The 115,343-nt window shown below is 65.8% G+C and carries 95 protein-coding genes and 1 tRNA gene (2 of these 96 only partly in view); 18 read left to right on the forward strand and 78 right to left on the reverse strand.

Annotated features, from left to right (window positions below; translation table 11 throughout):
* Positions 1–50, reverse strand: partial view of a phiTE_015 family protein gene (locus AC56KZ_RS04320; protein ID WP_497160887.1) — the 5' portion only. The gene continues 298 nt to the left of window position 1, outside the view; 50 of the gene's 348 nt are visible here — the first part of the coding sequence; the start codon lies at positions 48–50; its stop codon lies beyond the left edge, outside the window.
* Positions 51–488: 438 nt separating this feature from the next.
* Here AC56KZ_RS04320 and xth point away from each other — a divergent pair, with 438 nt between their 5' ends.
* Positions 489–1,253: an exodeoxyribonuclease III gene (xth, locus tag AC56KZ_RS04325; RefSeq protein WP_497160888.1), complete on the forward strand. Its 765-nt coding sequence runs from the start codon at positions 489–491 to the stop codon at positions 1,251–1,253.
* Between the two features lie 10 nt (positions 1,254–1,263).
* Here the strand turns inward: xth and AC56KZ_RS04330 are convergent, their stop codons facing one another.
* The 5 genes from AC56KZ_RS04330 to prpB form a co-directional block, all read right to left on the reverse strand.
* Positions 1,264–4,152 (reverse strand): EAL domain-containing protein, encoded by a 2,889-nt coding sequence (locus AC56KZ_RS04330; RefSeq protein WP_497160889.1) that lies wholly within the window; start codon positions 4,150–4,152, stop codon positions 1,264–1,266.
* A 184-nt stretch (positions 4,153–4,336) separates the two neighbouring features.
* The gene (gene prpF / locus AC56KZ_RS04335; protein ID WP_497160890.1) at positions 4,337–5,527 is read right to left on the reverse strand and encodes a 2-methylaconitate cis-trans isomerase PrpF; all 1,191 of its coding nucleotides are present in this window, start codon (positions 5,525–5,527) and stop codon (positions 4,337–4,339) included.
* Positions 5,528–5,693: 166 nt separating this feature from the next.
* A complete protein-coding gene (acnD, locus tag AC56KZ_RS04340; protein WP_497160891.1) occupies positions 5,694–8,294 on the reverse strand; it encodes a Fe/S-dependent 2-methylisocitrate dehydratase AcnD in 2,601 nt (866 codons plus the stop codon).
* An 11-nt stretch (positions 8,295–8,305) separates the two neighbouring features.
* Positions 8,306–9,457 (reverse strand): bifunctional 2-methylcitrate synthase/citrate synthase, encoded by a 1,152-nt coding sequence (prpC, locus tag AC56KZ_RS04345; RefSeq protein WP_497160892.1) that lies wholly within the window; start codon positions 9,455–9,457, stop codon positions 8,306–8,308.
* 21 nt (positions 9,458–9,478) lie between these two features.
* Positions 9,479–10,363 (reverse strand): methylisocitrate lyase, encoded by an 885-nt coding sequence (gene prpB / locus AC56KZ_RS04350; RefSeq protein ID WP_497160893.1) that lies wholly within the window; start codon positions 10,361–10,363, stop codon positions 9,479–9,481.
* Positions 10,364–10,569: 206 nt separating this feature from the next.
* Here prpB and prpR point away from each other — a divergent pair, with 206 nt between their 5' ends.
* Positions 10,570–12,213, forward strand: coding sequence for a propionate catabolism operon regulatory protein PrpR (prpR, locus tag AC56KZ_RS04355; RefSeq protein ID WP_497160894.1), 1,644 nt, complete (start codon positions 10,570–10,572; stop codon positions 12,211–12,213).
* A gap of 3 nt (positions 12,214–12,216) precedes the next feature.
* Here prpR and AC56KZ_RS04360 read toward each other — a convergent pair whose 3' ends face one another.
* Positions 12,217–12,912 carry an Lcl C-terminal domain-containing protein gene (locus tag AC56KZ_RS04360; protein WP_497160895.1) on the reverse strand — a complete coding sequence of 232 codons (696 nt, stop codon included), beginning with the start codon at positions 12,910–12,912 and terminating at the stop codon, positions 12,217–12,219.
* 271 nt (positions 12,913–13,183) lie between these two features.
* On the opposite strand from AC56KZ_RS04360, the gene AC56KZ_RS04365 reads away from it, so the two are divergent.
* Together AC56KZ_RS04365 and AC56KZ_RS04370 are read left to right on the forward strand one after the other, a co-directional pair.
* A complete protein-coding gene (locus AC56KZ_RS04365; protein ID WP_497160896.1) occupies positions 13,184–14,572 on the forward strand; it encodes a pyridoxal-phosphate dependent enzyme in 1,389 nt (462 codons plus the stop codon).
* Positions 14,569–15,747, forward strand: a complete 1,179-nt coding sequence (locus tag AC56KZ_RS04370; RefSeq protein WP_497160897.1) for a trans-sulfuration enzyme family protein — start codon at positions 14,569–14,571, stop codon at positions 15,745–15,747. The genes AC56KZ_RS04365 and AC56KZ_RS04370 overlap by 4 nt, the downstream gene beginning before the upstream one ends.
* 57 nt (positions 15,748–15,804) lie before the next feature.
* Here the strand turns inward: AC56KZ_RS04370 and AC56KZ_RS04375 are convergent, their stop codons facing one another.
* The 3 genes from AC56KZ_RS04375 to clpS form a co-directional block, all read right to left on the reverse strand.
* The gene (locus AC56KZ_RS04375) at positions 15,805–19,209 is read right to left on the reverse strand and encodes a S41 family peptidase (RefSeq protein WP_497160898.1); all 3,405 of its coding nucleotides are present in this window, start codon (positions 19,207–19,209) and stop codon (positions 15,805–15,807) included.
* A 115-nt stretch (positions 19,210–19,324) separates the two neighbouring features.
* A complete protein-coding gene (gene clpA / locus AC56KZ_RS04380; protein WP_497160899.1) occupies positions 19,325–21,625 on the reverse strand; it encodes an ATP-dependent Clp protease ATP-binding subunit ClpA in 2,301 nt (766 codons plus the stop codon).
* Positions 21,622–21,924: an ATP-dependent Clp protease adapter ClpS gene (gene clpS, locus AC56KZ_RS04385; RefSeq protein WP_192056713.1), complete on the reverse strand. Its 303-nt coding sequence runs from the start codon at positions 21,922–21,924 to the stop codon at positions 21,622–21,624. Before clpS ends, clpA begins: the two co-directional genes overlap by 4 nt.
* A gap of 368 nt (positions 21,925–22,292) precedes the next feature.
* Here clpS and AC56KZ_RS04390 point away from each other — a divergent pair, with 368 nt between their 5' ends.
* On the forward strand, positions 22,293–22,496 hold the full coding sequence (locus AC56KZ_RS04390; protein WP_091875187.1) for a cold-shock protein: 204 nt from the start codon (positions 22,293–22,295) through the stop codon (positions 22,494–22,496).
* A gap of 164 nt (positions 22,497–22,660) precedes the next feature.
* Here the strand turns inward: AC56KZ_RS04390 and icd are convergent, their stop codons facing one another.
* The gene (gene icd / locus AC56KZ_RS04395; RefSeq protein WP_497160900.1) at positions 22,661–23,914 is read right to left on the reverse strand and encodes an NADP-dependent isocitrate dehydrogenase; all 1,254 of its coding nucleotides are present in this window, start codon (positions 23,912–23,914) and stop codon (positions 22,661–22,663) included.
* Between the two features lie 173 nt (positions 23,915–24,087).
* On the opposite strand from icd, the gene AC56KZ_RS04400 reads away from it, so the two are divergent.
* The gene (locus AC56KZ_RS04400) at positions 24,088–24,651 is read left to right on the forward strand and encodes a pseudouridine synthase (RefSeq protein ID WP_497160901.1); all 564 of its coding nucleotides are present in this window, start codon (positions 24,088–24,090) and stop codon (positions 24,649–24,651) included.
* Positions 24,652–24,708: 57 nt separating this feature from the next.
* On the opposite strand, the gene AC56KZ_RS04405 is transcribed toward AC56KZ_RS04400, so the two are convergent.
* On the reverse strand, positions 24,709–26,943 hold the full coding sequence (locus AC56KZ_RS04405) for an NADP-dependent isocitrate dehydrogenase (protein ID WP_497160902.1): 2,235 nt from the start codon (positions 26,941–26,943) through the stop codon (positions 24,709–24,711).
* Between the two features lie 272 nt (positions 26,944–27,215).
* Between AC56KZ_RS04405 and AC56KZ_RS04410 the strand changes: the two genes are divergently transcribed.
* Positions 27,216–28,010: a DUF2243 domain-containing protein gene (locus tag AC56KZ_RS04410; RefSeq protein ID WP_497160903.1), complete on the forward strand. Its 795-nt coding sequence runs from the start codon at positions 27,216–27,218 to the stop codon at positions 28,008–28,010.
* A gap of 99 nt (positions 28,011–28,109) precedes the next feature.
* On the opposite strand, the gene rpsT is transcribed toward AC56KZ_RS04410, so the two are convergent.
* The gene (gene rpsT / locus AC56KZ_RS04415; protein ID WP_056339242.1) at positions 28,110–28,376 is read right to left on the reverse strand and encodes a 30S ribosomal protein S20; all 267 of its coding nucleotides are present in this window, start codon (positions 28,374–28,376) and stop codon (positions 28,110–28,112) included.
* Positions 28,377–28,585: 209 nt separating this feature from the next.
* Between rpsT and murJ the strand changes: the two genes are divergently transcribed.
* Complete coding sequence (gene murJ, locus AC56KZ_RS04420; protein WP_497160904.1) at positions 28,586–30,142, forward strand: murein biosynthesis integral membrane protein MurJ; 1,557 nt, start codon at positions 28,586–28,588, stop codon at positions 30,140–30,142.
* Between the two features lie 3 nt (positions 30,143–30,145).
* Here the strand turns inward: murJ and AC56KZ_RS04425 are convergent, their stop codons facing one another.
* The 15 genes from AC56KZ_RS04425 to AC56KZ_RS04495 form a co-directional block, all read right to left on the reverse strand.
* A complete protein-coding gene (locus AC56KZ_RS04425) occupies positions 30,146–30,862 on the reverse strand; it encodes a type II secretion system protein (protein ID WP_497160905.1) in 717 nt (238 codons plus the stop codon).
* Positions 30,863–30,876: 14 nt separating this feature from the next.
* Complete coding sequence (locus tag AC56KZ_RS04430; protein ID WP_497160906.1) at positions 30,877–31,263, reverse strand: type II secretion system protein; 387 nt, start codon at positions 31,261–31,263, stop codon at positions 30,877–30,879.
* 2 nt (positions 31,264–31,265) lie between these two features.
* Positions 31,266–31,742, reverse strand: a complete 477-nt coding sequence (locus AC56KZ_RS04435) for a type II secretion system protein (protein ID WP_497160907.1) — start codon at positions 31,740–31,742, stop codon at positions 31,266–31,268.
* A 2-nt stretch (positions 31,743–31,744) separates the two neighbouring features.
* Positions 31,745–33,796: a secretin GspD/PilQ domain-containing protein gene (locus AC56KZ_RS04440; protein WP_497160908.1), complete on the reverse strand. Its 2,052-nt coding sequence runs from the start codon at positions 33,794–33,796 to the stop codon at positions 31,745–31,747.
* Positions 33,796–34,392 (reverse strand): hypothetical protein, encoded by a 597-nt coding sequence (locus tag AC56KZ_RS04445; RefSeq protein ID WP_497160909.1) that lies wholly within the window; start codon positions 34,390–34,392, stop codon positions 33,796–33,798. The genes AC56KZ_RS04440 and AC56KZ_RS04445 overlap by 1 nt, the downstream gene beginning before the upstream one ends.
* Positions 34,389–34,964, reverse strand: coding sequence for a hypothetical protein (locus AC56KZ_RS04450; RefSeq protein ID WP_497160910.1), 576 nt, complete (start codon positions 34,962–34,964; stop codon positions 34,389–34,391). Before AC56KZ_RS04450 ends, AC56KZ_RS04445 begins: the two co-directional genes overlap by 4 nt.
* On the reverse strand, positions 34,961–35,506 hold the full coding sequence (locus AC56KZ_RS04455; RefSeq protein WP_497160911.1) for a PilN domain-containing protein: 546 nt from the start codon (positions 35,504–35,506) through the stop codon (positions 34,961–34,963). The genes AC56KZ_RS04450 and AC56KZ_RS04455 overlap by 4 nt, the downstream gene beginning before the upstream one ends.
* Entirely contained in the window at positions 35,503–36,339 is an 837-nt protein-coding gene (locus tag AC56KZ_RS04460) for a hypothetical protein (RefSeq protein ID WP_497160912.1), read from the reverse strand. Before AC56KZ_RS04460 ends, AC56KZ_RS04455 begins: the two co-directional genes overlap by 4 nt.
* Entirely contained in the window at positions 36,332–37,981 is a 1,650-nt protein-coding gene (locus tag AC56KZ_RS04465) for a GspE/PulE family protein (protein WP_497160913.1), read from the reverse strand. Before AC56KZ_RS04465 ends, AC56KZ_RS04460 begins: the two co-directional genes overlap by 8 nt.
* A 41-nt stretch (positions 37,982–38,022) precedes the next feature.
* Positions 38,023–39,210, reverse strand: a complete 1,188-nt coding sequence (locus tag AC56KZ_RS04470; protein ID WP_497160914.1) for a type II secretion system F family protein — start codon at positions 39,208–39,210, stop codon at positions 38,023–38,025.
* Positions 39,211–39,246: 36 nt separating this feature from the next.
* Positions 39,247–39,699 (reverse strand): type II secretion system major pseudopilin GspG, encoded by a 453-nt coding sequence (gene gspG / locus AC56KZ_RS04475; protein ID WP_497160915.1) that lies wholly within the window; start codon positions 39,697–39,699, stop codon positions 39,247–39,249.
* 161 nt (positions 39,700–39,860) lie between these two features.
* On the reverse strand, positions 39,861–43,046 hold the full coding sequence (locus AC56KZ_RS04480) for a S8 family serine peptidase (RefSeq protein ID WP_497160916.1): 3,186 nt from the start codon (positions 43,044–43,046) through the stop codon (positions 39,861–39,863).
* A 43-nt stretch (positions 43,047–43,089) separates the two neighbouring features.
* Entirely contained in the window at positions 43,090–43,830 is a 741-nt protein-coding gene (locus tag AC56KZ_RS04485) for an NF038120 family PEP-CTERM protein (RefSeq protein WP_497160917.1), read from the reverse strand.
* Between the two features lie 435 nt (positions 43,831–44,265).
* Complete coding sequence (locus AC56KZ_RS04490) at positions 44,266–44,640, reverse strand: hypothetical protein (protein WP_497160918.1); 375 nt, start codon at positions 44,638–44,640, stop codon at positions 44,266–44,268.
* Between the two features lie 129 nt (positions 44,641–44,769).
* Positions 44,770–45,189 carry a hypothetical protein gene (locus AC56KZ_RS04495; protein ID WP_497160919.1) on the reverse strand — a complete coding sequence of 140 codons (420 nt, stop codon included), beginning with the start codon at positions 45,187–45,189 and terminating at the stop codon, positions 44,770–44,772.
* Between the two features lie 346 nt (positions 45,190–45,535).
* Between AC56KZ_RS04495 and AC56KZ_RS04500 the strand changes: the two genes are divergently transcribed.
* The gene (locus tag AC56KZ_RS04500; protein ID WP_497160920.1) at positions 45,536–45,826 is read left to right on the forward strand and encodes a hypothetical protein; all 291 of its coding nucleotides are present in this window, start codon (positions 45,536–45,538) and stop codon (positions 45,824–45,826) included.
* Between the two features lie 102 nt (positions 45,827–45,928).
* Here AC56KZ_RS04500 and AC56KZ_RS04505 read toward each other — a convergent pair whose 3' ends face one another.
* From AC56KZ_RS04505 to AC56KZ_RS04640, 28 genes are all read right to left on the reverse strand, one after another.
* A complete protein-coding gene (locus AC56KZ_RS04505) occupies positions 45,929–46,513 on the reverse strand; it encodes an NF038129 family PEP-CTERM protein (protein ID WP_497160921.1) in 585 nt (194 codons plus the stop codon).
* A gap of 11 nt (positions 46,514–46,524) precedes the next feature.
* Complete coding sequence (locus AC56KZ_RS04510; RefSeq protein WP_497160922.1) at positions 46,525–49,521, reverse strand: ExeM/NucH family extracellular endonuclease; 2,997 nt, start codon at positions 49,519–49,521, stop codon at positions 46,525–46,527.
* A gap of 165 nt (positions 49,522–49,686) precedes the next feature.
* The gene (locus AC56KZ_RS04515; RefSeq protein WP_497160923.1) at positions 49,687–50,811 is read right to left on the reverse strand and encodes a TIGR03790 family protein; all 1,125 of its coding nucleotides are present in this window, start codon (positions 50,809–50,811) and stop codon (positions 49,687–49,689) included.
* Between the two features lie 10 nt (positions 50,812–50,821).
* Positions 50,822–51,544, reverse strand: a complete 723-nt coding sequence (locus tag AC56KZ_RS04520; protein ID WP_497160924.1) for a PEP_CTERM-anchored TLD domain-containing protein — start codon at positions 51,542–51,544, stop codon at positions 50,822–50,824.
* 166 nt (positions 51,545–51,710) lie between these two features.
* Positions 51,711–53,141, reverse strand: a complete 1,431-nt coding sequence (locus AC56KZ_RS04525; protein ID WP_497160925.1) for a mannose-1-phosphate guanylyltransferase/mannose-6-phosphate isomerase — start codon at positions 53,139–53,141, stop codon at positions 51,711–51,713.
* A gap of 9 nt (positions 53,142–53,150) precedes the next feature.
* Complete coding sequence (locus tag AC56KZ_RS04530; RefSeq protein WP_497160926.1) at positions 53,151–54,302, reverse strand: nucleotidyltransferase family protein; 1,152 nt, start codon at positions 54,300–54,302, stop codon at positions 53,151–53,153.
* A gap of 40 nt (positions 54,303–54,342) precedes the next feature.
* Positions 54,343–55,341, reverse strand: coding sequence for a UDP-glucose 4-epimerase GalE (gene galE, locus AC56KZ_RS04535; RefSeq protein ID WP_497160927.1), 999 nt, complete (start codon positions 55,339–55,341; stop codon positions 54,343–54,345).
* A gap of 142 nt (positions 55,342–55,483) precedes the next feature.
* Positions 55,484–56,230, reverse strand: coding sequence for a WecB/TagA/CpsF family glycosyltransferase (locus AC56KZ_RS04540; protein ID WP_497160928.1), 747 nt, complete (start codon positions 56,228–56,230; stop codon positions 55,484–55,486).
* Positions 56,230–57,345, reverse strand: a complete 1,116-nt coding sequence (gene wecB / locus AC56KZ_RS04545) for a non-hydrolyzing UDP-N-acetylglucosamine 2-epimerase (protein WP_497160929.1) — start codon at positions 57,343–57,345, stop codon at positions 56,230–56,232. Before wecB ends, AC56KZ_RS04540 begins: the two co-directional genes overlap by 1 nt.
* 18 nt (positions 57,346–57,363) lie before the next feature.
* Positions 57,364–59,346: a heparinase II/III family protein gene (locus tag AC56KZ_RS04550; protein WP_497160930.1), complete on the reverse strand. Its 1,983-nt coding sequence runs from the start codon at positions 59,344–59,346 to the stop codon at positions 57,364–57,366.
* Entirely contained in the window at positions 59,346–60,443 is a 1,098-nt protein-coding gene (locus AC56KZ_RS04555) for a glycosyltransferase family 4 protein (protein ID WP_497160931.1), read from the reverse strand. Before AC56KZ_RS04555 ends, AC56KZ_RS04550 begins: the two co-directional genes overlap by 1 nt.
* Positions 60,444–60,575: 132 nt before the next feature.
* Positions 60,576–61,889, reverse strand: coding sequence for a phenylacetate--CoA ligase family protein (locus AC56KZ_RS04560; protein WP_497160932.1), 1,314 nt, complete (start codon positions 61,887–61,889; stop codon positions 60,576–60,578).
* Entirely contained in the window at positions 61,871–63,166 is a 1,296-nt protein-coding gene (locus AC56KZ_RS04565; protein ID WP_497160933.1) for a glycosyltransferase, read from the reverse strand. The genes AC56KZ_RS04560 and AC56KZ_RS04565 overlap by 19 nt, the downstream gene beginning before the upstream one ends.
* 212 nt (positions 63,167–63,378) lie before the next feature.
* Positions 63,379–65,790, reverse strand: coding sequence for a heparinase II/III domain-containing protein (locus AC56KZ_RS04570; RefSeq protein ID WP_497160934.1), 2,412 nt, complete (start codon positions 65,788–65,790; stop codon positions 63,379–63,381).
* Between the two features lie 314 nt (positions 65,791–66,104).
* On the reverse strand, positions 66,105–66,875 hold the full coding sequence (locus AC56KZ_RS04575) for a glycosyltransferase (RefSeq protein ID WP_497160935.1): 771 nt from the start codon (positions 66,873–66,875) through the stop codon (positions 66,105–66,107).
* A complete protein-coding gene (locus AC56KZ_RS04580) occupies positions 66,865–68,115 on the reverse strand; it encodes a glycosyltransferase family 4 protein (protein ID WP_497160936.1) in 1,251 nt (416 codons plus the stop codon). Before AC56KZ_RS04580 ends, AC56KZ_RS04575 begins: the two co-directional genes overlap by 11 nt.
* Before the next feature lies 1 nt (position 68,116).
* Entirely contained in the window at positions 68,117–69,670 is a 1,554-nt protein-coding gene (locus tag AC56KZ_RS04585) for a lipopolysaccharide biosynthesis protein (protein ID WP_497160937.1), read from the reverse strand.
* A 64-nt stretch (positions 69,671–69,734) separates the two neighbouring features.
* Positions 69,735–71,183, reverse strand: coding sequence for an O-antigen ligase family protein (locus AC56KZ_RS04590; RefSeq protein WP_497160938.1), 1,449 nt, complete (start codon positions 71,181–71,183; stop codon positions 69,735–69,737).
* A complete protein-coding gene (epsI, locus tag AC56KZ_RS04595) occupies positions 71,180–71,947 on the reverse strand; it encodes an exosortase-associated protein EpsI, B-type (RefSeq protein ID WP_497160939.1) in 768 nt (255 codons plus the stop codon). The genes AC56KZ_RS04590 and epsI overlap by 4 nt, the downstream gene beginning before the upstream one ends.
* Complete coding sequence (xrtB, locus tag AC56KZ_RS04600; RefSeq protein WP_497160940.1) at positions 71,944–73,008, reverse strand: exosortase B; 1,065 nt, start codon at positions 73,006–73,008, stop codon at positions 71,944–71,946. Before xrtB ends, epsI begins: the two co-directional genes overlap by 4 nt.
* A complete protein-coding gene (gene epsG / locus AC56KZ_RS04605) occupies positions 73,009–73,884 on the reverse strand; it encodes a chain length determinant protein tyrosine kinase EpsG (protein WP_497160941.1) in 876 nt (291 codons plus the stop codon).
* A 12-nt stretch (positions 73,885–73,896) separates the two neighbouring features.
* Positions 73,897–75,309, reverse strand: a complete 1,413-nt coding sequence (gene epsF, locus AC56KZ_RS04610) for a chain length determinant protein EpsF (protein ID WP_497160942.1) — start codon at positions 75,307–75,309, stop codon at positions 73,897–73,899.
* Positions 75,310–75,329: 20 nt separating this feature from the next.
* The gene (gene epsE, locus AC56KZ_RS04615) at positions 75,330–76,118 is read right to left on the reverse strand and encodes a polysaccharide export protein EpsE (protein WP_497160943.1); all 789 of its coding nucleotides are present in this window, start codon (positions 76,116–76,118) and stop codon (positions 75,330–75,332) included.
* Between the two features lie 69 nt (positions 76,119–76,187).
* Positions 76,188–77,162 carry an EpsD family peptidyl-prolyl cis-trans isomerase gene (locus AC56KZ_RS04620; protein WP_497160944.1) on the reverse strand — a complete coding sequence of 325 codons (975 nt, stop codon included), beginning with the start codon at positions 77,160–77,162 and terminating at the stop codon, positions 76,188–76,190.
* Positions 77,159–78,133: a GDP-L-fucose synthase gene (gene fcl, locus AC56KZ_RS04625; protein WP_497160945.1), complete on the reverse strand. Its 975-nt coding sequence runs from the start codon at positions 78,131–78,133 to the stop codon at positions 77,159–77,161. Before fcl ends, AC56KZ_RS04620 begins: the two co-directional genes overlap by 4 nt.
* 237 nt (positions 78,134–78,370) lie before the next feature.
* Positions 78,371–79,750 carry an undecaprenyl-phosphate glucose phosphotransferase gene (locus tag AC56KZ_RS04630; RefSeq protein WP_497160946.1) on the reverse strand — a complete coding sequence of 460 codons (1,380 nt, stop codon included), beginning with the start codon at positions 79,748–79,750 and terminating at the stop codon, positions 78,371–78,373.
* Positions 79,751–79,761: 11 nt separating this feature from the next.
* Positions 79,762–80,970, reverse strand: a complete 1,209-nt coding sequence (epsL, locus tag AC56KZ_RS04635) for an XrtB/PEP-CTERM-associated polysaccharide biosynthesis outer membrane protein EpsL (RefSeq protein ID WP_497160947.1) — start codon at positions 80,968–80,970, stop codon at positions 79,762–79,764.
* Positions 80,971–81,146: 176 nt separating this feature from the next.
* Positions 81,147–83,063 carry an ATP-binding cassette domain-containing protein gene (locus AC56KZ_RS04640; RefSeq protein WP_497160948.1) on the reverse strand — a complete coding sequence of 639 codons (1,917 nt, stop codon included), beginning with the start codon at positions 83,061–83,063 and terminating at the stop codon, positions 81,147–81,149.
* 247 nt (positions 83,064–83,310) lie between these two features.
* Between AC56KZ_RS04640 and AC56KZ_RS04645 the strand changes: the two genes are divergently transcribed.
* A tRNA-Arg gene (locus tag AC56KZ_RS04645) sits at positions 83,311–83,385 on the forward strand.
* Between the two features lie 63 nt (positions 83,386–83,448).
* Here the strand turns inward: AC56KZ_RS04645 and AC56KZ_RS04650 are convergent.
* A complete protein-coding gene (locus AC56KZ_RS04650; RefSeq protein WP_497160949.1) occupies positions 83,449–84,060 on the reverse strand; it encodes a hypothetical protein in 612 nt (203 codons plus the stop codon).
* A gap of 213 nt (positions 84,061–84,273) precedes the next feature.
* Between AC56KZ_RS04650 and AC56KZ_RS04655 the strand changes: the two genes are divergently transcribed.
* Complete coding sequence (locus tag AC56KZ_RS04655; protein ID WP_497160950.1) at positions 84,274–84,885, forward strand: DedA family protein; 612 nt, start codon at positions 84,274–84,276, stop codon at positions 84,883–84,885.
* Here the strand turns inward: AC56KZ_RS04655 and AC56KZ_RS04660 are convergent.
* From AC56KZ_RS04660 to AC56KZ_RS04680, 5 genes are all read right to left on the reverse strand, one after another.
* Positions 84,882–85,571 carry a response regulator gene (locus AC56KZ_RS04660; RefSeq protein WP_497160951.1) on the reverse strand — a complete coding sequence of 230 codons (690 nt, stop codon included), beginning with the start codon at positions 85,569–85,571 and terminating at the stop codon, positions 84,882–84,884. The genes AC56KZ_RS04655 and AC56KZ_RS04660 overlap by 4 nt on opposite strands.
* 55 nt (positions 85,572–85,626) lie before the next feature.
* Positions 85,627–89,859, reverse strand: coding sequence for a hybrid sensor histidine kinase/response regulator (locus AC56KZ_RS04665; protein ID WP_497160952.1), 4,233 nt, complete (start codon positions 89,857–89,859; stop codon positions 85,627–85,629).
* Positions 89,860–90,016: 157 nt separating this feature from the next.
* Positions 90,017–91,801 carry a gamma-glutamyltransferase gene (ggt, locus tag AC56KZ_RS04670; RefSeq protein ID WP_497160953.1) on the reverse strand — a complete coding sequence of 595 codons (1,785 nt, stop codon included), beginning with the start codon at positions 91,799–91,801 and terminating at the stop codon, positions 90,017–90,019.
* 101 nt (positions 91,802–91,902) lie between these two features.
* Positions 91,903–92,661, reverse strand: a complete 759-nt coding sequence (locus AC56KZ_RS04675) for a 3-hydroxyacyl-CoA dehydrogenase (protein ID WP_497160954.1) — start codon at positions 92,659–92,661, stop codon at positions 91,903–91,905.
* Positions 92,662–92,770: 109 nt separating this feature from the next.
* Positions 92,771–93,463 (reverse strand): hypothetical protein, encoded by a 693-nt coding sequence (locus AC56KZ_RS04680; protein ID WP_497160955.1) that lies wholly within the window; start codon positions 93,461–93,463, stop codon positions 92,771–92,773.
* A gap of 153 nt (positions 93,464–93,616) precedes the next feature.
* On the opposite strand from AC56KZ_RS04680, the gene AC56KZ_RS04685 reads away from it, so the two are divergent.
* Positions 93,617–94,930, forward strand: a complete 1,314-nt coding sequence (locus AC56KZ_RS04685) for an acetyl-CoA hydrolase/transferase family protein (RefSeq protein WP_497161213.1) — start codon at positions 93,617–93,619, stop codon at positions 94,928–94,930.
* Between the two features lie 22 nt (positions 94,931–94,952).
* On the opposite strand, the gene AC56KZ_RS04690 is transcribed toward AC56KZ_RS04685, so the two are convergent.
* Positions 94,953–95,147 (reverse strand): DUF1059 domain-containing protein, encoded by a 195-nt coding sequence (locus AC56KZ_RS04690; RefSeq protein ID WP_497160956.1) that lies wholly within the window; start codon positions 95,145–95,147, stop codon positions 94,953–94,955.
* 113 nt (positions 95,148–95,260) lie between these two features.
* On the opposite strand from AC56KZ_RS04690, the gene AC56KZ_RS04695 reads away from it, so the two are divergent.
* Entirely contained in the window at positions 95,261–95,776 is a 516-nt protein-coding gene (locus AC56KZ_RS04695) for a DsbA family protein (RefSeq protein WP_497160957.1), read from the forward strand.
* A 30-nt stretch (positions 95,777–95,806) separates the two neighbouring features.
* Here AC56KZ_RS04695 and AC56KZ_RS04700 read toward each other — a convergent pair whose 3' ends face one another.
* The 7 genes from AC56KZ_RS04700 to AC56KZ_RS04730 form a co-directional block, all read right to left on the reverse strand.
* Positions 95,807–97,999: a sodium-translocating pyrophosphatase gene (locus AC56KZ_RS04700; protein WP_497160958.1), complete on the reverse strand. Its 2,193-nt coding sequence runs from the start codon at positions 97,997–97,999 to the stop codon at positions 95,807–95,809.
* 157 nt (positions 98,000–98,156) lie between these two features.
* Positions 98,157–98,813 (reverse strand): adenylate kinase, encoded by a 657-nt coding sequence (gene adk, locus AC56KZ_RS04705; protein ID WP_497160959.1) that lies wholly within the window; start codon positions 98,811–98,813, stop codon positions 98,157–98,159.
* A gap of 182 nt (positions 98,814–98,995) precedes the next feature.
* Entirely contained in the window at positions 98,996–99,748 is a 753-nt protein-coding gene (kdsB, locus tag AC56KZ_RS04710; RefSeq protein WP_497160960.1) for a 3-deoxy-manno-octulosonate cytidylyltransferase, read from the reverse strand.
* 2 nt (positions 99,749–99,750) lie between these two features.
* Positions 99,751–99,921 (reverse strand): Trm112 family protein, encoded by a 171-nt coding sequence (locus AC56KZ_RS04715; RefSeq protein ID WP_497160961.1) that lies wholly within the window; start codon positions 99,919–99,921, stop codon positions 99,751–99,753.
* Entirely contained in the window at positions 99,902–100,948 is a 1,047-nt protein-coding gene (gene lpxK, locus AC56KZ_RS04720) for a tetraacyldisaccharide 4'-kinase (protein ID WP_497160962.1), read from the reverse strand. Before lpxK ends, AC56KZ_RS04715 begins: the two co-directional genes overlap by 20 nt.
* 57 nt (positions 100,949–101,005) lie before the next feature.
* On the reverse strand, positions 101,006–101,446 hold the full coding sequence (locus tag AC56KZ_RS04725) for an ExbD/TolR family protein (protein ID WP_497161214.1): 441 nt from the start codon (positions 101,444–101,446) through the stop codon (positions 101,006–101,008).
* Complete coding sequence (locus tag AC56KZ_RS04730) at positions 101,446–102,054, reverse strand: MotA/TolQ/ExbB proton channel family protein (RefSeq protein WP_497160963.1); 609 nt, start codon at positions 102,052–102,054, stop codon at positions 101,446–101,448. Before AC56KZ_RS04730 ends, AC56KZ_RS04725 begins: the two co-directional genes overlap by 1 nt.
* Before the next feature lie 882 nt (positions 102,055–102,936).
* Between AC56KZ_RS04730 and xseA the strand changes: the two genes are divergently transcribed.
* The 4 genes from xseA to AC56KZ_RS04750 all read left to right on the forward strand — a co-directional run bounded on the left by xseA (position 102,937) and on the right by AC56KZ_RS04750 (position 107,618).
* Positions 102,937–104,310, forward strand: coding sequence for an exodeoxyribonuclease VII large subunit (xseA, locus tag AC56KZ_RS04735; protein ID WP_497160964.1), 1,374 nt, complete (start codon positions 102,937–102,939; stop codon positions 104,308–104,310).
* Between the two features lie 119 nt (positions 104,311–104,429).
* Entirely contained in the window at positions 104,430–105,008 is a 579-nt protein-coding gene (locus AC56KZ_RS04740; RefSeq protein ID WP_497160965.1) for a superoxide dismutase, read from the forward strand.
* A gap of 112 nt (positions 105,009–105,120) precedes the next feature.
* Positions 105,121–106,818 (forward strand): hypothetical protein, encoded by a 1,698-nt coding sequence (locus AC56KZ_RS04745; protein WP_497160966.1) that lies wholly within the window; start codon positions 105,121–105,123, stop codon positions 106,816–106,818.
* Between the two features lie 113 nt (positions 106,819–106,931).
* Positions 106,932–107,618: a response regulator gene (locus AC56KZ_RS04750; protein WP_497160967.1), complete on the forward strand. Its 687-nt coding sequence runs from the start codon at positions 106,932–106,934 to the stop codon at positions 107,616–107,618.
* 3 nt (positions 107,619–107,621) lie between these two features.
* Here the strand turns inward: AC56KZ_RS04750 and AC56KZ_RS04755 are convergent, their stop codons facing one another.
* A complete protein-coding gene (locus tag AC56KZ_RS04755; RefSeq protein ID WP_497160968.1) occupies positions 107,622–108,320 on the reverse strand; it encodes a hypothetical protein in 699 nt (232 codons plus the stop codon).
* A gap of 14 nt (positions 108,321–108,334) precedes the next feature.
* Positions 108,335–109,228, reverse strand: a complete 894-nt coding sequence (locus AC56KZ_RS04760) for a MipA/OmpV family protein (protein WP_497160969.1) — start codon at positions 109,226–109,228, stop codon at positions 108,335–108,337.
* Between the two features lie 330 nt (positions 109,229–109,558).
* On the opposite strand from AC56KZ_RS04760, the gene AC56KZ_RS04765 reads away from it, so the two are divergent.
* A complete protein-coding gene (locus AC56KZ_RS04765) occupies positions 109,559–110,860 on the forward strand; it encodes an ATP-binding protein (protein WP_497160970.1) in 1,302 nt (433 codons plus the stop codon).
* 2 nt (positions 110,861–110,862) lie between these two features.
* On the opposite strand, the gene AC56KZ_RS04770 is transcribed toward AC56KZ_RS04765, so the two are convergent.
* The 6 genes from AC56KZ_RS04770 to AC56KZ_RS04795 all read right to left on the reverse strand — a co-directional run.
* Positions 110,863–111,180 carry a hypothetical protein gene (locus tag AC56KZ_RS04770; protein WP_497160971.1) on the reverse strand — a complete coding sequence of 106 codons (318 nt, stop codon included), beginning with the start codon at positions 111,178–111,180 and terminating at the stop codon, positions 110,863–110,865.
* Positions 111,177–111,842 carry a thiol:disulfide interchange protein DsbA/DsbL gene (locus tag AC56KZ_RS04775; RefSeq protein WP_497160972.1) on the reverse strand — a complete coding sequence of 222 codons (666 nt, stop codon included), beginning with the start codon at positions 111,840–111,842 and terminating at the stop codon, positions 111,177–111,179. The genes AC56KZ_RS04770 and AC56KZ_RS04775 overlap by 4 nt, the downstream gene beginning before the upstream one ends.
* Positions 111,843–111,958: 116 nt before the next feature.
* Entirely contained in the window at positions 111,959–112,840 is an 882-nt protein-coding gene (locus AC56KZ_RS04780) for a cobalamin-binding protein (protein WP_497160973.1), read from the reverse strand.
* On the reverse strand, positions 112,837–113,640 hold the full coding sequence (locus AC56KZ_RS04785; RefSeq protein WP_497160974.1) for an ABC transporter ATP-binding protein: 804 nt from the start codon (positions 113,638–113,640) through the stop codon (positions 112,837–112,839). The genes AC56KZ_RS04780 and AC56KZ_RS04785 overlap by 4 nt, the downstream gene beginning before the upstream one ends.
* Positions 113,637–114,686 (reverse strand): FecCD family ABC transporter permease, encoded by a 1,050-nt coding sequence (locus tag AC56KZ_RS04790; protein WP_497160975.1) that lies wholly within the window; start codon positions 114,684–114,686, stop codon positions 113,637–113,639. The genes AC56KZ_RS04785 and AC56KZ_RS04790 overlap by 4 nt, the downstream gene beginning before the upstream one ends.
* A gap of 4 nt (positions 114,687–114,690) precedes the next feature.
* Positions 114,691–115,343, reverse strand: partial view of a TonB-dependent receptor gene (locus tag AC56KZ_RS04795; protein ID WP_497160976.1) — the end only. Its footprint extends 1,324 nt past the window's final position; 653 of the gene's 1,977 nt are visible here — the last part of the coding sequence; the start codon falls outside the window, past its right edge; the stop codon is at positions 114,691–114,693.

Genomic DNA, 115,343 nt, shown 5'->3' on the forward strand with positions numbered 1-115,343 from the left:
CGAACAATGTGGCCGTCACGCTGGGCCCATGCTTCAAATGCACTGCGCATCTCAGTCCTTTACATGTGGGTACGAATACTCGCTATCGAAACAGCAATATTTCACCATAGTACCATTTCACCCTTGAATCCTTTGCACGGATGACGCTCAATCGTGCGCAGGGCAAAAGCGGCGAATGCTGCCAAAACGAGTAAAGCCTTCGTTATCCGAATACAACTGGATATTACCATTGAGTAACATCCACAGAATGTGACATGCTACACCGTAAGTGTTAAGCCCCGCCAGCATTAATTGCATCCTAAGCGGCAATATATTTTAAACCACTAAATTGTTGATAGAGCATTCTCGTTGCAATTAATGCAAACAGGTTCGTCATGTGTGGGATTCGTGCACATTTTGCTGAAGTTGCAGGAAATATCATCAAGCCCGATACTGCGCAGCAGCCGTGGCGGACTGTCCGTCGTGCAATTCACTTATCCTGTCTCACCATGAAAATAGCAACCTGGAACGTTAATTCACTGAAAGTGCGCCTGCCGCATTTGCTGCGCTGGCTGGAAACAAATCCGGTCGATGTGCTCTGCCTGCAAGAAACAAAACTCACCGACGACAAGTTTCCTTTTGCCGAGATCAATGCGGCTGGTTACCAGGTGGTTTTCAACGGCCAGAAAACCTATAACGGCGTCGCCATCCTGTCGCGCTATCCGATCCAGGACGTCGTCAGGAACAATCCGCATTTCGACGACCCGCAGCAGCGCATCATTGCCGCCACCATTGAAGGCCTGCGTGTCATCTGCGCGTATATCCCGAATGGCCAGACGGTCGATTCGGACAAGTATGTCTACAAGATGGCCTGGCTCGATGGCCTGCACAGCTGGCTGGCCGAGGAACTGCTTGCCCATCCGCGGCTTGCGCTGCTGGGCGACTACAACATCGCGCCGGAAGACCGCGACGTCCACGATCCGGTCGAATGGGAAGGCAAGATCCATTGCTCGGAGCGCGAACGCGCGGCGATGATCGCGATGGCCGGCCTGGGGCTGGTCGATGCGTTCCGCCTGTTCGAGCAGCCGGACAAGCAATATAGCTGGTGGGATTACCGCATGATGGGCTTTCGCCGCAACCGCGGCCTGCGCATCGACCACATCCTGTTATCGAACGCCCTGGCGCCGCGCTGCACGGGGTGTGTGATCGATCGCGAACCGAGGAAGTGGGAGCAGCCGTCGGACCACACGCCGGTCATTGCAACGCTGGAGTGATCCTGCGGTGTCAGGCAACGCGTGACGGGCGCTGCTGGTCCTCGAGCAGCAGCTGCCCGGTCGCCCCGCTGTCGAGCGCGCGCGCGAACAGCCAGCCCTGCACATACTGGCAGCCGAAGCCGCGCAGCAGCGCCAGCTGTTCTTCGGTCTCCACCCCTTCGGCGACGACCTGCAGCTGCAGGCTGTTGGCCAGCGCCATGACGGCCGCGACGATGGCGCGGTCCTCGCTGCTGGCTTCCAGCTCGCGCACGAAGGTGCGGTCGATCTTGATCTTCCTGACCGGGAAGCGCTTCAGGTAGGCCAGGCTGGAGTAACCGGTGCCGAAGTCGTCGATCGACAGGCGCATGCCCATGCGGTTGATCTGGCCGAGGATGTCGAGGGTCTGCTCGCCGTGCTGCATCAGCGCGGTCTCGGTGATCTCGAACTCCACCAGGGCCGGGTCGATCCCGGTTTCCTCGACGATGCGCCGGATCGACGCCACCAGCGCCTTGTGCATGAACTGGCGCGCCGACAGGTTGATCGCCAGCGGCACACCGGGCAAGCCCTCGCGCTGCCAGGCCACGCTCTGCTCGCAGGCGCGCCGGATCACCCATTCGCCGACCGGGACGATCATGCCGTTTTCTTCGAGCACGGGAATGAAGTCGTCGGGCAGCACCAGGGTCGAGCCGCCGCCGCCATCCGGCTTGCGCCAGCGCAGCAGCACTTCGAGCGCATGCACGCGGCCCGTCGCGATGTCCATGATCGGCTGGTAGTAGGGCTCGAACTCGCCGTTCGCGAGCGCCTGGCGCAGGCTCGATTCGAGCTCGAAATGGCGCGCCGCGGCGCCGTTCATGCGCTGGGTAAAAAATTGGTAATTGTTGCGGCCGGCGGCCTTGGCCTGGTACATGGCCGCATCGGCATTCCTCATCAGGGTCTCGACATCGAGGCCGTCGTCGGGGTAGACGCAGATGCCGATCGACGGCGAGATGTGCAGGTGATGGCCTTCGAAGGGCACTGGCGCGGCCAGCGCCTCGATGATCTTGTCGCCCACCGCGCTGCACTCGTCGAGCGCGTGCAGGCCCGGTATCAGCACCACGAATTCGTCGCCGCCCAGGCGCGCCACGGTGTCGCTGGCGCGCACCGCGCGGCACAGGCGGCCCGCAACTTCCTTGAGCAGGTGGTCGCCGGTGGCGTGGCCGAGCGAATCGTTGATGTTCTTGAAGCGGTCGAGGTCGAGGAACATGATGGCCAGCTTGCCCTGCGAGCGCCCTGCCGCCAGGATCGCGCGCTCGAGGCGGTCGGCCAGCAGCGCGCGGTTCGGCAGGCCGGTCAGGCTGTCGTGATAGGCCATGTGGTGCACGCGCGCCTCGGCCTGGCGCCGCTCGAGAATCTCGTCCTGCAGCAGCGCATTGGCGCCGGCCAGTTCGGCCGTGCGTTCGGTCACGCGCACCTCGAGTTCGTCGCGCGCGCGGCGCACCGATTCGGCCGCCTCGCGCTGGGCCGTCACGTCGTCCACCAGCCACAGGCTGCGCCCGCCGGGGTCAAGCAGGTCGAACGGCCGGCCCGAGAGCCGGCCCCAGAAGGTCTGGCCGTCGCGCCGCACCAGCAGGTGCTCGCCGACGCTGACGCGCCCTGCAGCGAAATCGCGGGCCGTCTCGCGGCGCGCGGCCTGCCAGCCGGCGCCGTCCGGATACAGCGAACGAATGCCGATGCCGAGGCAGGCGCCGGGATCGAAACCGAACAGCTCTTCCATCTTGCGGTTGCAATGCAGCGTGCGGCCCGCTTCGACGACGGCGATGCCAAGTACCGCGGTGTCGAGGATGGCCTGGTTCTCCAGCAGCGCCACGCGCAGCGCCTGCTCGTCCTGCTTCTGGCGGGTGCGGTCCTCGACGATCCAGACATAGCCGTCCGACAGCTCCTCGGGATTGACCGCGTAGCCGATCAGCCGGGCCCAGATCGGGGTGCCGTCCTTGCGCACCAGTTCGGCCTCGGCCTGGTAGGTCTGGCCCCGCGCGAACAGCGGGTAGGCCTCGCCGGCGATGCGCTGGAAGGCGTCGACATCCGGGTGCAGGGCCTGCACCTGCATGCCCTGCCACTCGCCGTCGGCATAGCCGAACATGGAGAGGAAAGCGGCGTTGCAGCGCCGCACCCGCTGCTTGCGGGTGAACATGATCGCCAGCGAGGCGTTGTTCATCAGCGCCTGCAGTTCGCGCCGCGCGTGGCGCGTTTCGCTGACGTCTTCGATGATCCAGATCGTGCCGGCTTCGCGCTGGCCCGGCACCACCGCACTGGCGCGCACCCGCGCCCAGAACAGCGAACCGTCGCGGCGCCGGAACTGGCACTCGGCTTTTTCGTAGATGGCGCCTTGCGCGAGCGCCGCAAAGGCTTCCTCGCGGAAGGCCAGGTAGCCCTCTTCGGTGGCGAACATCTCGCCGGGATCGCGCTCGGCCAGTTCGTCGCTGCTGTAGCCGACCATGCTCGACAAACGCGGATTGCACTTTTGAAGCACGCCCGGCCTGGTGAAGACGATGCCGACCGGGGCGTTATCGAAGATCGCCTTCTGCTCGCTCATGGCGGTGCGCAGCGCCTGCTGGCCGCGCTCGTAGGCGCTGAGGTCGGTGAAGACGAAGGTCGCACCGGGGGCGCCCGCGCCCGGCGCCAGCGGTTTCGAACACACCCGCACGGCGACGTCGACGCCGCCCACGGTCAGCCGGGTATTCCAGCAGCGCTCGCCACGCATGGCGCGGCCCAGCTCGATCAGTGCGATGCGCGCAGCGCGGCCGCTGAACAGCTCGATCAGCGAGCGGCCGACCGGCGAGGCGCCGGCCAGCTTGCCCATCGCGTCGTTCGCGGCAAACACGACGCCAGACGCGTCAACGGCGCAGGAAGGCCCTGCGATCAGGTCCAGTGCCTCTGCCACGAAAGCTGGTTTGCTCGAAATTCTGTCCATCCCCGGCGGTTCCCCTTGCATGCAGCCTGCGTGGGCCGCTAAATGTTGCTGGATAATAAACCAGTAGGCGGGGAATCTCCACATCTGTCAGTACAAAAAAGCCGGCAGCCGCCTTATCAGCAGCTGCCGGCTTCATTTCAAGCACGCAGGACGCTCAGGCGGCGTCGTCCGGCACCCGCACCCAGCCTTCCATCAGCACCCGCGCGCTGCGGCTCATCACCGCCTTGGTGACGCTCCACGCGCCGTCCACCTGGCTTGCCTCGGCGCCGACGCGCAGGGTGCCGGACGGATGGCCGAAGCGCACCGCGCCAGGTGTGCCGCCGCCGGCCGCGATGTTCACCAGCGTGCCCGGCACGGCCGCCGCGGTGCCAATGGCGACCGCCGCCGTACCCATCATTGCATGGTGCAGCTTGCCCATCGACATGGCGCGCACCAGCAGGTCGATCCCGGTCGCCGCCACGCGCTTGCCGCTCGACGAGGTGTAGTCCTGCGGCGGTGCGACAAAGGCCACTTTCGGCGTGTGCTGGCGGCTGGCGGCCTCGCCCAGCTCCTTGATCAGGCCCATCTTGAGCGCGCCGTGGGCGCGGATCGTCTCGAACAGCGCCAGCGCGCGCGGGTCGCCGTTGATCGCCTCCTGCAGCTCGGTACCGGTGTAACCGATCTCGGCGGCATTCACAAAAATGGTCGGGATGCCGGCGTTGATCATGGTCGCCTGTATGCTGCCCAGGCCAGGCACGTCAAGCGCGTCGACCAGGTTCCCGGTCGGGAACATCGAGCCTCCGGCGCCCTCCTCGTCCGCCGCCGGGTCCATGAATTCGAGCTGCACTTCGGCTGCCGGGAAGGTCACGCCGTCGAGCTCGAAGTCGCCCGTCTCCTGCACCTGGCCACCCGTTACCGGAACGTGGGCGATGATGGTCTTGCCGATGTTGGCCTGCCAGATCCGCACCAGCGCCATGCCGTCCTGGGGCACCCGTTCGGGTTCCAGCAGGCCACTGGAAATTGCGAACGAGCCGACCGCCGAGGACAGATTGCCGCAGTTGCCGCTCCAGTCGACAAACGGCTTGTCGATCGACACCTGGCCGAACAGGTAATCGACGTCGTGTTCCGGACGCGTGCTCGGCGCGACGATGACGGCCTTGCTGGTGCTGGAGGTGGCGCCGCCCATGCCGTCGATCTGCTTGCCGTAAGGGTCGGGGCTGCCGATCACGCGCAGCAGCAGCGCGTCGCGCGCCGGACCCGGCACGCGGGCGGCTGCGGGCAGGTCCTGCAGGCGGAAGAAGACGCCCTTGCTGGTGCCGCCACGCATGTAGGTGGCGGGGATCTTGATTTGGGGGGTGTGGGGCATATGTTCAATCCAATATGTTTGCCGGGGGTTGTAGGGTGGGCGGGTACCCCGCTCACGCGTTCAACAACAGCACGAACAGCCAAGGCAAGCGCCGTGGATTTTCATGAGCTGGTTGCACGCGTGAGCGGCGAAGCCGCCCACCCTACGGACTCCCGGATGTAGCGCTTTACGCTGCTTCCTGCGAGGACGCCAAAAAGTCCTGCGCGAAGCGCTGCAGTACGCCGCCGGCTTCGTAGATCGAGACTTCTTCGGCGGTGTCGAGCCTGCAGGTCACCGGCACTTCGAGGTGCTGGCCGTCGCGGCGGTTGATCACCAGCGTCAGGGTCGCGCCCGGCGTGCGCTCGCCCAGCACGTCGAAGGTCTCGGTGCCGTCGATGCCCAGGGTCAGGCGGTTCATGCCGGGTGCGAATTCCAGCGGCAGTACGCCCATGCCCACCAGGTTGGTGCGGTGGATGCGCTCGAAGCCCTCGGCGGCGATGGCTTCCACGCCCGCCAGGCGCACGCCCTTGGCCGCCCAGTCGCGCGAGGAGCCCTGGCCATAGTCGGCGCCGGCAATCACGATCAGCGGCTGCTTGCGCTCCATGTAGGTTTCGATCGCTTCCCACATGCGCGTCACCTGGCCCTCGGGTTCCACACGCGCCAGGGATCCGGCGATCACCGCGCCCGCGCTGTCCCGCACCATCTCGTTCTTCAGGGTCGGATTGGCGAAGGTGGCGCGCTGCGCCGTCAGGTGGTCGCCGCGGTGGGTGGCGTAGGAGTTGAAGTCCTCTTCCGGCAGACCCATTTTGTGCAGGTACTCGCCGGCGGCCGAGTCGAGCATGATGGCGTTCGACGGCGACAGGTGGTCGGTGGTGATGTTGTCGCCCAGGACCGCCAGCGGCCGCATGCCCGTCAGGGCGCGTGCGCCCGCCAGCGCGCCTTCCCAGTAGGGCGGACGGCGGATGTAGGTGCTATTCAAGCGCCAGTCGTAGAGCGGCGCCACGCTCACGCCATCGTCGACCTGGCGCGCGAACATCGGCGTGTAGACCTTGCGGTACTGTTCGGGCTTGACGCTGCGCGCAAAGACCGCGTCGATTTCCTCGTCCGCCGGCCAGATGTCGGCCAGCCTGACGTCGTTGCCGTAGGTGTCGACGCCCAGCACGTCCTTCTCGATGTCGAAGCGGATGGTGCCGGCAATCGCGTAGGCGACCACCAGCGGCGGCGAGGCCAGAAAGGCCTGTTTCGCATACGGGTGGATGCGGCCGTCGAAGTTGCGGTTGCCCGACAGGACGGCGGTCGCGTACAGGTCGCGCTCGATGATCTCCTGCTGGATCGCCGGGTCGAGCGCACCGCTCATGCCGTTGCAGGTGGTGCAGGCAAAGGCCACCACGCCGAAGCCGAGGGCTTCGAGTTCCGGCATCAGGCCCGCTTCTTCCAGGTAGAGCGAAACGGCTTTCGAGCCCGGCGCGAGCGAACTCTTGACCCAGGGCTTGCGCAGCAGCCCGAGCCGGTTGGCGTTGCGCGCGATCAGGCCGGCGGCGATCATGTTGCGCGGGTTGCTGGTATTGGTGCAGCTGGTGATGGCCGCGATGATCACGGCGCCGTCCGGCATGCGGCCGGGTTCGTTTTCGACGACGCCCGAGATGCCGCGCGCGGCCAGTTCCGAGGTCGGCACGCGCTTGTGCGGATTCGACGGACCGGCGATGTTGCGCACCACGCTGGACAGGTCGAAGTGCAGCGTGCGCTCGTACTCGGCGTTGACCAGGCTGTCGGCCCACAGGCCCGCTTCCTTGGCGTAGGTCTCGACCAGCGCCACCTGCTCGTCTTCGCGGCCGGTCAGTTTGAGGTACTTGATGGTTTGCTCGTCGATGTAGAACATCGCGGCGGTGGCGCCGTATTCCGGCGCCATGTTCGAGATCGTGGCGCGGTCGCCCAGGGTCAGCTTCGATGCACCCTCGCCATAGAACTCGAGCCAGCTCGAAACGACTTTCGAGGCGCGCAGGAATTCGGTCAGCGCCAGCACCACGTCGGTGGCGGTGATGCCCGGCTGGGGCGTGCCGCTCAGCTCGACGCCAATGATGTCCGGCAGGCGCATCCAGGAAGCGCGGCCCAGCATCACGCTTTCCGCCTCCAGGCCGCCGACGCCGATGGCGATCACGCCCAGCGCATCGACCATCGGCGTGTGCGAATCGGTACCCACCAGTGTGTCCGGGAAGGCGACGCCGTCCTTGACCTGGACCACGGGGCTCATGCGCTCGAGATTAATCTGGTGCAGGATGCCGTTCCCCGGCGGGATCACGTCGACGTTCTGGAAGGCCTTCTTGGTCCACTCGATGAAGTGGAAGCGGTCTTCGTTGCGGCGGTCCTCGATGGCGCGGTTCTTGGCAAAGGCGTCCGGATCGAAGCCGCCGCATTCCACCGCCAGCGAATGGTCGACCACGAGCTGGGTCGGCACCACAGGATTGACCAGCGCCGGGTTGCCGCCTTCCAGGGCGATGGCGTCGCGCAGGCCGGCCAGGTCGACCAGTGCGGTCTGGCCCAGGATGTCGTGGCAGACCACGCGCGCCGGGAACCACGGGAAGTCGAGGTCGCGTTTGCGCTCGATGAACTGCTTGAGCGAGGCCACCAGGTGGACGGGATCGCAGCGGCGCACCAGGTTCTCGGCCAGCACGCGCGAGGTGTAGGGCAGCTTGTCGTAGGCGCCCGGCGCGATACTGTCGACCGCTGCGCGCGTGTCGAAGTAGTGCAGGGTCGTGCCCTGCAGGGGTTTGCGGTATTGGTTGTTCATGTCAGGCTTCTTCAAGTGCGATCGGCGATCGGCACGAACGCCAGGTCTTCGGGACCGACGTAGTTCGCGCTCGGGCGGATGATCTTGTTGTCGATGCGCTGCTCGATGACGTGCGCGGCCCAGCCCGACGTGCGCGAGATGACGAACAGCGGCGTGAACATGGCGGTCGGCACGCCCATCATGTGGTAGGACACGGCCGAGAACCAGTCCAGGTTCGGGAACATCTTTTTCACTTCCCACATCACCGATTCGAGGCGCTCGGCGATATCGAACATCTTCATCGAGCCGGCGTTCTCGGACAGCGAACGCGCCACCTCCTTGATGACCACGTTGCGCGGATCGGAAATTGTATACACCGGATGGCCGAAGCCGATCACGACTTCCTTGTTCGCCACGCGATTGCGGATGTCCGCTTCGGCTTCGTCGGCGTTTTCGTAGCGCTTCTGGATGTCGAGCGCGACTTCATTGGCGCCGCCGTGCTTCGGTCCGCGCAGGGCGCCGATCGCGCCGGTAACGGCCGAGTGCATGTCGGAGCCGGTGCCGGCGATCACACGCGCGGTGAAGGTCGAGGCGTTGAATTCGTGTTCGGCGTAGAGGATCAGCGAGGTGTGCATCGCCCGTACCCACTCTTCTTTCGGGGCGTGGCCGTGCAGCAGGTGCAGGAAGTGGCCGCCGATCGAGTCGTCGTCGGTCTGGGTTTCGATGCGCTTGCCGTTCTGGCTGAAGTGGTACCAGTACAGCAGCATCGAGCCGAAGGACGCCATCAGGCGGTCGGCGATGTCGCGCGCGCCGGGAACATTGTGGTCGTCCTTTTCCGGCATGGCGCAGCCCAGCGCCGAGACGCCGGTGCGCATCACGTCCATCGGATGGCTGGCCGCCGGCAGCGCTTCGAGCGCCAGCTTGACGGAATGCGGCAGGCCGCGCAGCATCCTGAGCTTGGCCTTGTAGCCCTTCAGTTCCGCGAAGCTGGGCAGCTTGCCGTGCACCAGCAGGTAGGCGATCTCTTCGAATTCGCAGGTGGTGGCCAGGTCGAGGATGTCGTAGCCGCGGTAGTGCAGGTCGTTGCCGGTCTTGCCGACGGAGCACAGTGCCGTGTTACCGGCGGTGACGCCGGACAGGGCGACGGATTTTTTTGGCTTGAATGCTGGGGCTTGTTCGGTCATGTCGGTCTCCAATTCGGTTGATTATTTTTTCTGTGCCGCAAACAGGGCGTCGAGGTGCTGCTCGAAGTCGTGGTAGTTGATGCGGTCGTAGAGTTCGGCGCGGGTCTGCATGGTGTCGATCACGGCCTGCTGGCCGCCGTCGCGGCGGATCGCGGTATAGACGTTTTCGGCAGCCTTGTTCATGGCGCGGAAGGCCGACAGCGGATACAGCACCAGGCCGACGTCGGCGGTTTTCAGTTCCTCGACCGTGAACAGCGGGGTCGCGCCGAATTCGGTGATGTTGGCCAGGATCGGCACGCCCACCGCTTTGGAGAAGCGCGAATACATGGCCAGGTCGGTCATCGCTTCCGGGAACACCATGTCGGCGCCGGCTTCGACGCAGGCCACGGCGCGCTCGATGGCGGCGTCGATGCCTTCCACGGCCAGCGCATCGGTGCGCGCCATGATCACGAAGTTGTCGTCGGTGCGGGCGTCGACGGCGGCCTTGATGCGGTCGACCATTTCCTGTTTCGAGACGATTTCCTTGCCCGGGCGGTGGCCGCAGCGCTTGGCGCCGACCTGGTCTTCGATGTGGATCGCGGCGGCGCCGAACTTGATCATCGATTTCACCGTGCGCGCGACGTTGAAGGCCGAGGAACCGAAGCCGGTATCGACGTCGACCAGCAGCGGCAGGTCGCAGACGTCGGTAATGCGGCGCACGTCGGTCAGCACGTCGTCCAGGTTGGAGATGCCGAGGTCGGGCAGGCCGAGCGAGCCGGCGGCGACACCGCCGCCCGACAGGTAGATGGCCTTGAAGCCGGCGCGCTTGGCCAGCAGGGCGTGGTTGGCATTGATCGCGCCGACGACTTGCAGCGGCGATTCTTCCTGGACTGCGCGGCGAAACAGCGCGCCTGGGGATTGGGTCATGGAGTCTCCTGAGTGGTTCGGTGATGAATGGTCTTTTGTGTGCAAGGAGCGTGCCAGCTGCTGTGCAAGACGCTGGTTTCGGAAAAGCCTGATGCTTCAAGGACTTGGCGTCAAGCGAACAGGAGAGTACACCTGTTCCATGTTTCATGTTGCGTTTCAGATGAAACAGGTGAAACGACTGAAACAAGGTGCGCTAGAATGAGGCGATGCGCCCACCTCCCTCCCCTTTATCCCAGGAAGCCCAGAAACCCGTCATCTGGACGGTATCGGTCTCGCGCCTGGCCGACCTGTTTCGCGACATTACGCTCGAATACGACCACCTTGCCACCATCGAACCGATCGATCTCGGCTTCGACGAAGCGGCCCGTCACATCCGCGAACGGATGGCGCTTGAACCTTGCGACGTGGTCATCGCGGCCGGCTCGAACGGCGCTTACCTGAAGGGGCGCGTGGCGGCGCCGGTAGTGATCGCCAAGGCCAGCGGTTTCGACGTGCTGCAGGCGCTGGCGCGTGCGCGCAAGGTGTCGGAGCGCGTCGGCGTGATCAGTTACCAGCAAAGCCTGCCGGAACTGGCGGAGTTCGCCGCCACCTTCGGGGTGACGATCGCCCAGCGCAGCTATGTCACGCGCGAGGATGCGCGCGCGGCGATCAAGGAGATGAAGGCCGGCGGCATCGAGGTCATCGTCGGCGCCGGGCTGATCACGGACCTGGCCGAGGAAGCCGGCATCGGCAGCGTGTTCCTGTACTCGGCGGCGTCGATCCGCCAGGCCTTCGACGATGCGCTGGAAGTGGCGCGCCTGACCCAGCTGGAAGCAAGCCGCATCCGGCGCGGTTCGGCAGGTAGTGGACGCGGCTTGCAGGCAGCGCGGCCCGCGCGGCGCGGCCTGAACGACCTGCGCGGCGAGTCGGACGCCATCGAGCGCCTGCGCCAGACGACGGTGCTGTATGCGCGCTCGCCGGCGACCGTCCTGATCGAAGGAGAAACCGGCAGCGGCAAGGAACTGGTGGCCCAGGCGATCCACCGCGAGGGCCCGCGCAGCCTGGGCGCCAACCGGCCCTTCGTGGCGGTGAACTGCGGCGCGATCGCCGAGTCGCTGCTCGAATCCGAACTCTTCGGCCACGAGGAAGGGGCGTTTACGGGCGCCCGCCGTGGCGGCCACGCGGGACTGTTCGAAGCGGCCGACGGCGGCACGCTGTTCCTCGACGAGATCGGCGAAATGCCGCTGGCCTTGCAGACTCGCCTGCTGCGCGTGCTGGAAGAACGCGAAGTCATGCGCGTGGGCGGTACGCGCCCGGTGCCGATCGCGGTGCGCGTGATCAGCGCCACCCACTGCGACCTGGAAGCGCGCATGCGCGAGGGCCGCTTCCGCCCCGACCTGTTCTATCGCCTGGCGGTGCTGCGCCTGGCCGTGCCGCCGCTGCGCGCGCGCGCCGGGGACATTGCGCCGCTGGCGGAATGGTCGCTCAAGGGTGCGCTGGCCGGGCTCGGCGCCCGGCCGCATCCGAACCTGCACGCGGAGCTGATGGCCTGCGCACCGCTGCTGGAGCGCTACCGCTGGCCGGGCAATGTGCGCGAACTGCGCAACCTGATGGAGCGTCTCGCCCTGTTCCTCGCCGACGAGCCGCTGCAGGCGCTCACGCCGAGCTTTCTGCTGGCGCTGGCGCCGGAACTGGGACGGGTGGAGAGTGCCGCTGGACCCGAGGCCGCGGCCCCGCTCTTATCTCCCGCGGCGCCGGCGGAAAGCGCCGCCTCGGTGCTGGCGCGTTTTGGCGGCCAGCGCGACGCCGCCGCGCGCCACCTCGGCATCAGCCGCACGACCTTGTGGCGGCGGCTGCGTTCGGGAAGCTGAGATCTAGATGCCGCGCACGCAGCTGACGTAGGCCTTGCTGTCGTCCGCCATCGACATGCTCGCTCGCGTGGACAGGTTGACCGTCAGGTGCTGCGCCGCGGCGGCGCCGGCGTCGGCAGTCCAGGTGTCGAGCATGACCCAGGCCTTATCGGCAAGCGCGCCCGATGCCGCCAGCGTCGTCAGCTCGAACCGGGTCGGCAGCCGCCAGCCGGTGCTGCCGTTGATTGTCGTTCCCTTGCAGTAGGCATCGGCTTGCGCCCAGGTCCTGCCGAACCAGGTCGGCATCCACGACAGGTTTCCGGTGGTGACATAGGAGGCGGTGGACGGCGGTGTCACGCAGACCCCGCCTTCGAGCACGGCCGAGCCTTCGCACGGGCGCTTCGCCACGGTCAGGGTGGTACTGGTCGAGGTCGGGTAGTAACTGCCCTTCTCGCCCTGCTGCGCGGTGATGGTGCTGATGCCGGCCTTGCCGATGACGATGGTGTCGCCTTCGATCCGGCCGACGCTCGGATCGCTGCTGGTGTAAAAGAAGGCAGCCGGACTTTTCGAGGTCGGCGCGGTCAGCTTGACGGGTGCATCGCCTTCGGTCGCGGTGATCGCCGCGAAAGGACCGAGGTCCACGCCATCGTGGCCGCCGCAGCTAGCCAACAGCAACAAAGCGCCGGTCATGGCGAGGGAGAGGATGCGTTGAGTGGTCATGGTCTGGAGAATAGGGTCAGGGCAGGATGATTGCTCTAGTCTAACATTTGAATGCCATTCCGTTAACAAGTATTCAAGCCGCGCACACTCTACCGGGCCATCCAGAAGCACGCCTGATAAATCGCATATGAGTATGTGAATTTCTTATTATTAAGGCAAGTTCGTCGATGCTATGCTGGCAGGTGGACAGGGTTCGCGCCAGTGCAAACATCGCGTCCGGGATCGGCTTTACCATGCGCTTTTAACATGGCCAGGCGCCTTTGGAGGCACTATGCAAGGCAATCCGCAGCAAGCGTTCCAGGCAGCAATCTTCTCCCTGATCGGCAACACCCCATTGGTGCAGGTCACGCGCATGGACACCGGTCCCTGCCAGTTGTTCTTGAAGCTGGAGTCGCAAAATCCCGGCGGCTCGATCAAGGACCGCATCGGCCGCGCCATGATCGAGCAAGCCGAGCACGATGGCAGCCTGCAGCCCGGCGGCGTCGTGGTCGAGGCGACCGCCGGCAATACCGGCCTGGGCCTGGCGCTCGTCGCCCGCATCAAGGGCTACCGGGTGGTGCTGGTGGTGCCCGACAAGATGGCGGCTGAAAAGATCCTGCACCTGAAAGCCCTGGGCGCCGAGATCCACCTGACCCGCTCGGACGTCGGCAAGGGCCATCCGGAGTATTACCAGGACTACGCCGCCCGCCTTGCGCGCGAAATTCCCGGCGCCTGGTTCGCCGACCAGTTCAACAACCCCGCCAATCCGCGCGCCCACGAAACCACGACCGGTCCCGAGCTCTGGGAGCAGACGGGCCACGAACTCGATGTGATCGTGGTCGGGGTCGGCTCGTCCGGCACCCTCACCGGCCTGTCGAATTATTTCGGGCGGGTCCAGCCGGGCCTGGAATTCGTGCTGGCCGATCCAAAAGGCTCGATCCTGGCCGAGTATGTCAACACCGGGCGCCTGGCGCCCGATGCCGGCTCATGGGCGGTGGAAGGCATCGGCGAAGACTTCATCCCCGGCATCGCCGACCTGTCGCGCGTGCGCAGCGCCTACACCATCAGCGACGAGGAAAGTTTTCATACGGCGCGCGCCCTGCTCCAGCAGGAAGGCATCCTTGGCGGCTCGTCGACCGGCACCCTGCTGGCCGCGGCGCTCAAATACTGCCGGGCGCAGACCAGCCCGAAGCGCGTCGTCACTTTCGTGTGCGACACCGGCACGCGCTACCTCACCAAGGTCTACAGCGACGGCTGGATGGTCGACCAGGGTTTATTGCAGCGCCCGAAAATGGGCGACCTGCGCGACCTGGTCGGGCGCCGCTTCGACGCCGGCGAAGTGGTGACGGTGGCGCCCACCGACACCCTGCTAACTGCCTTCAACCGCATGCGCAGCAGCGACCTGGCGCAGCTGCCCGTGGTCGACCGGGGCCGCCTGGTCGGCATCATCGACGAGTCCGACCTGCTGCTGCATGTGACCAGCGATGCGCAGCATTTCGCGTCGCAGGTAGCCGACACCATGACGGCGCAGCTGCAAACCCTGCGGCCCTCGGCCAGCATGCAGGACCTGCGCGCCATCCTCGACCGCGGCCTGACCGCCGTGATCCTCGACGAGGACCGTTTCTATGGCCTGATCACCCGCTTCGACCTCCTCAACCACCTGCGCAGGACGCTATCGTGAACCCACTCGATCCGAAGCAGCACATCGCCACCCGTGTCATCCACGGCGGCCAGTCGCCCGAACCCGGCACCGGCGCCGTCATGCCGCCGATTTTCGCCACCTCCACCTATGCCCAGCAAAGCCCGGGCGTGCACAAGGGCCTCGACTATGGCCGCTCGCACAATCCGACGCGCTGGGCGCTGGAGCGCTGCGTGGCCGACATCGAGAGCGGCAGCGCGGCCTTTGCCTTTGCGTCCGGCCTGGCCGCCATTTCGGCGGTGCTGGAACTGCTGCCGGCCGGCTCGCACATCGTGGCCGGCGACGACATGTACGGCGGCACCTACCGCCTGTTCGAGCGCGTGCGCCGCCGCAGCGCCGGCCACCATTTCACCTACGTGAACCTGGCCGATCCGGAAGCGCTGGCCGCCGCCCTGCGCGCCGACACCAGGATGGTCTGGGTCGAAACCCCGACCAACCCGATGCTGAAACTGGCCGACCTGGCGGCGATCGCGCGCCTGTGCCGCGAGCGCGGCATCCTTACCGTCTGCGACAACACCTTCGCCAGCCCGATCAACCAGCGCCCGCTGGAACTGGGGATCGACATCGTCGTGCACTCGACCACGAAATACATGAATGGCCATTCGGACGTGATCGGCGGCGTGGCGGTGGTCGGTAGCGCCACGCATCACGCGGAACTGGCCGACGGACTCTGTTTCATCCAGAACGCCGTCGGTGCGATCCAGGGGCCTTTCGACAGCTTCCTGGTGCTGCGCGGGATCAAGACCCTGGCCCTGCGCGTCGAGCGCAGCAATGCCAATGCGCTGGCGCTGGCCGCATGGCTCGAGCGCGAGCCGAAGGTGGGCAAGGTGTTTTATCCCGGGCTGGAATCGCATCCGCAGCATGCGCTGGCGCGGCGCCAGATGAGCGGTTTCGGCGGCATCGTCTCGATCGAGCTGGACACGAACCTTGACGGCGCGCGCCGCTTCCTCGAGGCGTGCAGGGTGTTCACGCTGGCCGAAAGCCTGGGCGGGGTGGAGAGCCTGATCGAACATCCGGCCCTGATGACGCATGCGACGATTCCGCCGGCGCAACGGGCCGAGCTGGGGATCAGCGATACCCTGATCCGGCTGTCGGTGGGGATCGAGCATCTGGAGGATCAGCGGGAGGATTTGCGGAGGGCGCTGGCGATGGTGTAGTGCGGGGTTTTGCAGGGTGGGCTCTGCCCACCCCGTCATCGCCCGCACACCCGCGGCTTACTGCCGCTTGATGGCCGGAATATCCGCCGGCTTCCACTGCTTCACCGGCTGCTCCTTGAGCTTCTTCTCGAGCAGCTCGAGCGCGACCTCCAGCTGGCGGTCGCGCCCGTTGAAGGTTTCGTGCGGCAGGTTGTCGACCTCGACATCGGGCGCCACGCCGACGCCTTCGATCAGCCACTCGCCGTCTTCCGAAAACTGGCCGTTCTCGGCGACGCGCGCCATGCCATTGTCGGCCAGGCCGTTGCCGTCGCTCAGCCAGACGCCGGCGCCGGCCGTGCGCTTGCCCACCAGCGGGCCGAGTTTCAGTGCCTTGACGCCGGCGGCGAAGGTCTCGCCGTCCGAATAGGTCAGCTCGTCCATCAGCACCACCAGGTGGCCGCGGAAGGTGTTCTGCATGTTCGGATAGGGCTGCTTGCCGTTCGACGCCCAGAAGGCCCAGGAACGGCGCAGCAGCTTTTCGATGATCCAGCTGTCGATGTTGCCGCCGTTATTCCGGCGCACGTCGATCACCAGGCCTTCCTTGTTGATGTTGGCGTAGAAGTCGCGGGCAAAGGCGTTGATGTCGCGCGCCACCATCGCGCGCAGGTGCAGGTAGCCGATCCTGCCTTTCGAGGCGCTGTCGACCTGCTGGGCCCTGCCCTGCTCCCAGTCCGCGTAGCGCAGGCTGGCGTGGGTCGCCATCGTGGCCGGGGTGACGATCACCGCGCGCGGCTTCGCATCCCGCCCGGCGGCCTTCACGTGCAGCAGCACCTGTTTGCCGGCGGTGTCGAGCAGCAGGTCGGCGATGTCGCGCGCTTCCTTCAGCGACTTGCCGTTGACGGCCGTGATGATGTCGCCTTCCCTGACGTTGACGTCGGGCGCGGACAGCGGGCCGGCCTCGAGCGGCAGCTCCGGTTCGCTCTTGTAGACGCGGTCGACCCGGTAGCCGTCGGCGGTGCGGCTGAGCACCGCGCCGAGGCTGGCGGGCACGCCTTCGGCGGCGGCCCGGCGCACGTCGCCCGGACGAATCTGCGAGTGCAGCGCCCCGACCTCGCCGACCATCATGCCCAGCACGTCGTCGAGTTCCGCACGGTCGGTCACGCGCTCGACCAGCGGCGCGTAGCGGGTGCGCGCGGCGTTCCAGTCGATGCCGCGCATGTTGGCGTCATACAGGAAATCGCGGTGCATGCGCCAGGCATCGTTGAACATCTGCTTCCATTCCATGCGCGGGTTCGAGCTCACCGCCCAGTCGTCGATCTTGACCTTCGACTTCGACAGGTCGGCTGGCGCCTTGGCGCCGGCGTCGACGATCAGCATGTCGCCCGGCGCGCCCCTGGCGAAGGTGCGGTAGAAGACGCGCTTGCGATCGAGCGAGAGCCCGAATTCGCGCACGTTGCCGACGAAGGTTTCGAGCTGCGGGCTGCTGCGGGAGACGGCCAGGGTTTTCAGGGTGCCCTTGGCGCCGTCGTCGTCGGCCTCCAGCAGGTAGAGGCGCTTGTCGTCGACGGCCAGCGCGCGGTAATTGCCGGGAGCGACCGGCACTTCGTACAGGCGCTCGCGCAGGCCGCTGTAGGCGACCGGGGGGGTCGGCTGTTTCGGCTTTTCAGGGCTTGCGGCAGTAGCAGCGGCGGTCGCAGCGGCGGCGGCGGTGGCCGCCGCGACCGCGGCGCCCCTGGCCGCATCCGGCTCGTCCGGCGTGGCCGGCTTGACCGCCGCCCTGGCCGCCGCTTCCGGCGTTTTTTCTTCCGGGCGGGTCAGCTCGTCCTCGGGTTTGAAGGGAAAGCGCTCGCCTGATTGCAGCGCCAGCGCATACACGCCGACGCGCTTGTCGAACACCGGCCCCATGTTGCGGTCGCCCCAGACCGAGACGTTGCCGACATTGAAATGGCGCGCGGACAGGAAATACAGCCACTTCCCGTCCGGCGAAAACACGGGGGAGCTGGCCTCGTAGCGGTCGGTCGTGACGAAGTTCACCACGCGGGTGGCGAGGTTGAACATGCCGATCTGGTCGCGCCGCTCGCGGCTGCCAGCACGCACGAAGGCCAGGTTGCGGCTGTCGGGCGACCAGACCACCTGGTCGGAGCGGTCGATGCCCACCAGGCCGGCGTCGTCGATGATGACATTGGTCCTGGCGCCCAGGTCGAGCAGCCAGGTGCGGCCCTTCTTGTCGGTGTGGGCCAGCCACTTGCCGTCCGGCGAGGGGTACAGGTTCCAGCGGTGGCTCGCGCCGTCCGTGCTCAAGCGCTCGCCGTGGCCGGAACCATCGGCGGCATAGCGCCAGATTTCGTTCTCGCCGCTGGTGTCGACAAAAGCGTAGACCCACTTGTCGTCATGGCTGAACACGGCGCCGCGCGCGCGGGAGCCCTCGGGCACGGCGATTTCGACGCGGCGGCCGTTGCCGGTGCCGGCGACGGTGACGCGTCCGCGCGCGGTCAGCACGATGCGTTCAAGCTTGTTGGCCACCTCGATCGAGGTCAACGCCTCCAATGGCGACTTCACGCGGCGTACGCGTTGCTGGTCGAAGTCCGACACCAGGCTGGCGGAGAGGCGCGTGTCGCTGGCGCCGGCAATGTCGAACACGCGCAGGTCGGCGCCCAGCTGGTAGGCGATGCGTCCGTCGCCGAGCGAGGCGGTGCGCACGTCCCACTCCTTGTGCTGGGTAAGCTGGCGGCGTTCGCTGCCGTCCGGGTTCGCGCTCCAGAGATTGTCGGCGCCGCCGGCGTCGCTGATGAAATACAGGCGGCCCTGCCACCACATGGCGCGCCGGTTATTCGCGCTGTCGCCCTTGAAGACCGGCTGGGCTTCGCTTTTCGAGCCGAGGTCGAAACGCCACAACTGGGCATGGGCGCCACCGCGGTAGGACTTGACGTTGTCGTTGGTCATCGACAAGCCCATGCGCGTGAAATACACGACCCGCCCGCTATCGTCGAGCACGGCATCGTTCGCATCGGCCAGCGGCAGCACGCGGCGCGCCAGCTTCATTGGATCGCGCGGATCGAGCGCGGCGACGATGCGGTGCTTGGCGGGCCCCACAGAATTTTCGGTACTGACCAGCACCTCGCCCTGCGCCGTCCAGCCCAGCACGGTGACGCCGCCGTTTTCGAAGGTGATGCGCCGCGGCAGGCCGCCTTCGATCGGCATCACATAGGCTTCCTGCGCGCCTTCATAGGAAGCGGCAAAGGCGACGAACTTGCCGTCGTGCGAGATCGCGGCATGGGTTTCCGCTGAAGGATGGGTGGTCAGGCGCGTGGCCTTGCCGCCGGCGGTCGAGGTCCGCCAGAGGTCGCCCTCGGCCGTGAACACGATCGTGTCGCCGCGCACGGCGGGGAAACGGAAATATGGATCGGCGGCGGCCGCCTGGGTACCGATGAGCGCAAGGGAGAGCGCAAGGATGGTGCGGGTAGCGGGACGGGACACGTTCATGTTGAGAGGCAAAGTTGGCGGAGAACACGAGTTTGCCATACGGGAACGGTCAGTTGGCGTGCATACGAGCAAAAAAAAACCGCGCACGAGGCGCGGTTTTGGGAAGCATCGAGTCTTATTCGATCTCGACCGTCTCGGCCGGGGCCGGCGGCGGCAGTGCGTCGCCTTCCGGGAACTCGAGCGTGACTTCGTCCTTCTCGTTCATGTCCACCGTGATGCGCCCACCGTTGATGAGGCGCCCGAACAGCAGCTCGTCGGCCAGGGCTTTCCTGATCATGTCCTGGATCAGGCGCGACATCGGACGTGCACCCATCTGCGGATCGAAACCCTTGGCGCCGAGGAACTTGCGCAGCTTCTCGGTGAAGATGGCTTCCACCTTCTTCTCGTGCAGCTGCTCTTCCAGTTGCATCAGGAACTTGTCCACGACGCGCAGGATGATTTCCTCGTCCAGCGCACGGAAGCTGATGGTCGCGTCCAGGCGGTTGCGGAACTCCGGCGTGAACATGCGCTTGATGTCGGCCAGCTCGTCGCCGGCTGCTTTCGAGTCGACAAAGCCGACCGAGCGCTTGGTCAGGCTTTCGGCGCCCGCGTTCGTGGTCATGATGATGATCACGTTGCGGAAGTCGGCCTTGCGTCCGTTGTTGTCGGTCAGCGTGCCATGGTCCATCACCTGCAGCAGGATGTTGAAAATGTCCGGGTGGGCTTTTTCAATCTCGTCGAGCAGCAGCACCGCGTGCGGCTTCTTGGTAATGGCTTCGGTCAGCAAACCACCCTGGTCGAAACCGACATAACCCGGCGGCGCACCGATCAGGCGCGACACGGCATGGCGCTCCATGTACTCGGACATGTCGAAACGGATCAGCTCGATGCCGAGGATGAAGGCCAACTGCTTGGCCACCTCGGTCTTGCCGACGCCGGTCGGACCGGAGAACAGGAAGGAGCCGATCGGCTTGTCCTGCTTGCCCAGGCCGGCACGCGCCATCTTGATGGCCGAGGCCAGTGCATCGATGGCCGGGTCCTGGCCGAAGACGACGTTGCGCAAATCGCGGTCGATCGTCTGCAGCTTGGAGCGGTCGTCCTGGTTGACCGTTTGCGGGGGAATCCGCGCGATTTTCGCGATGATTTCCTCGATCTCGGCCTTGCCGATCGTCTTTTTCTGCTTCGACTTCGGCAGGATGCGCTGGGCTGCGCCCGCCTCGTCGATCACGTCGATCGCCTTGTCGGGCAGGTGACGGTCGTTGATGAAGCGCGCCGCCAGTTCGGCCGCGGTCGACAGCGCCGACGACGAATACTTCACGCCGTGGTGCTCTTCGAAGCGGGACTTCAGGCCACGCAGGATCTGCACGGTCTGCTCGACCGTCGGCTCGTTGACGTCGACCTTCTGGAAGCGGCGCGACAGCGCATGGTCTTTTTCGAACACGCCGCGGAATTCCGTGAACGTGGTCGCGCCGATGCACTTGAGCTGGCCGTTCGCCAGGGCCGGTTTCAGCAGGTTCGATGCGTCTAGCGTACCGCCCGAAGCCGAGCCGGCGCCGATGATCGTGTGGATCTCGTCGATGAACAGGATGCCGTTCGGCGTGTCCTTGAGCTGCTTGAGCACGGCCTTGAGGCGCTGCTCGAAGTCGCCGCGGTACTTGGTACCGGCGAGCAAGGCGCCCATGTCGAGCGAGAACACGACGGCGTTCTGCAGGATCTCGGGCACTTCTTCCTGGACGATGCGCCAGGCCAGGCCCTCGGCGATCGCGGTCTTGCCGACACCGGCTTCACCGACCAGCAAGGGATTGTTCTTGCGGCGGCGGCAGAGGATCTGGATCACGCGGTCGACTTCTTCCTCGCGCCCGATCAGCGGATCGATCTTGCCGTCGGCGGCAGCCTTGTTCAGGTTCTGCGTGAACTGGTCGAGCGGGCTTTCTTTCGTCGTGCCTTCGACCTGCGCCTCTTCCACGCCTTCCGACGCCTTCTGGCTGTCGATCTGCTGGTCCTTGCGCACGCCGTGCGAGATGAAATTGACCACGTCCAGGCGGGTTACGCCCTGCTGGTGCAGGTAGTAAACAGCATGCGAATCCTTCTCGCCGAAGATCGCCACCAGCACGTTGGCGCCGGTAACTTCCTTCTTGCCGTTCGAGGCCGACTGCACGTGCATGATCGCGCGCTGGATCACGCGCTGGAAGCCGAGCGTCGGCTGGGTGTCGACCTCGCCCGTGCCGGGCACGGTCGGGGTGTTGTCACCGATGAAATTGGTCAGGGTCTTGCGCAGGTCGTCAATATTGACCGCGCACGCACGCAGGACCTCAGCGGCCGAGGGGTTATCGAGGAGCGCAAGCAGCAAATGCTCCACGGTAATGAACTCGTGCCGTGCCTGTCGGGCCTCGACAAAGGCCATGTGTAGGGATACTTCAAGTTCCTGCGCAATCATACTTCCTCCATCACGCACTGCAGGGGATGCCCCGCCTTGCGCGCATGCGTTAAGACAAATTCCACTTTAGTACACGCTATATCTTTGGAAAACACGCCGCACACTCCTTTGCCATGACGGTGTACGGAAAGCATGATCTGTGTCGCCGTTTCGCGATCCTTGTTGAAGTACTCCTGGATGACTGCCACAACAAACTCCATCGGTGTGTAATCGTCATTCAGTAAAGCCACCTGATACAGCGGCGGTGGTTTGACGACTTGCCGCTCCAGCAGCTGTTCGGTATCGTGCTTGGTTGCCATGGGCGTATTCTAAAGCGTTCAAGGATGATGCAAAGCGTAAATATCAGATCGATGCGATCAGTTCACTGCAGGCGGCTCACTTCGATTCGCCTTTATCTTACTTGGTTTCCGTTGATAGCGCAGATGGCGTCCCGATTGCCGAAATCAAGGGCTGAGTCAGCACATGAATTCCACCCTATGCATATGGTATGAAAAAATTAACAACAGACGCATCAAAGGGCTTGACTTAGAACTTTAGTACATCAACAATGGAAACATTGACATGTACTTATGTACTCGTTAATAAAGAAGTGAGCAGGCTGAGGAGGGGGCAAGAAGCGTCTTGCTTTTACGGCTCGTGTGATGTGTTTATATTTGAAAGTTCTTTTATGGCAACTGGTACTGTTAAGTGGTTCAATGATTCCAAAGGTTTTGGCTTCATCACTCCAGATGACGGCGGTGAAGATTTGTTCGCGCATTTCTCCGCAATCAACATGAACGGTTTTAAGACCCTCAAAGAAGGTCAGAAAGTCCAATTCGAAGTCACGCAAGGCCCTAAAGGCAAGCAAGCTTCCAACATCCAGGGCACGTAATACTTCCTGGGAAGCGAAAACCCCGCCCCAAGCGGGGTTTTTTTTCGTCTTGAAACATTTGCCGGATGTGCAGGAATACCCTACCACAGCCCATGAAAAAGCCCCGTCCCGATAGCGCGGACAGAGCTCGCCAGACGCATCGCGCCAAGCCGAACGTGTGTTCCTTACATCTGTTCGATCATCACGTCGCCGAAACCCGAACATGACACCTGGGTGGCGCCTTCCATCAGGCGCGCGAAATCGTAGGTGACGCGCTTGGAGGCAATGGCCCGCTCCATCGAAGCGATAACCAGGTCGGCCGCTTCCAGCCAGCCCATGTGGCGCAGCATCATTTCGGCCGACAGGATCAGGGATCCCGGATTCACGTAGTCCTTGCCCGCATACTTCGGCGCGGTCCCGTGGGTTGCTTCGAACATGGCCACCGAATCGGACATGTTGGCGCCCGGCGCGATGCCGATGCCGCCGACCTGAGCCGCCAGCGCGTCCGAAATATAGTCGCCGTTCAGGTTCAGGGTCGCGATCACGCTGTATTCCGCCGGACGCAGCAGGATCTGCTGCAGGAAGGCGTCGGCGATCGAATCCTTGATAATGATGTCGCGCCCGGTCCTCGGATTCTTGAAGCGGCACCATGGGCCGCCATCGATCATTTCCGCACCGAATTCCCGCTGCGCCAGGGCATAAGCCCAGTCGCGGAAGCCGCCTTCGGTGTACTTCATGATGTTGCCCTTGTGGACAATCGTCACCGAGGGCTTGTCGTTATCGATCGCGTACTGGATCGCCTTGCGCACCAGGCGCTCGGTGCCTTCGCGCGAAACCGGCTTGATCCCCAGGCCCGAGGATTCCGGGAAGCGGATCTTCTTGACGCCCATCTCCTCGGTCAGGAACTTGATGACTTTCTTGACGCCTTCCGAGCCTTCGGCCCATTCGATGCCGGCATAGATGTCTTCCGAGTTCTCGCGGAAGATGACCATGTCGGTCTTTTCCGGCTGTTTCAAAGGCGACGGCACGCCCTTGAAATAACGCACCGGGCGCAGGCAGACATACAGGTCGAGTTCCTGGCGCAGCGCGACGTTCAGGGAACGGATGCCGCCGCCGACCGGCGTCGTCAGCGGGCCCTTGATCGACACCACGTAGTCCTTCAGCACCTCGAGCGTCTCGCCCGGCAGCCAGACATCCGGACCGTACACGCCGGTCGACTTCTCTCCGGCAAAGATTTCCATCCAGCTGATCTTGCGCCGGCCGCCATAGGCTTTGGCCACGGCCGCGTCGACCACCTTGATCATCACCGGCGTGATGTCGGCGCCGGTGCCGTCGCCTTCGATGTAGGGAATGATCGGCGTGTCGGGAACATTCAGGGAAAAATCGGCGCCGACGCTGATCTTCTGGCCGTCGGCGGGCACTTCGATATGCTGGTACATCGTCTTCTCCCAAGTGGTCGCTTGCTCTGCGATCTACATTACAATATCGGTTAAGGCAGTGGGTCTTCTATAAGACGCCGGGTCTGTTGCATTATGCACCAGTAAGTTTGGCAATGCCATGCCCGAGCACCCTCCTGCCGCCACGGCGCCCTCCTCCGATCCAGACCGCCTTCATGCCCCTCATCCTCTTCAACAAACCCTTCCAGGTCCTGTGCCAGTTCTCCCCGCAGCCGGGACGCGAGTCGCTCGCCGATTACCTCGACATCCCCGGCATCTACCCTGCCGGGCGCCTGGACGCCGACAGCGAGGGACTGATGCTGCTGACCGACGACGGCAAGCTGCAGCACAAGATCGCGCATCCGGACCACAAGGAAGCCAAGACTTACCTGGTGCAGGTGGACGGAGAGATCGATGCCGCGGCGCTGGCGCGCCTGCAGGCGCCGCTCGACCTGGGCGATTTCGTCACCAGGCCCTGCCGCGCGGCGCGCATCGCCGAGCCGGAATGGCTGTGGCCGCGCAACCCGCCGATCCGCGCGCGCCTGGACAAGCCGACCAGCTGGATCGCGATCACGCTGGAAGAAGGCAAGAACCGCCAGGTACGGCGCATGACGGCGGCGGTGGGCTTGCCGACACTACGCCTGGTGCGCAGCAGTATCGGGCCGTTTTCCCTGGCGACCCATCCCCTGATGCCGGGAGAGTTCGTCGAAGTGCCGGCAGCGGATCTGCGCGGAAAATAAAAACCCCGCCGGGCCATGGGGCCGGGCGGGGTTTTTCATGCAAAAGACCAGGCTCGATCAGGCGCCGATCGTCTCCAGCGCCGCGTTGAACGTCGCGCTCGGACGCATGACGGCGCTCACCTTGGCTTCGTCCAGCTTGTAATAACCGCCGACATCGGCCGGCTTGCCCTGCACTGCGAGCAGTTCGGCAACGATCTTCTGCTCGTTTTCGCTCAAGCTCTTGGCCAGTGGCGCGAAGGCGGCCGCCAGCTGGGCGTCGTCGGTCTGCGCAGCCAGTTCCTGCGCCCAGTACATCGCGAGGTAGAACTGGCTGCCGCGGTTGTCGAGCTCGCCGGTCTTCGGCGAAGGCGACTTGCGGTTGTCCAGCAGCTTGCCGGTCGCCGCGTCGAGGGTATTGGCCAGCACGGTCGCCTTGACGTTGCCGGCCTTGATGCCGAGGTCTTCCAGCGACACGGCCAGGGCCAGGAATTCACCCAGCGAATCCCAGCGCAGGTGGTTTTCTTCGGTCAGCTGCTGCACGTGCTTCGGAGCCGAGCCGCCGGCGCCGGTTTCGTACATGCCGCCGCCGGCCATCAGCGGCACGATCGACAGCATCTTGGCGCTGGTGCCCAGTTCCAGGATCGGGAACAGGTCGGTCAGGTAATCGCGCAGGATGTTGCCGGTGACCGAGATGGTGTCCAGGCCACGCTTGACGCGCTCCAGGGTGTAACGCATCGCGCGCACCTGCGACATGATCTGGATGTCCAGGCCGTTCGTGTCGTGGTCCTTCAGGTAAGTGCGTACCTTCTTGATCAGTTCGTTTTCGTGCGGGCGGTAGGGATCGAGCCAGAACACGGCCGGCATGCCCGAATTGCGCGCACGCGTCACGGCCAGCTTGACCCAGTCGCGGATCGGCGCGTCCTTGGTCTGGCACATGCGCCAGATGTCGCCCTGCTCGACGTTTTGGCTCATCAGGACTTCGCCGGTGGCGATGTCGGTGATGTTGGCAACGCCGTCTTCCTGGATTTCGAAGGTCTTGTCGTGCGAGCCGTATTCTTCGGCCTGCTGCGCCATCAGGCCCACGTTCGGGACGGTGCCCATGGTCTTCGGATCGAAAGCGCCATGCCATTTGCAGAAGTTAATGATCTCTTGGTAGATGCGCGCAAAGGTCGATTCCGGAATCACGGCCTTGACTTCCTTGAGCTTGCCGTTGGCATCGTACATCTTGCCGCCGGCGCGGATCATGGCCGGCATCGACGCGTCGACGATGACGTCGTTCGGCGAATGGAAATTGGTGATGCCCTTGGTCGAGTCGACCATGGCCAGCTCCGGACGGTGTTCCTGGCAGGCGTGCAGGTCGCGCTCGATTTCTTCGCGCTGCGAGGCCGGCAGGTCGGCGATCTTGTTGTACAGGTCGGCCATGCCGTTGTTGACGTTGATGCCGAGGCTGTCGAACAGGGCGGCGTGCTTTTCGAACGCTTCCTTGTAGAACATGCGCACGCAGTGGCCGAAGACGATCGGGTGCGAGACCTTCATCATCGTCGCCTTGACGTGCAGCGAGAACAGCACGCCGGTCTGCTTGGCGTCTTCGATCTGCTTTTCGTAGAAAGCCAGCAAGGCTTTCCTGCTCATGAACATCGAATCGATGATCTCGCCGGCCTGCAGCGCGACCTTCGGCTTCAGGACAACCGTCTGGCCGCCCTTCGTGACCAGCTCCATGCGCACTTCACGCGCATTTTCGAGGGTCATCGACTTTTCGCCATGATAGAAGTCGCCGCCGGTCATGTGCGACACGTGGGTGCGCGAGGCGGGCGACCACTCGGACATCGAGTGCGGATTCTTGCGTGCGTACTCTTTCACGGCGCGCGGCGCGCGGCGATCCGAGTTGCCTTCACGCAGGACCGGATTGACCGAAGAGCCGATGCACTTGCCGTAGCGTGCCTTGATCGACTTTTCTTCGTCGGTCTTCGGGTCCGACGGATAGTCGGGGATGTTATAGCCCTTGGCCTGCAGTTCCTCGATGGCGTTCACCAGCTGGCCCACGGAGGCGCTGATGTTCGGCAGCTTGATGATGTTCGCATCCGGCTCGAGCGTCTTCTTGCCCAGTTCGGTCAGCACGTCCGGCATGCGCTGTTCCGGCGTCAGGTTTTCGGGGAAGCCGGCCAGGATACGGGCGGCAACCGAAATGTCGGCCTGCTCGACCTTGATGCCGGCCGGCTTGGCGAAGGTCCTGACGACTGGCAGAAAGGCGTGGGTCGCCAGCAGCGGCGCCTCGTCGGTCAGGGTGTAGATGATGGTCGAATCACTGCTCATGCGCTTTATCCTCGGTTCTCGCGATCGGTTCGCGATCAATGTCTGTCACTCGTAACTTGAAGGTGTCGCCCGTATTCGCTCGCGGCAGCGATCATACTACCCCGCTTCCTGGCGCGATGGACAGATCGTGTGGCTGTCTGTGTCGAGGTCTTCTATAAGACATAAGACGGGCGTTTCACATTATGCACCAGTATTTTACCGTGCGCTACCGCTTTGGCGAACGCGTTAGCATCGATTCCAAGGCCGCCGCCCGGCAACCGACAGGAGCCATCATGAACGCCGTCCGCCAGTCCGACGCCGCCGCCATCCCCCACCTGCGCTCGCTGGCCTGGGCCGGTTTCCTGCTCGGTTTCGCCATGGGCGGTTTTTTCGACGGCATCCTGCTGCACCAGATCCTGCAGTGGCACCACCTGCTCTCGCTCGTGCCGGGAGAACCCTTCCGCGACATCAGGGTCCAGATCCTGGCCGACGGCCTGTTTCACCTGCTGATGTACGTGATCGCCGTCGTCGGCCTGCTCAAACTGTGGAAGGTGCGCCGATCGGTGGCCGCCGGGGACCGCATCCTGCTCTCGAGCGCCGCCTTCGGCTTCGGGATCTGGAACATCGTCGATGCGGCCGTCTTCCACTGGCTGCTCGAACTGCACCACATCCGCCTCGATACAAACAGCCCGGTGCTGTGGGACCTGCTGTGGTTCTTCGTCTTCGGCGTCGCCTTCGTGGCGCTGGCCTGGTGGCTGTGGCGCGGTACCGATTCGCTTGGCGGCAGGACGGGCGCGGCCGCGCTGGTGCTGGCGGTCCTGGTCGGCGGCCCGCTCGCAGCCTTGCCGCCGCAAGACAGTGACACGGTGCTGGTGTTCTTCAAGCCGGGCACCACCCCGAACCAGGTGTTCGCCGGCATCGACGCCGTCGACGGCCGCATCCTGTGGGCCGCCCCGCAGGGCGACGTCTGGGCGCTCGACGTGCGCGATCGGAAGCGGACCGCCCTGCTCTACCGGCATGGCGCTTTCCTGGTCAGCAATTCGGCGCTGGCGGTCGGCTGCGTGAAATGGACCTCGGCCCGTGGTTAATCCGTGTCGGAAAAGCAGAAAAACCCGCCAGGACCAAAGTCGGGCGGGTTTCGTTCACTGTACTGCCTGCGCGGCGAATCGCCGCGCGCCAACCGGTTATTAGGCCGACAGGGCTTTCAGGGCAGCAGCAAGGCGGCTCTTGTGGCGAGCGGCTTTGTTCTTGTGAATAATTTTCTTGTCAGCGATGCTGTCGATGGTCGACACCGACGACTGGAAGATGCTGGTTGCTGCGGCCTTGTCGCCAGCCTGGATGGCCTTGCGAACTGCCTTGATTGCGGTACGCAGGGTCGAACGCTGAGCGCTGTTGTGTGCGTTTTGCTTAACTGCTTGACGAGCGCGCTTGCGTGCTTGTGCGGTATTTGCCATGGAATTTCCTAAATCGGGGTCAAGTTGCGTTTGCAAACAGTAGCGAGTCAAACTGGCCCATTCCAGTGCCTGCCAAACATCAGTGTCTGCGAACAGAATTCAGTACAGCCCACGATTATAGCGAAGGAATCACCACCTAGCAATTCATTCTTGATTATTGCGACAAGACACGGGCCGCGCGGCCTGTTGCACCGCTATAATCTTGCCTCATGAATCTGCTCAAGACCCTCGCTGCCATCTCCAGCATGACCATGGTGTCACGCGTCACCGGCCTGCTGCGCGAAAGCCTGTTCGCGGCCGCCTTTGGCGCCTCGAGCTTCACCGACGCCTTCAACATCGCCTTCCGCCTGCCGAACCTGCTGCGGCGCCTGTTTGCGGAAGGTGCGTTCTCCCAGGCTTTTGTTCCCATCATCACCGAATACAAGACGAAGAACGGCCAGGAGGCCACCAAGACCCTGGTCGACCACGTGGCCACCGTGCTGGTCTGGGCCACGCTCCTGACCAGCATCCTCGGCATCGTGGCCGCTCCCCTTCTGATCTACTGGATTGGCGGCAGCCTGCGCAGCGAATCGGACGCCTTCGACGCCGCCGTCCTCATGACACAGATGATGTTCCCCTACATCGTCTGCATGTCCTTCGTCGCGCTGTCGAGCGGAGTGCTGAACACCTGGCGCCAGTTCAAGATTCCGGCGATTACCCCGGTGCTGCTGAACCTGTCTTTCATCTTTGCCGCGCTGGTGCTGGTCGACTACTTCGAGCAGCCGATCTATGCGATGGCGGTCGGCGTGTGTGTCGGCGGCCTGCTGCAGGTCGGGCTGCAGCTTCCTTCGCTGATCAGGATCGGCATGCTGCCGCGCATCTCGATCAATCCCTTCGCCGGCCTGCGCGACAGCGGCGTGCGTCGCCTGCTCGGCAAGATGGGGCCGGCTGTGTTCGCCGTGGCGGCAGCCCAGATCAGCCTCCTGATCAACACCACGATCGCGGCCTGGCAGGGACCGGGCGCCGTCTCGTCCTTGCAATATGCGGACCGGCTGATGGAACTGCCGACAGCCCTGCTCGGCGTGGCGCTGGGAACGATCCTGCTGCCGGGCCTGGCCAAAGCCAATACCGAAGGCGACACCCGCGAATACTCGTCCCTGCTCGACTGGGGCCTGCGCCTGACCTTCCTGCTGGCGATTCCCGCAGCGGTCGGCCTGGCCACCCTGGCCGAGCCGATGATCGCCACCCTGTTCCACTACGGCGCTTTCAACGCCCAGGATGTCGCCAATTCCTCGCTGCCGCTGATGGCCTACAGCGCCGGCCTGCTTGGCTTCATCCTGGTCAAGACGCTGGCGCCGGCCTTTTTCGCGCGCCAGGAAGTGCGTACGCCCGTAAACATCGCGCTCGGGGTACTGGTGCTGACCCAACTGCTGAACGTCGTCTTCGTGTGGGGCATCGGACTCGGCGTGGCCGGCCTGGCGCTGTCGATCGGCGTCGGTGCCTGCGTCAATGCGGCCCTGCTGTACTCCGGCCTGCGCAAGCGCGAGATCTATGTGCCGCAGCCCGGTTGGGGAAGCTTTTACTTCAAGCTGATCGTGGCGGTCGCGGCGATGGGCACGGTGGCCTGGTTCGCCCAGGAACAGTTCGACTGGATTGCGCTGCAAGCGACGCCCTTCCTGCGCGCCGGCGTCCTGCTCGCCATCATCTCGGTCTGCGGCATCTGCTATTTCGGCGTGCTGATGGTGCTGGGCTTCCGGCCGCGCGATTTCAAGCGCCGCTCCAAGTAAGGTTCAGGGGACCGGCACCGGTTCGTTCGTGGCCGGCGGTGGCTCCCTTTCGGCGTCGTCCTCTTTCTCCGTTTCCGTTTCTGTCGTTTCCTGCGCCTCGGCAGGTTCCGGTTCGGGCGGCGGTGGTGACGCAGGTAGGCGCGGCGGTGCGACCGGGACCGCGGGAACGACGGCCGGCGCCGGCGCCGGGAACATCGTTGCCGGGGGCGTGCCGCCCTGCCTTGGCGCCGTGGTCGTTGCTGCAGCCAGCGGCGCGCCGGCCATGAACTTCCAGTCCGACAGCTGCTTCTTGTGCTCGAAATTTACGAAGCGCGCATCGAAATTGGCGATCTTCAGCGGCTGCGCCTGCGACAGGCTGTACACGCCCAGAATCGGTCCCCCTTCGGCCGCCCGCACCAGGCCCCACTCGGCGCTGCCGGTGATGGGGTCGACGAAAATGCGGCGCAGGTGGCGCAGCGGAACGGGGAAGCGCGGATCGCGCAGCAGGGCGTCGAGCGTGGCCGGCTGCGAGGGCTGGCCCGGCGGCGTGGCTTGCGCATAGCTGGCCAGCGCCGCGCTGAACACGGCGCCGGTTTCCAGCAATTCGTTTTCCGCCTCGGCGCGCTGCAGCAGCGCGCCCACCTTCAGCGTAGCCGCGCCGACCAGGCCGATGATGGTCACGAACACGATCATGCCGACATAGGTAAAGCCGGCCTGGCCGTGCAGTTTGCGCCGCTTCACCTGGCCGTCCACGCCTACCACTCGGCGTAGGGCTTGCCGCTGCGGTCATTGCCCGGCGCCCCGCTGCGCAGGTCGTAGACAACGCCCAGCGTGCCCTCTTCCGGGGCGACGACCGTCCAGGTCGTGGTGCTTTCCGTGATCGGATCGACCGGCAGACTGCGCAGGTATTTTTTCTCGACCAGCTGCTCGAGCGAGTCCGGATAGCGTCCGGTATCGCTGTAGTACTGGCCGATGATCTCGCGCGTATTGCGCAGGTTTTCGGCCAGGATGGTTTCGCGCGACTTGTCGATGCTCGGGAAAAAGCGCGGCACGGCCAGGGTCAGCAGCAAGGCGACAATGCCGAGCACCACCAGCAGTTCGATCAGGGTAAAGCCGCGCGGGCGGCGAAACAGACACTTCATGCTCACCACCGGTTATAAGGCACGCCGTTCAGGCCGGGCCGGGTGGACGTGGAATACACGTCATAGACATCGTCGCCTTCGCGCGGCTCGGCCGCTTCGCTGGCATAGCTGCGCTTGCCCCAGGTCTCGGCGTCAAGCAGGGCGGGATCGGGATTGAAGGGGTCGCGCGGCAGCCGTCGCAGGAAAAAGATCTTCGCGCGTTTCGGGCTGCGCAGGTCGGGCACGCCGTCGACCAGCAGTTCGAGCTTGGGCGGATAGCCGTTGGCCCCGACCACGCGCGTGATGCGCCCCTCGTCGAAGGCTTTTTTATAGGCGTCGATTCCCGAGCGGATCTCGCGCAGCGAACGGCGCAGCTCCTGCTCCTGCTTGCGCTGGACCGTCACCTGGGCCACGGGCGCCACCAGGGTGCCCAGCAGCGCCAGGATGGCCAGCGTGACCAGCAGTTCGATCAGCGTGAAACCGCTGCCCCGGCGACCCACGATTACTGGCTCCGCGGCGGGGATAGCGGAACGCTTTGCGGCGCCGGGATCGGCGTCACCACCACGCCGCCGGCCGGCAGCGGCGTGACGGTCACGCCGGCGGCCGGCGCCGTGCCCGCTGCGGGCGTGGTCTGCGATGGCGTCGTCGGCAGCGCCGACGACGGCAGGCCGGGTGCCGGCACCGCCGTACCCGCCGGCGCGGCGGGGATCGCGGGCGCAGGTGTCGCGCCGGGCAAGCCAACCGCACTCGAGCTCACGGCAATCTGCGCTTCGGGACGGCGGCGGAAATTCGCCTCGGTACCGGCCGCGAATTCCGAGGCGCTGGCCGCCGGGCGCTGCAGCGTGCGCACCAGGTGCGGCGTGATCGACAGCACGATCTCGGTCTTGTCGAGCGTGTCGTTGGTGCGTCCGAACAGGCGGCCCAGGATCGGCAGGTGGCCCAGTCCCGGCACCTTGCTGCCGCTGCTGCGGTCTTCATTGTTGATCAGTCCGGCCAGCACCTGGTTTTCGCCATCCTTCAGCTGCAGCATCGTGCTGGCCGAGCGGGTGCCGATGCGGTAGGCCACCGAACCGGAATTCGTGCGCAGGGTATCGACCACGTTGCTCACCTCGAGCGAAATGCGGATCCCGACCTCGTTGTTCAGGTAGATGGTCGGCTCGACGTTGAGGGTCAGGCCGACATCGACATAGGTGACGTTCTCGGTTGCGAAATTGCCGACGCCGCCGCCGGTCGAGACGGTGGCCGAAATGTTCGGCACCTTGTCGCCGATGACGACCTTGGCTTTTTCCTTGTTGCGCACGCGGATGCGCGGATTGGCCAGGGTATTCGAGTCGCCGTCGGTGCGGTTTGCCGTTAGGCTGGCCGACACGCCGCTCACCCCGATGCGGCTGCTCGAGAGCGCGCGCAGGGCGTCGATCGTCAGCGCGGCGCCATTCGCGCCGGTCAGCGGCGAAAAGCCCAGCGTCGTCGGCCAGGCGATGCCCAGCTCGGTGACGCTGCTGCGCTTGATCTCGAGGATCTCGACGTCGAGCATCACTTCCGGCTCGGCCACGTCCTGCAGGGCCACCAGCTTGGTCGCCAGCCGGATCGCCTCGGGACTGTCGCGCACGATCACGAGGTTCAGTTTTTCGTCGATCACGACGTCGCGCGACTTGACGATGGTTTTCAGGGTATTGCCGATGCTCTTGGCGTCGGCATTGGCCAGGTAGAAGGTTTTGACCGTCTGCTCCTGGTACTCGCGCAATTTCACTGCGGTGTTCGGATAGATCATGATCGTATTGCCGTCCATGACCTGCTGCTCGAGCTGGTTGCTCATCAGGAGGTAATAGATGGCCGCTTCCACGTTGCTGTTCTTCAGAAAGATCGAGGTGCGGGTATCGGTCTTAACATCCTTGTCGAAGATGAAGTTCAGGCCCGAACGCTGGGAGATCACCTCGAACACCTGCTTCAGGGCCACGTCGCGAAACTCGATGCTGATCTGGGTGCGAAAGGCCGCAGCCAGCCCGCCCTGGGCGGGGCGCGCCATCTGCGCGTCCGCGATTTTCGCCAGCAGCTGGCGCGCCGGTTCGTAGTCCGGACGCTCGGTCAGCACTGCCGTGGCATGCTGGCGCGCCGTCTCCATGTCCTTTTGCTCGAAGGCCGCGTTGGCTGCGTCCATCAGTTTTACGTGACGGGCGTCGGCCTCGACCTGGCGCAGGCCGGCGCGGGCCCGTTCGTTGGCCGGATCGAAGGCCAGCACGCGCGTGTAATCCTGGGCCGCCGCGGCCGCCTGGCCACTGGCAAGGCGCCGTTCCGCGCTGTCCAGCAGGCGGGTGGCGGCGCGGTCGCGCGCGCTCAACAAGGCGACGCGGTAGCTGGCGTTGCCCGGATCGGCGGCGGCGGCTTCGCGGTACTTGGCAAGGCCGGCCTCGACTCGGTCTTGCGCGACCAGCTGCTGGCCCTCGCGGTAGGCGGCCTGGCCGGCGCAGCCGGCGAGAGAAAGGGATAGGGACAGGCCAAGCAGCGTCACGGCGCGCGGCGCCTGCCGGAACTTGCCATTCGGATGACTAGCCATCAGTCGAATGCTCCAATATTAAGCTGCTGAACCTGGTTCAAGGGCAGATAGGTAAGCGTCAGGATGGGCGGCGCGATGGCGTCGACCCGGTAGGTGCCGTCGATGACGGTCTTGATTTTCACGATATGGGTCTGATTGGCGCGCGCCAGGTAGACTTCCCAGGCGCCGTTCTCGCGCGCCTTGCCGAGCACTGTGAACGGCAGCGGCGGCGCGGTTGGCACGGGCGGCGGCGGCGGCACGAACTTCGGCTGCGGCGGTGGGGGCGGCGGCGGCGGGGTCCAGTCGCGAGCGCCGAACGCGTCGGCGCCTTCGCTCAGGCCGCCCTGCCCGATCAAGGCGTGGCGCGGCAGCAGGCGCAGGATATGCGGTGCGGCCTTGACGCTGCCGGCCGGCGCCGATACGGCCGACGCCGGCGCCGGCAGCAGCGCCGGCGTCTGCGCGCGCTGGGCCAGGCCTGGATCGGCGGCAGCCGTGGCTGGAGCCTGGGCCCTTTCCACCGGCTCGGCGATCTCGCCTTCCGGACTGTTGTCGCCAAGGGCGACCAGCGCGGCCGCCGCCACCAGGCCGGCGCCCATGATCATGTGGCGCGTCTTCATGGCGCAGCTCCCTGGCGTTCGTTCAGGTAGAAGGTCAGGCGGATGCGTGCTTCGACCGAGGCGTCGCCGATCGCGTCGCGCTTGAAGCTGATCTCGTCGAGCGCCGCGAACTGGATCGCCCGCAGCGCGCCGAGTGCGAAGCGCCAGATGGCGCCGTAATTGCCCTTGACCGGCATCGTCACCTGGTAGCTGTGCAGGCGCGCGTTGCGGTCGTAGGCGGCCTTGTATTCGCCCTGGCGCAGCACCAGGCCCGACTTCGCGGCCAGCGCGAACAGCGCCTTGACCTGCTGCTCGGTATGGCGGCGCTCGCCCAGGCTGCCGTAGAACAGGGCCAGGTGATGCTCGTCGGTGGCGGGCGCGGCCAGCACCAGCGGCGCCGCCACCGGCTCGGGCGCCGCGACGACGCGACTGGCCTGCACGGCCTGGCCAAGAAGGGTGCGCGCCGGCACCAGCCAGGCCAGCGCCAGCGCCGCGCCGATGCACAGCACCAGGGCGCCCAGCGCCACCGGGCTGGCAGCGCGCAATGCGATCTGCAGGCGCAGCCAGACCGTCGTGATCGCATTAGCACTCATTGCGGCCTCCATTGGGCGTCGAGCTGAAAGCGGATCGGCCGGTTCGGGTCTTGCTCGTTGATTTCGTGGCGGGTCAGCGCCACGTGCGCGAACCAGTCCGTTCCCTGCAGCCGTTCGACGTAGGCGAACATGTCGTCGCTGGCGCGCGCTTCGGCAGTGATGCGCAGCACATGCCGCTTCGCATCCGGCTCCAGCGCCAGCAGCGCCACCGACGCCGGCGTCGCGCCGGCGACGGCGTCGTGCAGGTCGCGCCAGGGCAGGTTCAGTTGCAGGATGGCGGCGTTCACCGCCGCCGCCTGCGCTTCGGTTGCCACTGGCGCGCGCGCCACGACAGGCGCGGCGACGGGTGTGGCGACGAGTGCGGTGCGCGCCGCCAGTTGCGCTTCAAAAGCGCGCTGTTCTTCCAGGTAGCGGTTCGCGACCACGCTCGCAGGCACGGCCAGGCAGATACCGGCGGCCAGCAGCAGCCAGGCCAGGCGCGGCGTGTGGAACAGCGTGCGGCGCAAGCCTGGCGGAGCGAAATCGATGCGGATGCGTTTCATGCGAGGCTCCCGGTGAGCGCCAGGCGGGCAGCAAGCGGCCACGCCGCCGGGGCCTGGCCGGCCAGCAGCATGCAGGCGCATTGTCCGGCGTCGGGCGCGGCCGCCCAGGCGGCGGCATAGCTGCTTCCTTCGGCGCCGCAGACCTGCACCAGGGCCGGCGGCGCGGCGCCGGTCAGCAAGGCTTCGCGCGCGATGTGGGTTTCGAACCAGGCACGGTCGGCGCCCGGCGGAATGACGGCGGTGCGCACCGCCACCAGCGCGCCGCGCTCGAACACGGCCAGCGTCAGCACCGCGCCGCCGGGTACAGCTCCCACCTGCGCGAACCAGGCGTGCGGGCGGCGCAGCTTGCGCCAGCCGTTCAGCGCTGCCACGAATTGCGGCGCTACTTCAACCAGGTGGAAGCGATGTTCGACGGCGCTTTGACGCAAGCTCGCCAGCAGGGGCGACGGCAGCGCGGCGGCCAGGAAGGGCCGGTCGGCATCCCAGTCGGCGCCGATCTGCCAGCCCGCGGGGGTCGCGCCGAACAGCGCCTGGAAGCGCAGCGCGGCGCCCGCTTCCAGGTCGGCCATGCGGCTGGCGCCCTGCGGCGGCGTGACTTGCCAGATGCGCGCCAGCTCATCGGCCAGCACGACCGTCACCGAGCGTCCGGCGCTCGGCACGTCGGCCAGCAGGCGGCGCAGGCCATTGCCAAGAGCGCCCGCGCCTTCGGCGGCGTCGAAGCCCGCCTCGGCCTGCAGGTTGTGCTTGCGCTGCAAGGCGCCGCTGGACTCGACCAGGGCCAGGCGGTCGGTGGCCACGCCGATGCGCAGGGTGTGCGTGAAGCGCTCAAGCATGCAGGGTCACCCGTTTGATTTCGTCGAGGGTGGTGGCGCCGCGCCGCACCAGGTCGAGCGCGGCCAGGCGCAGGCTGCGGGTGCCGTTGGCATAGGCGGCGGCCTTGATCTGGCGGATTGGGCGCTTGTCGACGATCAGCTCGCGGATCTCGTCGTTCAGAGTCAGGATTTCGGCGATCGAACGGCGGCCCTTGTAGCCGGTGCCGCGGCAGTCGCCGCAGCCCTTGCCGCGCATGAAGACATAGCCGCCGACTTCGTCGCGCTCGAGGTGCACGCCGGCCAGCTCGTCGTCCGTCGGGTCGTATTGCGTCGCGCAGTGCGGGCAGTTGGTGCGAATCAGGCGCTGGGCCCAGATGCCGTTCAGGGCCGACACGAAAGCGTAGGGATCGATCCCCATGTGGGTGAAGCGCCCGAACACATCGAACACGTTATTCGCGTGCACGGTGGTGAGCACCAGGTGGCCGGTCAGCGCCGACTGCACCGCGATTTCCGCGGTCTCGCGGTCGCGGATCTCGCCGACCATGATTTTATCCGGGTCGTGGCGCAGGATCGAACGCAGGCCCTTGGCGAAGGTCAGGCCCTTCTTTTCGTTGACCGGAATCTGCAGGATGCCCGGAAGCTGGTATTCGACCGGGTCTTCGATGGTGATGATCTTTTCGCGCCCGTTGTGGATTTCGGTGAGCGCCGCATACAGCGTGGTGGTCTTGCCCGAGCCGGTCGGCCCGGTCACCAGCAGCATGCCATAGGCTTCCTGCGCCAGCGTGCGCAGGGTCGCCAGCGAAGGCGCATCGAAGCCCAAGGCCTCGAGCGTCAAGGAGCCATAGGCTTCGATCATGGCGCGCTTGTCGAGGATACGGATCACCGCGTCTTCGCCATGGATGCTCGGCATGATCGATACCCGCAGGTCGATCTCGCGCCCGCCCGCCTCGACCCGGAAGCTGCCGTCCTGCGGCACGCGGCGTTCGGCGATGTCGAGTTCGGCGAGCACCTTCAGGCGCGAGATGATCTGCTCGGCGGTCTCGATGCCGCCGACCGAGGTCGCATGATCGAGCACGCCGTCGATCCGGTATTTCACGGCCAGGCCGCCGGCGGTGCTTTCCAAATGGATGTCCGAGGCGCCCGCTTTCAGCGCGTCGTACAGCGTCGAGTTGACCAGTTTGACGGCCGGGCTGGCCCCTTCCGAGACCGAGGCAAACGAGAGCACGGCGGCGGTCTTGCCGTCGCGCCGGCCTTCGGCGCCGGGCGCCAGCGTGTCGACCGCGCGCGCCGACTCTTCCTGCTTCGACAGGTAGGCCTGGATGTCCGACTGCAGCGCCAGGCGCATGTGCAGGGGCGCGCCGGCGCTGGCGCGCGCCTGGGTCGAGAGCCAGGTCTGCAGGTCGAGGTCGAAGGGATCGGCGATCACCCCGGTGAGTGCGCCGTCAAGCGCGCGCAGCAGCACGCAGTGGCGCGCCAGGGCCTGCGCCAGCGGCAACAGGTCGAAGGCCGGCGCCTGGCTCAGCATCTCGGCCGTTTCCATTACCGACAGGCCGAAGGGTTCGGCCAGTGCGCGCACGATCTGGCGCGGCTCGAGGCCGCTGGCCGCTTCCAGCTCGGCCACCAGGGGGCGCTGCGAAGCGCGGCTGGCGGCGCGGGCGCGCATCAATAGTGCCGCATCGAATCGGCCATTGTTCAGGGGGGCGTTCAGGACATGTCTCCGGCCAGGTCGAAAATAGGCATATACAGCAGCACCACGATCGCGCCCACCACCAGGCCGATGCCGGCCATCAGGAGCGGCTCGAAGGTACGCGTGAAGCGGTCGATCCAGCGGCTGATCTCGCCGTCGTAGAAAGCCGCGGACTGGGTCAGCATCGGCCCCATGTCGCCGGTACGTTCGCCAACGCGCAGCATGCGCAGCGAAATCGGGGTGGTCAGGCCGTGCGCCTCGAAGGCCGTCGACAGCGGCTGGCCGGATTCGATCTCCGCGCGCGCCGCGGCCAGGCGCGCGCGCATCGCCGGCGAGACCATGCCCTGCACGGTCTCGATGGCCTGGACGATGACGATGCCGCCTTCGGCCAGCATGCCCAGCGTCAGGTACAGCCGCGACAGTTCATAGATGCGCACGCGCTCGCCGATGCCGGGCAGGCGCTGCACCAGGCGCGCCAGGGCGCCGCTCCTGGACAGGTGGCGCAGTCCCAGCACGATGGCGGTCAGCAGGCTGGCCGCGCCGATCGCCAGCACGCTGCCATGGCTAGCGGCGAACTGGCCCCAGCCGAGCAGCATCTTCGACATCCACGGCAGGTCGCGCCCGGCGCCCTGGTAGACCTCGGCAAAGCGCGGCACCACATAGCCGATCAGGAAAAAGCTGACGCCGCCGCCGACCATCAGCAGGATGCTCGGGTAGATCGCGGCACTGACGAGTTTGGCGCGCACGACGTCGATGCGCTGCTGGTAGTCGATGAAACGGGAGAGCGATCGCGGCAGGTCGCTGGTGCCTTCGGCCGCGCGCACAATGCCGACATACAGCGGCGGAAACAGGTCGGGCTGCTCGGCCAGCACTTTGGAAAAACGCTTGCCTTCGCGCAGGCCGCCGAGCAGGCGCTCGAGCACGCCGCGCGTACCGGGATTGGTTTCCTTTTCCAGCAGCGCTTCAAGCCCTTCGACGATGCCGAGACCGGCCGACAGCAAGGCCAGCAATTCCTGGCTAAACAGCACCAGCGACAGGTGGCGGCTGCTTTTCTTGCGCCCCAAACCCCGTCCGACCGGCTCGACGGCGCTGATGTACAGGCCGCGCGCCTCCAGCTGGCGGCGTGCGTCGGCCTCGTCGGGCGCGTCGACGACCTGGCTGGCGATCGACATGTCGGGCGCAAGGGTACGGACTACAAACTGCATGGAAACCGCTTTCGGTGGGGAACTGACGAGCCCGCGTTATTGCGAGCTGACGTCGGCATCTTCGCCGGCGCCGCCCGGCTGGCCGTCGCGGCCGGTCGAGACGATCTCGTATTCACCCTTGCTGCCCGGCGAGCGGTACAGGTAAGGGTGGCCCCATGGATCTTGCGGAATGCCTTTTTTGAGGTAGGGACCGTTCCACTTCGGCGCCACCGCAGGCGGCGCGGCCATCAATGCGCCCAGGCCCTCCTCGCTGGTGGGATAACGGCCGATGTCGAGACGGTAGGTGTCGAGCGATTTCTCGAAAGACTCGATCTGCGCCTTGGCGATGGTCACCTGGGACTTGCCCAGCTGACTGAAATATTTCGGGCCGACGTAAGCGGCCAGCAAACCGATGATGACGATGACGACCAGCAATTCGAGCAGGGTGAAACCGGCGGCGCGTGCGCGCGCGACCGAAGTTGAGTTTGCGTGTGGCGTTACTGCGTGCATCCGACCAACTCCTCTGAAGTGAACTCTGCAAGGCTACCATGCCGCGAAGCGTTCGGACAATAAAAAAACGGCCGCGCCGGAGAACCGGGAAGCGGCCGCTTTTGCCGGCCGGGGCACACGCGCATGCTGCCGCGTGTGCCTGGCCTGCGGTAGTACCCGGCTTAGTCTTGCAGCTTCAGGATCGCACGCTCCGACTGTGCGGTCGGGACGCTTGCGGCACCGGTTTCAATGCGCACGACGGTCGTTGCCTGCACAGCACCGGCGAGGTCGGTGAAGTGGATGCCACCGAGGTAGCGACCGCCTGCGGCCAGACCCGACCAGCTCATGCCGATCGTGCTGTTGTTGCCGGCGACGACCTTGCCTGGCAGCGTGACCACGAAGTTGCTGCTGGCGTCAGCCGCGCTCACGACCCACGAGGACAGCTTGTGGGTCATTTCGGCGCTTGCCGGAGTGGTGCCGTAGGCGACGACGCAGACGCGGTAAGCGCCTGCCGCCGGGGCGGCCAATTGCACCGACTCGTTGCTGCCATCGTTGCCCGAGTAGGTCCAGGCGCCGTTTGGCGCGCGCACACCCAGATCGAAGTCGTCTGCGGCGCGGCTCACATCGGCCTGACGCAGGGCGAAGCGGGCGACATGCGCGCCGGCCGGGACGTTGACATCGTAGACCTTGACGGAGGCCGTGGACTGGCCGGTGTTGCAGACCGTCTGCAGCTGTGCCGACGACAGTGGCGTAGCCGTCAGGCTGACCATCTCGCCCATCGTGACGTTCTTCAGGCCGCCCTTGATCGAGCCCATGCGGCCCGTGAAGCCGGTCTTGACGGCGAATGCCTTGCTGCCCGAAACGCGGTCGCTGGTCAGTTCGGCCGGGGCCGTGATAGCCTTGCCGACCATGGCCTGGACAGGACTACGCACGGTGGCGCCGGCGCCGGTCCAGGTCAGGTCGCCGAAGCTCCACACGCCGGCAGCAGCCGTCGTTGGCGTCAGCTTGACGGTGAAGTTGCCCTTGGCGCCAGCTGCCAGTTCCAGCGTCGACGGCGTCACGACCGTCGTGAAGCCCGGAACCGATGCGTTGGCGGTGAAGGTCGCGCTGTTGCCGCTGACGTTGGTGACCGAACGGCGCACGGTGACGCTGCCCTGGACGCTGGCGACGGTGATCGACGGCAGGTTCAGGTTGTAGGTCTCGTCGAGGGTGCCGAAGGTGGTGCAATCGGAGGCTGGCGACACAGCCGGACGGTTCACTTTGCACTGGTAGGCGACATAGTCGGCCTTGCCGGCGTCGTACACCAGGCCAGGATTGGTGGCCTTTTGCGGGTCCACGTGGCCTGCGCCCTGCGCCCATGGCAGCAGACCGTTCTGGGCGCCGGCGAGGCCGTCGTTCAGGGTCGTGTAGGCAGTCGTCATCAGCGCCGACTTGACGGCGGCAGGCGACCATTCAGGATGCTGCTGGCGCAGCAGCAGGCCGAGGCCGGCCACGTGCGGGCTCGACATCGAGGTGCCCTGGTAGGAAGCGTAGGCATCCGGCGGTACGAAGGTGCCGGCAACGACGCCGTTGTGCTGGGCAACGGTCAGGGCCGGGGTGACGGCCGCGATGACGTCCACGCCAGGCGCGGTCAGGTCAGGCTTGAGGATGTTGGCGTCGCCGCGGTTCGGACCACGCGAGGAGAAACCGGCCATGATCGGCGCCGGCTTGACGCCGATGTAGAAAGCGCTCAAAGCCGAGGTTGCGTTGGCAGCCTGGGCAACGGCGTAGGCCTTGATCAGGGCGCCGTCTTCAGCGCTGACGTGGATCGTCGGCACCGAGTGGACTTCGCTGACCAGGCCGGCGCCGTTGTCGACCAGGATCATGCCGACGCCGCCGGCTTCCTTGACGGCCAGGCTCTTGTCGGTACGGGCATTGACTGCGCGGGTGCAGATCACGATCTTGCCGGCGACCTTGGCCGGGTCGAGCTTGACTTGCTGGCTGCCGGCCGCTGCAGCGGCATCGCTGAAGCAAAGGTTGGCAGCGCCGCCGCCGATGCCTGCATCTTCCGCACGGATCAGCGCGGTTTGCGGCAGTGGGATGTTGCTGTTCGAAGCGCCGAAGTAACGGACGCCGTTACCCAACACCACGTCGGCCTGGAACTTGCGGTCGTGAGTCGAAGCGGCAACCGTCGTCAGCCATGGGCTGATGTGGGCCACGGCATTGCCCGGGCCGCTGTTGCCGGCCGAAGCGGCCACGAACACGTTGGCCAGCGAGGCGCGGTAAAAGGCCTGCTCGACCGGATCGTTGACCGTGGTCTGCGAGCCGCTGATCGAGAAGTTGATGACGTTGACGCCATCCTTGACCGCTTCGTCGATCGCACTGACCGAGTCCGAGTTGAAGCAGCTGTTGCTGGCATTGGTGCCATCGGTGGCTGCAGGATTGTCGTAAGTCCAGCAGACTTTGTACGACGAAACGCGGGCGCGCGGAGCGATACCCGATGCTTCGCCCATCACGACGCCGCCGATGGTGACTGGAACGCCGGCGTTACCGGCGGCGGTCGACGCGGTGTGGTCGCCGTGGCCGCCATGGCCGCTGCTGATGCCGTTGCTGCCGATGTTCGAATCGCGCGGCGACAGGAACTCGCTCCAGTTCGTGACGCGGGTGCCGCCGGCCAGGTAACCGGCAGCGAAGAACTTGGCGCCGACGAGCTTGTTGTTGCAATGCTTGATCGGATCGAAGCCTTGGCCAGCCTGGCAGGAACCCTTGAAGGTCGCTGGTGGGCTGGTGTAGGCGAGCGTCGCGGTTGGATCGAAGGTCGGCTTGCCGTTGGCATCGACGCGGTCTGCGAACGATGGGTTTTCAGGCCAGATGCCGCCGTCGACGATACCGACGACCATGTTCTCGCCCTTGACGAGCGCACCGCCGCCGAATTGCGACCACAGGCCGCCGGCTTCGCTCAATTTCAGGAATTTTGCGGTCGAGATGGTGTCGACGTGGCGCGCCACGTCGGCTTGCACGTCGGCCACCGAAGGATTGTTTTTCAGCGCCAGGACTTGCTCGTCGGTCAGCATCACGGCGAAGCCGTTCAGCACGACGTCATAGTCGGCAATGATTTCGGCGCCGCCGATGGACGAGAGGACTTCGGTCTTGCGGTCACCCAGGTAATTTACATAGGCCTGGACGTGCGGCGAGCGGTAATCGAAAGCGACACCCGGCTCCGGCTGGGTCGGGGCAAGGCCCTCGACGCCGCCGACATAGGTTGCGGCCGGCGCATCCTGCAGCTGGACGATGTAGGCACGGCGGGTTTCCTGGGCGGTGGTGGTGCTCGCAACGCCGGCGAGCATGAGCATCACGGCGAACGAAATGGGGCGGAGGCTAAGCTTCATTGTGTTGTCTCGTATTGGGTGTTGTAAGAGAAGCTGTTGCGAATCAGATGCTGCGGCGGCGCGACAGGGCCAGGCCGGCGAGGCCGAGGCCGAACAGGCCCAGGGTCAGCGGTTCAGGCACTTCGTTCAGGACGATGTTGTCGATTGCAAAGTTCGACAGGTTCGAGGTGCGGTCGCAGCTGCCGCTGGCGTCGCAGGCAAAACCGAGGATGCGCACGAAGGCCACCTGGTTGTTACCGAAGGCGCCCAGGTTGTAATTGGCGAAGCGGAAGGCGCCACTGGTCGGACCGGCAAGCGAGAGCTGCGAAGCGGCGCCGACGAGGCCGCCGAGCGCGTTGTAGCCCTGCAGCTGCAGAATGCCGCTGACGGCAGGGAAGCTGGCCTGGCCTGCGCCGATGAAGCTGGCCTGCAGGCTACGCGTGACGAAGCGCGAGTTGTCCGCGAGGCCGATGATGACGAAGCCGTCATCCACGGCTGCGTAATAGCGGGAAGTGTTGTTGATTGGGCAGGTGATCGTGACGCAGCTGCCGGAGTCGCTGCCGTCAAGAATGAAACCAGCCAGGTCTCCAGGCTCGCGCGGCGTCACGCCGCCGTATGCTTCAAAGAAGTAATTGCCGACTGTGGTGCGGGTGTCCGTCGTGACGGTCCTTGGCGAGACACCTTCGAAGTCGATGGTGACCACGGCTGCCTGCGCAAAGGCGCAGGTGCTCAGTGCAGCGGCAGCGATCACGGTTTTCAGGAATTTTCCGGTGTTATTGATTTGTTTTTGTACGATTGTGGCCACGACGTCCCCAGTTCTAGTTAACTCTGCGATTAAGACCCTGCCCAGGCTTGTGACCTGGACTATTTATTTTGCTAGTGCGCACCATCTTGATGTCGCCCAGCGAACTCAGCACGAGTAGTTAAGCATGAAACGTGCCCGAATTAAATTTCCATTCCGAATCAGATACTTGGATGTAGGATTTTGCTTACGAAAACTCGGCTGTAAAGAAATCCGACAGATTTTTTGACAACAGATTGCGCAAATGGCAAATTTCGTTCGGCTGAAATGGTGCGCTGCCGCATTTGATTGCTAATTGGCAAGAAAATATGACTAGGCGGGAGTATGCGGAAGCTGGCGGCTGGGCGCCTGTCAGTCGACAAAAGTGCGCGCGCTGTGCAGCATGGGTTGCACAGCGGGAATGAGGGCGACGCCTCGGAAAGGCGCGCTAGAGGAACATCAGATGGGGTTATTGACCCCGGTGCGCAGCTGGCAGGTGCCCTTGATGCAGACGGCGCCCGGATCCGGCTTGATTTCGCAGGTCGAGACCATGCCGGAAGCGGCTACGCTCGCGCGCCGCATCTCGCTATGGCGCGCTGCCAGGTCGGTCAGGGACTCGGGCGATTTGACGGCGCTCGAATAGGCCAGGAAGCCCTCGGGTCCGCCGCAGGCACGGGCGCCGACGGGCAGCGTCTTGCATTGCGCCGAGTCGGTGCAGGCTGCGCCGCCGATGCCGTTGCGAATCCGCACCAGCAGGCTGGCGGCGTCCTCGCCTTGCCGGGCCGGGCCTCCAGCTGCGGCGACAGGGCTTGCCTTGGGCGCAGCTTGCGCCACGGGAGAAGGAGAGGTGCTTGCAGTACAACCGGCGCAAGCAAGGAGGAGGAGAAGAGTGAGTTGTCGCATTAACATATCATCACGCCAACTCTACAGCCCGTCAAGCGCCGCACGCTTGCCCTGCCCTGCCTAGATCGCGGAACCGCCGGCCGGCGCCAGCTGGCACGTACCGGCGACGCAGACTGCGCCCGGATCAGGGAAGAAGCGGCAGTTCGACAGGATGCCCGACTTTTCATGGATGTCCGCCCGTTCCTGCTTGTGGCGCTCGGCCAGGGCCAGCAGTTCCGCTTCGGGACTGCTGCTGGTGGAATACGCCAGGTAGCCTTCGGGGCCGCCGCAAGGACGCGAACCGATCGGCAAGGTGCGGCATTGCGAGGCGTCGGTGCAGGCCGCGTTGCCGATCAAGGCGCGGATCTGGTCCAGGGTATTGCCCTGCTTTGCGAGCGCCTTCGCTGAAGGCGCGGCAGGAGCCTGGGCAACAGGCGGCGAAGCAGGCTGATTCCCCTCCGGAGGCACGCCAGCCTCGGTGGTGCAAGCGGTAATGGCCATGGTCAAGGATAGTAAGAGTGTTCGCATGCCGCAGATAATCGCCCCTGCTCCGGTAGCGGTCAAGGTTGATTCGTTCTATTTCTAGCAAGTGCTCGGGATAAGGGTGCTTATCCGATCCCGCCTGCTGCCCTCGCCTTCGCCCTGCGCGTCGCGGATTCGCCACGCTTGAAAGGCGATTAAATATTGCCGTACGGCTATTTCTCCCAATCACTACTTAACAGCACCGATCTTCGCTCAAATAGATTCTAACGTTCAATATCTACTTGCAAAGCCACGAGAAAAAGTTTCCCTCTGAAAATTTATTCTCTACAATACGCCTGTCATCAACGAATTCCTGCAGAGCATCATGAAAATTCGCGCCCTCCGTTCCATCCTGAGCATTTCCCTCCTCGCCCTGTTGACCGCATGCGGTGGCGCCGATCTTCCGGCAGACGCCGGCTCCACTGCTACCGCGCTGACGGGCAGCAGCGGCCCGTCGACGGCGTCGATGAAAACTGCGCTGGCCGTGATGCCGGCTTCGGGCCAGCAGCCCTTGCCCGATTGCCACCCCGAAGGCTGCGCCGGACTGCGCATCATCGACGGCAATGCCGAAGCCTACCGCATCGATGCGATGCGCCGTGCCCAGCAAGGCAGCTGACCCCCATCCATTCGTTTGCGGCGAAAAAAAGGCACACCGGGCTGACGCCGGGTGTGCCTTTTTGCTTTGCCGGCGCCCGCAGGCGCCAGCAAGTTCAGGTGCTTAGTTGCGGCGTGCGCGCAGCGCGCCACCCATCAGGGCCAGGCCCAGGGCGAGCGAGGCCAGCGTGGCTGGTTCAGGCACTTCAGCGACGTTCACGAAAGCGTCGTTGACATCGACAAGGTCGTCCATACCCGGCATCAGGTCGATCCGCACCAGCGGTCCGTCTGCCAGCAGCGTCTGACCGAAGCCGATGCTGTAGAGCGTGACGGCAAAGGTGGTGCCGTCGCCTTCACCCAGCACGTCGAACATCACGTCAAAGCCGAACATCCCACCGAGGTTCACGTCCTGCAGAAAGCTCGAAAGCTGGCTGTTGCCGAGGATGACGCCGGCGTCAAGGTTGCCGCTGACGTCGCCCTCGGCCGTGCTGCCGCCAAAGCTGCCGCTGAAATTACTCAGTTTTGCGGTGGCCTCGGCGGAGGTGTCCAGACCGATGAAGCCGAAGTCGAAGACGCCGCTACCGGCCAGGCTCGAGGTGTCGATGGTGACGCGGTAAATCGGGGCGGCAGTGGCCACGCCGGCACCGGCGCCGCCCATCAGCATCAGCGCCAGGAGCGCGCGGGTGAACAGGGTTTTCAGGTTAAACATGGTTCAGTTCCTCAGAAAGTGCCGGTGAACAGCTTGGCGGTGTAGCCGATGCTGGTCTTCGATGGGTTGGTAAAGGTCGTGGTGACGGTGACCGATGCGCCGGGGGCGATCGACGCGGACGGCAGGGTCAGGTAAGGGGCACCGCCCTGGTCGCCGCTCTTGCCGTCTAGGGTCACGCCGGCCGTCAAGCCCTGCATCACCAGGTGCAGCGGGCCATTGATCGCAACGCCGCTGGTGTTGGTGATCTTAACCGTGCCGGTATACTTGCCGGTGACACGGTTCAGGGTCAGGCCCGAACGCACGATCGCGGTCGACGCAGTCGCATCGGCGAACGTTGGGGCCAGGCTCAGGCTGACGACCACCGGGTCGTGGTCCGACGCGCGGTAAGGGCCGGCCTGGTAGGGGTCCTGGCTGCTGGCGGCTTCGAGGTTGTAGTCGATCGCTTCCGGTTCGTCGGCATTCGCATGCCATTCGGTCACGCCGGCCACCTGCGCCGACAGGCTGCTGCTTGCCAGGGCGTGGTCGAGGTAGCCGCTTTCGGCGCCGAACACATACGAGTAAGGAATGCCGAGCGGACGCTGGAAGCGCTCGATCTCGTTGACGTAACCGGCCGCATTCAGCAGGCGGATCGGGTCTTCCATGCCGTAGGCGTTCATGTCGCCCACCACCAGCACGTCTGGGTCGTTGGCGGTGCTCGCCACCAGCGGCAGGAAATAGTCGCGCAGGCGTATGGACTGTTCGACGCGGTTGGCGTTCCAGCAGCCCTGGCCGTCGCCGCTGTCGGCGTTGCCGCCAGTAGAGCCGCCGCAGCCGCCCTTCGACTTCAGGTGGTTGACGACGAGCGAGAACTTGCCGCCGTTGGCTGCCTTGAAGGTCTGGGCAATTGGCGCGCGGTTGTTCACGTCGTCACCATCCGACAGCGCGGCGCCCACCAGGCTCACGGAGCCCGGCTTGTAGATCATCGCCACGCGGATCGCGTCGGTGCCGGTCGCGGTCGGCTTGGGCACGACCGCGTAGGTGCCGGCGCCCATCGTCGCATTGAGCTGGTCGACGAGGTAGGTGACAGCGATGTCGTCGTTGTTCTGGATCTCCATCAGGCCCACGACATCGGCATTCATGGCAGACAGCGAAGCAACGATCTTGTCGCGCTGGCGCACGAACTCGGCCATGTTGTCGGCCCCGCGGCAATTCGAACGGCTGGTGCTGTTACCGATCTTGCAGCCCTGGCCGGTGTTGCCCCAGGCATCGCCGCCGTTGGTGAAGGTAGTGAAGAAGTTCAGCACGTTGGCGCTGGCCACCTTGACGTTGCCGGCTGCAATTTGCGGGGCCGGGATGCGCTCGTTGGTGCGCGAGAAAATCGGGGCGACCGTTGGCTGGAGCTTGAAGGCTGCGCCGACATCGCCGCTGGCGCCGAAGTCGAGCACGCCGGTCAGGTCGGTGACGGTGTCGCCGGCGCGCACGGTGCCGTCCTGGAACAGGTAGGGAATGGTCGGCGGCGTGACGAAGATGCCGTCGTCGAGCACAACGACATTCGCGGCATTGGCAGCGGCCAGCGCTTTCGCTTCGTTCGTGCCGGGCGCAAAGCGGTTGGTCGGAATCTCGCGGCGGCCGGCGGACAGGGTCAGCTCGCCGCGGTTGGCGATCGAGCCGTTGCCGTTAACCGTCAGCGGGGTGGTAAAGCGCACCAGCATGGCTTCGAAACGGGCCAGGTCGGTGTTTGGCATCTCGACATTGGTCGGGGTGATGCTGCCGGTGCCGAGCTTGGTGGTGGCGGTGAGGTTGGTCAGTTCGGTGTACGAACGGGCCGCGCCGGTCGGCGTGTATTCGGTGACGGTGCCGGTCACGCGCACCAGGTCGCCGACGGCGACGCCGGCGCTCGAACCGAATACGAACAGGCCGTCCGAAGTGGCTGCATTGTTGTCGCCGCTCGGGTCCTGGATAAAGTAGCCGCTGCCGACGGTGGCGGTGACCACGCCCTGGGTCGTCTGCACGCTGTTGGCATACGCGCTCTTCGGCGCTGCGCCCTGGATCTGCGGGATGCTGAGCACGCCGGCGACGCGCACGGCGACGTTGCAGGTGGCGCTCTGGCCGTCGTTGTTACCGAAGGTGATCGTGACCGGGTAGTTGCCGGCGGCGACGCCGGCATCGACACTCAGGTTGGCGTTGGCACTCGTACCGGCGCCGGAGGCTGCCACGAAATTGCGCAGCGCGATGCCGCTGACCGCGCCCGCGCTGACTACCGCGCTGTTGACAGTGCTGTCGGTGTCACTGGCGCTCAGGGCTGCGCTGCCGGCGCTGCCTTGCTCAACTTGCAGGCTAGCCGGGCAAGAAGTCACGATCGGCTGCAGCGCCGGCGTCCCGCCACCGCCGGCGCAGACGTTGCGGGCGCTGGCGGTATTGCGCGGTGTCGGCGCGCCGGTGGCGAAGTCAGTATTGTTAGCATCGCTGTCGAGACAACCGCCATCCTTGCGCCGCGCGGCTACCGTATTCGACGGCGCCGGCGTTGGGCCGGTGCCTTCAAAGTAATTGGCGGTCGAGCCGAAGCCGACCACGTCGAGCACATTGGCGCCAGTCGGGCTGGTGCCGGTCAGCGCAGTACGATCGCTGACCAGCACGACCTTGCCTGCGGTGCCGCTCATGGTGGTGCTGCCCGGAGCGTCGGGAGTTGGCAAATCGACGGTACCGCCGGTGCCTGCCGATGCCTGCACCAGGTAGTACTGACCCGGCTGCAGGGTGATGGGGCCAACATTCGTGACTGCCCAGCTGTTGCCGGTCGCCGACGCATATTGCACGCTCCAGCTGCCGACGGTAACGGCTGCGCTGCTGCGATTGAACAGTTCGATGAAATCGTTCTTATACGTCGCGCCACTATTGCCGCCGCCGCCGTAGACCTGGCTGATGACAACACTTGCTGGAGCGGCCATGGCCGGCGAGGATAATCCAGCAAGGAGTGCCGCCAGAATGGTGAGCCGGCCAGCCGGCGTAATCGTTGCAACGTGCATGTTCATGAGCTTCCTAAAAGGATAAGGGCAGAATATTTGTTGTCGGTGCTACTAGTCATTTTATTACTAGAAACTATTTTACGCGTGAAATTTGACAGGAGAATGACGAACTGCAAGGGCTTCTCCTCCGGGATGAGGTAAGCCGACAACACATTGATTCTGCAGGGAAACTTAAGGAACGGGCGTGCTTGGAAAGGCTTGCTTTGGGGCATGCAAAAGCACATTCGGCGCACGGCGCGACGCGTATTGATACGGCGCCGCCAGCGGCTCGCCGATGAACAGGCCCTGGGCCGGCCAGGCCACGCTTTTCCAGTACGCTTCAATGGCGCTGTCGCCGTTCAGGTAATGACGCAACAGCACGCTCGGATTCGGGAATTTTTGCCAGTGGTTGCACGGCTCGCCCACCGTGCCATAGCTGGCGGTGGCGCCGGCGGCCAGCCAGCGCAGGCTGCTCATCTGGCTGGTGCCGAGCAGGTCGCCGCCATGCGAGGTCAGGTGGTCGGCGAGCGCGCCCGGCACGAAGCGCACGCTGTCGAGTCCATCGACCTGGGCCTTGCCGAGCTGGTAGACGAGCACGCCGCTGGCGTCGCGCAGGGTATCGGCGCGCAAGCGGTGGATCGTCACGCTGCCGTCCGCGGTTCGTCCGGGACGGGGAAAGAACGGTGCACGCACATTGCGCGCCGCATCCGTGGTCTCGAGATACCAGGCGTGCGCCGCGGGCGCATGAAACCCGCTGGCGACGCCGCGGTCGACCAGCGCGCGCGCCTGCGCGCTTGACTCGATCGGCAGCAGCATCGACAGGCGCATGCCGTGCTCGTGCAGGGGGCGGCGGCCAGCTGCATTGAAGTAAGTGCTCGGCTCCCCGGCGCGGCAGGTGTCGCGGCACAGCGCGGCATCGTAGCCGAGGGTGTAGGCGCCGGTAATGGACTGGCAGCCGACCTGGTAGGGCGCGGTCCAGACCATCAGCACGGCCTGCACCTCGGGCCCGAGGCGGCGGTCGATCTGCGCCTTCAGCAGGCGAAACTGCGCCGGATCGAGCGCGCGCGGCCGTCCCGGGATGCGCACGCGCACCACGTTCGCGGCCGGGATGGCGCGCCGCCGCCGGTAGTATTCGCCGACTTCGACGCTGTCCGGGTCGTCGTCGTTGATGACGATGGCGAGGTGGCGCGCCGCGAGGGGAGTATCGGGCGCGTCCGTGCCCGCAGCGGCGGCGGTGGGCAGCGCGAACGTCGACGCGATCGCGATTGCGAAGCACACTGCCTGGTGGCGCGCGCGCCGCCGCTGATGCTGCATCATCGGCCCGTCCTCAGGCCAGGTCTTGCCTGCCCTGCCGGCGCCGCCGCGCCAGCAGCGCCATGCCGAGCCCCCCGGCCAGCATCGCCGCCGCGCCCGGTTCGGGAATCGGCGACACCGCATACAGTTCGAGGGCGTCGATGGAGAAGAATTGCCCGCCCACAGAACCGTCGATGATGCTGCGCCCCTCCCCGGCCGGATCGCCATAGCTCAGGCGCCAGGACAATGCGGTATCGAGCCGGTCGTTGACCAGCAGGTCGGGTCCGGCGCCGAAGGTCGGTCCCTGGTCGAGGGCGTTGAAGGTCTGGAAGGCGCCCTGGCTGGGGAGTTCGAAGGTGCTCGGCACCTGCCGGTAAACAGCCGGCTCGGTGACATTGAACAGGAAGGCGGTGCGGCGGAAGTCGCGCTCGGTGACGTGCCAGCCGTCGCTCGACGACCAGCTCTGCGGGTTGTAGCCGCCGACCAGCCAGGCGTTGCCGCCCTGGTTCGAAACGCGCAGGAGCGTGAAGCTGGGGCCGCGCTCATCGACAGCGGCGTGGAAATCGGCCGAATCGTCGCCAGGCCGGCGCGTGTAAAGGTTCGAGAATACCTGGTCGCCGGCGCCGAGCCAGCGCTCGAGCTGGCCTTCCAGCACGGGATCGAGCGGCGGCGCGCCGGTTTGCGCGCTGGCATGGGTGAATGCCTGTGGTAGCGCAAGGGCCAGCGCGCATGCGCCGGCAGCAACGAGCGTCTTCATGTTCACCTCCGGATGGGGTTCACCGACGGTTCATTGTATGCCGCGCGCGTGGCGGCCTTCACACTGTTGACTTGGCGATCTTGCCCCGCAAGGAATGCTATCCCAGGACCACCAGGCGAAAAAAAACGGGCGTCTCCGCCCGTTTTTACCTGCCATTTTCCTGCGATCAGGAACGCTTGTAGATGTCCTCGAAGCGCACGATATCGTCTTCGCCGAGGTAGCTGCCCGACTGCACTTCGATGATGTGCAGCGGCAGTTTGCCCGGGTTCTCGAGACGGTGGTTCATGCCGATCGGGATATAAGTCGACTCGTTTTCCGACAGCAGGCTGATCTTGTCGCCGCAAGTGACGCGCGCCGTGCCCGACACGACCACCCAGTGCTCGGCACGGTGATGGTGCATCTGCAGCGACAGCTTTTCGCCCGGCTTGACGGTGATGCGCTTGACCTGGAAACGGTCGCCCGCATCGATGCCCTCGTAGTGGCCCCACGGGCGGTACACACGCGTGTGGTGCAAGTGCTCGGTGCGCTCCTTCGACTTCAGGTGCTCGACGACCTGCTTGACGCGCTGGACCTGGCTCTTGTGCGCGACCAGCACGGCATCCTGGGTTTCGACGACGACGATGTCTTCGACCCCGACCACCGCCACGATGCGGCTTTCGGCGCGTACCAGCGAGTTCTTGACGCCGTCGAGATAAACGTCGCCGCGCTGGGCGTTGCCGTTCTCGTCGTGCTGCTGCACTTCCCACAGCGCCGACCAGGAGCCGACGTCGCTCCAGCCGATGTCGGCCGGCACCACCACGGCGTCGCTCGTATGCTCCATCACCGCATAGTCGATCGAATCGGACGGGCAGCTCGAGAACGCTGCTTCGTCGAGGCGGCAGAAATCGAGGTCGCGGTAGCCGGTGGTGACGGCCTTTTCGGACGCCGCGGCGATTTCGGGGGCAAACTTCGTCAGTTCGGCCAGGTAACGGTCGGCCGAGAACATGAACATGCCGCTGTTCCAGTAGTAACCGCCGTCGGCGACGAAGGCTTCGGCGGTGGCCAGGTCCGGCTTCTCGACGAAGCGCTCGACCTTGTAGCAGGCGTCGCTGCCGGCCACGCTGTTCGAAACAGCGGCGCCGCGGCGGATATACCCGTAACCGGTCTCGGCGGACTTGGGCACGATGCCGAAGGTGGCCAGGCCCCCGCCCTGCACTTGCGTGGCAGCGCGCGCGACGGCTGCGCGAAAGGCTTCGGTATCGGTGATGACGTGGTCAGCCGGCAGCACCAGCATGATTGCTTCCGGATCGATCGCTTTCAGGTAATGCGCGGCCGCGGCCACTGCCGGAGCGGTATTGCGTCCAGCCGGCTCGAGCAGGATCCCCAGCGGCGTGATGCCGGCTGCACGCAGCTGCTCGGCCACCATGAAACGGTGGTCGTTGCCGCACACGACCAGCGGCGCCATCAGGCCAGGCAGGCCGGCCACGCGCAGCGCGGTGTCCTGCAACATGGTCTTGTCGGCCACGATCGGCAGAAGCTGCTTGGGCAGCACCGCGCGCGAGAGCGGCCAGAGGCGCGTTCCGGCACCGCCCGAGAGGATGACTGGATAAATTTTCATGCTTGCTTTCTATTGAGTGTTGCTGTTCTGGCCAGTGATTTCTTTACGGCTGCTGCGGCGCCGGTCGCGCGCATTCAGCCATTCCTCGGAACTGTATTCGGACACGTGCTTCATTTCGCCTTCACGGTCGACACTGTATTCCTTGAAGACGATCATTTCGTTCAGGGTCACGTCGTGCAGCACGCGAGTATATTCAAATAAGACGCTGCGCACAATTTCCGCACCTTCGCAGATGTGGCTGCCGTGGCCGATCCACGTCGGTCCGACGATATGCACGCCCGCCTCGATCTGGGTGCCGGAACCGATGTAGACCGGGCCCTCGATCGTGGTGCCGTTCCAGTCGATGCTGCTGTTGAGTCCAACCCACAGGCCCGGTTCGATCTGGGTGCCCGGCACGTCCATGTGGCTGACCTCGCCCATGAGGACGGTCTGCAAGGCTTCCCAGTAATCCGACATGGTGCCGATGTCGAGCCAGTTGAACGGGCGGCCCTGGGCGTAGAAGGGCAGGCCGCGTTCGGCCAGCAGCGGAAACAGTTCGGAACCGATGTCGAAGGGCACGCCCGACGGAATCAGGTCGACCACGCCGGGTTCAAAAATATAGATGCCGGTGCTGACGAAATTCGACAGCGCTTCTTCCTGGCTCGGCTTTTCCTGGAACTGCTTGATGCGTCCGTCTTCGTCAGTGACGACGACGCCATACGAGGACACTTTGTCCCACGGCACTTCCTTGGTGATGACGGTCGCCATCGCACCCTTGCGGCGATGCTCGAGCAGCGCCGCCTTCAGGTCGAGGTCGATCAGGGCGTCGCCGCACAGCACGATCGTGGTGTCATCGAAAAAGCCGCCGAATTCCTGGATTTTCTTCATGCCGCCGGCCGAGCCGATCGGCTCGGGCACGATGGTGCCGTCGTCGGTCGTGTAGCCTTCGAAGGAATAGCCGATCTGGACGCCGAACTGCTCGCCTTCGCCGAAGTATTCCTCGATTTTTTCATGCAGCCAACTGACGTTGACCATGATTTCCGTTACGCCGTGTTTCTTCAGATGCTCGACCAGGTAAGCCATCACCGGCTTGCCCAGCAGCGGAATCATCGGTTTCGGCAGGTCGTATGTCAGCGGGCGAACGCGCGTGCCCTTGCCCGCGGCGAGAATCATTGCTTTCATTCTTGTTGTCCTGTCTGTGTAGATGTTTGCATGCAGTCGTTTAGTGGTTCGCCGTCTGGTAGCGCCAGGTGTCGGCGCACATCGAGGCGACGTCGCGCGTCGCGACCCAGCCGAGCTCGTCGCGTGCGCGCGCCGGATCGGCGTAGCACTTGGCGATGTCGCCCGGACGGCGGTCGACGATCTGATACGGAATCGGACGGCCGCTGGCCGCCTCGAAGGCGCGCACCATTTCCAGCACACTGTTGCCACGGCCGGTGCCGAGGTTATAGGTCAACAAGCCAGGACCCTTGGCCAGTTTTTCCAGGGTTTTAACGTGGCCGATCGACAGGTCGACCACGTGGATGTAGTCGCGCATGCCGGTGCCATCCGGGGTCGGGTAGTCGCCGCCATACACCGACAGCTTTTCGCGCTGGCCGGTCGCGACCTGGGCGATGTAGGGCACCAGGTTGTTCGGGATGCCCGATGGCGACTCGCCGATCAGGCCGCTCTCGTGGGCGCCGACCGGGTTGAAGTAGCGCAACAGCGCAATGTGCCAGTCAGGCTGGGCCTTGATCAGGTCGCGCAGGATGTCTTCGATCATCAGCTTGCTGCGGCCGTAGGGATTCGTGGCCGAGAGCGGGAAGTCTTCCAGGATCGGCACCGAAGCCGGATCGCCATAGACGGTGGCCGAGGAGCTGAACACGAGCGTCTTGACGCCGAACTTGGCCATCGTTTCGAACAACACGACGCTGCCGGAGACATTGTTGTCGTAATAGCGCAGCGGCTCGGCCACCGATTCGCCGACCGCTTTCAGGCCGGCGAAGTGGATCACGGCGTCGACCTTGTGCAGGGCGAAAGCCGCCTCCATGGCCGCACGGTCGCGGATGTCGGCCTCGACCAGCTCGAAGCTTTTGCCGGTAATTTGCTGAACGCGCTCTTGCACCGAGCGCTGGGCGTTGGAGAGATTGTCGACCACGACCACGTCGTACCCGGCTTGTTGCAATTCGACGACGGTGTGGGAACCGATGTAACCCACGCCGCCCGTAACCAGAATCTTCATTGTCGTCACTCTCTTTGATTGTTGTTGCGCGCCTGTATCGGCGCTCCAGAACGGCGCACAAGGCGCCGTCACCCTCTTTGTCTTTCGTCGGCGGTTCTGGGACCGTTTCCCCCGTATTCTTGCTTGCGTACTGCTTTATTCTTCACTTCCTGGTGCGCGCCGCTTCCTTTATGAATAGCCAGATGAAGGCCATGTCGTCGAAGAAATAACGGCGAAACATGCGGCGCGGCTCCTGCAGAAAGCGATAAAACCATTCCAGGCCGGCCCGCTGCATCCAGGCCGGCGCACGCCGCACGCGGCCGATGGCCACGTCGAATGTGCCGCCAACGCCCATGGCGAACGGAATGCGCATGTGCTCTTGCCAGCGGCCGAGGAACTCTTCCTTCTTCGGCGAACTGATGGCCACGAACAGCAGGTCGGCGCGGCTGGTGCGCACCTGCTCGGCGACCGCCGCTTCCTCGTTCTCGCCTTGCCAGTAGCCATCGCGCCAGCCGGCCACGACCAGGCCCGGATAACGCCGGCGGTAAGTCTCGGCCACGGCCGACACCACATCATTGCGCGCGCCCAGCAGAAACACACGCCAGCCGGCCCCGCCGGCGCGCCGCATCAGCGCCTCGAACAGGTCGATCCCGGCCACCCGCTCCTTGAGCGGCTTGCCCAGCAAACGCGAGGCCCACACCACCGGCATGCCGTCGACGTTCACCAGCGCGCAGTCGTTGATCATGCGCCGCAATTGCGGATCGCGGTTGGCCTTGACCAGCTTGTCCACATTCACCACCACGTGCTGGTGCGGCTGGCCGGAACGGATGAACTCGCCTATGCGGTCGAGCGTTTCCTCCATCGACAAATTATCGATCCGGCAGCCCATCAAGGTGATGGCGTTGAGCATCAGCGCGCTCTTGTTAATTCCTGTGCCAGCACTTCCACGATCCGCTCGGCAGCCTTGCCATCCCACAGGTGCGGGCGGCGGCCCTGCTTGCCTTCGCCGCGCAAGACCTTGCGCGCTTCCAGCAGAATCTTGGCCGGGTCGGTGCCGGCCAGCACGTTCGAACCCTCGTCCACCGTCACCGGACGCTCGGTGTTTTCGCGGATCGTCACGCAGGGCACGCCAAGCGCCGTGGTTTCTTCCTGCAGGCCGCCGCTGTCGGTCAGCACCACGGCGGCGTCTTTCCACAGGTTGAGGAAGGCCATGTAAGCCTGCGGGCCGGCCAGGGTCACATTCGGCCCCAGGTCGATTCCGAATTTCTCGATGTTCGCACGGGTGCGCGGGTGCACCGGGAAGATCAGCGGCAGCTCGCCCGCGATTTCTTTAAGCGCGCCGGCGATGCGGGCGAACATGACCGGATCGTCGACATTGCTCGGGCGGTGCAGCGTAATGACACCATAGCGCCCGCCGTTCTCCTGCGCGACCGCCTTGAAGGCGGTGGTCTCGAAGCCGGACGTATCGGCGCGGCTGAGCTTGTCGGCCTGGAACAGGACGTTGTCGACCATGACGTGACCGACATAGTGCACGGCTGAATCAGGCTTGCCTTCGCGGCGAAGGTGTTCGAGCGCCGCCGGTTCGGTGACAAAAAACCAGTCGGAAATGCTGTCTGTCACCAGGCGATTGATTTCCTCGGGCATCGACATGTCGCCGCTGCGCAGGCCGGCTTCGACGTGGGCCACCGGAATGTTAAGTTTCTTGGCGACGATCGAGCAGGCCAGCGTCGAATTCACGTCGCCGACGACCAGCACGGCGTCGGGAGGCTCGGCCTTGCACAGTTCCTCGAAGCCGATCATGATTTTCGCGGTCTGCTGGCCATGGCTGCCGCCACCGGCGGCCATGAACACATCCGGCTGCGGAATGCCGAGTTCTTCGAAGAAAATCTCGTTCATCTCGCGGTCGTAGTGCTGACCAGTGTGGATGATCTTGAAGGACAGTGTCTGCTGGGCCTGCAGCGCGCGCACGATCGGCGCAATCTTCATGAAATTGGGACGAGCGCCTGCGACCAGATAGATAAGCATGTGTTGGATCAAAACTTGTTAAAAGAACGTGATTGTAAACCTGCACTCCACCGGAACGGCGGACGATACGGTGGAGATCCGCAACACATCGCTCGGCTCCTTCGATTCGTAGCAGCGCGAATACCAGCCCAGCGGCGGATTCTCGGCGCCGCGCACCAGCTCGAGCTTGAGGTCGGCGCCCGTGGCCTGCATCTGCAGCCCGAATCGCTTGCCCCTCACATGCAGGCCGGAGCTGGTCAGGCGCACGTTCAGCTCGGGCGCGAAATGCCAGAATAGTTCGATCGGGTGGGCCTTTTTCGCGGCCACTTCGTCGCGCACGGTCAGGGTCGAGGTAGCGGCGTCGTAGCGCACGCTGCGCAGGTGGCGCACCGGGTCCGACAGGCGCGTATAGCCGTCGTGCGAACCGCGGAAATCGAATTCGGACGGCGAGGACGGCATGCGCTCGATGGTGGCGCGCGCCTTGCGCAGCCACATGAAACGCCCACCCGAGACCGACTGGTCGCGCCCGTCGACGCGCACCGTGTTGTGGGCCGAGGTGCCGCGGAAGTAATCGCGCCACTTCGTTTCCTGCCGATAGGAATAGGTTCCCGGATCGACCAGCACTTCCTCGCCCGCCACCGACAGGGTCAGCGCCAGGGCGTCGGCGTGGCCGTGGGCGGCGATGCCGAGGTAGCCGAGCGGGCCGCAGTCGAGCATGCCCTTGATCTCGTTTTCCTCGCCGAACTGGGAGCCGAACAGCAGGTAGCCGCCATCGGGGAAGGCCCAGCCGGTATCGGGCTCGTGGGGGTCGGCGTCCGGGCGGCGCCCGGGCAGCGCGTGCAACAGCCAGCGCACTCCGGGGTGGATGCTCGCGTGCTCTGCGGCGTGGCCAGCGAACACCATGTCGCCCAGCGCCAGCAACTGGGCGGCGCGGTCGCTGCCGGCGGCGTCCAGGCGGAACACGCCGCCGTCGTCGCTGTCGCCGACACTCGGCACATGGCCGCCGACGTCGCGCACCGAGCGCAGGAAACGCAGTGCGCGCTGCAGCACGCTCCAGTAGGTGCGCGAAAACGGCACGTCGACGGTTTGGCCCACCAGGCCGGCCACGAACAGGAATTCGGCCGAGAACACGTGGTAGCCGAAGGCCTGCTCGCGGTTCACGCCATCGAGCGAATACTGCAGGCGCGCCTGTTGTTCGAGTTCGCGCCGCGACTGCTCCATCCAGCCGCTCGAGGCCTTCCAGCAGGGCCAGACCGAACTTGCCACGAACAGGCCGGCGAGTTCGCCGATGAGGTGGTTGTTGGCCGAGGAATGGCGCGACAGGTTGCGCGAAATCGTGCGGCAATGGGCATGGATGCTGTCGAGCCAGTCGGCGCGCAGGCGTTGCCCGGATTCGCCGGCGAACAGGCCGCTCGCCTCCCCGCCCACCAGTTGCCACAGCAATGCCCAGTTGATCAGGCGGATGCCCAGTTCCATCGGGCTGGTCCAGTTGGGGCCGGTCAGGGGCGGACACTGGTCGAGCCAGCTGCGCAGCTGCTGGCCGATCGCGTGCAGCCAGCGCAGGTCGCCGCTGACGCTCCAGGCCTGGGCCAGGCGCACGAGGTGCAGGTGCCGGTTCAGTTCCCAGACGTGCTTGATGTCGCCGACCAGGTCCGGGTTATCGATGGCGATGGCGCCCGAGTACACGGAGGGCGCGGTGACGCCACTGTGCGGGTCGCGGTTCCAGACGGTCGGGACGCCGACGTCGAAGCTGCGGTCTGCGAACAGGACGACGTGGCCGGCGCAGATGCGTTCGGCCTCGGCCAGCAGCGCGTCGATCTGGCCCGGGGCCAGGTCCGGGGCGCCCTGGATGCGGAAGTTGCGCGCGCGCGGCAGCGGCTCGGGCGCGGCGATCCTGCCGGCGCCGGCGGCGCCGCGCGCCAGGCGTGTGCGCGCCGCCCGCCGCACCCGGTAGCCGACCTCGGCCACCGACATGCAGCGCAGCCGATTCACCCACCACACCATACGTACTGTTGCATTCATCAGGTCCCCGCCAAATCGTTATAGATTGCCGCCAAGCGGCCGCACACCGCGTCCGTCGAATAATGCTGTTCCACCGTCTCACGCGCATTCGCGCCCAGGCGCGCACGCAGGGCGTCGTCTCCCAGCAGCCGCGCCAGCGCCGCCGCCAGCGCCCGCGCATCGCGCGGCGGCACCAGCAAACCGTTGTCGCCATCGCGCAGCGCCTCCGGAACGGCGCCGACCGCGCTGGCCACGCTGGCGCAGCCGGCCGCCATCGCTTCGAGCAGCGACATCGGCAAGCCCTCGGCGTGCGAAGGCAGGCAGAATACCGCGGCACGCGCCAATTGCGCGTCGCGCGCCGCGGCGTCCAGCCAGCCGGGCAGCTCGACATGGTCGCCAATACCGCGCGCTTCGGCCTCGCGGCGCCAGAACGCGCGTTCGCCGCTGCCTGCCAGCACCAGGCGCAAGCCCGGAAAGCGCGGCAGCAGCAGCGCAGCCGCATCGAGCAGCTCGGCCACGCCCTTGGCCGCCTCGAGGCGCCCGAGAAACAGGATGCGCCCGGCGTCGACGCGGCCGGCGCCCCGGCTAGCCCCCTGGCGCAGCGGCTGCGGCGCGGGCAGCGGCACCGCATTCGGCACCACCGTCACGCGCGCGCGCGGGGCGAACCCGCGCACGAAATTCGCCCAGCCGTCCGACAGGGCGATGACGAGCGAACTACGCTCGAGGGTGTGGCGAATCCAGCGCCGTGTCAAGGCGCCGCAGCGCACGGTGGCGAACTGCCGAAAGCCGCCGCCGTGCAAATGGAAGATCGTCTGGCTGCCGCTGGCCCGTGCCAGCAGCAGCAGCAGCGACTTGCGCGCGAAGCTCGCGCCCGAGGCCGCGTGTGCGTGGACTATCGCCGGACGCTGGCACAGGCAGGTGCGGGAGGCATGCCAGAAGCCGCTCACGGCCGCGCCCAGTTTCGCCAGCCAGGCGCCTTCGCGATGGGTGCAGACATAGCGCACGGCGGCGCGCTCGAACAGCCCGCCCGCCTGCAGCACCGACACCAGCGCCGCTACCCCGCCGCGCCCGTCGGGCGCCGTGCCGAGCATCAGCACGCGCGGCGCAGGCGGTTTCATGGACCGGCTCCGGCTTTGGCACGAACGACGAATCTGGTGGCAGGCGAAGGTTTCACGATTCTTGGTAAAGGCACAATATTTCGATCATACATCAAGTGTTACCCAATCCGCGCACGGTTCAGCGATACCGGCTCAGCCATCCTGGGCAAGGAAGGCAAACTTGCCGTTCAGCCCGCGCGCAATCGCGCCGACCTGCTCGACCCGCACCGCCACATGCGGGACGCGCAGCCTGAATGCCGCCAGCAGGGCCGCTTCGTCGGCCGCCGTGAACCCGGGGCTGGCGACTACCCGCAAACTGAAACTGCCGTCGCTCCGATACAACACCTGACCCTCGATGAGATGCGCATCGAGTCCCTGGAACACACGGTCGAGGCGCGTCACGATGCGCCCGTCGAGCAGGGTGACAGCCTGTTCCTGGCGCCCGATCACTGCCTCGACGGTCGGAAACACGCGCCCGCAGGGGCAAGGGGCGTTCGAGCCGGGCAGGACATGGTCGCCGGTGCGGTAGCGCTGCAAGGGCATGGCCGGGTTGTTCAGGGTCGTGCCGACCAGCTCGCACAAGCCGCCCTCGCCCTCGGGCGACTCCAGCAACTCCACCCCGCCGTAGTCTGTCAGGACATGGTAGCTGCCGTGCTCGCAGGTGCCGATGGCGGCGACCCGCTCGGCCTGGCCATACCAGTCGAAGACGGCCACCCCGAAACTGCGCTCGATCGCCGCACGTACCTGCGGCTCCAGCGTTTCCGAAGAGGTCAGCACGCCGCGCAGCGAAGGTCCCGCATAGCGCCGCTCTCCCCGCTTGAGCCAGGCCGCCAGCGCCGCAATCGAGGATGGATAGGCATGGATCAGGACCGGATCATGGCGCACCAGGGCGTCGAGATAGGCGCCGATGCTCGCATTCGACAAGTGATAGCTCGACATCATGAGCACCCTGCCGAACCGGTCGTGGCACCAGTAGCGCCCGTTTGGCGGATCGGCGCCGCAGACGATATCGCCGCGGATCCAGGCGCGCTTCTGGCCGGGGCGCCAGCCGCTCCAGTGCAGCTGGCGCTGCAGGAAAGCCTCCTCGCGGATGACGGCGCCCAGGCTTTGCACCAGGCTCAAGGGGCTGCCCGAGGTGCCGCTGGTGCGGATCGTGTTGCGCAGCAGCGTAGCCGGGGCCAGGAGCGAGCGCGGCCGCACGAAGCGCGCCGGGTTCCGCCGCAGCTCGGTTTTGGTCAGCAGCGTGCCGGAAGCGCAGGTTGACGGGTCGAGCCGGCGCAGCCGCGTCCCGTCGGCATCGACCGCGACCCCCAGCGCTCTTGCGCGCCGGGCGATATGGTCGGCCAGCCGCTGCGGCGAGCGTTCGAGCGCCAGCAGGCGCGGCGTGAGCAGCAGGCGCGCGGGAAGTCCGCGCATGACCCAGCGCAGAACCGAGCGCAGCGTGAACTTCAGGCTCCAGGTCCACATGGCGGCGCAGGGGGAACAGGTGGAACAGGCGGGGCCGCGGGCGATATGGCGGCAGGAAGCAGGATGCGGTGGTAGGCCAGGGCGACGTCGCGGGCCAGGATGTCGTAGCTGCGTTGCGCGCGCACCCAGGGCGGCCCCCGTTCGGCGCAGGCGGCGGCCAGGGCGGGGTCGGCCAGCAGGCGCAGGCTGGCGGCGGCAAAGGCGTCGGCCTGCATCGGCACGCATAGCCCGGCCCCGCTCGCTTCGATGACCTGGGCCTGGTCCGGTATGTCATTGGCCACGCCGGGAATGCCGAGCGCCAGGTATTCGACCAGTTTGGTCGGCGAGGACACGTCGAACAGCACGCCGCGCGGGATCGGCGACAAACCGACTTCTGCGCGTACCGCGTAGCCGAGCGCCAGCGCCTGCGGCAGCCAGCCGGTCAGCAGGACGTGCTCCTGCAGGCCGCGGCTGGCAATGGCAGCGCGCATCCATGCCATCTCGTCGCTCGAGGCCGCGTCGCCGACGATGACCAGCAGGCTTGCGGGCAGTTGTGCGCGCAGGCGCTCTGCCACATCGAGCAAAAAATCGGAACGGCGCGCGCGGGCCACGCGCCCGAGGTAGAGCACGACGCGGCGGCCGTCGAGGCGCGGGTCGGCGCTGGGGAGGATCGCGCCGCGCGCGAACAGGGCGGCGTCGACACCCATCGGTACGGCGGTCATGCGTAGCCGCGCGACGCCACGCCCTGCCAGCCAGTCGCGCATGGCCGTGCTCTGCACGAAGACGTGGTCGGCGGCGGGGAGCACCAGCCGGTAGGCAACGAAGCGCGCGGTTTGGGCGCGCAGGGTATGTGCAAGCCAGCGCGCCAGCCACGGCATTCCCCTGCCGCGCTCGGCCAGCGCGTCGCGCCGCACCTCGAAGCCCTCGACGATCGGGAACGACATCCAGTAAACAAAAGGCACATGCAGCAGGCGCGCGGCCAGCCAGGCCAGCAGTGCGCTGGCGACCTTGTCGCGTACCTGGATGCAGTCCGGACGCGCGCGGCGCAGGGCGCGCAGCAGGCCGAGCGCGTCCCAGAACGGCGTGAGCACGCAGGCAAACCGGCTGCGCAGGCGGCCGACGATGTGCATGCCGCCACCGCGCCAGGGCGCGCCTTCGGCGTCGCCGCCCTGCCCCACCAGGTCGGTATGGATGCCATGGCGCGGCAGTTCGCTGCCGAACAGCGTCAGCAGGTCGGCACGCAGCGGCGGCAGCGGATCGCGCACGATGCAGGCAATGGAGAGCGGACGCAGTGCCATGGGAGTCCTGTCGAGATATCGCTGTCGATACTAGCGCAGGCACTCCATAACAAGGCCTTTCGGATGCAACGGCGCGCCGCGCCCGTTTGAGGGCGATCAAAGGCGAAACATGGCGCTTCCACCTTGCGCCGACTGCGCTTTGGGTGACCCCAATAAAAAAACCTTCCGCCGGCGCGCGGCCGACGGAAGGTTTTACTTGCATGCTCGTGCGTTTACTTGCCGGGCGCCGGGATATTCACCGTCCCGGTGGTCGAGAGGCGCAAACCCTGCTGCGGTGCCGGCGGCAAGGCGGGCTGCACGCTCATCTGCCCGGCCAGCTGCTGGGCCGGCTGCAAATTTGGCTGCAAACTCGGCTGCACGGCGAGCGCTGCCACCGGCTGCGGGCTGCCTTCCACGGTCACGCTTTGCCCCGCGATGGTGACGGTGCGCCCGGTCGCCGAGGCGGACACCTGCACTGCCGGCCGCTTGCAGCCAACGTCGAGCAGCACAAGGAACTCGGCGGTCGACTTGCCATCGTTCGGCAGGTAGAAGGCGCCATGGTCCTCGACCACGTTGACCTTCGCCCCAGGGCCGATCCACTTGGAAAACTTGGCATCCGCGTTGAGCGAGCGCACACACACCGACTGGCCGTTGATCGCGATCTTCACCGCGCTCGGGCTTTCGACCGTCATGAGGGTTGGGGCGTGCAGGTTGAACTCATAGGTATGCGGCACGGTTGCCGCCAAGCGGTCGCGTACCAGGATGGCATTGCCGGCGTCGCGCAGGTGCCAGACCTGGCGCCGCGCCATCGTCAACTGCCCGCCGTAAGAGGCGGTAGCGTCGCCTTCGGCAAAGTCATAGCTCGGCTGGGCGGCGTAGCCGATGATCTTGCCGTTGCGCTGGAGCTGCTCGCGGTAGCCGGTCACCAGCTGGCCCTTGCCGCCATCGAAGGTGATCGCATTCTGCGAGCGGGTCTGGTGGTACCAGTCGGTCCAGTAGGGCGAGCCGTACCAGTCGTACCAGCCGGCCTTGACCAGCAGCGGCTGGCCGGCGACCGACAGCAGCAGGCCGTTCTGGTCGCCATGGCTGTGGTTGAACGAGCCGTAGGGGCTGGACTTGAAGTACAGCGAGCTGCGCGAGGTCAAGGCGATATCGCTGTGCATCGAGACCCAGCCGATGCTCGGGTAGTAGGCCGTGTTCGAAGGCGGAGACAGCACCTTGGTGTCGGCCACCGGCATGGGGTACGGCGCCTGCAGCAGCGACAGCGTGTCTTCGGCGCCGCCCAGGTTGGCCACGTACCAGGCCGCACGCGGCGAGATCATGCGCGAACCGAAAGCGTGGAAGACGCGGGTGTCCGGTTTCGTTTCCGAGCCGTCGCCGAAGGCATGGATCTTCGAGCCGGGCGGCGTGAACTGGGTCGCGAAATCGAGGAAGCCGAGCGCCCACGGCTTGGCGTAGAAATTCACGCCGCTCGCTTCGGTCAGCGGGTCCCACAGCTGCACCAGGTAACCGGCGGCGTACTCGGCATAGGCGGTGCCGTTGGCAAAGCCGCCTTCCGGCCCTGCCCACGGCGAAGGCGCGTTGGCGTAGGCCCGGAACGAGAAATCGAACCACTTCTGCGCTTCCGGGATGTCGCCCAGCGACAGGGTCGAGATCAGCACCAGGAACACCAGGCTGGTATTGCCATGCGAGTCGAACGGATACTGGTCGAGGCGGCCGTTGTCGCCGGCCAGGTTGCGGTAGATCTCTTCGGTGCGCACGCGCACGGTCTCGAGCCAGGTCGCCTTGCGTGCACTGTCGAGGTCGCCGGCAAGGATATCCACGGCCTTGATCAGGGACACCGAAATCTGGCGCGTGGCCTGGTCCTGGTTGACGTAGCTGGTCGGTCCCCTGGTATCGAGGGCGGCCAGCTGGTCGCCCTTGCGCAGCGCTTCGGCCAGGAAGATGGGGTCGCGCTTCAGGCGCCACATCACGGCCGCCGCTTCCAGCTGGCGGCTCGCTTCGTTGATGCGCTGGCGGATATCGGTCTGCTGGGCAGCCATCGCCGCCGTCAGCGGGGTGGCGATGACGATCGGCCAGCGACTGTCGGACAGGGCCGGCAAGGCGCCCGTCTGCAGCTTGATTTCGTTGGTCATGCGGCTGACGTAGGGACCGAGGTCGGTCTTCCTAGCGGCGCTCCAGTTGGCGTACAGCGTGAACGAGGACGGCAGCGCGCGCGGGCGCGCCGTAGCGCTGATGCGTGCGCGCAGCGTGGCGTTGTCGGGCACTTCGAACACCGTCGAGCGCGTGGTCAGCGAGAAGCTGCGCAGGCTCGACCAGTCGCTGCTGCCGCTCGGGCGCACGCGCCAGGTGTAGTTGCCCAAAGGGAGGGCCCGGGTCGGCAGGTACCAGTTACGTTCCACCACGGCCAGCGTCGGTGCGCCGCCGCTGGGGGTGATTTCGATGTCGTAGGCGGCCGGGCCGGTCGGGTGGCGCGCCCAGGTAAAGCCGGGTGGATTCTGTGCCTGGATCGCGCCGCCTGCCGGACCCGGCTGAACGATCAGCGGGTCCGTCGCTTGTGCCCAGTCGGCATGTGCGCTCAGCGACAATACGCATAGCGATGCCAGGGCGAGGGCCTGCACGAGGCCGCGTCGGTTGAATTTCATGAATGAGGCTCCGAACGATGGATGACTTTCCGGTGAGGCGGGCTTGGCAAAGCCGGCCTGCGGTAGGTCGTGGAGCGGCGCGTATTATTATCCAAAGTACTGTTGACGCCGCTTGAACGAAATGATGTTACCGCAATAAGAAATTGAACAGCGGCAACTATTTCCCGTAGTCCATCGTTTTTTTAAATTGCATCTCAGAAATCCAACGGCCCCGCGCCAAGCTTGTCGAACCAGCATTTTCACTCTTGTAACAGCTGTGTTTTGTTCACAAACTCAAGCTGCCGCGAGGCCACAAACATTGCAGCGCGGCGTCGTTACGTGTCGCGCGCTGCGCGCAGTGCCGCCATGCGTTTGCAGTAGCGCAGGCAGTACACGGCAAAGGCCAGCGGCGCGCGGCGCGCATGCCGCCGCCGCACGGCGAACTCTTCACGCCGTGCCGCCATCTTGTTGGCCGAAGACACACTGCCGGGATGCTCGCGGAATACCGTCAGCGTCCGGTCGAGCAGCGCCGGCGGCGCCACCGCTGCCAGGCGCAGCCAGAGATCGATATCCATGGCGTAGCGCAGCGTGGTGTCGAAAGCGCCGACGCGGGCGAACCATTCGCGCCGCACGAAGACGGCGGGATGCGCGATGCTGGCCTGCCCTGCGGCGTAAGCACGGTAGCTGAAGGCAGGCATTGGAAAAGGCGGCGCCAGGCAACCGTCGCGCAATACCTGGATCTTGCCGACGACCCAGGCGGCGCCGCTCTCGTCGAAACGGCGCGCCACCTGCGCCAGCACGTCGGGCGCGGCGTAATAATCGTCCGCATGCAGGTGGGCGACGATGGCGCCACGCGCGGCCGCGATGCCGGCGTTCATGGCGCGGCTGATGCCGCCCTGGATACCATGCAGCACGCGCTTGTCGCCGGGACAGGCGGCGATCATGTCGAGCGTGGCGTCGCTTGATCCGCCGTCGACGAAGACGTGCTCGTAGTCGCGCCAGGTCTGGCTGCGCAAGGAATCGAGCGTGTCGCCCAGGGTCGCGGCGCTGTTCCAGGTGCAGGTGACGATCGAAAAGCGCGGCGAGATGCGAGATTCATTCGGCATACAGGGCCACCAGGCGGGGAAGGATGAGGGCGGCGTCGGCCCCGAAACCAGTGGGCGGACCTGGCTGGCGGAGAGCCGGGGGCGCGGCCAGCCGCGCGCACACGCACTCGACCAGCGCCGGCATGGTCTCGGCCAGCAGCAACTGGCCCGGGTACTGCTGGTAGCGCGCCAGTTCCGGCGTGCCGCCGCGCGCCAGCGCAATGCAGGGCTTGTCCAGCGCCAGGGCTTCGAGCACCGTCGTGCTGCAGGCCTCCTCGCACACCGAAGGCACGACGCACAGGCGGCTGCGCGCCGCCACGGCGAGCATGCTTTCATAATCCTGCCAGCCGAGGAAACGCACTGCCGCTCCGCCATGGCGAGCCTCGAGCGCCGCGCGCTGGGGACCGTCCCCGACCACGACGATGCGCGCGGCCGGCGCCAGCGCGCCCGCCGCCGCCCAGGCGGCCAGGAACTCGCCGAAGCCCTTGCCGGCGTCGACCCGGCCGACGAGGACGATGTCGCCGGCGGCATCGGCCGCAGCGGACGCAGCGGCGCTATCGGCGGTCTTGGCTGCATTCGCCGCCACCGCGGCGAGGCGCGGATAATCGACGAAATTCGGGATCACCCGGCAGCGCGACAGATCGGCGCCGGGTGCGGCGCGCAGGAACTGGCGGCGCAGGAAGTCGGACACGAACACCGTCTTGCGGGTGGCGAAAGCGCGCGCGCTAGCCCGGCGATAACCGTCGACGGCCAGCGCGGTGACCGATTTGCGCAGGGCGCCGGGATCGGCATGGATGCAGGCCGAGCAGTCGCGCGCGGCGCGCGTCGCGCACACCTCGCCGTCCCGAAAGCGCAGGTGGGTCAGGCATTCGCTGCCCTGGTCGTGGCGGGTCTGGACGAAATTGATGGCCGGGTCGACAAACAAGGCGACCAGCGGCAGATGGCCATGGTAGTGCACGACGTCGGCCCCGTGCGCATGGCGGTTGATGGCTGCCGCTATCTTGCGCGCAAAGAACGGACGCTTGAATGGATTGAAGACGCCCAGCTGTTTTTCCTTCCAGCCAGGGTGGGCCAGATCGAAGCCGGGCTGAAGCCGCCCAAGAAACCCGATTTGCGCCGCGCTGCCCGCGCAATCCTTGCGGCCCAGGATGGACACGGCATGCCCCTGGGCCAGCAAGCCATTCCCGAGCGTGACCACATGCTTGCCCAGGCCACCCACTTGCTCGCCCGGCAAGTCTTCGGATACCAGCAGGATGCGCACGCTAGTTCCCTCCCGGCGGCCGCGGCTGCACTCCTGCCTGCGGCCTGAAACGTGCCCGGATCCGGGCCGTGAGCCGGGCCCAGGCCCAGCGTCGGTCGTCGCCTTCGACCACGAACGCCATGCCCAGCACGGCGAGCAGACCCGCGCTTGCGGCAAGGGCCAGGACGAAGCCAGGCCCATCCTGCCCGCAACAGGCATCCAGCCCCGCCGCCACCAGCGCGGCAAGCGCCGCAGCGGCGAAGCCGGGCAGGTAGCCGTGTGCGCACAGCCGGGCCAGCCGCGTCGGCACCGTGCGCCCGTGCACAACGACGAGGAAGCTCGAGGTAAAGACGAGGGACGCGGCCAGGTGGCCCCAGGCGGCGCCATCGATGCCCCAGCGCGCCACCCCCGCATACACGATGGCCAGGCCGGCCACGGCACGCCCGATCGCGAACAGCCCCGACAGGCGCGGGTGTCCCATGCCGTCGTTCACCAGCGACGGCAGGCTGGTGAGCGAATCGACGAAGTTGGACAGCGCCATCAGCGCCAGCACGGTCGCGCCGCCGCGCGCGAAGCCGGCGCCCATCCACCAAGTCAGCAGCGAATGGGCGAACACGGCCAGCAGCACCAGCATCGCCGCATTCAGGTAGACCACGTAGCGGGTCGCCTTCAGGTAGGCGCGTTCCAGCCGCGCCAGTTCGCCGCCGGCGGCAAACGCACTGGCAGCCGGGAAAAATACGGCGGACAAGCGGAAGGTCAGGCCCAGCACCCGGTTGGCCAGGGTCGCGGCCACCGTGAACCAGGCCAGGCCCGTTACGCCGACCAGCGCGCCGATGATCAGCTTGTCGCCGTGCGCATACGACAGCGTCGCAAAGCGCGACAGGAAGGACCAGCCTGAAAAGCCGAGGATGCCGCCGCGCAGGTCCAGGCCGGGCCAGCGCCAGCCCAGGCCCGGAAGCAGCCCCGCTATCCCGCGCCACAGCAGCAGGCAATGCGCGGCGCTGGCCACGACGCGCAGCAGGATCACCTCGAACAGGCCGCCGCCCAGCAGCAGCAGCACCACTGTCAGCAAGGGCAGCAGCGTACCGAAGACCATTTCGAGGCGGCCTGAGACGTCGAAACGCATCAGCGCCTGCGGCACGCTGTGCAAATAGCTTTGCAGTTGGCCCAGGAAAAAACCCAGCGCGCCCAGGCGCAGGCAGGCGATTGCCTCGGGCACCAGCCCGGCCGGCACCGCGAACACGCGCGTGACGAACAGCTCGGCGCAGGCAAGCAGGCCAAGCGCGCCGAGGGCGCCGATCCCGGCGTAGATGGCCAGGCCGAAGCACAGCGTCTCGGCCACCCGCTCGTGCTCGCCGCGCGCATGCTGGGCGGAGATGAATTTGACCGAGCCTGCGGTCACGTTGATGTCGATCACGGCAAAATAGCCGACGATGGCCGTCACCAGCGAGTACACGCCATAGCCTGCCTCGCCCAGGCCGCCGACAACCAGCGGCACGGTGGCCAGCGCCACCAGCGCCGGCACCGCTGCGCCGAGCAGGTTCGACCATGCGTTGTGGAACAGGCGCAGATTCATGGGCAGATTCGTGAGCAGATTCGTGGGCAAATCCGGGGCCGCGCATGCGCATCGGCCGGCCCGGTCACGCCGGCGCCGCTTCCGGACGCAGCCGCAACCGGACGGCGCCCCGCTGTACGGCCGGCACGCCGCTCGCAGCGAGTGCCACATACGGCAGGGCCAGCGCAAGCGCCAGCATTTGCGTCGTCCGCACTTGCGGAAACGGCGTGCCGATCAACACATCGGGCACCATGAAGGCCAGTGCCGCCACGCCGGCCGTCGCCAGTCCCAGCAGATCCGGCGGCAGACTGCGCAGCGCGCGCCGGGCTACCAGGACAAAGGCGCAGATCGTGCCCACGAACAGCACCAGGCCGGGCAAGCCGCTTTTCAGCACCACGTGCAGGACGCCGCTGTGCAGGAACAGCCCGCCGTCCGGATTGGCCTGCCAGGAGATGTGCTGGTAGCCCGTGTAGCGGCCCCAGGAACCGATGCCCGTGAACGGCCGCGCCAGAATATCGGCCAGAGCGAGTTTGAGTTCGAGCACCCGCTCGCTTTCGGGACCGAAGCGGCGCGACTGCATGTCGTACAAGAGCCCACCCAGGCCGACCCGATCCTGACCCAGCCGGCGCAGCGCCGCAAAGGCAAGCGCGGCGCCGGCCAGCGGCAGCGCCGCAAGCGTCAGTTGCAGGCGCCGCCGCAGCGGAAAGCGCCAGAGTACGACGCCGCAGCCGAACACGAAGCCGATCCAGGCGCTGCGCCGGTAGGACAGCACGATGCAGGCCGTGCTCGCCACCAGCGTGAGCCAGGCTGGAAAACGCCAGCCGCGCTGGCCATCCTGGCGCTCGCCGAACAAGGCGACGGCGGCGATGGCGGCCGCCATCATGCACAGCAGGCTGTCGTTGATGTCGAAAAACGTGAGGCGGATGCCGATCGAATTCATGTTCGCGTACACATTGTTCGGGTCGCCCCCGAAGGCCGCCCAGCGGCCCAGGCCGAATACGGCGCGCGCCAGTCCGGCCAGCATGATGAAGCGCGCCAGCTCGACTGCCTCATCGTGGGTACGAAAGCACAGGAGCATCAGGGACACGAGCGGCCCCATCCAGATGATGTTGGAAAACCCCGACGGCGCCAGCGCGTCCTTGAGGGGCACGCCGGCCACCACGGCAGCGCCGGCGTGCGCGGCCAGGAGCACGGCCCAGCCCCAGAACCAGGGGCGCAAGTTGCACTCCGGCGGGCGACTGCCGCGGAAGCCGGCCGCCACGCGCGCGCAGCACCAGGCCCCCAGCACATACCAGAGCACCACCGGGAAAAACAGCAGCCCCGAGCCGCGGCTGTACACGCCGGGCGTGGCGAACACGGACAGGCTGCCGTAACTCGTCGAATTCATCCAGAAAAAGACGCACAGGTAGGGATAGACGAGCAGGCGCGGCCACACGAGCCCGAAGCCGACGCCGACGACGGCCAACAGCGCCAGCAGCACCGCCGCCAGGAAGGGCAGCGACGTGAAAAAATAGCCGAGCAGGGTGTCGGTCATGGCTGTGCGCCATCGGTGGCGCGGCCGCGGACCACGCCCGGGCCGGGGGATGCATCCGGGCCTGCGGGCGAGACGGGAACCGCAGGTGTGCTGCCGATGAGGCGCTGGCGGCCCGGGGCGCCGAGGGAATCGAGCAGCTCGGCGGCGAAGCGGTCGTGCAGGCGCCAGGCGCCCGGTGCATCGCGCGTGATGTTCGAAATACGCACCAGCATCCCGTCCGGGATCTGGCCCGACAGTCCGTAGGCGAGCCGGCGTAGTTTTTGCTCAATGCCGGAGCGGGTGGCGCGGTCGCCGATCGTGATCCAGTAGGTGATCGGCTCGTTGCGCTCGCCCTGGCTGGCCACGAGGCGCTGGACCGGCAGCGCGCCGAAGCGCGTGATGAGCTGGCCCGCGCCCTCGCCCGCCACCTGGAAGCCCTGTGCCACGTAGCAGACCTCGGGCAGGTGCAATTGCAATGCCCGGCTCTGGTCGCCCCCATAGGCAATCGACAGCATGACGCGTTTGCCGCCCTGGTCGACATAGGTGCGCGACAGGGTCTGGTCGTAGATTCTCTCGAGCGCGCCCTGCTGCTCCGGATTGGGCGTCAGCGGCACGATGGAAGGATCGATGCGCCAGGAGCCGAAGCGCGCCGGGATCATGTCATCCAGGCTGAACGCGGCCTGCGCCGCCATCGCTTTCGGCGACGGCGTCAGGGCCACCGTCATGGCCGAGGTGGCGGCCATCGCCAGGCCGAGCACCAGGCTGGCGCCGAGGCGGCGGTTCATGCGCCCTCCCGCTTCGGCCGGCGCGCCGCCCATTGCAGGCTCGAGTCGACGGCCAGGATCAGCGCAAGCGCCGTCAGGAACAACACCATGCCGGCAAATCCGTGCAGGAAGCCCTGGCCGGCGGCGTCGCCCCAGTAATACGTTACCAGCGTCAGCACGATCACGCGGATGACGTTGGCGCAAAACGAAATCGGAATGATTAACAGCGCCAGCCCGACATTGCGAAACGCCGACGGATGGCGCATCAGGTTCAGGTAGAACAGGCCGAGCGCTTCCAGGGTGAGCAGCGTTTGCAGGCCGGCGCAGGCGTCCGCCACGAGCAGCTGGTACTGGCCAATCTGCAGCACGACGCCGGAGCGCCCGATCGGGTAGCCGGCTGCGAACAGTATGTGCTCGGTGGCCCAGGACACGGCCATTTTCATGGGCATGGTCACGGCGGCCACCAGCTCGCTCGGCAGCGGAACCATGAACAGCATGAAGAAAAACGGAAACCACAATACCCGCAGCGCCTTCGCGCCGCGCTTGACCAGGACGACCGCGGCCAGCACGGCGAGGATGGCGCCGATCTCGAACATCAGGACGTGCTGCGTGCGCCCCAGCAGGTGCAGCATGAGGCCCACTGCCAGGACCACCCAGCCGGCGGCGGACGTGCTGCGCGGCAGCGCCGCCAACTCCGGCCACTTGCGGTAAATGAGCCACAGGGCAAGCGCAAGAATCATCGGCCCGTGCCCCTGCTCCTCGCCGATCCAGGCGCCGGTGAACAGGTCGGCAAAGCTGGGCAGGAACAGCAGCGCCAGCCCGAGCCAGACCGGCCACCATTCGGAACAGGCGTCCTGGATCGAGGCGCGCGTCCGGTCGAGCGTTGCCCTGGCCCCGCGCGCGGCCGAGCGGGCAGCCCTGCCCTCAGCCCCGCCCTCTGCGGAAGCGCCAATTGGCGAGTCAGCCGGGCGGACAGCGGCGCCGACAGCCGTTTCCGCGCCGGCGACCGATGCGGGCGCAAGCGGCCGGGCGGCGCCGGAGACGCCACCTGCCGGGTTGCGCGTGCGTGCCTGGCTCGCCATTCAAAACTCCATCACGACGGCGCCGACGACCTCGGCGCCGGCCTCGACCAGCTGCACGGCCATTCGCCCGGCATCATGCACGCAGGTATGGTCCTTGCGCGCGACGAGCAGCACGCCGCCCACGCGCCCGCCTGCCGCCAGCGCATCGGCGCCGCCGCCGAAGGGTGCCAGGTCGTAGAGGACGACGTCGTAGCGGCTCTCGAGCAGCGTGTGCAGGCTGCGGAAGGCCTCGCGGCTGAGCAACTCCTGGGGATTCGGCGGCAGGGTCCCGGCCGGCAGCACCGACAGGTCGCCGAAGCCGGGCACGCGCGCGATGACGTCGAGGCCGGCGCGGCCGGCCAGCAGGTCCGACAAGCCCGGTCCGGGCTTGAGGCCGAACAATTCTTGCTGGCGCCCGCCGCGCAGGTCCGCGTCCACCAGCAAAGTCTGCTCGCCAAGCTGGGAAAACACCACCGCCAGGTTGGCCGCGAAGGGCGCGGCGCCGTCGTTGGGATCGGCCCCGGCGATGGCGAGCGAGCGCCGGCCCCGTGCGAACCAGCGCAGCATCAGCTGGCTGCGAATCGCGCGCAAGGCCTCGACCTGCGGCGAAAACGGTGCATATGCGGCCACCAGGCGTGGCGAAAGGCTGGCCTCGCCCGTCTGCACATAGGGATAGCCGAACTGGCGCGCCAGCATTTGCCGGATGTCGTCTTCGCTGGCCAGCCCCAGGCGCATGGCGGCCTCGCCATAGCGAATGCCGAGCTCGCGGTGCATGCGCAGCACGCGTTCGGCGTTCTCGGCGGTGAGTTTGCCGGACTCGACCAGGAGCGTGCCCATGCGCGTATCGACGACATCGGCCACATCGGCCGCCAGCGGTGACAGGATCGGTGAGTTCATGGCCAGTTCCCTTTAATTCAGGCGTAAGGGGCGCCGCGGCCCGATCAGGGCGCGCAGGCCGCCCCCCGGGCGCGGCGCCGCCCATTCGATGGTGCCGAGCACCGGGATGCCAAGCAGCTCCTGCAGGTCGCCCGCCGAGCGCACTGGGCGGTGCAGCAACTCGAGCAGCAAGGCCAGCCCGAGGCCGAGCACGGTGCCGAGCAGGATCGCCACCAGTGTGTTGAGCAGCACACGCGGCCCGGACGGTTCGCTCGGCACGACGGCCGGGTTGAGTACGGCGATGTCGGACTGTTCGGACTGGGCCTCGATGCGGGTCTGGGAAAAACGCCCGCTGGCAGCGTCGAAGGCGCGTTGCGCGCTGTCGAGGTCTTTCAGCAGCACGCCGAGCTCGTCGCGTGAACGATTCAGTTCGAGGATGCGGGTCTTTTGCGCTGCCAGCGCCGCACGCAGCTCGCTCTCGCGCTGGCGCAGCACCTGGGCGTTGCTGCCGACGCTCCTCGACACCGTGCCGAGCGCGGCATTGAGATCGGCGCGCATCCTGTCGACCTCGGCCAGCGCAGCCTGGTACTGCGGATGGTTGCGGCCGTAGCGGGCGGCGCCCTCCGCCATCCTGGCCTCGCCTGCAGCGAGCGCCACGCGCAGGTTCTGGATCAGCGGATTGTCCGCCACGTCGGGCGAATGCACGGCCGCGCGACCGCCGGCCAGGCGCTCGCGCGAGGTCGCCTCCAGGGCGGCAGCCTGCGCCGCCACCAGCTGGGTCGACAGGTCGTTCAGGCGCGCCAGCTCGACGTCGAGGCGGGTGTTGTCGAGGCTGACGATGCCTTTCTCCTGCTGGTATTTCGACAGCCGCGCCTGCGCGGTTTCGACCTTGTCGCGCAGCTGCCTGGTCTGCTCGTTGAAGTAGGACGCGGCCTTTTTCATCGGTTCGGTCTTGAGCTGCACACTGGCGTTCTGGTATTCCTCGGCGAAGGCATTCGCGACCGCCGCCGCGAACGCGGGATCGGCGCCCTCGAAGCTGACCTCGACGACGCTGGACTCGCGCGCCGGCTTGATGTCGAGCTTGCGCAGGAGCAGCTGGGCCAGCCAGTCGCGCACCGTTCCCTTGCCGTCGGTCGCCTCGTTGAACTGTTCGATCACCACGGGATTGGTGGCCAGGCGCAGGCGGTCCACCACGCGCAGCGCCACGTTCTTGCTGGTGATGATGTCGATCTGGGTAGCCATATAGCCCGGCAACAACTGGCCCGGCATGGTCAGTCCGGTGAGGGGGTCGACACCTTTGTAGTTCAGCAGCACCGAGGCGGTGGCCGTGTAGGACTTGCCTTGCACCAGGCTCCAGCCAAGGGCGAGCAGCACGGTGGCGAACAGGGTGGCCAGGATCGGCCGCCGGCGGGCACGCAGCAGCATCAGGAATTGGCGAATGTTCATGGCAGCTCCTGGCGAGGCGGTCAGAACCAGCTCTCGCGCACGGTAATCACGTCGTCGACCAGCACCGGGTCGCTTGCCCTGGCCTCGAGCGTGACGGCGCGTCCATCGGCGTTGCGGCGGGTGATGCGCATGCCGTTGTCACTGCCGCGCGGGGTCAGCCCGCCGCCGGCCGAGATCGCCTGCTGGACCGTCATGCCGCGCTCGATGCGGAAGGCCCCCGGCCGCTGCACTTCGCCGGTGACATAGGCACGCGGCGCCCGTTCGACATAGATGATGTCGCCGCCGGCGACTTCGACGTCCTTGTCGAGTTCGCCCTTACGGACCATGTCGACCACATCGATGGTTTCACGTGCGGTCTTGCCGTCGCGCGTGCGCACCAGGGTAATGAGGTCGCTGCCTTCGGGGCCTACCCCGCCGGCCATGGCCAGCAGGTCGAGCACCTTGCGCCGTCCTTCGACCGGATAGCGCCCGGGCCGGTTCACCTGTCCCAGGACCGACACCTGCTGGCTCGCCAGGGTCGTGACGAGCATGTTGACCTCGGCCTTCTTGAGGTATCCGCCCTTCTCGAGCAAGCCGCCGATTTTCCTTTCGGCGGCCGCCACCGGCATGCCGCCGACCGCGACCTGGCCCAGCAGGGGAAAGGTAATCGTCCCGCTTTCGCTGACGCGGGTCTCGACCGAGAGGTCCGGGCTGCCGTACACCGACAGGCGCACCACATCGCCCGGTCCGAGCAGCACTTCGGCAGCGCAGGCGAGGCCCGCTCCCAGGGCCAGAACGGCCGCGGCAATCCAGTGTCCAAGTGTTTTCATGATCGCTCCCGTTGGTGAGTCGCTTGTCTGCCTGCTTCGGTGCCCGCCTTTGCCGCTGCTTCCTGGTGCCTACTTCAGGCCGGAGACACCGCGCTCGAATGCGGCAGTGTCGGGCGCCGCCGTCTTGGCGCCGGCCGGGACGGCAGGCGCGCGCGGCGGCCCGCCTGCCTTGGCAGCCGGTTCGCGCGGGGCCGTCATGCTGGCCGGCGCGGCCCTGGCGCCCTGGGCCAGCTCGGTGTTCAGGTATTCGATCCTGGCCAGCTTGCGCAGCCGCTCGAGCTCGGCGGCGGCGAGCTCCTTGTGCTTCGTGCTGGCGAGGTACTGGCTTATCTGGGGCGCCGCGACGCTCAGTGGCACCGGCGCCTCGCGCACTGCGGCAAGCGACAGCAGCATGGCGCGCTCGCCTTCCTTGACGCTGAACAGCTGGCCCTTCGACATCGCCAGCAATTTTTTCGACAGCGTTGGATTGAGGTCGGCGGTACTGCGCGTGACCTGCGCGCGTCCGAATTTGACTCCCTGCGCATCGAGCCAGGCCGCGACCTCCTCGAGTGAACGGGCGCCATTGGCCACGGCGCGCAGCTCGGGTGTCAGGTCGCTTGCCGCGAAGACCAGCTGGTCGAGGGTGAACTGCTTGCGCTTGTCGAAGAATTCCGGGTGGGCCTTGTAATAGGCTTCGACCTCGGCCGGCCCGGGGCGGGCCACATTGGCCAGCCGTTTTTGCATGTAGACCTGGGCCACGATGAGGGAACGCGCGCGCTCGATCGCCCCGATTACCTTCGGGTCGCGGTCGAGATTTTCCTGCAGGGCGGCGTGCTCGAGCAGTTGACGGTCGATCAGCGCCTGCAGCAACTGCTTGCGTGCCTGTTCCTGCCGTTCTGCGGGAACCCCGGCGCGCTGCATTTCTTCATTGAGCTGCAAGACCGTGATTTCCTCGCCGTTGACGTTCACCAGCGCCTGCCCGGGTTTGGCAGGCTTGGCCTTGTCGCCGCATCCGGCCAGCAGGGCTGCAGCGAGAAACAGCGGCGTCCACCATGGGGTCTTCATACCGTCGCCTCCGCCAGTTGCAGCGCGAGAAAAGCGGCATAGGCCCGCTCCAGTCCCTCGCGCAGGGAGGTGCTGGCGTTCCAGCCGAGGGCGCGCAGCTTCGAGACGTCGAGCAGCTTGCGCGGCGTGCCGTCGGGCTTGGTGGAATCGAACACGATGCGCCCCTCGTAACCGACGACCTCGCCCACGAGGTGCGCGAGGTCGTGGATGCTGACCTCGCTGCCGCTGCCGACATTGATGTGGGAATGCATCGGATCGGTGACGGCGGCATAGGCCTCGGGCGCCAGGCCCATCACGTGGACGCTGGCCGCGGCCATGTCGTCGACGTACAGGAATTCGCGCATCGGTTTGCCGCTGCCCCAGATCACGACGTCGCGCGCGCCCTCGGCTTTCGCTTCGTGGAAGCGCCGCACCAGGGCGGGGATCACATGGCTGTTCTGGGGATGGTAGTTGTCGCCAGGCCCGTACAGGTTGGTTGGCATGACGCTGCGAAAGTCGGTTCTGTACTGCCGGTTGTAGCTCTCGCACAGCTTGATGCCGGCGATTTTTGCCACCGCATAGGGCTCGTTGGTCGGCTCGAGTGCGCCGTCCATCAGGTATTCCTCGCGGATGGGCTGCTGCGCCAGGCGCGGATAAATGCAGGAAGAGCCGAGAAACAGGAGGCGGCCTGCTCCGGCACGCCATGCCTCGTGCACGACGTTGGCCTGCACCATCAGGTTATCGTAGATAAATTCGGCGGGATAGGTGTTGTTGGCATGGATGCCGCCGACGCGGGCTGCCGCGAGATAGACGTGGTCGATCCGTTCGGCCCGGAAAAAAGCACGTACCGCGTCCTGGTCGGTGAGCTCGAGCTCCTGATGGGTGCGGGTGACGATGTTCGTGTGGCCGCGGGCGCGCAGCGCGCGCACGATGGCGGAACCGACGAGGCCACGATGGCCGGCAACATAGATACGGGGCTCAGGATTATTCAAGGTTTACTCCCATCGATTGCGACGTGAAAACCATGCGAACTGCTGCCTTGTCGAAAAATCGCTAAGCCAGCATCAACAACGCCGCTGCCAGCGTACCTGTCGTGCACTGCGTCCCGCTTGACTGGCATCGATGGTTTTCGGGGAACTAAAGAGGCCGGGCCAGAACCATGCTGGGCGATCCCCCTGCCTTTGGCACGCTGCGCGAGCGCGGTTTAAGTGGGACTTAAGCGCTTCGTTTCAAAAGGCGTTCTCACGCGTCAAAATGACGCGGATTGTCTTTAAAATGATCCACAGGTCCAGCCACACCGACCAGTTGCGCAAGTAGTCCAGGTCGAACTGAATGCGCGCCTCCATCTTGTCGAGGGTGGCGGTTTCGCCGCGCAAGCCATTGACCTGGGCCCAGCCCGTGATGCCGGGCTTGACCTTGTGGCGCAACATGTAGCCCTTGATCAGTTTCCGGTATTGCTCGTTGTGCGCCACCGCGTGCGGACGCGGGCCGACGATACTCATGCTTCCCTGCAGTACGTTGACGAACTGGGGTAGTTCGTCGATGGACGTGCGGCGCAGGAAGCGGCCGACCGGCGTCACCCGCGGGTCTTCCCGGCTGGCCTGCACGATGTTGCCGCCGTCGTCGACCACCCGCATCGAGCGGAATTTATAGACCATGATTTCCTCTCCATACAGGCCATAGCGGCGCTGGCGGAAAATGACCGGGCCCGGCGACGACCATTTCACGGCGGCGGCGACGGCCAGCATCAGGGGCGCCAGCGCCACCAGGATCAGGCTGCCGAGCACGATGTCGCTGGCACGCTTGATCATGCTGTTGAGCCCCATGAAAGGGGTTTCGCAAATCGCGATGACCGGCATGCCGCCGACGGTGTCGAAGCGCGCCTGCATCAGGTCGAAGACATATACGTCAGGCAGGAAATACACCGAAGCCGTGGTGTCCTGCAACTCGTCGATCAGGTGGCGGATGCGCGGCTGGGCGGAAATCGGCTGGCTGATGAAGATCAGCTTGATGTTGTGGCTGCGCACGTATTGGCTCAGTTCCGACATCTTGCCCAGCATCGGATGGTGCAGGCCGGGGGCATGGCGGGTGCCGGCGCGATCGTCGAAGAAGCCGTGCATCTGCATGAACAGGTTCGGGTGGCGGTCACAAACGTTGGCGAACTTGACGCCAACCTCATTGGCGCCGACGACGACCACCGAGCGTACCTCGCGCGTACGGTCGGGCCCGCCGGCGGCGCGCCGCACGATGATATGACTGGCCAGCAAGGTAGCCGGCGTGGCGATGATCCAGGCCAGCAGGACGCGCTCGTCGTAATAGTATTTGAGGCCGCTCGCCGAACCGAGGAAATACAGCACGCCGATCGTCACGCACCAGCCGAAGACGATGTCGCGCGCGTAGGCCACCATGCGCCCGCTGCGCCAGGTGCGGTAGGGATCGATGTGCTGGTAGACCGCCGACGAAATGAAGAAGGCCAGGATCATGAGGACCAGCGAATAGCCCGAAAACGGCTCTTCGAAGGCCAGCGAGGACACGTACAGGGCCCCCATGATGATCAAGGGATCAAGCACGCGCTGGAAGAACGAGATGATCGGGATGTCGTTGATCATCTTCAAGAGCGTCAGAACTGGGCGCTGGCGTTGATCGCGAAGGTGTTGGCCTTGAAGTCGCCGATCCCGAGGACGGGCGAACCGCTGCGGGCCTGGTGGATGAAGGCGGCCGACAGCGTGATCCGCTGTCTGACCGCCCAGCTGGCCTTCACGCTGGCCGAGCGCAACCTGTCGTCCAGGTCGGCCGGGACGTTCAGGCTGCTGCGCGGGTTGTAGTTGCGCTGCTCGATAATGGCGTCGGCGTCGACCTTGAGCTTGGCGCCCGCCTTCCAGGTCGCGCCCACGCTGGCGCCCTTGTTGAGCGTGTAGCTGAGCACCGTACTTTCGAGCGGAGCGAAATCGCGCCAGACCGAGGCGCGGTAAGCCAGTTTGCCGTTCGCTTCATGGAGCGCGGTGATGCGACCGTTGACCCCGCTCGTGCGGCCGCTGCCGAAAGACGGCTGGCGCCGCCGCGCGTAACCGGCGAGCGCCTGCACCGTGAGCGCCCCGCCCGCTTTCCAGTCGACGCGCGCCTTCAGCTCGTCCTGGGTGAAGTCGTCGGTCAGCAAGGTCTGTGCGAACGGACGCCGGTTCGGATAATCGCCTTCGATGCGCCGCAGGACCAGGCCGAAGCTGCTGCCGCTCGGGGCCAGGTAGCGCGCTTCGAGTTCCAGCACGTCCTCGCTGCGGTCGTTGTACGACTGCACGGCCAGTTCGTAATCGAAGCGCGTGCGCGCGAGCGCCGCATGCGCCTCCCAACGCGGGTGGAGCTTCCAGGCGCTCTTGAAAAAACGGCGGCGCTGCTCGCGCAGGTTGCGCTCGTCGCTGCGGAAATCGGTGTACGGCGCGAGCGTTTGCTCGTAGGTGGCGCCCAGCTCTCCGGAGAAGGCATTACCGAGCTGCCAGTACCAGGTTCCCTGGAAATCCCTGCCGTCGTAATCGAGTTGCCGGAAGTGGTCGAAATTGACCTTCGACACCTTGGCCACGCCAACCAGGCGCTGGCGCTTCCAGGTCTTGTCGAGCACTCCGCCGAATTCGACGGTGGTCCAGGAATCGGAACGCTGGTTGTCGAAGGCCGGTGCGTCGTCGGCGATGCGCAGCAGGTTGTCGTCGCGCGCCCAACCGATGCGGCCATACAGGTCGAAGGCGGTGCCGGGGACGGCATGGGCGGGCAGAGACGTGGATAAGCACGCGGCCGCGGCGACCAGGACGGCGAGCGGATGCAACCGGATTCTCGACATGGCGTTTGTCTTTCGAAAGCACGAGGGGTTTCGATGAGACATCGGCGCGAACGCCTGAGTTCCATGATCGCAGTTGACGCATCCGGGATAGTGGATGGCCGCGCGTGTTAACGTGGACTTGGTGATGACTGCGCCACGGGCAAGCCGCCGTGGCGCAGGGGTACTACTGCAAGGCTTTAGGCTTCGCCGCGCGAGCGCGCTTCGATCCGTTCCCAGCGATCCAGGGCCTCGAGCAGCAAGCCGTCGATCTCGGCAAAACGCGCGTTGATGCGGCGCGCGTCGGCCGGGCTGGTCTTATAAAAGTCAGGAGCATTGAGTTGCGCCGTGATAGCCGACTGTTCGTCCTCGAGCAAGGCGATCTGCTTCGGCAGTTCGTCGAGTTCGCGCTGTTCCTTGTAGCTCAGTTTTACTTTTTTTGCAGGGCTCTCGGCTGCGGGCGCAGCGTCAGCGCCTTTTGCCGGCGGCGGCTTCGATGCAGCGGCGGTCGGCTGCGGCGCGGCCGCGCGCACGCGCTCCCAGTCGCTGTAGCCGCCCACGTATTCGCGCCACAGGCCCTCGCCTTCGGCCACGATCACCTGGGTCACGACGTTGTCGAGGAAGGTGCGGTCGTGGCTGACGAGGAAGACCGTGCCGGTGTATTCCTCGAGCAGCTCTTCCAGCAGTTCCAGGGTGTCGATGTCGAGGTCGTTGGTCGGCTCGTCGAGCACCAGGCAGTTGGCCGGCTTGGCGAACAGGCGTGCCAGCAGCAGGCGGTTGCGCTCGCCACCGGAGAGCGATTTCACCGGCGAACGGGCGCGTTCCGGCGCGAACAGGAAGTCGTTCAGGTAAGTCATTACGTGCTTGCGCTGGCCGTTGACCTCGACCCAGTCGCTGCCCGGCGCGATCGTGTCGGCCAGGCTGGCTTCCTCGTTGAGCTGGGTGCGCATCTGGTCGAAATAGGCCACGTTCAGTTTGGTGCCGAGGCGCGTGGTGCCGCTGTCGGCCTTCTCTTCGCCCAGGATCATCTTCAGCAGCGTGGTCTTGCCGGCGCCGTTCGAACCGATCAGGCCGACCTTGTCGCCGCGCAGGATGGTGCCCGTGAAGTTGCTGACGATGACTTTCTCGCCATACGATTTGGAGATGTTTTCCAGCTCGGCGACGATCTTGCCGGAACGCTCGCCCATGCCGACGTCGAGCTTGATCTGGCCCTGCTGGTCGCGGCGCGCCACGCGCTGGTCGCGCAAGGCTTCCAGGCGGCGCACCCGGCCTTCGTCGCGGGTACGACGCGCCTGCACGCCTTTGCGGATCCAGATTTCTTCCTGCGCCAGGAATTTGTCGAACTTCGCGTTCTCGACTTCCTCGTTGGCGAGCAGCTCGCGCTTGCGCTCCTGGTAAGTCGTGAAATTGCCCGGGAAGGACAGCAGCTTGCCGCGGTCGAGTTCGATGATGCGGGTGGCGACATTGTCGAGGAAGCTGCGGTCGTGGGTAATGAACAGGACCGAGCCGCGGTAGTCGCGCAGCAAGCCCTCCAGCCACATGATCGACCTGAAGTCGAGGTGGTTGGTCGGCTCGTCGAGCAGAAGCACGTCCGGCGCCGACACCAGCGCCACGGCCAGCGCCACGCGCTTTTGCATGCCGCCCGACAGCGTTTTCATCTGCGCTTCGGCTGCCAGGCCCAGGCGGTCAAGGGTCGTGTCGACCTTGTTGCCGAGGTTCCAGCCATCGGTAGCGTCGAGCTTGACCTGGATCACGTGCATGCGTTCCATCAGGGCATCATCGTCGCCCTGGCCGAACTGGCCGGTCAAGGCTTCGTATTCGGCCAGCATGCCTTGCAGCTCGCCCATGCCGGCGGCGACCGCGTCGAACACTGTCGACTCGGGATCGAAGGTCGGCTCCTGCTCGACATAGGCAATCTTGATACCCTGCTGCATGACCAGCAGGCCATCGTCGAGCTTGAAGCGCCCGGCGATGGTTTTCAGCAGCGAGGACTTGCCGGTGCCGTTGCGGCCGATCAGGCCGACGCGCTCGCCGGTTTCGAGGGAAAAGTCGGCGTGGTCGAGCAGTGCGACGTGACCGAACGCGAGTTGCGCGGACGAGAGGGAAATGACAGCCATAATCTTAGTAAGCGAGCCGGCCGCGGATGTCCTGAAGACGCGCGGTGCAGCGGGGAAAATTGAAAGAGGCGCCCATTGTACCGATTGCGGCGCGTATCCTCGAACTAAGCTTCCAATTAACCTACTTTCCTCGGCTATAATTGCACTAAGTTCACGATACCGGCCTGCGCTTTAACACTGCAGGGCCCGCTCGCCGAACCGCAGGCACTGCCTGCGTTGTCGTGGCGCTCCTGGCGTCACTGGCGTCCTCCCCGTAGCACAATGGATAGTGCACATGCCTCCTAAGCGTGGGATACTGGTTCGATTCCAGTCGGGGGGACCACCAAATTTTCCTGTCCACTCTCCTGGCGCCGGCTTGGTCGGACGCGACATTGCTCCAGCCTGCTCACGGCGCGAGCCGCCGGATTTCCAGCGCCCATACCCACGGGTCGGCATCCCAGCTTCCGGGACCATTGATCCGCTCCCACACCTCCCGATAGGCCAGCACCGGGTCGCCAGCGAGGGCGCCGATGCATTCGGCCAGCGCATCATGCGCACTGATCTCCCGCAGCCGCTCGATCCGTAGGCCGACGATCTCGAGCAGAATGCGGCTGGCCACGCGCGGCATGAACAGCGCCGGGCGCCGGTGCCAGCGCGGCAGGTCGTCCGCCACCCGCCCGGCGAGCGGGTCGGCCGCGCCGGGTTCATCGAGCGCGTAACGGTAGCGCTGGCCGTTGGTCAGCGTCAGGTCGACGAAATACCACTCGTCGCCTGCCTTTTCGGTCCTGGGGCGCGTTTTCCAATGGCCGAAAGCGAAATAGGTTTCGCGCACCCACAGGCGGTCGCCGGCCAGGCCGAAGCGGTTGCGCGCCATCCCTGGTTGGCAATCTCCTTCCGGCTGCGGACGCAGTGCGCGGCGTGTCTGGCTCTTGCTGCCGTCGAGCAGCGCGCGCACCATCGCGCCGGAAAACAGGATGCCGCGTTCCTTGATCGTCGGCTGCGCTGTCTGTCGCGCCATTTTTCTCCTCCTGCCCTGAAAATTTCCGTCCCGATATCCGCTCACCGTGACGATCTCCGGCTGAGCGCGTGTCCGAATGTCAGACCTGACCCCAGCCATGCAGCTCCGGCTTGGCCCCGCTTTCTGCCCCACCATCTTGCCCAATCACATCGTACCGCTAAGCGGCCCCGGCCCGGTATATCATCGCCCCACCTGTGCTTGCTGGAGCGTGCGATGTTCGAATGGATTACCGGTTTTATCGAAAAAAGCGGCTATCTCGGCGTATTTGCGCTGATGGCCCTGGAGAACATTTTCCCGCCCATTCCATCCGAGATGATCATGCCCTTCGCCGGCTTCGTCGTCGCCAAGGGCAAATTGAATCTGGTCGGCGTGCTGCTGGCCGGTACGGCCGGTTCGGTGGCGGGCGCCCTGCCCTGGTATTACGCGGCCAGGAAATATGGCGTCGAGCGGCTCAAGGCGCTGGCCGAGCGTCATGGACGCTGGCTGACGATCAGCCCCGCCGACATCGACCAGGCCATCGACGCCTTCAATCGCCATGGACGCATGACGGTGCTGTTCGGGCGCCTGATCCCCGCGGTGCGCACCCTGATTTCGGTGCCGGCCGGCCTGGCCAGGATGTCGCTGGGGCTGTTCTTGCTGTATTCCACCATCGGCTCGCTCGCATGGACAGGCGTGTTGATGGCGGCGGGATTCATGCTCGAGAACAAATACACGGAGGTGGCGAAGTACGTCGATCCGGTATCGAAAGCGATCTTTGGCCTGCTGCTTGCCTGGTATGTGTACCGGGTCGTGACTTATCGCTCGCCGGCCAAGGAAGCGAGCTAGGTCTTTGCCGCATCGAAGGCCAGCAGCGCGGCCTGCTGTACCACCACGGTCCGCGCGGCGCCCAGTGCCTGCGCCACCGCCTCGGGGACCGCGTCCGCCTCCGCGCGTGCCAGCCCGGTCGCCGCCCGATGCAGGCCCAGTGTGACACAGCCGGCGCGCAGCCGGGCCAGCCGTTCGGATGCCAGGCGCAGCTCGCCTTGTGCCAGGGATGCCTCGATGACCGGGCCGGCCTCGAGCAGCTGGCGCTCGAGTGCGTCGAGATACAGGGCCAGGCGGCGTTCGTCGATACCGAGGCGCTGGGCGCTTGACGCCGGCGTCTCGTCGGCGGCAAGCGCCATCAAGTGCGGGCGCAGGCTTTCGATGCGAAAAGGCTTGACGACATAGCCGTCGGCGCCGAGCGCATCGGCCTCGACAATGCTGGCGCCGTCGTTGGCCGCCGATACCAGCACGAAAGGCAGGCCGGCGAGCCCGGAATGGGCGCGGACACGGGCCAGCAGCTCGGTGCCGGATAGCTGCGGCATGCGCAGGTCGCAGAACACGATCGCCGGACGCAGCCCGGCCTCGAGCTGGCGCCAGGCATCGAGGCCATCCTCGGCCTCGAGAATTTCGTAGCGGCCACAGCCGTCGACCAGATGCATCAGCATCATGCGCGACACCACATCGTCGTCCACCACCAGCACCTTCATCGCCTTCCCCCACGGATTTTTATTGCTTTTAAGAACATTGTAGCGGCTCTTGCTGTCAGGCCGGCACCTGTTCGAATGCATCGAGCAGGCTTTCCAGGCCTGCCAGCCCGGTGCGCACCTCGGCCATGCGGCCGGCATTGGCCAGTTTCTCGAGCACCGCGCACAGATTCGCGAGCTCGGCCTCGCCGAGGTGGGCGGCGCTGCCGCGCAGCCCGTGCAGGACGTTGCCGGCCGCTTCCAGGTCGCCGGCCGCGAGCGCGGCGCGCAGCTCGACACGGCGGCGCGGCAGGTCGGCGCCGAAGGCGGCGCGCATGCGCGCCTGGAAGGCTGCGCGGCCAGGCACCGGCAAGGGCGGCGCCTCGCAATCCGGTTCGACGATGCCGAACAGGGCGTCGAGTTCGGCGGTGCTCGGCGGCCGCGGGCCCATCGGCGCCAGATTCAAGCCGCGCTGCAGCTGGCGCTCGATCGCCCGGTTCAGCTGGACGTGCAGCGCCGCCTCGTCGATCGGCTTGGCAAGGAAGCCGTCCATCCCGCAGGCCAGGTAGCGGTCGCGGTCCTCGTCGCTGGCGTTGGCCGTGAGCGCGACGATCATCACTTGCGGGTCGAGCACGGACGCGTCGAGGGTGCCGCCGGCGCGAATCAGCCGGGTGGCGGTGGCGCCGTCGACTTCCGGCATGCGCCCGTCCATCAGGACCAGGTCGTAGCGCACGCGCGCGCAGGCGGCCACGGCCAGCGCGCCATTGTCGACGATGTCGATTTCGTGCCCCATCTCCTCGACCATCATGCGGGCGATGATCTGGTTGGTGGCGAAGTCCTCGGCGCACAGCACGCGCAGGCGGTGCGTGTGCGGCGTGAGCGGCGCCTGCTCGATGCTCGGCGGTTCGACGCCGTCGAACATCGGCAGCACGAAACTGAAGGTGCTGCCCTCGCCGCGCCGGCTTTCGACGCCGATCGTGCCTCCCATCAGTTCCACCAGCTGGCGGCAGATCGCCAGTCCCAGGCCGGTGCCGCCATAGCGGCGCGTGGTGGTGGTGTCGGCCTGCTCGAATTTCTGGAACAGGCGCGGCAGCGCGGCGGGTTCGATGCCGATCCCGGTGTCCTGCACGGTAAACCGGATCATGTGCCCGGCAGAGGCGGCCTGGTCCGCGGGCCGGCGCTCGACGCTGAGCGTCACCATCCCGCTCGGGGTGAACTTGAAGGCGTTGCCGACCAAATTGATCAGGACCTGGCGCAGGCGCGTCGGGTCGCCCACCACGAACTGCGGCAGGTCGTCGTCGAGCTCGATCGCGAAGCCGACGCTGTGGGCCGCCGCCTGCTCGCCGAACAGGCCGACCACGTTGTTGATCGCCGCATGCAGCGCGAAGTCGATGTTTTCGATGGTCAGCTTGCCGGCCTCGATCTTCGAAAAGTCGAGCAGGTCGTTGATAATCGCCAGCAGCGACTCGGCATTGACCTGGCCGCGCACGATCTGCTCGCGGGTCGCCTCGCGCAGGCGGTCGTCGCGCAGGGCGAAGCCGAGCATGCCGATGACGCCGGCCAGGGGCGTGCGCATCTCGTGGCTCATGTTGGCAAGGAATTCCGATTTCTGGCGTGCGGCGTCCTCGGCGCGCTGCTTGGCCAGTTGCAGGCGCTGCTCGTTCTCGTACAGGGCGCGGTTGGCGTCCGCCAGTTCGACGGTATTGCGCCGCACTTCGCGCTCGCGTTCGCGCAGCTCCTCGGTCTGGCGCTCGAGCAGGCGGTTCTGCAGCGCGATTTCCTCGGTGCGGGCGCCCACCTGGCGCTCGAGGTAGGCCTTCTGGCGCGACAGGCCGCGCACGCGCAGGGCATAGGCGGCATAGCACAGGCCGAAGAACAGCAGCACCGCGCCGCTGCGGAACCACCAGGTACCCCAGGCCGGCGGCTCGATCGTGATGGCCAGCGTGGCCGGAGTATCGCTCCAGACACCGTCCTTGTTGGCGGCGCGCACGCGGAACACGTACTGGCCCGGATCGAGATTGGTATAGGTGGCGAAGCGCTTGCCGGCGTCGGCCTGGACCCAGTTCTGGTCGAAGCCCTCGAGCTGGTAGATGAAACGGTTGCGCTTCGGGGCGGCGTAGTGCAGCGCCGAGAATTCGATCGAGAATACCGAGTGCTCGCTCGACAGGGTAATTGCGCGCGCCGTTTCAACCGGTCCCTTGAGCAACTCCGGATACGCGCTCTGCACCGGCCGGTTGAAGATCTGGATGCCGGTGATGACGGCGCGCGGCGCCACGCCGTTGTTGCGCAGCGCGCGCGGATCGAAAGCGGTGATGCCGTTGAAACCGCCAAAGTACAGCGTGCCGTCCGGGGCGCGCAGGGCCGAGCCGTCGAAAAAGGCGCCGTCGATGGTGCCGTCGGCGCTGGTGTAGCTGCGCCAGCTATTCCTTACGGGGTCGAAGCGCGACAGGCCACTGTTGGTGCTGATCCAGATGATGCCGTCGAGGTCTTCCAGGATGGCGGCCACCGAGTCGTCGATCAGCCCGTCGCGCGTGGTATAGCGCATGAAGCTGACCGAGCCGTCGGCGGCCGTGACCATCTTGCTCAGGCCGGCGGCGGTGCCGACCCAGATGTTGCCGGCCCGGTCTTCCAGCAGGGCGTGGATTTCATCGTGACTGAGGCTGGCCGGATCGAAACCGTCGTGACGGAAGTGGCGGAAGCGCTTGTTCGTGCGGTCAAACAGGTCGAGGCCGTTGAACGAGCCGACCCAGAGCCGGCCGCGGCGGTCTTCCAGCACCGGGCGCACGATATTATCGGACAGGCTGAACTGGCGGCCGGGGTCGTGGCGGTAGGATTCCAGCGCGCGCGTGCGCGGATCGAGGCGGTGCAGGCCGCCGCGCGTCGTGATCCAGACCGCGCCGTCGCGCCCGAGCCTCATCTCGCGGACGTTGTTCGCGTTCGCGTCGCCGGGCATCAGCACCCGGCGCGTAAAGCGCCCGGTTTGCGTGTCGAAGCGGGTAATGCCGGTGCGGCCGCCAACCCAGATGATGCCCTCGCGGTCGCGCACGACGGCGTTGACCGAGGGGTCGATCAGGCTGTTCGGATTGTCCGGCTGGTGGCGCCACAGGCGGTAGGCGCTTGCCTTGGGGAGGGCCGGGTCGTACAGCTGCAGGGTGCTGGCCGACGCCAGCCACAGGCGGCCGCTGCCGTCATGGTCCATGCCGCGCACGCGGTTGTCGGCTGGAATGCCCGGTCCGTCATGTTCGCGCACGACGCGCGCGAAGCCGCCGCTACCGAGGTCGACGCGCGAGACGCCCGCATACCAGGTGCCGACCCAGAAGGTGCCGAGGCGGTCGCGGTACAGCGAGGAGATATGGTCGTCCGCCAGGCTGTTGCGGTCGGTAACGACCTTGCGGAAGGCTTCGAAACGACCCTTTGCCGCATCCCAGCGGTAAGCCCCGTGGTCGTGGGCGCCGGCCCAGACCTGGCCGTGGCCGTCGTCGTAGAGGGTCGCGATCCAGGCCTGGGGAATGCCGTCGGCCGGGCCGAAGCGGCGCCGTTCCGTGGCGCGGCTGGCGCTCAGCGGCATGCGCTCCAGGCCGTCGAGCAGCCCGATCCACAAGGTCTCGGCGCGGTCGACCAGCAACGCCTTGACCGGCTGGCGCCGGCCAGGACTACTACGCTGGTGTTCGAAACGTCCCGTTACCGGATCAAAACTGTCGAGACCGGCCTCGGTGCCAATCCACAGACGGCCGCGCTTGTCGAGCCCGAGCGCGTTGATGTCGTCGCTGGACAGGCTTTCGGCCGCGCCGGGAACGTGGTGCCAGGCTGTGAAGCGGGCGCTGGCGATGTCGAAATGCTGCAGGCCGTCGGCGGTGCCAATCCACAAGCCATCCTTGCGGTCGTCGATGATGGCACGCACGTGCGTGTTGCCATTGCCACGCCGGGCAGGTTCGTCCGGCACGTAATGGCGGAAGCCCTGGGTCGCGGGGTCGTAGCGCGCCAGGCCGCCGTCGGTGCCGATCCAGAGCCGCCCTTTCGGGTCCACGTGCAGCACCTTGATCCAGTTGTTGGGCAGCGCGGTCGGGTCGCCGGGAACGTTGCGGTAATTAACGAAACGGTAGCCGTCGAAGCGCGACAGGCCGTACTGGGTGCCGAACCACATGAAGCCTTCGGCATCCTGGGCCATCGAGAACACCGATTCCTGGGCCAGGCCGTCCTCGACGCTGAGGTGCTCAAAACGCAGGGTCGGCGCCGGCGCGCTCGAGGCCGGCAGCGGCATGGCGAGGCAGCCGGCCAGCGCCAGCAACAGGGCGAACAGCCAGGCCCTCATGCGGCGGCCGCGCCCTGCCCCGGTGCGGGGTACGCGTGCAATAAAACAGGCCGGGAGCGGCTTGCGCCACGTCCGGCCGGCATCAATCCGGTGTCTGGTTTGCTGTCCACGCCATAAGGTTAGCAAACAAAATTGACCATGAGGAAAATTATTCTTTTCAGTCGCCTTTTGCGACACCTTCGCGGCGCGGATCGGCGCCGCCGAACCACCAGGACTCGCCATGGATCGGCAGGCGCATGATGCCGTGCAGGCCGGAATTCTGTTCGCTCTGGCGCAGCGCGTGGCCGCGCGCCTTCAGGGCGTCGCTGGTGGCCTGCGGAAAGCGCCCCGCTTCCAGCTCGGTCGGGCCGTTGCGGCTGCCGAAATTCGGCAGCGAAATGGCCTGCTGCACGTTCAGGCCCCAGTCGAGCGTGCCGACCAGCACCTTCGCCACATAATTGATGATCGCCGGCCCGCCCGGCGAGCCGACCGCCAGCACCAGCTTGCCGCTCGCCTTGTCGAACACGATCGTTGGCGACATCGCGCTGCGCGGGCGCTTGCCCGGCTCGACCCGGTTCGCGATCGGCCCGTTGGCGTCGGCCGAACTGAAGGAAAAATCGGTCAGCTGGTTGTTCAGGATGAAGCCGCCCACCATTTGGCGCGAGCCGAAGGCGTCTTCGACCGTCGTCGTCATCGACAGGCCAGCGCCGTTGCCGTCGACCACCACCAGGTGCGAGGTCGAGGCCGTTTCGATGGCGTTGTCCTTGCCCCAGGCGACGTTCATGCCGGGCGGCGTGCCGGCCGGCGCCTCGCCCATCGAGCGCTCGCGGATCAAGCCGGCGCGCTGGGCCAGGTAGCTCTTGTCGATCAGGCTCGGCACGCCGCGGCCCGGCAAGGGAACGAAGTCGGTATCGGCCGCGTAGCGGTTGCGGTCGGCATAGGCAAGGCGACCGACTTCCGAGAACAGGTGCACGGCGTCCACGCCCGGCACGCCATCGGCGGGGGCGAGCTTGGCCATGTCGCGTGTTTCGAACATGCCGAGCATCTGGGCCACCGCGATGCCGCCCGAGGACGGCGGCGGCATGCCGCAGACGGTGTAGGCGCGGTAGTCGCTGCAGACCGGCTCGCGCAGTTTCGGCCGATAGTTGGCGATGTCGCTGGTGCTGAGCAGGCCCGGGTTGGTCGGATGCCCCTTGACCTTGGCGACGATCTCGCGCGCAATATGGCCTTTATAGAAGGCATCGGCGCCGCCGCGTGCAATCTCGCGCAGCGTTCTGGCCAACGCCGGGTTCTTCAGCACATGGCCGACCGGCCAGGCCTGGCCATTCTTGTCGTAGAAATAGCTGCCGGCCGCCGGGTCCTTGCGGATGTGGGCGTCCCAGGTAAGCAGGCCATTGAGGCGGGCACTGACGGCGAAACCCTGCTCGGACAAGCGGATTGCCGGCTCGAACAGGGTTTTCCACGGCAGCTTGCCGTGCTGCCTGTGCGCCAGCTCGAGCATGCGCAGCACGCCCGGCGCGCCGACCGAACGCCCGCCGACCACCCCTTGCGTACGCGAGACGGGCGTGCCGTCCGGATTCTGGAACAGGCGCTCGCTGGCAGCCATCGGCGCCGTCTCGCGGCCGTCGAAGGCCTGCACTTTCTTGCCGTCGTAATGCATCAAAAAGGCGCCGCCGCCGATGCCGGAACTTTGCGGCTCGACCAGGGTCAACACCAGTTGCGTGGCGATGGCCGCATCGATGGCGCTGCCGCCTTTTCTCAGGATCTGGTAGCCCGCCTCGACGGCGATCGGATTGGCGGCGGCCACCATGTACTTGCGCGCGGCCCAGCCGCTTTTCTCGGCATAGCCGGTGGCGATTTCCGGGGCACGCTGAGCGGCCTCCTGGGCCAATGCGGGCCCGGCGGTGTTGGCCAAACCGGCCAGCAGGAAGGTGGTGCAGGCAAACAACTTCAACTTGATCATGCAATCTCCAGAAGCAAAAACGGGCGTGCGCGGCAGCTTGCCGCGCACGCCCGATGACTCCGGCATCCTACATCAAATTGTCTTGCGCTTCATTCCTGCAATTACTTCGGCTGCATGCGGATCGCGCCATCGAGGCGGATCGTTTCGCCGTTGAGCATGACGTTTTCGATGATGGCCTTGGCCAAGTGCGCGTATTCCTTCGGCATGCCCAGGCGTGGCGGGAAGGGCACCATCTTGCCGAGCGAGTCGCGCACTTCCTGCGGCATGCCCATCAGCATCGGGGTTTCGAAAATGCCGGGGGCGATCGTCATCACGCGGATGCCGTTACGCGCCAGGTCGCGCGCCATCGGCAGCGTCATGCCGGCCACGGCCGCTTTCGAGGAACCGTAAGCCGTCTGGCCCATCTGGCCGTCGAAGGCCGCCACCGACGCGGTGTTGATGATGACGCCGCGTTCGCCGTATTCGCCGGCTTCGGTATTGCTCATCGCTTCGGCGGCCAGGCGCGCCATGTTGAAGGTGCCGACCAGGTTGATGTTGATGGCGCGCTGGAACACGTCGAGCGGGTGTGGGCCTTCCTTGCCGAGGGTTTTCACGGCCGGCGCCACGCCGGCGCAATTGACCAGGCCGCGCAGCTGGCCCATCCCGACCGCGGCCGCGACGACAGCCTTGCCGTCGGCTTCCGAGGTAACGTCGCACTTGACGAACTGGCCGTTCAGTTCCGTTGCCAGGGCGGCGCCCGCCTCGGCCTGCACGTCGGCGATGACGACCTTGCCGCCCGCTTCCGTGATCATGCGTGCGGTGGCCGCTCCCAGGCCCGACGCGCCGCCGGTGATGATGAACACATTGTTCTGAATTTGCATGTTTTTTCCTTGTTGTCCCCGCAGGTGACCCTGCAGGCATTCGTTTTGACGTTTACGTTAACGTCAACCCGCAGGATTGTAGCGAATTTTGACGAGGAAAAACCACGCTTCAGAAACATTGCATCGTGTTGCCATTGCGCGTGCAGAGGCGCCCGGCGCTGTTCACGGCCGCGTTGCCCACGCCCGTGTTGTAGGTGCCGCCCGCGGTATCGGTGCAGGTGCCCCCCAGGCAGCTGTTGATCTGGACCGGGCCGGCGTTGACGGGCAGCGGCTGCGCCGGCGCCGGCGCCGGCGCTGCTACCGGCAGCGGCCGGCTGGGCAAGACCTCGGGAACCGTGGCGATGCGCGCCTCGACCGATCGGCGCGGCGTGCGCGCGGCCTGTTTCTTCGCTGGCTTCTTCGCCTCCGGTCTGGCCGGCTGGGCCGGCTGGGGTGCGGGCCGCGCCGACGGATCGACTTCCAGGTGCCGGTCCTGGGGCGGCGCGCCGGCCCTTTCTTCCTGGGCTTGCGGCGACTGGTCAAGCTGGGCGCCGGGCTCGGGCTTGCCTGCCTGCGGATGCAGCACCGGACCATAGCTGGGGCCGGCCGCAGCCGGCGCGCCCGGCTGCGGGCTGGACGACTGCTGCATCTGCTGCAGCTGCTGCATCTGCTGGACTTGCTGCGGCTGCGGCTGCGCCTGCCGCAAGCCTGCCGGCGCTGACTGTGCTGACTGTGCTGCCGCGCTGCTGGCGGCCAGCGCGGCGAGCAGCGCCAGCGCAATTTGCGCGACCCGGACGGGTTTCGAATGCTTTGCGTGCCTCATGATGTGCTCCCTGCAGCAAATGTGGCGAATACCCTGATTATCGGTCTGCACCCCCGGCCGTGGCGCGCGCTTGTGCCCGGCCGTCATGTCTGCGTCAGCTTTGCGCGCTAGGCTGTAGCATCGAGCCGGCGGGGACGGACTCTGGCTGCCATGATGAAGGAGAGCGAAATGCGGACGGCACAACAGCAATACGAGGCAAAGCGCGTCGGCGCCATCGACGCCCTGGCGCAGCTGCGCGACGAGGACATGATCATCGTGCCGACTGGTGTCGGCGAGCCGCCGTCCCTGCTGACCGCCTTGTCGAACGAGCGTACGCGCTGGCGCGGCATCCGGGTGGCGCAGATCCTGGCGATGCGCAAGTACGGCTACTTCGACCAGGACAGCGCGCAGCATGTGCGCCATGCCGCCCTGTTCTTCGGCGGCGCCTCGCGCGCCAGCGGCCAGGGCGGCTGGTGCGACTTCATCCCGAATTACTTTTCCGAAATCCCACTGCTGATCGAGCGCGGCCTGATGCCCTGCGACGTGGTGTTCGCGATGGCCTCGAGCATGAATGCGCAGGGTTTCTTTTCGCTCAGCCTGGGCACCGACTACACGATGGCGGCGATCGCGCGGGCGCGCGTCGTGGTGCTGGAAGTCAATCCGAACGTGCCCTTCGCGCATGGACAGTGCCACGTCCACGTTTCCCAGGTGACGGCGCTGGTCGAAAGCGACGATCCCATCCTCGAGGTCGGCCTGCCTGCCATCGGCCCGGTACAGGAAGCGATCGGCAAGCAGGTCGCCGAGATGATCGAGGACGGCTCGACGCTGCAGATCGGCTATGGCGGGATTCCGGATGCGGTGGTGATGCAGCTGACCGAAAAGCAGGACCTGGGCGTGCATACCGAAATGATCGGCGACGGCATCCTGCGCCTGGTCGAATGCGGCGCGGTGACGAACCGGCGCAAGACGCTGCTGCCGGGGAAAATGGTGGCCACCTTCGCCCTCGGCTCGCGCCGCCTGTACGAGTTCATGCACCACAACCCGATGCTCGAGATGCATCCGTCGAACTTCACCAACGATCCCTATATCGCCAGCCAGAACGACAAACTGGTGTCGATCAATGCCAGTTTGCAGGTCGATTTGCTGGGGCAATGCGGCAGCGAAAGCATCGCCCACCTGCCCTATTCCGGCACCGGCGGCCAGGTCGATTTCGTGCGCGCTGCAAACCGTTCACGTGGCGGCAAGTCCTTCATCGTGCTGCCCTCGACCGCCAAGAACGGCACCATCTCGCGCATTGTGCCGACCCTGACACCGGGCACCCACGCCACCACCAGCAAGAACGACGTCAACTATGTGGTGACGGAGTTCGGCGTGGCCCAGCTGCGCGGCAAGTCGGCCAAAGCGCGCGCGCAGGAATTGATCGCGATTGCCCACCCGGACTTTCGCGGCCAGCTGCGCGAGGAAGCGAACCGGATGTGCGTGTTCTGACGATCCGGCCCTTGCCGGCCCTTCACTCCGGAGGACGGCCGTCGTGCATGATGCCTTTCAATTCCTGGCGAAATTCCGGCGTGTCGCGCTGTTGGTGGACACTGACCGCATGCTGTACAGCGACCTCCATCAGTTCCTGTTCGCTGTCGGCCGCAATCGTCACCGAGCAGTTGGTGTCGCTCGGAAACTCGCGGCAATCAATGTACTTGCGTGCCATGATGACCTCCTCAAATGCGGCGTCCATGCCTCCAGTGTAGGCATGCGCCGTGCATCTTCAAGCGAACAAAACGAAGGATCGGAGGAACGATGGACGACCGTACGACAGAGCGAATGGGAATCGAAGAGAACGATCACGTGCGCGGCAAGCGCGAAGCGCAGGTGGTCCTGATCGAATACGCGGACTTTGCCTGCCCCTACTGCGCGCGCGCCCACAAGGCGGTCACAAGCCTGCAGCACGAGCTTGGTGAGCGCCTGACGCTGGTCTACCGGCACCTGCCCCTGCATGCGCTGCATCCGCTGGCCCAGCCGGCGGCCGAAGCGGCCGAGGCCGCGGGCGCGCAAGGCAAGTTCTGGGAAATGCACGACGCCCTGTTCGAAAACCAGGACATGCTCGATGAAGAGGCCTTGCCGGCGCTGGCCGCCGGGCTCGGACTCGACGCCGAGCGCTTTCGCAGCGAGTGTGATGGCGGCCGGCACCGCGCACGGGTTGCGGCCGACCTCACGCAGGCGCATGCGCTCGGGGCACGCGGCACGCCCACCTTCTTCATCAACGGCGAGCGCTACCACGGCGATTCGGACCACGCCTCGCTGGCGGCGGCAGTCAGGCAGGCGCTGAACGGCGCCTGAGCCGCCCGGCGCAGTAGGCCAGGAGCAGCGCTAGCGCTGCGCCGCCCCCCGGTCGATCGCCACGGTCGTCGCCGCCGTTGACGCGCCCGCGGGTGCGAGCGGTGCAGCGGCGGGATGGGCGACCCGGTGCGCGGGCCGCTTGAGCTGGGCGATTTGCGGCTCCGACATCGAGATCCAGCCGGCCGCCGGCAACAGCGGCACCATCAGCAGCGCGACGATGTTGATGATCTTGATGAGCGGATTCACCGCCGGGCCGGCCGTGTCCTTGTAGGGGTCGCCGACCGTGTCGCCGGTGACGGCCGCCTTGTGCGTGTCCGAGCCCTTGCCGCCGAAATGGCCGTCCTCGATGTATTTCTTGGCGTTGTCCCAGGCGCCGCCGCCAGTGGTCATGGAAATGGCGACGAACAGGCCGGTGATGATGGTGCCCATCAGCAGGCCGCCCAGCGCCGCCGGGCCGAGCAGCATGCCGACCGCGATCGGCACCACCACCGGCAGCAGCGAGGGAATCACCATCTCGCGGATCGCCGACGCGGTCAGCATGTCGACCGCCTTGTGGTATTCGGGTTTCGCGGTACCGGCCATGATGCCGGGGATGTCGCGGAACTGGCGCCGCACCTCGACCACGACAGCACCGGCGGCGCGTCCGACCGCCTCCATCGCCATCGCCCCGAACAGGTAGGGAATCAGGCCGCCGATGAACAGGCCGACAATCACCATCGGGTTCGACAGCTCGAACACGATCGACTTGCCGACCGAATCGAGCGCATGGGTGTAGTCGGCGAACAGCACCAGCGCCGCCAGGCCGGCCGAACCGATGGCATAGCCCTTGGTCACGGCCTTGGTGGTGTTGCCGACGGCGTCGAGCGGATCGGTGATGGCGCGCACCGCGTCCGGCATGCCGGCCATTTCGGCGATGCCGCCGGCGTTGTCGGTGATCGGGCCGTAGGCGTCGAGCGCGACGACGATGCCGGCCATCGACAGCATCGAAGTCGCCGCGATCGCGATGCCGTACAGGTGGCCGAGCTGGTAGGCCACCAGGATCGCGATGCAGACCGCCAGCACCGGATAGGCGGTGGACTTCATCGACACGCCCAGGCCGGCGATGATGTTGGTGCCGTGGCCGGTGGTGGAAGCCTGGGCGATGTGGCGCACCGGCTTGAAGTCGGTGCCGGTGTAGTACTCGGTGATGTAGACCATCAGTCCGGTGAGCACGATGCCGACGATCGAGCAGCCGAGCATGGCGGTGCGCATGGCCGGGTCCTGCCAGACCATCCAGGTGACGGCGATGAAGCCCAGCAGCGACAGCCCGGCCGCCCACCACAGGCCCGTGTACAGCGCCGACATGATCTTGCGGCCCGGGCGGGCGCGCACCATCGAGCAGCCGACGATCGAACCGATGATCGACACCGCGCCCAGCAGCAGCGGATACAGCATCGCCTCGCCGACGCTGTCGCTTACTACCAGCGCGCCCAGCAGCATGGTCGCGATCAGGGTGACGACATAGGTTTCGAACAGGTCGGCCGCCATGCCGGCGCAGTCGCCGACGTTGTCGCCCACGTTGTCGGCGATGACGGCCGGGTTGCGCGGGTCGTCCTCGGGAATGCCGGCTTCGACCTTGCCCACCAGGTCGGCGCCGACGTCGGCCCCTTTCGTGAAGATGCCGCCGCCCAGGCGCGCGAAGATCGATATCAGGGAGGCGCCGAAGGCCAGGCCGATGAGCGGCTCGATGACGTCGTGGCGGGTCTGGGCCGCGCCGCCGTTGCCGCCCGCGTTCGCGGTCAGGTACCAGTAGAACAGCGTCACTCCGAGCAGGCCCAGGCCGACCACCAGCATGCCGGTGATCGCCCCGCCCTTGAAGGCGACCTTCAGCGCCTCGTTCATGCCGGTCGCGGCGGCTTGGGCGGTGCGCACGTTGGCGCGTACCGAGACGTTCATGCCGATGAAACCGCAGGCCCCCGACAGCACGGCGCCGGCAAAGAAGCCGAGCGCGGTCAGGGGTCCGAGCAGCGCGTAGATGACGACGAGCAGCACGAGGCCGACGATGCCGATGGTGCGGTACTGGCGTCCCAGATAGGCGCTGGCGCCCTCCTGGATGGCCTGCGCGATCTCCTGCATGCGCGCGTTGCCGGGATCCTGGCGCAGGATCCAGGCCCGCGCCCACAGCCCGTAGACGACCGCGATGACGCCGCATGCCACGGCAAACATCAGATAGTTTGCTGCCATTTCGTCCCCTTAGATTTTTTAATCAAATATCACAACAACACAACGAAAGACGCTTCACCGGACCGGCGAAAGGTCTGCCTCACTGCGTACTGCACATCTTTGATAATCTGTACGACCGGGCCGAAAAAAAAGCGGACATCGCTGTCCGCTCCTGGCTTTATTCCGACAGTGCGGCGAATGCCGCGTCGCGTACCTGCTCGACAGGTCCCACGCCCGTGATCTTGCGATACTTCGGGGCGCCGGGCAGGCCCGACTGGGCCCAGTTATTGTAGTAACCAAGCAGCACTTCGGTCTGGTTATGGTAGACCGACAGGCGCTTCATGACGGTTTCTTCCTTGTCGTCGTCGCGCTGGACGAGCGGCTCGCCGGTGAGGTCGTCGATGTCGGCGACCTTCGGCGGGTTGAACTTGGTGTGGTACACGCGGCCCGAGCCGGGGTGCGTGCGGCGGCCGCTCATGCGCTCGACGATCATGTCGTCAGGCACGTCGATTTCCAGGACATAGTCGACATTGATGCCGTTGTCCTTCATGGCGTCGGCCTGCGCGACGGTGCGCGGGAAACCATCGAACAGGTAGCCGTTGGCGCAATCGGCCTGCTGCAGGCGATCCTTTACCAGGCCGATCATGATGTCGTCCGACACCAGGCCGCCCGCGTCCATTACTTTTTTCGCCGCCATGCCCATCTCGGTGCCGGCCTTGATCGCGGCACGCAGCATGTCGCCGGTGGAGATCTGCGGGATATTGTATTTTTCCTTGATGAAGTTAGCCTGGGTGCCTTTGCCGGCGCCAGGCGCTCCTAACAGAATGAGACGCATGAAGAATTCCTAGACAAATGTTAAAAATTGTTATTGTGTTGGCAAAGATGTGTGAATGATGCATATCTGACTAGCTTGGTACGAAACTTACCACAAAACTAAGCCTCAACACCAATCCCGGCGGGTGCCAGCGCAGTTTCTTGATCTAGCGCAGAAGGTCTCTGAAGCAATTTCCACACAGATCAAGACACGTAATGCAATTGCACTCTGGCCAGATCTTCCGGTGTATCGACGCCACCCGGCGGCGCGTCCCGGGTGACGTGGACTGCGATCGGATAGCCATGCCACAGGACACGCAGTTGTTCGAGTGCCTCGACCTGCTCGAGCGGCGCCGGCGCCAGGCCGGGATAGGCCTGCAGGAAGTCGTTCGAATACGCGTACAGGCCAATATGGCGCAGCGGCGCATAGCCCGGCGGCAAGGTAGCGGTGGAAGCGGCAAAGGCATCCCGATGCCAGGGAATGGTCGCGCGCGAAAAATACAGCGCCCTGCCCGCCTGGTCGAGGACGACCTTGACCACGTTCGGGTTGAACACGTCCGCCACGGAATCGATCGGATGGGCGCAGGTCGCCATCGGCACGCCGGGCTTGACCTGGGCGGCGCAGGCTGCCAGCAGGGCCGGGTCGATCAGCGGCTCGTCGCCCTGCAGGTTGACGACGATGTCGTCACCGGCCAGTCCCAGCGCGCGCGCCACTTCGGCGATACGGTCGGTGCCGGACGGATGGTCGGCGCGGGTCATGCGGGCATCGATGCCATGCGCGGCGCAGGCAGCCAGGATGTCGGCGTGGTCGGTGGCGACGACAATGCGCGCCGCACCCGAGTCGCGTGCACGTTCGGCCACGCGCACCACCATCGGTTTGCCGCCAAGGTCGGCCAGGGGCTTGTTCGGCAGCCGGGTCGAGGCCAGGCGGGCCGGGATGATGACCGTAAAACCCATGTTCAGACCGCTTCGATCTTGCGTGCCTGGTCGGCCCACATGATCGGGATGCCGTCGCGGATCGGGTAGGCCAGGCGGTCGGGGCGGCAAGTGAGTTCCTGCGCCTTCTTGTCGAATTCGAGCGGTCCCTTGCACAGCGGGCAGACCAGGATATCAAGCAGGCGAGCGTCCACGACATTTCTCCACAATGTGTTCGGCCAGCGCCGCATCGATGCGCGCCGTGACCGGGACCACCCACAGCCGTGGATCGTCCTTCAGGTTTTCAAGTTGCCCACATTTTACTGCATCCTTCTCGGTGATCAGGATGACATCGGCCTCGATCGATGCGAAAGGGTTGTCGCGGAAATCGTAGTGGTCCGGCAAGGGCAACTCGGCAAACGCCAGGCCGCCGGCTTTCAACAGGGCGAAAAACCGGCCCGGATTGCCGATCCCGGCCGCCGCCAGCACCCGCTGCCCGGCAAACGCGGCCAGCGGCCGGCGCTGGCCGGGCTCGCCCAGGCGCTCGGCGTAGTCGCCAAGCAGCTCCATGCGAAACGGCTTCCCGCCGACGGCCTGCACCAGCGCCGGCGTCAGCTGCGGCGCGTTGACAACCGTGAAGTCGCGGCGGCGCGCCGGCGTTTCGCGCAAGGGGCCGGCCGGCAACAGCCAGCCGTTGCCGACGCCACGGCCGTCGAACAGCACGATTTCGATGTCGCGCGCCAGCGCGTAATGCTGCAGCCCGTCGTCGGTGATGATCACGTTCACCTCCGGGTGGCTGGCCAGGAGCGCCCTGCCCGCCGCGACGCGATTTCTTCCCACCACCACCGGCACCCCGGCGCGGCGCGCGATCAGGAGCGGCTCGTCACCCACCTCGCCGGTATCGGAATCGAGGGTCACGGCGCGCGGCGCACCATTTTCTCCCTGGCTGTTGCCGCCGTGGCCGCGCGAAATCACGCCGGGGCGAAACCCGGCATCGCGCAGCGCCTGCGCCAGCCAGATCGTCAGCGGCGTCTTGCCAGTGCCGCCAATAAAAATATTGCCGACGACGATGACGGGAACCTGCAGGCGCCCGGCCTGCAGGACGCCTGCGCGGTACAGGCCCGCACGCAGCGCCGCCAGCGCCCGGAACACCAGGGATAGCGGCCACAAGGCGCAGGCGAGCGGGCCGCGGTGCAGCCAGGCGCGGGTCAGGCGGGTTTCGAGGGAATTGTTTTTCGACATGAAAGGAAGAGGCCTCAAGCGGGCGCGGACGCCGGCTTGAGGCGGCTCTTTCAAACCTTACTTCTTGCCGCCGGTCTGGGCGGCGAAGGTCAGCTTGTCGTAGCCGGCCACACGCGCCGCTTCCAGCACGTTGATCACCATCTGGTGCATCGCGAACTGGTCGGCGTTGACGATGACGACCGGGTCCGCCACTGGCCGGCCGTTGGGACCGCGGCTGGCGGCCGACTTCAGGTCGTCGGCCAGGCCGGCCACGCTGTTGAAGGCGACCGGCGTGTTGTTCACCGTGTAATTGCCCTTGGCGTCAATCGTAACGTTGATCTCGAAGGGCTTGTTCGTCACCTGGTCGGCGTCGGCCGTCGGCAGCGTGATCTGCAGCTCGGTGAACTTGCTGTAGGTGGTCGACACCATCAGGAAGATGAGGACCACCAGCAGCACGTCGATGAAGGGGATCAGGTTGATCTCCGGATCCTCGCGCTTGCGGCCGCGGCGGAAATCCATCATTTGCGCGCCCCGTGGACGACGTCGACGAATTTCACGGCCTGCTGCTCCATGTCGATGATGTAACTGTCGACCAGGGCGCGGAAGTGGCGGAAGGCGACCAGCGCCGGCATGGCGACGGCCAGGCCGAAACCGGTGTTATACAAGGCCACCGAGATGCCGTGCGCGAGCTGGGCCGGGTTGGCGCCGCCGGTGGCGTTCTGCGAGCCGAAGATCTCGATCATGCCGACCACCGTGCCGAACAGGCCCATCAGCGGCGCGAGCGTGGCAATGGTGCCGAGCGTGGTGAGGAAGCGTTCGAGCACGTGGGCGACGCCGCGGCCGGCTTCTTCGATCGACTCCTTCATCACGTCGCGCGGCGCGTCGACGTTGCGCAGGGCCGCAGCCAGCACGGTGCCGAGCGGCGAATTCTGCTCGAGCGTCTGGATGATGTCGGGAGTGACCTTGTTGTTCCGATGCACCTGGATGACTTCGCCGAGCAATTGCTTCGGCAAGATTTTTTCGCGGCGCAGATAAATCAGGCGTTCGATGATCAAGGCAAGGGCGACGATCGAGGCAATCAACAACGGCCAGATGGGCCAGCCTGCAGCTTGAAGAATGGCGAGCAAGAGAACTCCTGAAAAATAGAGAAATACAGAAACAAACGAATGCGGCAATGTAGCAAGTTGCCAGCGATGCGGCAAGTATAGTTCTGCACAAGTTCTGTGGATAAAATTGTGCGCAAGACCCTGTATGCATGCCGAGTCCCTTGTTTATTAAGGATATTTTTCCTCTGCGCAAGAAACCAGCACGGGGGCAAGTCCGGCGATCAAGGCAACAAGAGCATCCGTCCATGTTTCCCACATTTACTGTGGATAAAATTGTGTGCAAGCGCAGGCGCCGGGACCTAAGTGTCTGTTTCTAATCATGAAACTTATCCTGGCGCAAAATTGAGCAATATCAACATAATGCTGAATTCTCGCGCTTTAGTCCGCTTCCCCTTGCCTGAGACCGTCTCGCGTTGCGGAGAGACGTGCTATGCACACGATCTGTGGAAAAGAATGTGCGCAAGCCGCCCCGACACTTCTCAAGTGCTTGATTTTAAATCCTTTACTTTCGCCGCCCTGTTTTTAGGCAGGCACGGCCTTGTCCACAGAACAGCGACTTGTGCGCCGTGGTTGTTAGGAATCGTCCTACTCTGCACATAAATTGTGGAGAACAATGTGTGCAAGCCTACTGTTTTACTCGCAAGTCATTGATTCTAAAACGAGTAGCAGCATGGCCTGTTTTTTAGGCAAAGTCATGTCGGATCATTCCGAGTTCCCCACATATTTTGTGGATAACATTGTGCTCAAGTGCAAGCGGGCTGGACTAACCCATTGATTTAAAACAATTCTCTATCACCTGCCAGCAAAAAAGGCGGTCCGAGGATGAGAACGATTTGTTTCGAAACTCCTTGTCGTAACAGCACAGGTATGCCATAAACTCCCCGCTTACGTTGTGGACACGCCATGCTGAACTATCCCGAATCCAATTCCGACTCCGACTCCGCTTATTCTCCGCCCCCAGTCCTGACCGTCACCGCACTTAACGGCCAGGTAGCGCGCCTGCTCGAACGCTCCTTCCCGCTGGTCTGGATCGGCGGCGAAATCTCGAACTTCACCCGCGCCAGCTCCGGCCACTGGTATTTCACGCTGAAGGACGATGCCGCGCAGGTGCGCTCGGTCATGTTCCGCAGCCGCGCCCAGTACGCCGGCTTCGTGCCGCGCGAAGGCGACAAGGTCGAGGTGCGCGCGCTCGTCACGCTGTATGGCGCGCGCGGCGATTACCAGATCAACGTCGAAACGATGCGGCGCGCCGGCGTCGGCGCCCTGTATGAAGCCTTCCTGCGCCTGAAGGAAAAACTGTCCAGCCAGGGCCTGTTCGATGCCGACCGCAAGCGTCCCCTGCCCCTGTTCACGCGCAGCATCGGCATCGTCACCAGTCCGCAAGCCGCGGCGCTGCGCGACATCCTGACGGCCTTGCAGCGGCGCGCGCCGCACGTTCGCATCGTGCTGTATCCGGCGCCCGTGCAAGGGCAATTTTCTGCTGACAAGATCGCCGAAGCCATCCATACCGCGTCCCGCCGCGCCGAAGTCGACGTGCTGCTGGTCTGCCGCGGCGGCGGCTCGATCGAAGACCTGTGGTCCTTCAATGAAGAAGTCGTGGCGCGCGCAATCGCCGCCTGCAGCATGCCGGTGATTGCCGGCGTCGGCCACGAAACCGACGTCACGATTGCCGACTTCGCCGCAGACATGCGCGCCGCCACCCCGACCGCGGCGGCCGAACTGGCCGCCACCCCGCGCGAGGACTGGATGGGCTCGCTTGCGGCCGACGCCACCGACCTGCACCGTGCGATGCGGCGCCAGCTGTCGGAAGCGAGCCAGGGCCTCGACAACTATAGCCGCCGCCTGCTCAGCCCGACGGCGCAGATCGCGCACCAGCGCCTGAAACTGCGCGGCATGGCTGCCGGGCTGACGCACGCGGTGCGCGTCCCGTTCGGGCGTGGGGGCATGCTGCTGGCGCAACTCCAGCAGCGCTGGGCGCGCCACCGCCCCGACCTGCGCACTCTGCGCGCCCAGATCGTGTCGGAACAGCGCCACCTGAACGCAAGCGTCTGCACCCTGGTCAAACAGCGGCGCGATGCGCTTGGCGCGCTGGCCTCTCAGCTGGAACTGCTCAACCCGCAGCGCACGCTCGAGCGCGGCTATGCGATCGTGAGCGATGCCGCCGGCCATGCACTGCGCGCGCCGGGCGAGATCAAGGCGCGCCAGGTGCTCACCGTGCGCCTGGCCGAAGGCAGCGCCGAGGTGAAGGTATCGAGCGTGCAGGCCAGGCTGGAATAGGCTGGCGCCTGCATTCGAGAGCAAACAAGCAAGTCCTGCCCATCCACGCTAAAATATGCGCCACTAAAGACGCATCGAACCCGATTCGACCAGTTTCCAACCAATCAAAGGAATAAGACATGGAACATACTCTGCCACCGCTGCCGTACGCGAAAGACGCACTCCAGCCGCACATCTCCGCCGAGACGCTGGAATACCACTACGGCAAGCACCACGCGACCTATGTCACGAACCTGAACAACCTGATCAAGGGCACCGAGTTCGAGAACATGTCCCTGGAAGAAATCGTCAAGAAATCCTCGGGCGGCGTCTTCAACAATTCGGCGCAAGTCTGGAACCACACCTTCTTCTGGAACTGCATGAGCCCGAACGGCGGCGGCGCGCCAACCGGACAGGTCGCCGAGGCGATCAACGCAAAATGGGGCTCCTTCGACAAGTTCAAGGAAGAGTTCTCGAAGTCGGCACTCGGCAACTTCGGTTCCGGCTGGACCTGGCTGGTGCAAAAGGCCGACGGCGGCGTCGACATCGTCAACACCTCGAACGCGCACACCCCGCTGGCCTCCGACGACAAGGCCCTGCTGACCTGCGACGTCTGGGAGCACGCCTACTACATCGACTACCGCAACGCCCGCGCCAAGTTCGTGGAAGCGTTCTGGAACCTGGTCAACTGGGAATTTGTGAACAAGAACATGGCCTAAGCCGGTTCTGCGTTCGCGCAAGATCCGCTTCGGCGGATTTTTTTTCGCCTGATCGAAAAAAGATGAAAGAAAGCAAATAAAATGCTTACCGTTAGTAACTTAATTGAACAACATGAAAGTCTTCCCGACTAAGGCTGTCGCTGGCCTCGTTCTGTCGATCCTGCTCGCCGCCTGCGGCGGCGGCGGGGGCGGCGACGATGCATCGCGCACGCTTCCGGTCGCGGCGGTGCCGGCCCCGGCGCCTGCGCCCGCCCCGGCTCCGACGCCCGTGCCGGCGCCAGCGCCAGCTCCCGCACCCGCACCTGCCCCCATCGTTGCGCCGGCCCCTGCCCCTGTGCCGCCGCCTGCGCCGGGCCCCGTGCTGAAGTATCCGATCCCTGCCACGCTCTGGTCAGCGCCGTCCGGCGCGACGCCGGCGACCGGGAACTACGTCTACCTGCAGAGCGATTCGGGCGACTATATCGGCGTCGGCCGCACCTACAATTACGCGGACACGAATGCGCTGATCACGCTGGGCGCCACCACGCTCGGACTGACGGTCGACGTCAAAGGCAACCAGAACTGGAGCGGGCGCTTCCTGCTGCCTGGCGCGGCCGGCAAGCTGCAGGCCGGCTATTTCACGGACCTGACGCGCACGCCTTTTGCCGATCCGTCGGTCGGCGGTATCGAATGGAGCGGCGAAGGACGCGGCTGCAACACGCTCAAGGGCTGGGTAGCGATCGACAAGATCGAGCTGACGAATGGGGCGATCACGGCGCTCGACCTGCGTTTCGAGCAGCATTGCGAAGGCATGACGGCCGCGCTGCGCGGACAGATCCACTGGACCCGCGCGAATGCCGACAGCGTCCAGCTCCCCGGTCCCGCCCCGATTCCCGCGGGACTATGGCAGCCGGGCGCGGGCATCATGCCGGTTGCCGGCAACTACCTCTACCTCGAAGGGCGCAGCGGCGATTACATCAGCGGGGGCCGCAGCTATGCCTATACCAACGCCAATACCATCTTCACCCTGAAACCCGCAGGCAGCCGGCTCGAGGTGATCGTGGCGAGCGACGAGGATTGGCATGGCAACTTCCAGGGCATGCAGGGCTTGTCGCAGCTTGCGGTCGGCTATTACGGCAACCTGCAGCGCTACCCTTTCCACAACGCCGTCTTCGGGGGGCTGAGCTGGGGCGGCGAGGGGCGCGGTTGCAACCAGCTGAGCGGCTGGTTCGCCATCGATAAAATCACCTACAGCGGGACGACCTTGAGCGAGATCGACCTGCGTTTCGAGCAGTATTGCGACGGCAACCAGGTTCCGTTGCGCGGCAAGCTGCACTGGACCGCAACGGACACGACGCGTGCGGACGGGCCGCAGCCGCTTACGGCCAGCCTGTGGTCGCCCGGACCGGCGTTCGTGCCACCGGCCGGCAACTACGTCTATCTCGTCAGCGACCAGGGCGACTATATCGGCCAGGGGCGCACGCAACTGCTGACGCAGGCGAATGCGAATTTCGTGGTCGACGCCGGCCTCACCGCCGCCCTGCGCATCAAGGCTGGCGACTGGAACGGCGACTTCCTCGGCATGAATTCGCTGTCCCAGCTGCAGCCGGGCCTGTACGCGGGCTTGCAGCGCTACCCCTTCCATAATGCGGTCATCGGGGGAATGGACTGGGACGGAGAAGGTCGCGGGTGCAACAAGCTGAGCGGCTGGTTTGCGGTCGACAAGGTCAGCTATTCGCTCGGACAGCTGACCGCCATCGACCTGCGTTTCGAGCAGCGTTGCGACGGCGCGAGCGCTGCACTGCGCGGGGTGATCCACTGGGCGAAATGAGCGCGGATTCCCGCGCTTCCATTTGTCCAGAAAATGTATCCATCTGTCGCCACAGTGTAGTAATCGCGCCCCTACCCGATTGCATCTATACAATATCGGGTGAGGAGAAACGCATGTACCGAGTATTACTGGTGGAAGACGACGCGCGCCTGGCCGAACTCGTCACGGAATACCTGTCGAACTACGAATTTGCTGTCGACACCGTCGCGCGCGGGGACCAGGCGCTGGCGCGCTTCCAGGCCTTTGCGCCGGATATCGTCGTGCTCGACCTGATGCTGCCCGGCATGGATGGGATGGTGGTGTGCCGCCAGATCCGTGAACTGTCCGAAGTGCCGATCCTGATCCTGACGGCGCGCGAGGATTCCTACGACGAGGTGTCCGGCCTCGAGCAGGGCGCGGACGACTTCGTCAACAAGCCGGTGCAGCCGCGCGTCCTGCTGGCGCGCCTGCGCGCCCTGCTGCGCCGCACCCAGCCGAGGAGCGCGCCCGACAGTGGCGAACTCGTCTTCGGCGCGCTGCGCATCGTCGGCGCCGACCGTACCGTATTCTGGCGCGACGAACTTTGCGTGCTGAGCAATACCGAATACAAGCTGCTGCTGGTGCTGGCCGAGGCCGCCGGCCGCGTGCTCTCGCGCGACGAACTGCTGAAGAAAATGCGCGGCATCGAATTCGACGGCCTGGACCGCAGCATCGACAACTGCATTTCCAAGCTGCGCCGCAAGTTCGACGACGCCAAGTCGGAGAAGATCAAGACGGTCTGGGGGGAAGGCTACCTGTTCTCGCCGTCGGCCTGGGCTTAGACCCTATTCGAACAGCGGCACGATCGCCAGCGGCGGATTCGCGGTAATCAACTGCCCGCGCTCGGCGCCCTTGAAACGGTAGAGCACCGTCGGGAAGCTGTCATCCGCATCCCCCTGAAAGGCGACGCCGCCGCTGACCGCCAGCGCAAGGTCGCTGCCGTCGGCGCGCTGCAGGCGTACGCCGGCCTCCCCTGCCCGCTTGGCGAACACGAAGCGCACGCCGCTGCACTGGCGGTTGCGCAGCGAGCCGTCGCCGTAGCGCGCAAAACCGAGGGCCTGCTCGCAGGCGGTGCGCAGCTCGGCATCCTCGTAGACGCCGTCGGCCTGGAGCGCGATCGAAATGCGCGGGCGCACCGTGAAGCTGCCGATCTTGCGGCTGAGCACGAGGGCGGCGTTTTCGTCGTAGGCCGCTTTCAACAAGGGGAAAGCGGTGCGCCCGAGCGGGTCGAGCGGCAAATTCACCTGGTTGGTCTTGCCGGCCAGCGTCAGTTGCAGGGTATCGAAGGGGGTGCCGCGGTCCTGGGGCGCGACTTGCAGCTGGCTTTGCAGATGGGTTTTCGGCCCGCCGTATTTTTCGAAGACGACCATCGCCCGGTAGGCGTCGCGATAACTCATCCACTCGCCGGCGCGTACCTGCACGCTGGCGCTGGACGCGGCCAGCGACAGGGCGCAACAGGTGGTGAAGCGGCGGGTGGCGGACATCCTCAAGGCCATCGTCAGAAGCGCCAGGCAATCGCGGTCGAGACCGCGAGGTTGGTCGGCCGCTCGACCAGGGGGCTGCGGCGGGCGTCGCCCTGCAGGCGGCTTGCCTGGGCCTGGGAGGTGAGCACCCAGCCCGGCGCCAGCGCCAGGTTCCAGCGCGCGCGCAGGTGCAGGTCCTTCAGGCCGCCGGCGGGGGCATATGCTGCATTACCGCTGTTCATGCTCTCGTCCTCGCTGACGCCGAAAAACGCCGTGTTATGGCTGCGGTTGACCACGGTAAGCCCTGCCGCCAGCGTCACCCGGTGCCGGGCGCCGACCTGGATCGCCAGGCGCTGCACGCCGAGCTCGAAGCGGGCGCCGTGGCGCGCGTTGCCGGCGCCATACAGTGTGCTGCTGGTCAGGCGCCATTGCGGGCTCAGGTACAGGTTCAGGAAGCCGCCGGCCTGCAGGCGGGTGCGGATCTCGTTCATGCCGGCAAGCCGGTTGTGCGGGAAGGCCCCGGCAAATCCTGTCGGCAGTTTCGCCGCGAACAGGTCCGGCTCGTCCTGCAGGCTGATGCCCGTGTCCTCGATGCCGCCCACGGCGACGCCCTCACCGCCATCGTCGCGGCGGCGCTGCACTTCGATCAGCGGACCGAACTCGACTCGCGGGCTCGACGCCAGGTGGATGCCGGCACTCAAGCCCGACACGAAGACGCCATTACTCCACTGGAACTGAAAGGCCGGCAGCACCTGGCGCTTGCGCGCCGACCCGCCCTCGTAGCGCGGCATCGAGGCCAGGCCCAGCCCGACATACATGTCATGGCTGCCGTCCGGCATCGGATTGGCCGCCGGCGTCTGTGCCAGCGCGGCGCAGGGCAGCGCGGCGCAGAGCAACAAGGCACAGATGGAGGCGGAAAGCTTGGTCATGGTCGGGGTAGCGAAAACGCAGGTGACACTATTTTACGTTGAGGCAAGCCCAGTTCCAAATCTCCTTGCAGCGCTGTTGTGCCAGCGGCAGAAATAAAAAAGCCCATCGACACTCGCATGTCGATAGGGCAAACGGAAAAGTGACATAACACCATCCAGAACATCTTATCCCGCGGAAAAATTCCAATCCCACATCAGATGTAGACGAATTGTCGTGAATTTGTAATAACCGATATAAAGTTTGCGCTAGTACAATGCAGCTATGCGAAGAATGGTGCTGCTCAAGCTGATAAGACATGATGGCCAGGGGCTGGCGGCGGGAGCCTCCGCGTGAACCGGATTTTCTTCCGTTTCTTCACCCTGGTGATGCTGTCGATCACTGCCGCCACCTTCGTCATCTATTTCGCCATGAGCCGCCTGTTCGGCGACCCGCTCGACGACATCGCGCGGCGCCAGGCCTCGGCCCAGATCTTCCTGATCGAGCAATACGTCGACGAGGCGCCGCTGGATGAATGGCTGGTTCGCCTGAACCGCGTGCGCGAAGTGTCCGACACCCGCTTCGACCTGATCATGCTTAACAAGGCGCGCTCGCTGCTGCCGGCCACCAGCCTGGGCGCGCTCGATCGCGGCGAAGTCGTGCTCGACGTCGACGGCAAGGCCTTCTTTCGCCGCGTCGACCTGAAGGGCGAGCGCTACATCGGCAGCGAGGCGGAAGTCATCTACGCCCAGGACTTGCCGATCGATATCAGCCTGGCGCTGCAGATGGAGGTGGTGCGCTACGTGATCGTGGCGCTGGCGCTGCTGCTGCCGATCCTGCTGTGGTCGCGCTCGCACTGGCAGGGCCTGCAGTCGCTCTCGCGCGTGGCCGACGAGTTTGGCGCCGGCAAGCTGTCGGCACGGGCGCGCATGCAGGCCTCGAGCAGCATCTATCCGCTGGCCGAGCGCATCGACCACATGGCCGACCGCATCGAGGAGCTGCTGACGTCGCAAAAGAACCTGTTGCATTCGGTGTCGCACGAGCTGCGCACGCCGATCGCCCGCCTCGAGTTTGCCTTCGAACTGCTCGATGCCAAAGCGAGCGACCCGGCGCTCAAGGAACGCATCGCGGCGATGGAAGGCGATTTGTCGGAACTCAATATGTTGGTCAACGAGTTGCTCGGCATGGCGCGCCTCGACAGCGGCCAGCCCTTGCAGCGCCAGGCGGTCGACCTGGTCTCCCTGATCGACACGGTGGAAAGTGCACTGCCCCCCGGCACGGCGGTGCTGGCCATCGATTGTTCGATGGATCTCGGGTCGATCGAGGCCGATCCGCGCCTGCTGGGCCGTGCGCTGTCGAATTTGCTGCGCAATGCCCAGAAATACGCGACCGGCACGATCCACGTCCTGGCGCGCCGCGACAATGGATGGGTCACGATTGCGGTCGAGGACGACGGACCGGGCATTCCTGAAGAGGAGCGCGAGCGCATTTTCGAGCCGTTCTACCGGCTCGACCGCAGCCGCGACCGCAGCACCGGCGGCTTCGGGCTGGGCCTGTCGATCGTGCGCAAGGCGGTGGTCTTGCACGGGGGGAGCGTGCAGGTAGAAGCGTCGAACCTGGGCGGGGCAAGCTTCGTGGTGCGCTTGCCCGTCTGAGCTTATTTATCGACTTCCGGCCTGGGGTGGGTGAAGCCGTACCACAGGTGTTCCCACCAGTAGTCGCGCGAGCGCACGGTGTACAGGCAGGTCTTGTCGACGCCGCTCTTGAACACCGGGTCGGGACATTTGTTCGTCAGCAGCGCATGACGCTGGTTTTCGGCATTCACGAGCACGATGCAGAGCCAGATCACGAGGCCGGCCAGGACGACGACAAGCGACCAGGCCAGGTGGTTCACATGGCTGGTCTCGAACAAGTCCTCTTCACGAGGTCGGGCGCCCTCGTACATCTGGAGGACCTTGCGTTCTACATCGCTCATTTCGTTGCTGCCGCCTTTGCCACGAGTGCGTCGAGAACCTGGAAGTGGGCCTGCAAGACCTGGTTGTTATCCCGAAGCTTGAGCTTGTCGGCGACCAGGCCCGGCGAGGTCTGGTATTTGCCGTCGACCACGATTGTCGGGGTGCCGCTGACCTGGTAGGCCTGCTGCACTTGCGGCAGGCGGCGCAGCTTGGTCATGACGCCGAACGAATTCCAGACCGACAGGAACTTGGCGCGGTCGATGCCGTTCTTCGACACCCAGTCGATGATCTCCGCGTCTTTCAGGAGACGCACGCGCTGGACGTGGGTCGCATGGAAGACCTTGGCGTGCATGTCGCCCAGGCGGCCCATGGCTTCGAGCGTCAGGTACAGGTGCGCTTCCGGATCGGCTGCGCCCTGGAAAGGCAGGTGGACGCGGCGCAGGACGATCTTGTCACCCTGCTTTTTGACCCATTCGTTCAGGGCCGGTTCCACCATATTGCATGCCGGGCAGTGATAAGCGAAGAATTCGATGACTTCGACCTTCTTGCCGACGGCCTGGACCGGCTGCGGCGCCGACAGCGTCACGTACTCGACCCCGCTTTGCGGATTGGTAGGCGAGGCAAAAGCGGTGCTGGCGACCAGGCTGGCGGCGACGAGGGCGAAACGCAGGGAGCGGCGCATAAAATTCCTTGATGTTTGAAAGTGGAGAAAACGACGCGAGATTACCACTTTTTCGGCCGGCCTTCGGGGCGTGGGCCGTTTTTTTGCAATTGCTTACGCCTGTAACGCTTTGCCTCTTACTTCAAGGGACGCCGTGCGCGCGCCATTTCCAGGCGCTCGCACAGGTGCGCCGCGCCATGCACGACACGCGGTCCGGCCCGGGTCAGCAATTCCGAGTCCAGGGAAAATACATTGCTGCGCTTGACCGCCGTCATGCTGTGATAAGGCCGCCAGATTGCCAGTCCGCGGTCCTGCGGCGTATACGAATCGCCGCCAACGATGGCCTCCGGATTGCGCTGCACCACGGCCTCGATGCCGACCTGGGGCGCAATCGTTTTCATGTCTTCAAAAATATTTTTACCGCCACAGAGCCGGATTGCATCGCTGGCGATCTGCTGGCCGTTGATGGTGTACAGCGGCTGGTCCCAGACCTGGTAGAACACCGTGACGGGCGCACGCCGGCCGTATTGGGCCCGCAGCGCGGCGACCTGGCCGCGAAACTGCGTCGCCGCCCTGGCGGCGGCCGCATCGGTGCCAAGCAGCCGGCCGAAGCGCGTCAGGCTGTCGGCCACCATCTCGAAGCTGCGCGGCTCGCTGTGGAAGACGGGAATGCCCAGGCCCTGCAGCTGGGCCAGCTGGCGCGCGGTGTTGCCGCTTTGCCAGACGATGAGCAGGTCGGGCTTCATCGCGATCACGCGTTCGAGGTCGATCTGGCTGTTGGAACCGATCAGCGGGATCTTGCGCGCGGCCTGGGGATAGTCGCTGTAGTTCATGGCGCCGACGATGCGCGCGCCGCCGCCGGCCGCGAACAGCAGTTCGGTCACGTGCGGCGACATCGAAATGACGCGCTTGGCCGGGCGCGCCAGGGTGACGCGGCGGCCGCTGTCGTCGACCACGGTGACGGCGGCATATGCATGCTGCATGAACAGCGCAAACAGGGCGAAGACGATGGCTTTCAAAGCATTCTCCGGACGGGGGTGAGGACTGTGGCAGTCGGCGTGTCGGGCAGGAAGATGATACGCCCCTCGTGCTCGATCGCGGCAATCGGGTGGCCGAGGCAGGCGCCGAGCAGGTCGGCGCGCATCACCTCGGCCACCGGGCCGGCGCGCCAGGCCCCGCCCTTGAGCAGCAGCAGCGCATGCGTGGCGCCGCTCCAGGCCAGGTTCAGGTCGTGGCCGACACTGACCACCGCCCTGCCCTCATCAAAGCACAGGCGCGCCAGCAGATCCGTCATCGCGACCTGGTGCGCCAGGTCGAGGGCATTCGCCGGTTCGTCGAGCAGCAGCAGCGGCGTGTCCTGGGCCAGCAAGGCGGCCAGCGCCACGCGCTGGCGCTCGCCGCCGGACAGGGTGCGTACGTCGCGCTCGGCCAGGTGCAGCACGTCGAGCATGCCCAGCGCCCGTTCGGCTGCCGCGTGGTCGTCGCTGCCTTCCCAGTAGCGGTCGGCGTGGTAGGGGTGGCGCGCCATCAGGACGGTTTCGATCACGCGGTAGGCGAAAGCGTCGCCGCGCGTTTGCGCCAGGTAGGCGCGTTCGCGCGCCAGCGCTACCAGCGGCCAGGCGGCGAGCGGTTTGCCTTGAATGGCCACGCTGCCGCCGTCGGGCGCGCGCAGGCCGGCGACGGTGCGCAGCAGCGTGCTTTTGCCGGCGCCGTTGGGACCGATCACGCACCAGCTTTCGCCGGCGTTCACGCGCCAGTCGAGGCCTTCGACGAGGGTGCGGCCGTCGGCGCGCAGCAGCAGATTCGAGGTTTCGATCATCGGCGGCGCAAGTGGAGTTGATGGAGCTGGAACAGGAACACCGGCACGCCGATCAGCGAGGTGAGCACGCCTACCGGCAGCTGCTGCGGCGCCAGCACGGTGCGCGCCAGGGTATCGGCCAGCACCAGGAAGCTGCCGCCCGCCAGTGCGGCAGCAGGCAATAATATGCGGTGATCCGGGCCGAAGGCATGGCGGCAGGCATGCGGCACCACCAGGCCGACGAAGCCGATGCTGCCGCCCGTGGTCACCGCGCAGGCCGTCAGCAGGCCGGAACACACAAACAGGAAACGGCGCTGCGCCGCCACATCGACCCCGAGGGTGACGGCGGCGTCGGTGTGCAGCGCCATGACGTTCAGGGCGCGCGCCCGGCGCAGGCCGAGCAGCAGCGCGGCGCCCAGCACGACCCAGGGCAGCAGGCGCCAGGAGCTGCCGGCCAGGTCGCCGATCATCCAGAACACCATGCCGCGCAGGCGCGACTCGGGCGCCACCGACAGCATCAGCGTGACCAGCGCCATGCAGGCCGAAGCCAGCACCACGCCGGTCAGCAGCAGCACGCCGGACTCGCCGCTGACCCCACTCCCGCGCATGCTGCTGCGCATGCCGCTCAAGTCGCGCCGCGCCAGCAGGTAGAGCAGCAGCGACACGCCGATCGCACCGGCGAAAGCGCCCAGGTCGACCAGCCACAGCGCCGCGCCGAACAGCAGCGCCGCCAGCGCCCCGACTGCGGCGCCGGCCGAGACCCCGAGTACATAGGGATCGGCCAGGGGATTGCGCACCAGCGCCTGCATCATGACCCCGGCCAGCGCCAGCGCCGCGCCGGTGACGAAAGCGCTGCTGGCGCGGCCCAGGCGCAGGTCGAGCAGGGTCGCCGCCATGCCGTCGGGCGTCCCCGCCAGCAGGCTGCCGAGCGCTCCCGGCAGCTCATGCAGCGGCAGCGGCACCGAGCCGGCGAGGCCGGCGATCGTCCAGGCCAGCAGTGCGCAAGCGCCCAGCAGCGCCAGCGTGGCATGCTGGCGTTGGCGAGGCTGGACAGGCAGCGCTTTCATGGCCTCAGAAGTCGTAGCGCGCCGACAGTTTCAGCTGCCGTCCGTCGCTCGGGTAGATGCCGGAGCGGCAGCCGAAAGCCTGGCTGAAGTACTGGCGATCCCCGAGGTTCAGGCCGATGGCCGCGAATTCCCAGGCGCCCACCTTGAACGCATAGCGCGCGTCGACCGTGGTGTAGGACGGGATGCGCGCGCCGCAGCTGTTGTCGAAGTCGCTGCCATAGCGCTGGCTCGACACATACTGGGCGCCGACGTCGACGCTGTGACCTGTGAAGCGGCCGGTCGGCAGCCAGGCCAGGCGCGCGGTGACGGCGTTCTTCGGCACCAGCACCATCTCGCGGCCGGCGTTCGGGCCGTCCGTGAACTCGGCTTTCACGTGCTGCACGTGGCCGGTGAGGCGGAGATCCGCCGGCAGCGCCAGCTGGCCATCGATCTCGACGCCCTGGCGGCGGGTCGGGTCGAGGTTGGTGTTGGCGCCGAAGCCGCCGGACACGGTCGGATCGAAGAAAATCTCGTCGCGCAGCCGGTGACGGAACACGCGCGCGGAGATGCGGCGCGCTTCGCTGCCGGCGGTGACGCCGAGCTCGAGGTCGCGCGAGGTCTGCACCTTGAGCACGGAGCTGCCCAGACGGTAACCGTTTTCGTCCACATTCGGTACGC

This window comes from Telluria sp. LT2P34 (assembly GCF_059685915.1).

Coding starts and splice junctions, on each gene's coding strand:
- AC56KZ_RS04505 (WP_497160921.1), bottom strand. CDS start 46,513: ATGTTTAACCTGAAAACCCTGTTCACCCGCGCGCTCCTGGCGCTGATG.
- AC56KZ_RS04430 (WP_497160906.1), bottom strand. CDS start 31,263: ATGAAGTGTCTGTTTCGCCGCCCGCGCGGCTTTACCCTGATCGAACTG.
- galE (WP_497160927.1), bottom strand. CDS start 55,341: ATGAAGATTCTGGTTACGGGCGGCGTGGGTTACATCGGTTCCCACACC.
- clpS (WP_192056713.1), bottom strand. CDS start 21,924: ATGGCAACCAAGCACGATACCGAACAGCTGCTGGAGCGGCAAGTCGTC.
- AC56KZ_RS04570 (WP_497160934.1), bottom strand. CDS start 65,790: ATGAAATTCAACCGACGCGGCCTCGTGCAGGCCCTCGCCCTGGCATCG.
- AC56KZ_RS04655 (WP_497160950.1), top strand. CDS start 84,274: ATGTTCGAATGGATTACCGGTTTTATCGAAAAAAGCGGCTATCTCGGC.
- AC56KZ_RS04685 (WP_497161213.1), top strand. CDS start 93,617: ATGAAGGAGAGCGAAATGCGGACGGCACAACAGCAATACGAGGCAAAG.
- AC56KZ_RS04740 (WP_497160965.1), top strand. CDS start 104,430: ATGGAACATACTCTGCCACCGCTGCCGTACGCGAAAGACGCACTCCAG.
- AC56KZ_RS04680 (WP_497160955.1), bottom strand. CDS start 93,463: ATGAGGCACGCAAAGCATTCGAAACCCGTCCGGGTCGCGCAAATTGCG.
- AC56KZ_RS04440 (WP_497160908.1), bottom strand. CDS start 33,796: ATGGCTAGTCATCCGAATGGCAAGTTCCGGCAGGCGCCGCGCGCCGTG.
- AC56KZ_RS04585 (WP_497160937.1), bottom strand. CDS start 69,670: ATGAATCTGCGCCTGTTCCACAACGCATGGTCGAACCTGCTCGGCGCA.
- AC56KZ_RS04450 (WP_497160910.1), bottom strand. CDS start 34,964: ATGAGTGCTAATGCGATCACGACGGTCTGGCTGCGCCTGCAGATCGCA.
- clpA (WP_497160899.1), bottom strand. CDS start 21,625: ATGATTGCGCAGGAACTTGAAGTATCCCTACACATGGCCTTTGTCGAG.
- AC56KZ_RS04575 (WP_497160935.1), bottom strand. CDS start 66,875: ATGCCGAATGAATCTCGCATCTCGCCGCGCTTTTCGATCGTCACCTGC.
- AC56KZ_RS04495 (WP_497160919.1), bottom strand. CDS start 45,189: ATGGCCATTACCGCTTGCACCACCGAGGCTGGCGTGCCTCCGGAGGGG.
- AC56KZ_RS04515 (WP_497160923.1), bottom strand. CDS start 50,811: ATGATGCAGCATCAGCGGCGGCGCGCGCGCCACCAGGCAGTGTGCTTC.
- acnD (WP_497160891.1), bottom strand. CDS start 8,294: ATGAACAACCAATACCGCAAACCCCTGCAGGGCACGACCCTGCACTAC.
- AC56KZ_RS04540 (WP_497160928.1), bottom strand. CDS start 56,230: ATGCTCAACGCCATCACCTTGATGGGCTGCCGGATCGATAATTTGTCG.
- AC56KZ_RS04460 (WP_497160912.1), bottom strand. CDS start 36,339: ATGCTTGAGCGCTTCACGCACACCCTGCGCATCGGCGTGGCCACCGAC.
- AC56KZ_RS04470 (WP_497160914.1), bottom strand. CDS start 39,210: ATGCAGTTTGTAGTCCGTACCCTTGCGCCCGACATGTCGATCGCCAGC.
- adk (WP_497160959.1), bottom strand. CDS start 98,813: ATGCGTCTCATTCTGTTAGGAGCGCCTGGCGCCGGCAAAGGCACCCAG.
- AC56KZ_RS04390 (WP_091875187.1), top strand. CDS start 22,293: ATGGCAACTGGTACTGTTAAGTGGTTCAATGATTCCAAAGGTTTTGGC.
- AC56KZ_RS04620 (WP_497160944.1), bottom strand. CDS start 77,162: ATGAAGACCCCATGGTGGACGCCGCTGTTTCTCGCTGCAGCCCTGCTG.
- AC56KZ_RS04555 (WP_497160931.1), bottom strand. CDS start 60,443: ATGAAACCGCCTGCGCCGCGCGTGCTGATGCTCGGCACGGCGCCCGAC.
- AC56KZ_RS04465 (WP_497160913.1), bottom strand. CDS start 37,981: ATGCGCGCCCGCGCCGCCAGCCGCGCTTCGCAGCGCCCCCTGGTGGCC.
- AC56KZ_RS04750 (WP_497160967.1), top strand. CDS start 106,932: ATGTACCGAGTATTACTGGTGGAAGACGACGCGCGCCTGGCCGAACTC.
- AC56KZ_RS04405 (WP_497160902.1), bottom strand. CDS start 26,943: ATGAGCAGTGATTCGACCATCATCTACACCCTGACCGACGAGGCGCCG.
- AC56KZ_RS04400 (WP_497160901.1), top strand. CDS start 24,088: ATGCCCCTCATCCTCTTCAACAAACCCTTCCAGGTCCTGTGCCAGTTC.
- wecB (WP_497160929.1), bottom strand. CDS start 57,345: ATGCTTATCTATCTGGTCGCAGGCGCTCGTCCCAATTTCATGAAGATT.
- epsF (WP_497160942.1), bottom strand. CDS start 75,309: ATGAACATTCGCCAATTCCTGATGCTGCTGCGTGCCCGCCGGCGGCCG.
- gspG (WP_497160915.1), bottom strand. CDS start 39,699: ATGCACGCAGTAACGCCACACGCAAACTCAACTTCGGTCGCGCGCGCA.
- epsL (WP_497160947.1), bottom strand. CDS start 80,970: ATGTCGAGAATCCGGTTGCATCCGCTCGCCGTCCTGGTCGCCGCGGCC.
- icd (WP_497160900.1), bottom strand. CDS start 23,914: ATGTACCAGCATATCGAAGTGCCCGCCGACGGCCAGAAGATCAGCGTC.
- AC56KZ_RS04640 (WP_497160948.1), bottom strand. CDS start 83,063: ATGGCTGTCATTTCCCTCTCGTCCGCGCAACTCGCGTTCGGTCACGTC.
- AC56KZ_RS04660 (WP_497160951.1), bottom strand. CDS start 85,571: ATGAAGGTGCTGGTGGTGGACGACGATGTGGTGTCGCGCATGATGCTG.
- AC56KZ_RS04665 (WP_497160952.1), bottom strand. CDS start 89,859: ATGAGGGCCTGGCTGTTCGCCCTGTTGCTGGCGCTGGCCGGCTGCCTC.
- rpsT (WP_056339242.1), bottom strand. CDS start 28,376: ATGGCAAATACCGCACAAGCACGCAAGCGCGCTCGTCAAGCAGTTAAG.
- ggt (WP_497160953.1), bottom strand. CDS start 91,801: ATGATCAAGTTGAAGTTGTTTGCCTGCACCACCTTCCTGCTGGCCGGT.
- prpR (WP_497160894.1), top strand. CDS start 10,570: ATGCGCCCACCTCCCTCCCCTTTATCCCAGGAAGCCCAGAAACCCGTC.
- AC56KZ_RS04375 (WP_497160898.1), bottom strand. CDS start 19,209: ATGAACGTGTCCCGTCCCGCTACCCGCACCATCCTTGCGCTCTCCCTT.
- prpB (WP_497160893.1), bottom strand. CDS start 10,363: ATGACCCAATCCCCAGGCGCGCTGTTTCGCCGCGCAGTCCAGGAAGAA.
- epsI (WP_497160939.1), bottom strand. CDS start 71,947: ATGAACCGCCGCCTCGGCGCCAGCCTGGTGCTCGGCCTGGCGATGGCC.
- xth (WP_497160888.1), top strand. CDS start 489: ATGAAAATAGCAACCTGGAACGTTAATTCACTGAAAGTGCGCCTGCCG.
- epsE (WP_497160943.1), bottom strand. CDS start 76,118: ATGAAAACACTTGGACACTGGATTGCCGCGGCCGTTCTGGCCCTGGGA.
- AC56KZ_RS04560 (WP_497160932.1), bottom strand. CDS start 61,889: ATGTGGACCTGGAGCCTGAAGTTCACGCTGCGCTCGGTTCTGCGCTGG.
- lpxK (WP_497160962.1), bottom strand. CDS start 100,948: ATGTCGAAAAACAATTCCCTCGAAACCCGCCTGACCCGCGCCTGGCTG.
- AC56KZ_RS04550 (WP_497160930.1), bottom strand. CDS start 59,346: ATGAATGCAACAGTACGTATGGTGTGGTGGGTGAATCGGCTGCGCTGC.
- AC56KZ_RS04480 (WP_497160916.1), bottom strand. CDS start 43,046: ATGAAGCTTAGCCTCCGCCCCATTTCGTTCGCCGTGATGCTCATGCTC.
- AC56KZ_RS04675 (WP_497160954.1), bottom strand. CDS start 92,661: ATGCAAATTCAGAACAATGTGTTCATCATCACCGGCGGCGCGTCGGGC.
- AC56KZ_RS04360 (WP_497160895.1), bottom strand. CDS start 12,912: ATGACCACTCAACGCATCCTCTCCCTCGCCATGACCGGCGCTTTGTTG.
- AC56KZ_RS04410 (WP_497160903.1), top strand. CDS start 27,216: ATGAACGCCGTCCGCCAGTCCGACGCCGCCGCCATCCCCCACCTGCGC.
- AC56KZ_RS04650 (WP_497160949.1), bottom strand. CDS start 84,060: ATGGCGCGACAGACAGCGCAGCCGACGATCAAGGAACGCGGCATCCTG.
- AC56KZ_RS04510 (WP_497160922.1), bottom strand. CDS start 49,521: ATGAACATGCACGTTGCAACGATTACGCCGGCTGGCCGGCTCACCATT.
- kdsB (WP_497160960.1), bottom strand. CDS start 99,748: ATGGGTTTTACGGTCATCATCCCGGCCCGCCTGGCCTCGACCCGGCTG.
- AC56KZ_RS04525 (WP_497160925.1), bottom strand. CDS start 53,141: ATGAAAATTTATCCAGTCATCCTCTCGGGCGGTGCCGGAACGCGCCTC.
- AC56KZ_RS04745 (WP_497160966.1), top strand. CDS start 105,121: ATGAAAGTCTTCCCGACTAAGGCTGTCGCTGGCCTCGTTCTGTCGATC.
- AC56KZ_RS04760 (WP_497160969.1), bottom strand. CDS start 109,228: ATGACCAAGCTTTCCGCCTCCATCTGTGCCTTGTTGCTCTGCGCCGCG.
- AC56KZ_RS04790 (WP_497160975.1), bottom strand. CDS start 114,686: ATGAAAGCGCTGCCTGTCCAGCCTCGCCAACGCCAGCATGCCACGCTG.
- epsG (WP_497160941.1), bottom strand. CDS start 73,884: ATGAACTCACCGATCCTGTCACCGCTGGCGGCCGATGTGGCCGATGTC.
- xseA (WP_497160964.1), top strand. CDS start 102,937: ATGCTGAACTATCCCGAATCCAATTCCGACTCCGACTCCGCTTATTCT.
- AC56KZ_RS04590 (WP_497160938.1), bottom strand. CDS start 71,183: ATGACCGACACCCTGCTCGGCTATTTTTTCACGTCGCTGCCCTTCCTG.
- AC56KZ_RS04445 (WP_497160909.1), bottom strand. CDS start 34,392: ATGAAGACGCGCCACATGATCATGGGCGCCGGCCTGGTGGCGGCGGCC.
- AC56KZ_RS04455 (WP_497160911.1), bottom strand. CDS start 35,506: ATGAAACGCATCCGCATCGATTTCGCTCCGCCAGGCTTGCGCCGCACG.
- AC56KZ_RS04520 (WP_497160924.1), bottom strand. CDS start 51,544: ATGAAGACGCTCGTTGCTGCCGGCGCATGCGCGCTGGCCCTTGCGCTA.
- AC56KZ_RS04690 (WP_497160956.1), bottom strand. CDS start 95,147: ATGGCACGCAAGTACATTGATTGCCGCGAGTTTCCGAGCGACACCAAC.
- murJ (WP_497160904.1), top strand. CDS start 28,586: ATGAATCTGCTCAAGACCCTCGCTGCCATCTCCAGCATGACCATGGTG.
- AC56KZ_RS04695 (WP_497160957.1), top strand. CDS start 95,261: ATGGGAATCGAAGAGAACGATCACGTGCGCGGCAAGCGCGAAGCGCAG.
- AC56KZ_RS04365 (WP_497160896.1), top strand. CDS start 13,184: ATGCAAGGCAATCCGCAGCAAGCGTTCCAGGCAGCAATCTTCTCCCTG.
- AC56KZ_RS04755 (WP_497160968.1), bottom strand. CDS start 108,320: ATGTCCGCCACCCGCCGCTTCACCACCTGTTGCGCCCTGTCGCTGGCC.
- AC56KZ_RS04500 (WP_497160920.1), top strand. CDS start 45,536: ATGAAAATTCGCGCCCTCCGTTCCATCCTGAGCATTTCCCTCCTCGCC.
- AC56KZ_RS04770 (WP_497160971.1), bottom strand. CDS start 111,180: ATGAGCGATGTAGAACGCAAGGTCCTCCAGATGTACGAGGGCGCCCGA.
- AC56KZ_RS04785 (WP_497160974.1), bottom strand. CDS start 113,640: ATGATCGAAACCTCGAATCTGCTGCTGCGCGCCGACGGCCGCACCCTC.
- xrtB (WP_497160940.1), bottom strand. CDS start 73,008: ATGGCGAGCCAGGCACGCACGCGCAACCCGGCAGGTGGCGTCTCCGGC.
- AC56KZ_RS04530 (WP_497160926.1), bottom strand. CDS start 54,302: ATGAAAGCAATGATTCTCGCCGCGGGCAAGGGCACGCGCGTTCGCCCG.
- AC56KZ_RS04725 (WP_497161214.1), bottom strand. CDS start 101,446: ATGGATTTCCGCCGCGGCCGCAAGCGCGAGGATCCGGAGATCAACCTG.
- AC56KZ_RS04775 (WP_497160972.1), bottom strand. CDS start 111,842: ATGCGCCGCTCCCTGCGTTTCGCCCTCGTCGCCGCCAGCCTGGTCGCC.
- AC56KZ_RS04630 (WP_497160946.1), bottom strand. CDS start 79,750: ATGATCAACGACATCCCGATCATCTCGTTCTTCCAGCGCGTGCTTGAT.
- AC56KZ_RS04565 (WP_497160933.1), bottom strand. CDS start 63,166: ATGGCACTGCGTCCGCTCTCCATTGCCTGCATCGTGCGCGATCCGCTG.
- prpF (WP_497160890.1), bottom strand. CDS start 5,527: ATGCCCCACACCCCCCAAATCAAGATCCCCGCCACCTACATGCGTGGC.
- AC56KZ_RS04700 (WP_497160958.1), bottom strand. CDS start 97,999: ATGGCAGCAAACTATCTGATGTTTGCCGTGGCATGCGGCGTCATCGCG.
- prpC (WP_497160892.1), bottom strand. CDS start 9,457: ATGACCGAACAAGCCCCAGCATTCAAGCCAAAAAAATCCGTCGCCCTG.